We start from the raw sequence: 113,190 nt of genomic DNA, 5'->3' as shown, positions 1-113,190 counted from the left end.
CGGTCGCGGTGACGAAGGTCGTCGACGGTGACGGCGCCGCAGCGTGGGGGGACGGCGAGTTCGAGGTCCGGCTGCTCTGCACCTACGAGGGGGCCGACCCGACCACCGTGTACGACGCGACGCACACGCTCAGCGCCGCAGACCCGAGCTGGACGGTGGACACGCTGCCCGTCGGAGCCGACTGCGACGTCACGGAGACGGCGACCGGCGGAGCGACCACGTCGACGGTCGCCCCCGCTGACGGTGTGGTCGTGGGCGACGATCCGGAGAGCCCGGCCGAAGTCACGGTGACGAACACGTTCGACGTCGGTGCGATCGACGTCGAGAAGGTGATCTCCGGACCGGGCGCGGACGACCGTGGTGGAGAGCGGTTCACCGTCGAGCTCACCTGTACGCGTGACGTCGACGGAGAGGCCGAAGACATCGAGATCCCCGGCGGAGCGGAGCGTACGCTCCAGCGTCCGAGCGACCTCATGGCGTCGTACGAGGGACTCCCGGTGGGTGCCGAGTGCACGATGACCGAGACCGAGGACGGCGGTGCGGAGAAGGCGACCGTCGAACCCGGCACGGTCACCGTCGAGGGCGGCGGCGAGGACGTGAAGATCGTGGTGACGAACCGCTTCGACGCGGCGCCTGCGTCCGGCGAGGGCGAGTCCGACCTGCCGGGGGCTGGCTCGGTGATCCCGCCGCTCCTGGTCCTCCTGGCGATGAGCCTCCTCGCCGCCGGTCTGACGATCGTGCGAGGACGACGCCGTCGGGAGGCGTGACGGCTAGTCCGTGTCGACGCTAGTCCGTATCAACGCTAGTCCGCATCAACGAAGAGACGCAGCGCCATGTTGACGAGCGAGATGACGATCGATCCCCAGACGGCGACCCAGAACCCGTCGACGTGGAACTCGATCGGCAGCGCGCCGGTCACCCAGGCCGTCAGGCGCAGGAGCAGCGCGTTGAGGACGATCAGCAGGATGCCGAGCGTGAGCACGATGAACGGGATGGAGATGAGCTTGAGCACGCGCCCGACGGTCAGGTTGATCGCCGTGAAGACGGCGGCGATCACCAGCAGCGTCCCGGCCTTCTCCCAGCCGTCCTGACTCGCCTCGCCGACGCTGATGCCGGCGAAGATCCACGCGGCGACGGCGATGGCAGCCGCATTGCACAACCAGGTCAGCACGATCTTCATGCGGACCATCCAAGCAGACCCGCGGCTGCGCTCAGCCTGCCACCTCGGGCACGACGCTCGGTGACGCGCTGCGTGAGAGCTGGGCGAGCGCGATGCCGCTGACCACCAGCAGACCGCCGAGCATCTGCACGGCGTCGAGCGACTCGCCGAACCACGCCCACCCGAGCGCCGCGGCTCCGACCGGCTCGAGCGTCGCGACCATCGTGACGACGGTGGCGGGCAGGTGCTGCAGTGCGCTGAGCTCCATGAAGAACGGGGTGAGCGTGCCCAGCACGACGACCCAGGCGAGCGCGAGCCACAGCGGCACCTCGTACGCGCCGAGCGCGCCGAGCAGGTTGGCCGGCGCACTGAGGTCGGGGGTCGTCCACACGGGTGCCACCACGTTCATCGCGAGCGCGGCGAACGTGAACGCCCACACCATCACCCGCACCGGGTCTGCCTCGCGCACGCCCTGCTCGCCGACCAGGAAGTAGACCGCGAAGCACACGGCGGCGCCGAGACCGGCCAGCATGCCGACCCCGTCGAACGCGAGTCCCTGGGCGATCTGGGCGACGAGGGCGAGACCGACCAGCGTCAGAGCGATCGCGAGCCACATCGTGCGGCGCACGTCCTGCTTCTGGACGAAGCGCGCCCAGAGGACGACGAGCACGGGAGCGAGGTACTCGAGGAGGAGCGCCATGCCGACCGGGATCCGGTCGATCGCGATGTTGTAGGTCCACTGCACGCCCGCGACTCCGACGATGCCGAGCAGCAGGAGCATCGCGAGCTCACGACCGCGGGGGACCCGCAAGGCGCTGCGGTCGGCGACGAGCGCGAACGCCACGAACAGCACAGCAGCGCCGGTCGTACGGAGGGTGGTCAGGAGCGCAGGGTCGATCCCCGCACGCATCACGACGCGGGAGACTCCCGCATTGACGATGAAGAAGCACGCGCCGCCGACGACGAGGGCGTACCCGAGACCCACCTTCGACTGTGCACGCGCCACCCCGGGATGCTCTCACGAGGGCCGCGCCGTCGCGGCTCCCGGTCAGGCGGGTTGCGCGGGCGACGTCCAGATCGGCCGACCGTCGGGCCCCACCGACTGCGTGAACGTGCCCGTGTCGACCTGACGTGCGGTGATCTCGGCCTTGCGGGCCGCCTTCGCGACCCGGTCGCGGAAGTCGAGCCACGCGGCACCGTCGGGGCCGCCGCGCTGGTCGGGTGCCGTCACGGCGGCCAGCGCCACCTCGCCGTTCGGCGTACGGACGAAGGCTGCAGAGGCGTTGTGCTCCTCGAAGCCCGTCATCAGGGCCCACCGGGTCGGGCCGACCTGCTTGCTCATCGTCTTGGTGGCGATCGTGTTCACCAACGCCGTCGCGGTCTGGGGATCGGTCTCGAGGACGAGTCCGGTGCCGAGCCAGTCGAGCGCACGTCCCGCACCGCGCTCGGCGCTCAGCCGGTCGTTGCGGTCAGCCACCTTGCGCTTCATCGCGACCCGGAACCAGCCGAGCCCCACGATCACGACGAGGACGAGGACTCCGACGACGAGGGTCGAGGCGGGCATGCAGACTCCTTGGGCAGGGGGTTGCCGACAGGCAGCGATGCTACAGCGGCTGTGTCAGCTCATGTCGAGCGGTTGAGCCGTGGACTCCAGGACCGACAGCCAGAGGTCGCCGTCCGGGGCGACGGAGTGGCGGCGGGAGATCACCAGCGGGATCGGGACGTGGACGAACCGGTGGCGGCGACGTCCCACGACCATGTCGGTGCGGCCGGACATCGCGGCGTGCACGGCGATTTGTGCCAGGCGTGCGCAGTAGACCGAGTCGGACGCGTCCGCTGCGACGGCGCGGATGCCGTACCCGGGGTCGAGGAACTTCAGCGTGAGCGGGACGCCACGGTCCCGGAAGTCCTTCTCGATGGCGTCGCGCAGGATCGTCGCGATGTCACCGAGCCGGCTGTTGCCGGAGGCGTCCGACTTGCCGGTCTCGACGGTGTGCTCCTGGCCAGCACCCTCTGCCAGCACGATGACGGCGCTGCCGTGGTTGGTGACGCGGCGGGCGAGAGAACGGAGGAGGCCGTTCTCGCCGTCGAGGGCGAAGGGGACCTCGGGGATGAGGACGAAGTCGGCGTCGTGGTTCGCGAGCGCGGCGTAGCAGGCGATGAAGCCCGCGTGGCGGCCCATCAGCTTGACGAGCCCGACTCCGTTCTCCGCGGACTCGGCCTCGATGTGTGCGGCGGCGATGGCCTTGGCCGCCTCCCCGAACGCGGTCGCGAAGCCGAAGCTCTGCCCGATGTGGGGGATGTCGTTGTCGATGGTCTTGGGGATGCCCACGACGCCGATCGGGAGTCCGCGGCGGCTGATCTCCTGCACGATCTTGTGCGCGCCGTGCATCGAGCCGTCTCCGCCGATCACGATGAGCGCGTCGATCTCGAGCTCGACCAGCCGGTCGACGATCACCACAGGGTCCTGAGCACCGCGCGACGATCCGAGGATCGTGCCGCCGCGCTCGTTGATCGCGCCGACCAGCTGCGGGGTGAGCGTCACGGGCTCGAACCCGAGGTCGGGGACCAGGCCGGCGTAGCCGTTGCGGAACCCGGTCACCTGGGTGACTCCGTAGTGCGTGTAGAGCTCGAGCGTCACGGCGCGGATGACGTCGTTGAGGCCGGGGCACAGGCCGCCGCAGGTCACGACGCCCACGTGCATCGTGGCCGGGTCGTGGAAGATCCGGGCGCGCGGCCCGCCGGTCTCGAAGGACGGCCACTGGTCAATGGGGTCCGTACGGCCCGAGAGGAGGTCGACGGTGTCGTCGTAGAGCACGCGGTCGGTCTCCGACACGTAGTACTCGTTGGTCTGCCGCCCGGCGACGTACGAGCTCAGCGGGGAGTCGTACTGGCAGGGGCCGAGCGTGGCGACCTGGAGGTCGGCGAGGGTGGTCACCGGACGAGCGTAGGCAAACGAGTGCCGTCTGCGCTCCTCCCTGTCGGCGTCCTGGTCTGGTCAGTCTGTGGGGATAGCGCGCCGCCGGGCAGCACTCTGACACCTGCTGAGTCGCTGCATTGTGCAGAGTGCTAGCCTTATCCCCGTACGACTTTCCACTCTGCTAATTATGTTGTTTCTCAGGAAAAAATGGATCTCTCGCTCCTCCTCGGCTTCGCCGGCCTCTGCGTCCTCCTCGCGCTGACCCCCGGACCCGACACGTTCCTCGTGCTGCGGTTCAGCCTCGGCGGCACGCGCGCCGGGCTCGCTGCGGCCGTCGGCTCGGCGACCGGGTCGCTGCTGTGGGCGCTCGCGGTCGCCGCGGGTCTCGCGACGCTGCTCGAGCAGTCCGCCGAGGCGTACCGGGTCGTGAAGATCGCCGGCGGCCTCTACCTGCTGTGGCTCGGCGTCCGCGCCCTGATCCGACGTGGCCGGGGCGTCGGTGACGTCGACGGAGCGTACGGCGTCCGTCCGGCCGCGGCGATGCGTGCCGGGCTGTTCTCCAACGTGCTCAACCCGAAGGTCGGCCTCTTCTTCGTCGCGATCGTGCCGCAGTTCCTTCCCGGTCACGACGTGACGCTCGGCGCGACGCTCCTCCTCGGGGCGATCTTCGCGGCGATCGGCTTCGTCTACTTCGCGCTCATCGCCGTCGCTGCCGGGAAGGCGATGGGGTGGTTGCGCCGGCCGCGCGTGGAGAAGACGATCGACCGTGGAAGCGCCGGCATCATCGCCACGCTCGGCGTCTCGACACTGGTCTCCGCCGCCCGCTGAGCCGAACGGGCACGCGTCGCCCCACGATTTGACGCCTTCTCCACCTGATTGCGCCCCAGTTGGGTGGGCAACGCGTCAAATCGTGGGGCCCGCCTGCTCGCGTACGACCTCGCGGGCGTCCTTGTCCTCGCGGAGGCCCTGGTAGCGCGGGTGACGCAGGCGCCCCGCCGACGTCCACTCGCTGAACCCGATCTGCACCACGAGCCGCGGCTCGACCCAGTGCGTCTGCGCGGCGCTGGTCCGGCTCGAGCGCCGGATCTCGGCCGCGTCCTCGGCGAACGGGTTGCCCTGGTGCCCCAGCGGCGCCAGCAGTCCGCCGAGCTGCGCGAGGGTGCGTTCGTCGAAGCCGGTGCCGACCTTGCCCGCGTAGCGCAGCGCGTCGCCGTCGTAGTAGCCGAGCAGCAGCGCCCCGAGCCCGGAGCGCGCCCCTTGCGGGTCCGTCCAGCCTCCGACGACGAGCTCCTGCGCGCGGACGACCTTGAGCTTCAGCCAGTCGGCGGACCGTCGCCCGGCCTGGTACGTCGACGAGGCGCGCTTGGCCATCACGCCCTCCCAGCCCTCGGCCTCGCCCTGGGCGTACATCGCGGTGCCCGATCCCACCTGGTGCTCGCTGTAGCGCACGGTCGAGGTGAAGGTGAAGGCCGACTGCAACGCCTCCTTGCGCACGGTCAAGGGCAGCTTCTGCAGGTCGTGGCCGTCGTAGCGCGGGAGGTCGAACGCGATGAACGCCAGCGTCACCCCGACGCCGGAGATCGTGCGCTGGTCCGTCACGTGGATGCGCTTCTGCAGGTCCTCGAAGCTCGTCCGGTCGCCGCGCATCGCGCAGAGCTCACCGTCGATCACGAAGTCCTTCGCCGAGTCGTACGGCGTGAGCGCGGCGACGATCTCCGGATAGCTCGCGCTCACGTCGAGGCGGTTGCGGGACCAGAGCCGTACGGCGCCGTCCTCGCGGATCGCCATCAGCCGTACGCCGTCGAGCTTGCGCTCGAAGACCCACGCAGGATCGTCGAACCGACGGTCCGACAACGTCGCAAGCATCGGCGGGATCCACAGCGCAGGCATGAAACGACCGTACGACGAGAAACCTGCCCCGCGCTCTTGACCGCGGGCTCTCGGAGGCGACAACCTCTAGCACATAACTTGGAACGCCGTTCCGAAATGACAAAAGCAGAGGATCCCATGCGTCTGAGACGTACTGCCCACCTCGCCCTCACCGCCGCCCTGAGCGTCGCTGCCAGCGGCGCCGTCCTCGCCGGCTCCCACGCCACCGCCAACGCGGCGACCGGTGTCGCCCACTACTCCACCCAGGTGGAGAACGACGGCGCCGACGTCTACTACCCCGCAGGAGCCACCGGCGAGCTGCCGGTCGCGCTCCTCATGCAGGGCGCCAAGGTCCACCGGATGCACTACGCCGAGTACGCCAAGGCCGTCGCTGCGTACGGCTTCGTCGTCGTGGTGCCCAACCACAAGCGCCTGGTCTTCTTCGACCAGAACTACTACCCGTCGCAGAAGATGCCGGCCGAGGCGATCGACTGGATGGACGACGAGAACGCCAAGGCCTCCTCGCCGCTCGCCGGGAAGATCGACACCGACACGCTCGTCCTGCTCGGTCACTCCTTCGGGGGCGCCGCAGCGCTCGGTGTCGCCGAGGAGTCGTGCGGGATCCCGTTCTGCACGACGCTCGGCTACTCCCTCCCCGGCGAGGTGAAGGCGGCCTCGCTCTTCGGGACCAACAACAAGTCCCCGCTCTTCGGCAACACGGCGAGCATGGACAACCAGATCCCGGTCCAGCTCGTCCAGGGCGCGACCGACGGCATGGCGCTGCCGGCCGACGCCGAGGCGTCGTACGGGGCGCTCGAGAACGGGCCCAAGCAGATCGTCCGTGTGGCCGGCGTCAACCACTACGGCATCACGAACGTCCAGAGCCCGTCCGGTGCCGAGGCGGAGACCAGCGGGCAGGCTGTCTCGCAGGCCGCCAGCATCGCCACGACGGCCCGTTGGGCGGCGCAGTTCCTCAAGGCCCAGCTCGGCGACGCCGCGGCTGCCGACTACGTCTACTCGAGCGGTGACGCGGCCGATGCCGGCGTCACGGTGAGCACCTCGATCTCCTGAGGCGTACGGGGTCCCGGGCGGCGCGGCCTGCCGTCGGGGACCCTGGGACAGCGGTGCTAACCTGGCTGCACGATGTGAGCCCGCTCACATCTCGTGGTGCGTACGTCCAAACACAGTCCGGACGGCGCGCCACGTCTCACATCCGCCGGCCGCGGAGACCCCGGGCCGCCGAACGCGAGGAGCGCTCCATGGCCGACCTTGTCGACCCCCCGCTCGTACAGCTGCTCACCCCCGAGGGCGAGCGGGTCGAGCACCCCGACTACCGCTTCGACGGTGACGACGAGATGATCGCCGGTCTCTACCGCGACCTCGTCCTCACCCGCCGGATCGACACCGAGGCCACCGCGCTCCAGCGCCACGGCGAGCTCGGCATCTGGGCCTCCCTCCTCGGACAGGAAGCCGCGCAGATCGGCTCCGGCCGCGCGCTCGCCCCGCAGGACTTCGCCTTCCCGACGTACCGCGAGCACGGCGTCGCCTGGTGCCGCGACGTGGACCCGATGGCGTTGCTGCGGCTCTTCCGGGGGACGGACCAGGGGACGTGGGACCCCGACGAGCACAACTTCGGTCTCTACACGATCGTGATCGGCGCGCAGACGCTGCACGCCACCGGCTACGCGATGGGCATCCAGCGCGACGGCGCGGTCGGCACCGGCGAGGCAGGCCGTGACGCGGCCGTCGTCGCGTACTTCGGCGACGGCGCCACGAGCCAGGGCGACGTCAACGAGGCGTTCGTGTACGCGGCGGTGATGAACGCACCCGTCGTCTTCTTCTGCCAGAACAACCAGTGGGCCATCTCGGAGCCGACCACGCGACAGACCCGCGTGCCGCTCTACCAGCGGGCCGCAGGCTTCGGCTTCCCCGGCGTGCGCGTCGACGGCAACGACGTGCTGGCCGTCCACGCCGTGACGACCGAGGCGCTCCAGCGGGCGCGCGAGGGCAGCGGTCCGAGCCTGATCGAGGCGTTCACCTACCGGATGGGCGCACACACGACGACCGACGACCCCACCCGCTACCGCGTCTCCGACGAGGTCGAACGCTGGAAGCTGCGTGACCCGCTCGAGCGGGTGCGTGCCTACCTCCGCCGCGTCCACGCCGTCGACGAGGCGTTCTTCACCGACATCGAGACCGAGGCCGAGGCGATCGGTGAGAGGCTGCGCGCCGACGTCCGCGCGCTCCCAGACCCCGATCCGACCATGCTGTTCGGCAACGTCTTCACCGAGCAGACGTCGGAGCTCGCCGCCGAGCAGGCGGAGTACGCAGCCTGGTCGGCGAGCCTCGAGTCGGAGGTGGTCCGATGAGCGCGACGACGATGACGATGGCCAAGGCGCTCAACGCGGGCCTGCGCCGCGCGATGGACGACGACGCCAAGGTCGTGCTGATGGGCGAGGACATCGGCCGGCTCGGCGGTGTCTTCCGGATCACCGACGGCCTCCAGAAGGACTTCGGCGACGAGCGTGTGATCGACACGCCTCTCGCCGAGTCGGGCATCCTCGGTACGGCGGTGGGCCTCGCCCTGCGCGGCTACCGGCCGGTCGTCGAGATCCAGTTCGACGGGTTCGTCTATCCCGCCTACGACCAGATCGTCAGCCAGGTCGCGAAGTTCCGCTACCGGTCAGGCGGCCGGGTGACGATGCCGATCGTGATCCGGATCCCCTTCGGCGGCGGGATCGGGGCCGTCGAGCACCATTCCGAGAGTCCAGAGGCGCAGTTCGCGCACACGCCGGGTCTGAAGGTCGTCGCGTGCTCGAACCCCCGCGACGCCTACTGGATGATCCAGCAGGCCGTCGCCTCTCCTGATCCGGTCGTGTTCCTCGAGCCCAAGCGTCTCTACCACTCCACGAAGGCCGAGATCGACGTCGAGGCGACCCCCGCCCCGCTGTTCTCGAGCCAGGTCGTCCGCCCCGGTACGAGCGCGACCGTGCTCGCGTACGGGCCGTCCGTCTCGGTCGCGATGGGAGCGGCGGACGCCGGCGTCGCGGACGGGCTCGACCTCGAGGTGATCGATCTGCGTACCCTCTCGCCGCTGGACCTCGGTCCCGTGCACGAGTCCGTCCGCAAGACCGGTCGCGCCGTGGTCGTCCACGAGGCCCACCGAAACCTCGGCATGGGCGCCGAGATCGCCGCCCGGATCACCGAGGAGTGCTTCTACTCGCTCGAGGCTCCCGTGCTGCGCGTCGGCGGGTACGACACTCCCTACCCGCCGAGCCGGGTCGAGGAGACCTGGCTGCCCGACCTCGACCGGGTCCTCGACGCGGTCGACCGAAGCCTGGCGTGGTGAGGCGGATGGCGACGAACGAGTACAGGCTGCCCGATCCCGGCGAGGGCCTGACCGAGGCGGAGATCGTCTCCTGGCACGTCGCGGTGGGTGACACGATCGCGGTGAACGACATCGTGTGCGAGGTGGAGACCGCGAAGTCGATCGTCGAGCTCCCGACGCCGTACGCCGGAACCGTCACGGCGCTCCTCGTGGCGGAGGGCGAGACCGTGGCGGTCGGCACCCCGATCATCGCCGTGTCCGACGGCGTCCCGCAGGAGGCCACTTCGCCGGTCGAGCCCACGGAGTCGACGGAGGCCCCGCCGGTCGCCACGCTCGTCGGGTACGGCCCCCGCGAGCGCCAGTCCGTACGCCGACGCCGGCGTACCCCCGCTGCCGAGCCGACCCCCCAGCCTGTGGCCGAGCCGACTCCGCAGCCCGTGGTGGAGTCGACCGCCCAGCCCGCCGCCGAGCCGACCCCCCAGCCCGTGGCGGATTCGACCCCCCAGCCCGCTGGTCGAGGCGACGGAGTCGATCGAGACCCCTCGGTCCGCACGCTCGCCAAGCCGCCCGTACGCAAGCTCGCCAAGGACCTCGGCATCGATCTCCGAGAGGTGCCGCCCGGCGACGGTGGCGTCGTGCGCCGCCCGGACGTGGAGGCGTACGCGAAGCAGATCGGGACGTCCCCACCCCCGCTGGTCGAGGCGACGTCCCCACCCCCGCTGGTCGAGGCGACGGAGTCGATCGAGACCCCTCCGGCACAGTCCGGTGACCGCGAGACCCGCATCCCGATCAAGGGCGTCCGCAAGGCGACCGCGGAGGCGATGGTCGCGTCCGCGTTCACAGCACCGCACGTGACCGAGTGGCTGACCGTCGACGTTTCCGCGTCGATGGAGCTGCTGGACCGGATGCGTGCGGAGCGGAGGCTGGCCGACGTGAAGCTGTCGCCGCTCCTGCTGGTCGTCCGCGCCGTCTGCCTGGCCTTGCGTCGCACCCCGGAGATGAACGCGTCGTTCGACGACGAGCGGCAGGAGGTCGTCCTCAAGCACGACATGCACATCGGGATCGCTGCCGCCACGCCGCGCGGGCTTCTCGTGCCGGTGGTGCGAGACGCCGACCGCCTGTCGATGCGTGACCTCGCGGAGACGGTCGGTGACGTGGTCGCGACGGCGCGCGCCGGCAAGACGCAGCCGGCCGAGCTCGCGGGAGGCACCTTCAGCATCACCAACGTCGGTGTCTTCGGCGTCGATGCGGGGACGCCGATCCTGGTGCCCGGGCAGACGGGCATCCTGGCCGTCGGCGCGATCAACCGGCGGCCGTGGGTTGTGGACGAGGAGATCGTGCCCCGCTGGGTCGCCACGCTCGCCGTGTCCTTCGACCACCGGGTGGTGGACGGAGAGCAGGGGTCTCGTTTCCTGGCCGACGTCGGTCGGCTCCTGGAGGATCCTGCGAGCGCGCTGACCCTCTGATGGCGTCCCCCGGGGTGGCACATCGACGCAGGTAGGCAGAGCGCGAGCGATGGCGGGATTACGCCATTTCCTGGGTTTTCCTGCCGCGGTCGATGCGGAGTCGTTACGTTTCGCCTGATGACCGGTGCCGGGGGGCGAAGGGGTGATCCGGTGGTTGCCGAATCCAGAGAGGTCAGCGCGTACGAACGCGTCGGGTGGTTGTTGCGCCAGTGGCGGTTGATGTCTGCCGATGCTGATCTGCGCAAGCTTCAGCCGTTCGCGGAGGTTCTCGCGCAGCACGGCCACAGGGCAGACGCGTCGCGCGTCAGTCGCTGGGAGTCGGGCCGACTGCGGGTGCCCGAGTCCGTCCTCACGTCGTACGAGCAGATCCTCGGCCTGCCGCGTGCCGGCCTGACTGCACTGTGTGAGGGCATCGCCCGATCATGGGGTGCCCGGCCACCGGCGCGCAGCGTCGCCGTCACCGACGAGATGCTGGCCGCGAGCTTCAGCGCGGTCCGAGGCGACGTCGTCGAGGGGGTGGACTGGTTCGAGTGGGCCGGTTGCCTGGCCTCCGCCGGCCACGTCTCCGACGAGCACCTCGATGCTCTCGACCCGCTCGTCGCACGGCTCGTCAGCGAGGCGTCCCGTGCCAACGGGCTCGCGCTCGTCACGCGGTTCGAGGCGCTGCGGCGCCTGATCGAGGTCCCGCGGTTCCAGGCGCGCACCATGCGTGCCGTCGGCGCGCAGGTGATCGACCCGAACGCCCAGGCCACGCTCGTGCCGGTGGTGCTGATCGCCGACGTGCGTGCGGAGAAAGCGGTCAACACGCTCATCTCGCTGCTCACCCAGCCGTCGGCCCAGCTCCAGCTCGGGGCGACGTGGGGTTTGTACCGCAAGCTCAGCCGCCACGAGGTCACGCCCGCGTCGATGGCGGCGCTCGAGGCGCAGCTCGCCCAGATCATCTTCGACGGCAGCAACGAGGGCGCGCTCCTGCGGATCAGCCCGCTGCTCGAGGTCCTTCCGCAGCCGACGGCCGACCGGCTCCGAGGTCTGCGGCCCCAGCTGTTCCCCTCGCGTCCCCGCGGCGTGGCCGGCTCGGCCACCAACCGGGCGACGCTGCTCGCGACCGCCGTCCGCGGGGCGACCGCTCGCATCGAGGGGTTCACCGGCCGCGAGGTCGATCCCGTCGGCCGCGCCATCATCGAGGACGCGTACAACGCGACCAGCCACGACGTCCGCCACCAGTCGGCACTCGTCCTCGCGCGCAGCCCGTACGCCGCCGCGCTCGGCGAGGTGCTCATCGAGCAGACCCAGCCCAACCGGTGCTTCGACGGGGCGCCCGGTGTCCTCCCGTACCTCGTGAGCAAGGCCGAGCGCGACTGCCTGATCACCCGCCTCGGACTGGCGGGCGTCGACCTCCGGCAGACGTTGATCGCCCTGGCGCACGTGCCGGGCGGTCCCGCTCCGGGCGTGGCCGAGCTCGTCGACCATGCCGACCTGGGCGTCGCGTCGGCGGCTCTGTTCGCCGCCGGCATGCAGCAGGACCCGGTCCTCGCGCAGCTCGCGAAGGACCGGAGTCGGACCCCGGGGATGCGGGCGGGTGCGCGCTGGTGGCTGGCTCAGGGCGGTCGTGTGGACGACGTGCGCGTCGTCTGACGCTCCCCGGTCGGTCGTACCCCGTGGGACGTCGGGCTCGACGCGGCATGGCATCATGTATGCAACATGTGTGCATCACCTCTGCGCGATACTGCGCCCCCGGCCACCGCCCCCCGTACGTCCGCCACCGAGCGCACCTACGCGGCGCTCAAGCGCGCCATCCTGGTGGGCGACCTCCCCGGCGGCGAGGAGCTCGGTGAGGTCGCGCTCGCCGAGCGGTTCGGTTGCTCGCGTACGCCGGTCCGCGAGGCGCTGCTGCGGCTGCAGACCGAAGGGCTCGTCCGCATCTACCCGAAGAAGGGCGCGATCGTCCTCCCGGTGACCAGCGCCGAGGCGGAGTCGGTGTGGGAGGCTCGCGCACTCGTGGAGCAGTGGGCGGCGCCGCGAGCGTTCCCTGCCGGCGCCCGGATCCGGCCTGACCTCGACGCACTCGTCGACGCGGCGGAGCAGCACCGGACCGACGGCGACCTCGCGGCCTTCACCGCCGCCGACCGGGCGTTCCACGAGGTCGTGGTCGACTCCGCCGGCAACGCGCACGTCTCCCGCTTCTACGCGAGCCTCCGTGAGCGCCAGATGATGGTCAACGCAGCGGCGATGGGCATCTCGCCCGAGCGGATGGAGAGCGCGGTCCGCGACCACCGCGAGCTGGCACGCCTGATCGCCGGCGACGACCTCGACGCCTTCGTCGCGGCCGTCGACGAACACCTCGCCACCAGTCGGCACGCCGTCCTGTTCGGGGGAGCGGCGTGATCGCCCGCGTCTCGCGTCGCCTGGGCCTGCGGCGCGGGCCGTACGTCGTGTGGCTGGTCGCGCTGGCCGTCTACGGGCTCGCTGTGTTCCACCGCTCGTCGCTGGCGGTGGCCGGGCTCGACGCGACCGACCGTTTCGGGATCGGTGCCGCCCAGCTCTCGACGTTCGCGGTCCTCCAGCTCGTCGTCTACGCCGGGATGCAGGTGCCCGTCGGTCTCGCGCTCGACCGGTTCGGGCCGCGTGCCGTGATCCTCACCGGTGTGGTCACCCTGAGCGCCGCCCAGGTGGTCTTCGCGTTCGCCGAGTCGTACCCGGTCGCGCTCCTCGCACGAATCGCTGTCGGTGCCGGCGACGCGATGGTGTTCGTATGCGTCCTGCGCCTGGTCTCCAACTGGTTCGCGCCGCGCAAGGTCCCGATGATGACGCAGCTGACCGGCATCACCGGCCAGCTGGGCACGATCGTCGCAGCAGTCCCGATGACGTGGGCCCTGCACCAGCTCGGGTGGACGCGGGCCTACCTCCTCACCGCCGTGGTGGGCATCGTCCTTGCGGCCGTGCTGCTCGTCGTCGTCCACGACGTCCCGGGGTCGCGCCGAAGCCTCGGCCCGCCGCTGGAGCTGCGCGGCCTCGGTGGCCGGATCCGTGAGGCATGGAGCGACGACGGCACGCGCCTGGGCTTCTGGACGCACTTCTCGACCCAGTTCAGCGGGACCGTCCTGGCGCTGCTGTGGGGCTACCCGTTCTTCGTCCGCGGCGAGCACACGAGCCCGGCGTTCGCGGCGACGCTGCTGACGGTGCTGACGCTCGCGACCATGGCCGTCGGGCCGCTGCTCGGGTGGGTCACCGCGCACCGTCCCTACCACCGGTCCTCGACGACGCTGACGATCATCGCCGCCATCGCTGCGACCTGGGGAGTGGTGCTGGTGTGGCCCGGCGATGCTCCCGCCTGGCTCCTGGTCCTCCTCGTCGTCGTGACGGCGGTCGGCGGCCCGGCCTCGATCGTCGGGTTCGACTTCGTCCGGACCCTCGGCAGCGCCGAACGGGCAGGGCTCGCGACCTCCCTGGTCAACACGGGCGGGTTCATCGCCTCGCTGCTCACGATGCTCGCGATCGGCATCGTGCTCGACGTCCTCACCCCGGCCGGCGCCGACTCGTACTCGTCGAGCGCGTTCCGTTGGGCGATGGGGGTCCAGGTCGTCCCGTGGCTGGTCGGATCCGTCATGATCCTGCGGCACCGGCGCGCGATCCGCCGGAAGCTTGCAGTGACCGCCCCTGAGCGCCTGGAGGCGATCCGCCGCGGGGAGGCCGTGAGCGTCTGACCCTCGGCGTCAGCCGGTCGTACGCCCTCAGAACTGCTTGGTCATCAGCGCGACCTTCTTGCCGTCGGGCTGGTCGAGGCGCCCGATCTCGGCATACCCTCGCGACCCGTGGAAGGCCAGCGACGCGTCGTTGCGCGGCTCGACGTAGACCTCGAGCGCCATCACCTCGTGGACCCGCGCGCGCTCCTCGAGCACGTTGTAGAGCATCGTCGCGACACCCCGGCGCCGGAATCCGGGCGCGACGACCACGCGGTCGAGGTACGCGAAGTCGGCGAGCTGCTCGCCGTACCAGCGGTAGTTCACGCTGTCGTACGCCGTGCCGGGCGGCAGCATCAGCGCGAACCCGGTGATCGCGCCCTCGGCGTCCTCGGCGACGACGGCCTGCTCCGCGTACGCGAGGATCTCCTCGAGTCGCGGCACGGTCAGGGACCCCACGCCTTCTGGCGCGCCCTGGTTGAGCGCGAGGACGTCGTCGAGGTCAGCAGCGGCGATGCGGCGTACGAGCATGGGCGGAGCCTAACCGCTGTGGGGGGCCCACGGGAGAGAATGCGGGCGGCGGCGGCCTCAGGTCGCCGCGAAGGTGAGGCCGGCCGCCTGCTCCGACGCCGCCCACAGACGCGCTGCGAGATCGAGGTCGCGGGCCGTCGACGTCATCCCGACGGGCTTCGGGTGTCCGCGCAGCTGACGGAGGTTCGCGGGGCCGACGTAGGTGCCGCTGGTCAGACCCGGGTCCGTCGCGGCGCGCTCGAGGGGCCACGCGCCTGCGGCTGCCGACTGTCCGACGGCTCGGCTGAACTGGTGGACCACCGCACCCTGGAAGCTGCGACCCCCGAGCTGGAGACCCGACTGAGAGAGGTTGGTCAGCGCATATCCCGGGTGCGCGGCGACGCTGGTGACGTCGAGTCCAGCCGCGCTGGTGCGCCGTGCCAGCTCGCGCATGAAGAGAAGGTTGGCGAGCTTGGACTGGGCGTACGCCGTCCAGCGGTCGTACTTCGGCAGCGGCGCGCCGGGCTCGAGCGAGCGGAGATCGATGCCGCGCGCGAACGTGTGCATCAGCGACGAGACCGACACGACGCGGCCGCTGCTCGCCACCAGCAAGGGCCACAGGTGCGCAGCGAGCGCGAAGTGGCCGAGATGGTTCGTGGCCATCTGGAGCTCGTAGCCCTGGGCGGACGTCCGGAACGGGGCCGCCATGATCCCCGCGTTGTTGACCATGACGTCGAGGCGACCGAACCGCTCGGCGATCTCGGTCGCTGCCGCCGAGACGGAATCGAGGTCGGCGAGGTCGAGGCGCACGCCGAAGGCCTGCGCGTCGTGGACCCCATGCCGCAGCGCGGTCAGCGCCTCCTCGAGGCGCACCGGGTCGCGTCCCGTCGCCACCACACGGGCTCCGTGGTGGGCGAGCTGGTAGGCGACCTCGGCGCCCAGACCGCCCGTGACCCCCGTGACGAGGAACGTCCGGCCGTGGAGGTCGCCGATGTCCTCGGTGCTCCAGCGGCCGGCGCGATCCGGATCGGTCACGGAGTGATCGCGATCTCGGCGAGGACGTCGCCGATCAGCGAGGAGTCGCCGGTCCAGCTGATCGACACCGGCTGGATCACCTCACGCCCGGCGACGAGGTCGACGAAGGTCTCCGTCGCCATGCTCAGACGTGCGGTCGGATCGTCGGTCGCCCCGTCGTGCAGGCGCCCGCGGCCGTCGTCGCCGACCTCGACCGTGACCGTACGGTTGATCGGGCCTGTCAGCTCGAGGACGAGCTCGGTGCCCGCCTCGGCCTTGAGCTTCTTGGCGAGCACGTAGGGGAGTGCGAGCAGGAACCCACTGACGACGATCACCGCGGCCCGCCCGTCGTAGCCTCCGGGAACCCCCACGGCCGTACGGATGTCCTGCTCGTGGACGAACATGTCGATGAGCCGGTTGCGGAGCAGGACCTCGTTGCTCCAGCCGATGCCGCCGGGTGCAGCCTCCGCGGTTGCCTTCGGGTCCTCGGGAAGCGCCCCGAGGGCGGCGCGGCGGGCGGCGACGGCCGTGCGGAGCTCCTCGACGAGCTCGACCGGAGACATGTCCGCCCGCTGGCTGACGCCCGCCTCGGTGTAGGCCGCCGAGAGCTCACCGCCGTTGCTCTGCACCGCACCAGGTCCGCCCCGACCGGTCCCGGCGAGCTCGGCCTCGAGAGCGGCCAGGTGGGCGACGACATCACGCACGGTCCAGCCCGGGCACCCGGTCGGCGCCTCCCAGGCGTCGGCCGGGAGATCGTCCAGGAGTGCGAGGGTGCGGTCGGCCGACTCCGCCCAGCCGGCGACGTACAACGAGAGATCCATGCGCGGCAGCCTAGGGGACGGCGCGGTTCGCGCGCTCCTCCCCTCTGCCGATGCTCCTCTCATCGGTCGACGCAATCGGCACGGTGCTGGCCCGGAGGGGTTGCTAGGTTCGCAGCATCCCCCCGCTGGTCCTTGAGGAGGCGGGCGACATGCTGCGGACACGGTGGGCCGGCGCGTTGCTGGCGGCACTGCTCGTCGCCGGGTGCAACGGCGCCGGTGACGACGGCGGCGGCGGCGGTGGAGATGACGGCGGCGGCGGCGGTGGGAACGGCGGGAACGGCGGGAACGGCGGGAACGGTGCGCCGGCCTCACCGGTCGACGTGCCGAGCGTCCCCGACCCCGGCCAGCCGCTCGAAGACATCCGCGATGCGATCACCGCGGTGTGGGTCGACGCCTGCGGCGGTGAGGAGGTCTGCGTGGATCTCGTCTACGAGGACGGCACCTGCTACCAGGGCTTCGACCCGCAAGGCACCGTCGAGCGTGGATCGACCGTGACCGTCAAGACCGACGACTCGTGCGGCGGCGACGACAACGGTGACGGCGGCGACAGCGGCGACGGTGACAGCGACAGCGGCGACAGCGGCGACAGCGGCGACGGCGGCGACAGCGGCGGTGACGGTGACGACGGCAGCGGGTGAGGACGAGCAGCCCGAGACGCTCGACGTCTCGCGGCTGACGCGCATCCTGGCCCAGGTCGTCGCGCCGGTGACCGTGCTGACCGGGCTGTTGTTCTTCTTCGGTTGGTCGCGCGCGACCGCGATGTTCGGCTACTTCGGCCTCAACCCGACAGTGCTGGGCCTCAGCACGACCGACTACCTCCTGGGCGCGCAGGACGGGCTGTTCGTCCCGGTCGCCTTCGTCGCCCTCGTCGCGCTGGTCGGCAGCTGGTGCGCGCTCGTCGTACCAGGGCCGTTCCGCTGGCTGCTCACCCGACGGTGGTTGCCGACGGCTGCGATCGTGACCGGAGTTCTGCTCCTGACCAACGGGCTGCTCGGCCTGTTCGGGAGCCCGGCGCTCGACGGCGTCGCCGTAGCGCCGCTGTGCCTGATCGGCGGGGTGCTCGTGCTCGTGTTCGTGGTCCGCGGCCGCGCACCCCGTCGTACCCGGGCGCAGCGCCGTGCCCGTGCCGTCGAGCTGGTCGCCGTGTTCGTCGTCGTCGCGCTCGGCCTGTTCTGGGCGACGGCCGACTACTCCGCCGCCGTCGGCAGAGAACGCGCCCGCCAGATCGTCGACGGCCTGGGCACCTCGCCGTCCGCCGTGCTGTTCAGCGCGCAGAGCCTCGGCATCCCGCCGGAGTCCGTCCCCGTCACCACGTGCACGGCCACCGACAGCGCTTACCGGTACCGCTACGACGGGCTCTTCCTCCTGCTCGAGGCAGGAGACCAGTACGTCTTCCTTCCCGTGACCTGGACCCGCGACTCGGGCAGCGCCTTCTTGGTGCCGCGCACGGACGCCGTACGCCTGGACGTCCGTCCCGACGGGTCGACGGCAGCACGCGGCTCGTGCTGACAGATCACTCGCTCGCGGCGGGCGCCCGTCCGATGAGGCGTTCGAGCAGGCGGGGGTCGCTGGGCCACGCCGCGAGCAGCGTCGCCCGCGGGATGCTTCGAGCGGCGTAGCGCATCAGCAGGACCACGGCGACCACGTCGTCGAGCGGGCCGATCACCGGGAGGAACTCGGGCAGCAGGTCGATCGGCGAGACCACCCACAGCACCGCGACGAGCAGGGCGACCTTCGCGCGGCGCGGGACGTCGGGATGCCGGCGCAACGTCCGTGCCGCGGTGACGCACGACGGCAGGAACTCGGCGATCTGCCGCAGGAGCCCGTCGGGGAGCCGGGACGCGAACAGCACCATGAGAAGGCAGCTGAGCGCCCAGAGCGCCAGCGCGACCCCAGCGACGAGGATGAGCTTCTCCACGTCCAGACCGTAGTCCAGGAGGGCCGTTCGTGGTGGTCGACCTCGAGCGGGTGCGCCGGTCTGCCTAGGCTCTGAGCGTGAGCGAGAAGCGTCGCGTCCGCGTTAGGGCGCCGGAGCTGGTGGGTCGAGGCTGGCTGAACACGGGCGGGGCCGACCTCGACCTCGGACTCCTCCGCGGCAGGTTCGTCGTCCTCGACTTCTGGACGTCGGGGTGCGTCAACTGTCTTCACGTGCTGGACGAGATGCGGCCGCTGGAGGAGAAGTACGCCGACGCGCTCGTCGTGGTGAGCGTGCACTCGCCCAAGTTCACGCACGAGACCGACGCCGACGCCCTCGCGGCCGCGGTCGCGCGCAACGGCATCTCGCACCCGGTCCTGGACGATCCGGAGCTGACGACCTGGCAGGCGTACACCGCCCGTGCGTGGCCGACGCTGGTCCTGATCGACCCCGAGGGCTACGTGCTCGCGCAGTACGCCGGCGAAGGACACGTGCACGCGATCGACGCGATCCTCGACGAGCTGGTGGGGGAGTACGAGGCTCGCGGCACCCTCACGCGCGGACGCTCGCCGTACGTGGCGCCGGAGCCCGAGCCTGGGGACCTGCGCTTCCCGGCGACCGCGATCCGGCTGCCGTCGGGGTCGTTGCTGGTCGCGGACGCGGGGAGCGGGAGTCTGGTCGAGCTGTCGCTCGCATCGGGGACCGAGACCGTCGTCCGCAGGTACGAAGGGTTCCGCGAGCCGAACGGGCTGGTCCTGCTGCCGGAGCACGTGCGTGCGGCGGTCTCGTACGACGTGGTCGTCGCCGACACGCTCGCGCACCAGCTGATCGGGGTACGGCTCGCCGACGGTGCTCGGCAGGTCCTTGCCGGGGACGGGCGTCAGTGGATGCAGGGCGACGGGACGGCATCGCTGTCGTCGCCGTGGGACGTCGACTGGTGGCGCGACCGGGTCTGGATCGCGATGGCCGGCATCCATCAGCTGTGGACGTACGACCCGGCGACCGGCGACGTCGAGGTTGTCGCCGGCACGACGAACGAGGGGCTGATCGACGGCCCGCTCGCCGATGCGTGGTTCTCCCAGCCGTCCCGTCTGGCTCCCGACGGGGACACGCTCTGGCTGGCGGACCCGGAGGCGAGCGCGCTGCGGCGGGTGGTCGAGCGCGACGGCGACCTCGTGGTGGAGACGGTCGTCGGCAAGGGACTGTTCGACTTCGGCTTCGTCGACGGCCCGGCTGCCGATGCGCTGCTCCAGCACCCGCTCGGGCTTGCGGTGCTGCCCGACGGGTCGGTGGCGATCGCCGACACCTACAACGGTGCCGTCCGACGCTACGACCCGGCGAGCGACGCCGTGAGCACGCTCGTCGCCGGCCTGTCCGAACCGTCCGGCCTCCTGTGTGACGGCACCTCCGACGTCCTGGTCATCGAGTCGTCGGCGCACCGCCTCACCCGTGTGCCGCTCGGCGCGACGGCGGTGGCGAGCGGGGCGAGCCACACGACGGGGCGCCCCACCACCGAGGTGCGCGCCGGCGAGATCGAGCTCGCGGTCGCGTTCACGCCGCCGCCGGGCCAGCACCTCGACGAGAGGTACGGTCCGGCGACCAGGCTTGTCGTCACGTCCACACCCCCGGCTCTCCTGCGCGAGGGTGAGGGCCGCGCAGCCGGCCTCGTACGCCGTCTGGTCCTCGACCCTGCGGTGGGTGACGGGGTGCTCCACGTCGCCGCCATGGCCGCTTCGTGCGACGACGGCGGCGACGTGGGGGCTGCCTGCCACGTCCATCAGCAGGACTGGGGCGTTCCCGTACGGATCACCTCCGACGGGGCAGCCCGGATCGATCTTCCGCTCGGCGGCACCGCGTAGCCGTCCCGACCGTCACCACGGCACGGTCCCGCCGGCGTCGACGAACCTTCCCGACTCCGCATCGTCGGGGAGCGTGGCGGCCGCGGCGATCACCTCGGCCGCAGCCTCGGGGGTCGTCGGAGCCGCGTCCCGGTTGCCGGGCGCGAGATCGGTCGCGACCCAGCCGGGGCACACGGACGTGACCTTGATCTGAGTCTGGGTCAGTGCCTTGGCCAACGAGATCGTGACGTTGTTCAGGGCAGCCTTCGACGCCTGGTACGCCGGCACGAGCGTCGGGTAGTACGGCGACTCCGGGTCGGTCTGGTCGGTCAGCGATCCCATCGTCGAGGAGACGTTCACGATCCGGCCGGCCGCGCTCTCGCGCAGCAGCGGCAGGAACGCGGAGGTGACGGCGACGGGACCGAACACGTTCGTGGCGAACGTCTTCTCGTACATGGCGACGTCCACGACGCTCCCCGGTTCCGTCTCGGTGGCCTCGGGGAGGATGCCCGCGTTGTTCACCAGCACGTCGAGGCGCCCGAACTCCTCCTGGACCTGAGCTGCTGCCGAGCGGATCCGAGCTGGATCGGTGACGTCCAGGGCGAGGCTGCTTGCGGAGTGTCCTTCCCCCACCAGGCGCTGCGCTGCCTCATGGCCGGCCACGGCATCGCGCGAGCCCACGATCACGTGGTGGTCGTCCTTCGCGAGGCGGCGTGCGGTGGCGAGTCCGATCCCCCGGTTGGCACCGGTGATGAGCGCGATCTTCACGGTTGACGTCCTTGTCTGAGAAGCGGGTGCCGCGGCCCTTGTCAGCCGCGGCATGCCTTCATCTCAGCACCAGGGGGACGTACGCACTGGCGGGAAACGGACACCGCAGCCGGGGCTCACGCGGCCGTCGGACCGCTCTCGGGCGTGCTGCGCATCCGTCGACGTCGCAGGAGCCAGACCACGAGGACGGCGAGCGCACCCACGAGGACGCCGCCCACGCCGAACGCCATCGCACCGAGCGAGAGGGCGAGCACTCCGATGACCTGCGGCTGCCGTCCCGTGCCCCAGGTCGCGTCGGCGAGGCGACCGTCGGTGGACTCGCAGGACAGGGTCGCCGGGATGCCGGACCATTCGGAGGTGGAGTCGCGGGCCGACAGCGCGACGAGGTGCCACCCGTTGATCTCGGCCGACTGGTTGACGAGCGCGGGCACCTCGATGAGCGGACCGCCCTGGGGCACGACGTCGCACATGACACCCAGGTCGTCGCCGGTGGTGCCCGCAGGGACGTCGGCGTGCACCCAGACGGCGAGCCGGTGCGCATCGATCGTCACGGTGCCGTCGTCGGGGAGGGCATGGACCTCTGCGTCTCGGGCGAGGGCTGCAGCGGCGAGCCCGAGCAGCACCGCGCCGACGATCCCGATCACCGCGAGCGCGAGCCCGACTGCGTACCACGCTCGCGACGGCATGCTCAGAGCCTAGGTGACACGGGTCCCGACAGAAGGACCCGACGTCTGCACCCCTGTGCGGGGAGAGACGTCGGGTCGTTCCGTCGGGACGTGCGTCAGTGCGTCAGAACGCAGCCTCGTCGAGATCCATCACGTCGAGATCGGTGGCCTCGGCGATGGCCTTCTCGGCGCTGAGCTTCGGGAGCACCTGGCGGGCGAAGAACTGCGCGGCCGCGACCTTGCCCTCGTAGAAACGCTTGTCCGACTCCGAGACGTCGCCGGAGAGTGCGGCGAGTGCGACCTCGGCGCCACGCAGCAGCAGCCACGCGCAGACGACGTCGCCGAGCGCCATGAGCAGGCGGCTGGTGTTGAGTCCGACCTTGTAGACGTTCTTCGGGTCGCCGCCGTCGGCGGGGTTGGCCGACATTATCTGGCCGAAGACCGTGCCGAGGATGCCCTGGGCGTCCTCGAGGCCCTTCGCGAGCAGCTCGCGCTCGAGCTTGAGGCGACCGTTGCCGGCTTCCGAGGCGATGAAGCCCTGGATCTCCTGGGCGACGTGCGCGATGGCCTGGCCCTGGTCCCTCACGATCTTGCGGAAGAACAGGTCCTGACCCTGGATCGCGGTCGTGCCCTCGTACAGGGTGTCGATCTTGGCGTCGCGGACGTACTGCTCGATCGGGTAGTCCTGGAGGAAGCCCGACCCGCCGAAGGTCTGCAGCGACTCGGTGCCGAGCAGGACCCAGGAACGCTCCGAGCCGTAGCCCTTGACGATCGGGAGCAGGAGGTCGTTGACGCGCTCGGCGAGCTTGTCCTTCTCGCCGGCCGCCTCGGCCTGCATGACGCGGTCCTGCCAGCTGGCGGTGTAGATCACGAGCGAGCGCAGCGCCTCGACGAACGACTTCTGAGTCATCAGCGAGCGGCGGACGTCCGGGTGGTGCGTGATCGTGACGCGCGGGGCGTCCTTGGCCGGGTCCAGCATGTCGGCGCCCTGGACGCGCTCCTTGGCGTAGTCGAGCGCGTTGAGGTATCCGGTCGACAGCGTCGCGATCGCCTTGGTGCCGACGAGCATGCGGGCGTTCTCGATGACCTGGAACATCTGCGCGATGCCGTCGTGGACCTCGCCGAGCAGCCAGCCCTTGGCCGGCTGGCCGTTGCCGACCGACGAGTCTCCGAAGGTGAGCTCGCAGGTCGTGGAGACCTTGATGCCCATCTTCTTCTCGACGTTCGTGACGTACGCGCCGTTGCGGGTGCCGTCGAGCTCGCCGGTCTCGAGGTCGAAGCCGTACTTCGGGACGACGAACAGCGAGAGGCCCTTGGTGCCCGGGCCGCCGGCGCCCTCGATGCCGACCGGGCGCGCGAGCACCAGGTGGATGATGTTCTCGCTCATGTCGTGCTCGGCCGAGGTGATGAAGCGCTTGACGCCCTCGATGTGCCAGGTGCCGTCCTCCTGCAGGTACGCCTTGGTGCGGCCGGCGCCGACGTCGGACCCGGCGTCGGGCTCGGTCAGCACCATGGTCGCGCCCCAGTGGCGCTCGACCATGTGCTTGGCGATCTGCTTGTCACGGTCGGTGCCGTTGCGGTGGACGATGTAGCCGAAGTTCGGACCGGCGGAGTACATCCAGACCGGCGGGTTGGCGCCCAGGACGAGCTCGGCGGTGGACCACACCAGCGATGCCGGAGCCGGCTGGCCGCCGAGCTCGACGGGAAGCTGCAGGCGGAACCACTCGGAGTCCATCCAGGTCTTGTACGCCTTGGCGAAGCCTTCCGGCATCGTCACGGTGCAGGCCTCGGGGTCGTACACCGGCGGGAAGCGGTCGGCGTCAGCGAACGACTCTGCGAGGTCCTCGCGGGCCATCCGGTCGATCTCGCTCAGGATGCTCTTGGCGGTGTCGACGTCGAGGTCCTCGAAGAGGCCCTTCCCGAGGACTTCGTCGCGGCCGAAGACCTCGAAGAGGTTGAACTCGATGTCGCGAAGGTTGCTCTTGTAGTGGCTCACGGCGACAGGTCCCTGTTCGTTCGTGCTGCCTCGCGTGCAGCAGGATTACTAGCGAGTAATAACAGTGTCCTACTCGCAAGTAACCGACGCAAGCCCGGGGCGGCTCAACCCGAGTTCGTGTACGGATCTGGGAGACTTATCTCATGCGGGTCTCCACGAAGTCCGACTACGCCCTCCGCGGTCTCATCGAGATCGCCGGCCGAGACGATTCCTCCCCTGTCTCCGCGGAGGAGATCGGGCGCAAGCAGGAGATCCCGCACGGGTTCCTGCAGGCGATCCTGGCCGACCTCCGACGAGCGGGCATCGTGGTCAGCCAGCGTGGGCAGTCGGGCGGCTGGAGGCTTGCGCGCGAGGCGAGCGACATCTCGGTGGCCGACGTGATCCGCGCGGTCGACGGTCCGCTCGTCAGCGTGTACGGGCTGCGGCCGGAGGCCGTCTCGTACAGCGGCTCTGCCGAGGTGCTCCAGTACGTGTGGATCGCCGCGCGCGCCAGCCTGCGGGAGGTCTTCGAGTCGGTGACGATCCAGCACCTCGCCGACGGTCGGCTCCCCGACGGCGTCGAGTCCCTCACGAAGGACGACGACGCCTGGCAGCCGCACTGACCCTCGGCACGCCGAGGATGCGCCCGGGTGGTCAGGCCTCGGCCGCAGCCAGGGACTCCGGCGGCGGTGTCGCCTGTCCGCGCTGCCGTTCACGGTCCAGGATCGCCTTCGAGACGAGGATGGACGACGTCACGACGCCGAGCGCGAGCAGCGCGAGCTGCATCGGGATCGCCCGGAATCCGAGCAGGAAGAGCGTGCCGAGCCAGGCCGCGACGAGAGCGCAGTTGGCGGCGATGAGGCGCAGGACGAGCAAGGTGACTCCTCGGGGGAAGAAGTCCGACCTAGCCTAGTGGTGCGGCTGTGCGGCGTAGGTCACAGGGCGGCTACGGTGCAGGTATGGCCCCCGTGAACCCCTGGCGCGAGTCCCTCGGCGCCCTCGGCAGCATCTTCATGACGTCGGACCTGATCCGGTCGACGTCGAAGGAGATCGGCATGCCGGCCTCAGCCCTCTACTTCCGCGGTCGCGTCGGCGTTCTCGGTGACGTCACCACCGACGCTGCGTACGACGTCCTCGGGATCTTCCCCCGTCGCGTCATCGACCTGATCTGGGAGCGCAGCGCGAGCGTCTCCGCAGCCGACGCGGCTGCGGCCTACCTCGACACCTGCCACCGGTGGGGTCGCGAGCACCTGCTGGACGACGGCGCCGCGCGTTCGGCGGCGGACCGGCTCGAGAAGGTCCTCGACGAGGCACAGCTTGCGCCGATGCTGCTCGCGCAGGGCTGGCAGCGCGCAGAGCGTCCCGATGACGTGCCCGCACGGCTCGCGCAGGCGGCGATGACGGTGCGCGAGCTCCGGGGCGGCCTGTACTTCGCGGCGCTCGGGCTGGTGGGTCTCTCCGTCCACGCCGCGATGGTGGTCGACTCCGAGGCCGGACCCGACCGCATGCGCTCGCTGGGATGGAACGACGACGAGATCGCCGAGGCGCGCGACGCCCACCGCCCCAGCGACGCGGGTCGCTGGCGCGACGCCGAGAACGCACTCGAAGGGGCGTTCATCGGGCTCCTGGGTGACGTCCTGGGTGCCGACGGGGTGACTGTGCTCGCCGAGGCTCTGCTCGCGGTCAAGCGCACCACGACGCGTTGACGACGACGCCCCTCCGCCCGGAGGCGGAGGGGCGTCGAGCGTTCGGCCGTCGTTCCGGTCGGATCAGCGCGCCGCGTGACCTGCGTGCGCGCCGGCCGTCGGCGCCGAGAGCGCCTGGGCCTTGGCGGCGGCGGCAGCCTTCGCCTTGCGGCTGCCGTCGGGGTACAGCCCGGACTTCGACTTCGTCAACGTCAGCGTCGCGTGCGCGGCAGCATCGCCGAGCTCGTTGAGCGACTTGACGCTGAGGTTGGTGATGTCGTCGCACGCCTGGTGGTAGCACGGGTCGTACCACTCACCGGCCGTGCCGCCGTACACCGCGGCCTGCTCCGGCGTCTTGACGCCTTCAGCCCCCGAGAAGAGACCACCTGCGGGGATGCCCGCCTCGATGAACGGGCCGTAGTCGGACCGCCCGTCGAAGTCGGTCGGCTCGCTGGCCAGGCCCTGGCTCTCGAAGTAGTCGGTGAAGATCGTCTCGATCACGTCGGACCCGGGCGGGCCGACGGGACCGCCGTCGGAGCCGTCGCCGTCGTAGACGAACCTGACGTAGTTCGGCGAGCCGATCATGTCGAAGTTGAGGTTCGCGTAGATCTTCGAGCGCTGGTTGTCGGTCAGCGAGGCGACGTAGTGCTCGGCGCCGAGCAGGCCCGACTCCTCTGCGCCCCAGAAGGCGAAGCGGACGGGACGCGCGAGCTTCTTGGTCAGCTTGAGGTCGGCCATCTCCTGCGCGATCGCCAGGATCCCGGCCGTGCCGCTGCCGTTGTCGTTGATGCCAGGACCGGCCGCGACGGAGTCGAGGTGCGCCCCGACGACGACGACCTGGTCCTTGTTCTTCACCTTCTTGAGGTCCTTGGCTGAGAGGTTCGCGATCACGTTCCAGGTGGTGCGGTCAGGATCGTTCTCGACGTCCGTCGACACGCTGAGGGTGACCGGGCCCGCCTCGAGCTGATCGAGGATGGCGACCGCGTCGGCGTACGAAAGGCCGACCACGGGGATCGGCTTCTCTCCGCCGAGGGTGCCGACGGACAGCTCCGTACGGCCCGGGTTGCCCTCGTTGAAGATGATGAGTGCGTCGTAGCCTGCCGCAGCGGCGTTGTCGGCCTTGACCGCGAAGTCGCAGCCGCCGCGCTGGACGAGCGCGATCGCCGGCTCGGCAGGGGCCGCGGCGAAGTCGCCGGGCTCGCATCCTGCGGTGCTGCTGGGCTCTGGCGTCGCCGGGATGACGTTGTTGGTGGCCGGGACGACGACACCGGTGACGTCGCCGTCACCCGAGTAGTCGTAGACGTCCGTCTCGTAGTCCGTCGGCGTCGGTGAGACCTGCGACAGCGTCGGGTCGGAGAGGGACTGGAAGAACGGGAAGCTGAACGCCTGCTTCGTGACCCGGTAGCCGGATCGGCGCAGCTGCTTGGTGACGTAGTCGACGGACGCCTCGTAGCCGGGGAGCCCGGACGCGCGAGTGCCGTCGTTCTGGTTGGCGATGACCTGGAGCGCGCGGGCGTGCTTCAGGATCCCGTTGACCGTGACTTCCTTGCGGAGCTGGGTCGTGTTGACCTCGTCGATTGCCGCTGCGGGTGTCGCGGTGGTCACCATGGTGGCGGCGACCACTGCTCCCAGGGCTCCGGTGAGTGCTTTTCGCACGTCGGACCTCCTCGTTGAGTCTGTTGGACCCGACTCAACCTAGGTGAGACGTTCGTCACATGCCAGGGGCAGGTCATGAAATGTGGCGGTACGCCGAACATTGTCGTGCTGGGCCTCGAACTCGCGTGGGGACCGCTGGCGACTCTGTGCCTCGTACGCATGAGACGCCGCCGAGTGGAGAGAGACGCTGCGTACGACGAAGGGCCCTCGGACGGTGTCCGGGGCCCTTCGTCACTCGAGAGCGGGCGACGGGAATCGAACCCGCACTATCAGCTTGGGAAGCTGATGTTCTGCCATTGAACTACGCCCGCGAGGCGTGCCGCCGAAGCGACGCGGACCACTCTATACGAGCGCGTCAGCCCACTGTCACGTGGACGTGGTCGAAATGGTTCGCGGTGGAAGAGCCGCGATCCTCCATCGATCTCCAGCCCTCCGAGCCGCGCTGAGTGGTCCAGATCTTCTGGGCCCAGAGGACCTCGGTGACGCCCAGCTTGGAGGCGTTGGCTCGGACGAAGTCGGCGATCGCGTCACCGGTCTCCCCGCTCACCATGATGTCGAGCGCCCGGCCGGAGCCGTGCTCGCCGCCGTCACCCGAGCGGACCCCTCCGTACGAGGTGACGGCCGGGAACTCCGCGCACACCGCGCGGTGGACGGAGATGGCGTTGGCCGTCAGCCCGCTCTCCACGTCGGAGCCGCTCGTGCAGGGCTTGCCGGAGATCCTGCCGGTCGGGCTCACGACGGTGGCGCTCGGATCGGCGGTGGCCTCGGCCGCGCCCGCGACGACCTGCTTGGCCGGGTCGGTGAGGGCGGCGCGTGACGACGAGCGAGTGACGGCGACCTCGCGACGCTCCTCGATGTGCTGCTCGAGCGACGGCGCGGAGGCGATCGACGTGATCGCGACCGGAGAGCTGCCGGGATCCTGGGCGACGGTGGCCGCGAGGGGTGTCGACGCGGCGACGCCGACGACGCCGGCGACCACCAGGCCTGCGAAGGCTGCGGGACGGCGGCGGAGCGTACGGTTGCGCAGCGTCGTCAACGGGGTGCGGCGCGCGCGTGGGGCCTTCCTGCGGCCGGGGGTAGCCACAAGCTCACCTTCCGTAGACTCCGGGGACCCAGGCAGTCAAACACATCCCGGAGGGTGAGCCAAGGGCAGGTCAGACGGGTGTGCTCGCGAGCATCCTGTGGATCAAGGTCCTGACACCGTGGTTGCGCCGTCGCCTGGTGGTCGCCGCGGGTGCTGCGGCCTCGGCCCTCGTCGGCCGCGTCACCGTGCTCGGCGAGGGGTCGTCTCGCCTGCCGTTCCAGCGCAGGCCGGCGAATGCCTCGTACGTGGCCCAGGCTCGGCTGGGCTGCTGCTGGGTCCCCATCGGACGGCCCCCTTGTGCGGCGCCCGACGCCTGGCCGGGCGGTGACTGTGTGACATGGATGACAGATATGTCCGAGATGTCTCGAACGTAGGTCGCGCCGGGGGTCACGCCCTCCGCGCTTGCGCGCGGTCCTCCAGAGGCACCTGCGCTACCGTCGGTCTGTGCTGCTCTCCGACCGCGACATCCGTGCCGAGCTCGACAACGAGCGGATCGTCGTCGACCCCTACGACGAGGCGATGATGCAGCCGTCGAGCATCGACGTACGCCTCGACAAGTTCTTCCGGGTGTTCGAGAACCACCGCTACCCGCACATCGACCCGGCCGAGGACCAGTCAGACCTCACCAAGGAGGTCACGGCGGCCGACGGCGCGCCGTTCATCCTGCACCCCGGCGAGTTCGTCCTCGGGTCGACCTACGAACGGGTCGCACTGCCGGTCGACGTCGCCGCTCGGGTCGAGGGCAAGTCGTCGCTCGGCCGGCTCGGGCTCCTGACCCACGCGACCGCAGGCTTCGTCGACCCGGGGTTCGACGGCCACGTCACGCTCGAGCTGGCGAACGTCGCGACGCTCCCGATCAAGCTCTACCCCGGCATGAAGATCGGCCAGCTGTGCTTCTTCCGGCTGTCGTCGCCGGCGGAGCACCCGTACGGCTCGGAGAAGTACGGGTCGCGCTACCAGGGTCAGCGCGGGCCGACGCCGTCGCGTTCGTACGCCAATTTCCACCGTACGAAGATCTGACGCGACACTGGTCGGATGAACATCCACCCCGAGGTCTCTGCCGCCCTCGAGGCCGGCCGTCCGGTCGTCGCGCTCGAGTCCACGATCATCTCCCACGGTCTGCCGCGGCCCCGCAACCTGCAGGCGGCCCGCGACTTCGAGGCGATCCTGCGCGAGCGCGACGTCGTCCCGGCCACCATCGCCGTCGTCGACGGAGAGCCGCACGTCGGTCTGGACGAGGCTGCCCTCGAGCGGATCGCGCTGGACGACTCGGTGGTGAAGGTCTCGGTCCGTGACCTGCCGGTCGCGATGGCGACGCGCGCGTCCGGTGCCACGACGGTCGCCGCAACCGCGTTCCTCGCCGCCAAGGCGGGCATCCGGGTCTTCTCGACCGGTGGCCTCGGCGGTGTGCACCGCGGAGCGAGCGACACCTTCGACGAGTCCGCCGACCTCACGATGCTGGCCCAGACGCCGATCACCGTGGTGTCGGCCGGCGTGAAGTCGATCCTCGACATCCCGGCGACGCTCGAGCGACTCGAGACCCTCAGCGTCACGGTGGTCGGCTACGGGACCGACCGGTTCCCGAGCTTCTGGCTGACGGAGTCTGGTGAGACGGTCGACTGGGCGGTGCCTGACGCGGAGACGGTCGCGGCGGTGATGGCCTCGAACGACCTGCTCGCGCGAGCGAGTGCCGTGCTCGTCGCCAACCCGCTGCCGTACGAGAAGCAGCTCGACCCGCAGGTCCACCAGGACGCCCTGCGGCAGGCGCTGGCAGAGGCCGAGCGGGACGGCATCACCGGCAAGGACGTCAGCCCGTACCTGCTGGCACGGATCGTCGAGCTCACCAGCGGCTCCAGCCTCGAGGTGAACCTCGACATCGCGGCCAACAACATCAGGGTCGGTGCGGCGATCGCGATCGCCTGGAGCGCACGAGACCGGTGACACCGGAAGTCGGTGCCACCGGTCTCGGTGGTGTGGCGGCTCGTCGGCACGCGGCCTGAGCCACGGTCAGCGGGTCGTGCGTGCCGGCTGCGGCCGCACCGGGCGGCTGTCGAGACGGTCCGCCAGCCGGTGCAGCGTCCTCGCGGTCAGCGTCCGCATCGGCGTGCGCTGCCGAGTGGTGTGCTGCGTGCCGAGGTGGCGCCGCTGCTCGTTGCGTCGGTTGAGCTCTTTCTCGCGCATCTGCATGAGAAGGAGATGGGTGTGCTCGTTCATGGTGGTGCCCCTGTTCGCCTGTGCAGGCGTCGTCGACGTGCCCCGTGCGGGAGACGTCGGAGTCGTGAAGTCGTGCAGACCGGTGAGCAGTCACAGGTCGTGGCGGCGACCGCGGTCAGCGGTGCTCAGCAGTGCGTCGGCCCGGGGCGACCTGGGGTCACATCGGACGAGTGGGATCGGTCGACCCTGCGGGGAGGGCGTCCACGGCGTCGGCGAACCGACGAAGCGTGTCCGCGGCTCGTACCCGCCAGGAGGCCTGATGGATCGTCCCGGCACGTGCGCGCCCCATCGTGCGGCGCAGCTGTGCCTCCCGCTGACGCGTGAGGAGATCGTGGGTGTAGTCGTCCATCTCTAGCCTCCTTCCGGCACTCGTTCGTGTGCGACTTCCCCGAGACTAGAGGGAGGGGCAGGTACGACGCATCCGATTATTCGACGGGTAGCGTTCGGCCCATGGCGCGCATCCTCGTGGTCGGCGACGTGGTCGACGATCTCATCGTCCGACCCCTGACCGCGGTGACCCCGGCGAGCGACACCCCGGCAGTCATCCGGAGGCGTGACGGCGGATCCGCCGCGAACGTCGCCGCCTGGCTCGGCTGGCTCGGCGCAGACGTGATGTTCGTCGGGCGTGCGGGCAAGAACGGAGCACGTCGGCACACCGAGGCGCTCGAGCGCTTCGGCGTCCAGACGCGGATCGCCGCCGACGGCGAACGAGACACCGCGACGATCGTCATCACGCTCGACGGTGGCGGCGAGAGGACGATGTACGTCGACCGCGGTGCCAACAGCGGGCTGTCGACGAAGGATGTCCCCCTCTCGGCGTGGAAGGACGTCCGGTGGGTCCACCTCACCGGCTACTCGTTCTTCGACCCGGCCACGCGGCCGGTGGCGCAGGAGATTGTCGCTCGGGCCCGCGACCGCGGTGCTGCCGTGTCCGTGGATCCTGCGTCGATCGCCTTCCTGCGCGACGTCGGTGTCGACGCGTTCGTCTCCTGGACCCGCGAGGTGGACGTGATCCTCCCGAACCTCGACGAGCTGTGCTGCATGACCGGCGAGGACGACCCCGACCGTGCCGTGCTCGAGCTGAGCCGGTGGTACCCGACCGTCGTCGCGACGCTCGGCGCCTCGGGAGCCCTCCAGATGACGCCCGACGGGTTCGTGGTGCGCCAGCGTGCGGAGAAGGCCGAGGTCGAGGACCTGACCGGTGCGGGCGACGCCTTCACGGCCGGGTTCCTGGCGGCCAGCGCCGACGGCGTCGACCCGCAGCAGGCGCTGAGGCGCGGCGCGGAGACGGCTGCGCTCGCGGTCGGCCGCACGGGGGCGCGACCGCCGCTCGGTGAGGCGCGCCCGCTGCTGGGCTGACCGCCGACCCGTACCGAACCCAGGGTCGGCTCAGGGGGCGGCCGGGGTTGTTCCCCGATGGGCGAGGCGCGCGATCCGGGCACCGTAGTAGCCATGGACACGTCAGTCACCCGGGCGGCGATCGTATGATCCGCGCTCAAGCACTCAGCAAGAAGTTCGGAGACAAGACCGCCGTCGACGCGATCGACTTCACGGTCAAGCCGGGACGCGTCACCGGGTTCCTCGGCCCCAACGGCGCCGGCAAGTCGACGACCATGCGGATGATCCTGGGGCTCGACGCCCCGACGTCCGGCACGGTCACCGTGAACGGGCACCGTCACCTGACCTCGCCCGCGCCGCTGCGCTCCATCGGCGCTCTCATCGACGCCCACGCATTCCACCCGGGTCGCTCCGCGCGGGACCACCTCCGCTGGCTCGCCGCCAGCAACGGCATCCCGAGCACCCGCGTCGGTGAGGTGCTCGAGCTCGTCGGCATCGAGTCCGTCGCTCGCCAGCGCGCCGGCCGCTACTCGCTCGGCATGGGGCAGCGGCTCGGCATCGCCGCCGCACTGATCGGGGATCCGCCGGTCGTCGTTCTCGACGAGCCGGTCAACGGGCTCGACCCCGAGGGCATCCGGTGGGTCCGCGCGTTGGCTCGCCAGCTCGCCGACGAGGGGAGGACGGTGTTCGTCTCCAGCCACCTCATGTCCGAGATGGCGCTGACCGCCGACCACCTGATCGTGATCGGTCGCGGCCAGATCCTCGCCGACACCTCGACGGAGGACTTCATCTCCACGCACGCCGCGTCGTACGTCCGGGTGAAGTCGCCCGTGCGGGCGCAGATCGGCTCGCTCCTCGAGCGGGCCGGACTGGACGTCGTCGCCGTCGACGACGCCCTCCACGTCCAGGGGATCGACGCCGCGGCGATCGGCGACCTGGTCCACGGGCAGGGGCTGGCGCTCCACGAGCTCACGCTCGTCCGATCGTCGCTGGAGGACGCCTTCATGACGCTGACAGCCGACAGCGTCGAGTACGCGTCGAAGACCCGTGAAGAGGTGGCGGCATGACCGCGACAGTGCTCAGCGTCACCGATGCTGTCGAGGACGTGGTGACCCGACAGGGCTTCGGCGACGTCCTCCGCGCCGAGTGGATCAAGCTGCGGACGGTCCGTTCGACCTGGTGGACCCTGGCCGCGCTGGTCGGGCTCGGCGCCGGTCTCACGATCGTGATGTGCTGGGGCAACGCCGACTGGCTCGCCTCCGAGGGCGCCGACGAGTCACCCGGCTCGTTCATCACCTGGGGCATGATGATCGCCCAGATCACGGCTGTGGTGCTCGGCGTCCTCGCGGTCACCAACGAGTACGGCACCGGGATGATCCGGACCACGTTCGCGGCCGTGCCGCGGCGTGGACGCGTCCTCGCCGCCAAGTCGCTCCTCGTGGCCGGCGTGCTGTTCGTGGTCGGTACGGCCACGGCGCTGATCGGCTACTTCGGCGGCAACTTCTTCTTCGAGCGCGAAGGCATCGGCATGGCGCTGGAGGGCGACGTGCTGCGGTCGATGTACGGCAGCGGCCTCTACATGGCCGGGCTCGGTCTGCTCTCGGTCGCCGTCGGTACGCTCCTGCGGCACACCGCCGGAGCCATCACGATCACCATCGCCGTCGTCTTCGTCGTCAGCAACATGATCGCGCTGGTCCCCGGTGACATCGGGCTCTTCCTGGAGCGCGTCATGCCCGGCAACGCAGGGTCCGCGGTCGCCGTCCCGGTGGCGTTCAACCCGAACCTCCTCGACGCCTGGCCCAGCTTCGCGATCTTCACCGCGGAGATCACCGTGCTGATGGTGGCCGCAGCGGTCGCGGTCCGGCGCCGCGACGCCTGACGCGTCACTCCATCGCCGCGAGGTAGGCGACCCAGCCCCCGGCATCGGTGATGTCGGGGGCTTTCGCCGCGCTCGCGACGTCGCAGCCGTCAGTGGGCGGCGCCGAGCTCCACGAGCAGGACGCCGGCCGCGATGAGCGCGATGCCGCCGGCCATCACGACGGTGAGCGGTTCACCGAACAGCAGCCACGACGCGACTGCGGTGAGGGCCACGCCGCTGGCCGCCCAGATCCCGTACGCGACTCCGAGCGCCATGCCTGCGTCGAGGCTCAGTGCCAGGCAGGAGAAGGCGACGAGGTAGCCCGTGACGACGGCGGCGTACCAGGCGCGCCGCCCGGTGGCCGCCATCCGCAGCGACAGCGTCGCGGCGACCTCGACGAGGATTGCGCCAGCGAGGAAGAGCCACGCCATCAGGTCGCTCCGGTCTCGTCGGCGCGCGCCCGGGCGTGCGCTGCCTGGGATCCCAGCTCCACGGCCAGGACGCCGCCGACGATCAGGACCAGGCCGAGCGCCATGAGCGACGTGAACGACTCGTCGTACAGGACCGCGGAGAGGATGGCGGTCGCGGCGACACCGAGGGCGCCCCAGATGCCGTAGGCGACGCCGAGCGGCATGCCCAGCCGGAGGACGGCCGTCAGCAGCGCGAAGGACGCGGCGTAGCCCACGACCACGACGGCGTACAGCGATGGGCGGTCCAGGGCTCCCTTGAGCGAGAGGGAGGCGGTCACCTCGCAGGCGATGGCGCCGCCGAGCAGGAGCCATCTGGTCATGGTCGAGTATCCCCTGACAAGAGATGAGGCGTTCCGACCACCCAGTGGTCGAAACGCCTCATCCTTCGTGAGAGCGACGCGCGGTCAGGCCTTCGGGTGGCCGTGACCCTCGTCGTCGACGTGGACCTCGGACTCCTCGGCGATCTCCGCGTTCTCGGCAGGGGTGCCGGCCTCGGGATCGTCGAGCTCGGCACCCGGACCCTCGGGCCGCTCGAGGACAGCGGTGGCCGTGGCTGCCATGCCGGCGTCCGCGGCCGTCATGTCGGGACCCGGCTCTGTCGCGCCTGCGGTGTCGGCCTTCCGCTTCACGCCGGCGAGCAAGAGCTGTGCGACGTCGAGGACCTCGACCTCCTCGCGTGCGGCACCGTCGGCCTGCTTGGCGGTGAGGCCGTCGGCGAGCATGACGCGGCAGAACGGGCAGCCGACGGCGATCTGGTCGGCACCGGTGTCGATGGCCTCCTGGGTGCGGTTGAGGTTGATGCGCTCGCCGAGCGTCTCCTCCATCCACATCCGGGCGCCGCCCGCACCGCAGCAGAACGACCGCTCGGAGTTGCGGGGCATCTCCTTGAGCTCGGCGTTGGGGATGACGTCGAGGAGCTCGCGCGGCGCCTCGTACACCTGGTTGTGACGGCCGAGGAAGCACGGGTCGTGGTAGGTGATGGTCTTGCCGGCCACGCTCGAGTCCGAGGGAGCGACGGGGGTCAGCCTGCCCTCGCGCACGAGCCGGTTGAGCAGCTGCGTGTGGTGGACGACCTCGAGCTCGACACCGAAGTCGGCGTACTCGTTCTTGAGCGTGTTGAAGCAGTGCGCACAGGTCGAGACGACCTTCTTGACCTTGGTCTCCTTGAAGACCTCGGCGTTCTGCATCGCCAGCTGGGCGAAGACGATCTCGTTGCCGGCGCGGCGAGCCGGGTCTCCGGTGCAGGTCTCGCCGTCACCGAGCACGGCGAACGAGACGCCCGCGGTGTCCAGGAGCTCGGCGACCGCTTGGGTCGTCTTCTTGGCGCGGTCCTCGTACGCTCCCGCGCAGCCGACCCAGAACAGCCAGTCGACCTCGTCGAGGTCCTCGATGTCGACGCCGACCTGCTTGACCTCGAAGTCGAGGTCCCTCGCCCAGTCCATCCGGTTCTTGGGCGACATGCCCCAGGGGTTCCCCTTGCGCTCGAGGCCCTTGAAGATGTTGTTGAGCTCGGTGGGGAAGTTCGACTCGACGAGCACCTGGTAGCGCCGCATGTCGACGATGTGGTCGACGTGCTCGATGTCGACGGGGCACTGCTGCACGCACGCGCCACAGTTGGTGCACGACCACAGCACGTCGGGATCGATGACGCCGTAAACCGACTCGTCGCCGATCAGCGGGCGCTCGCTCTCCTTGACGACGTCCTCCGACAGGCCTTCACGGCCGTCCTCGCCGGCCAGGACGTACGGGGACTTCGCGTACGCGTGCTCGCGCAGGCCCATCACGAGGAGCTTGGGGGAGAGGGGCTTGTCGGTGTTCCAGGCGGGGCACTGTGACTGGCAGCGGCCGCACTCGGTGCAGGTCGTGAAGTCGAGGATGCCCTTCCAGGAGAAGTCCTCGACGGCACCGACGCCGAGCTTGGAGAAGTCCTCCTCCTCGAGGTCCTCCATCTTCTCGAGGTCCAGCGGCTCGCCCTTGATGTAGATCGGCTGGAGTGCGCCGAGCGCCGTGCGGCCTGACGAGTCGCGCTTGAACCAGATGTTGAACCAGGCGGTGAAGCGGTGCCAGGCGACGCCCATCGTGATGTTGAGCGAGATGGTGATCAACCAGGTCATCGAGATGACGATCTTGACCATCGCGACGGCGTAGATGGTCGTCTCGAGCGCGCTGGCCGACATGCCCGAGAAGATCTCGCCGAGCCAGAACGTGCCGGGGAAGTGGACGAAGGTGGCCTCGGCCGGGTCGTCGAGGGAGAAGAGGGCGTACTCGAGACCGCGGAGCAGGAACCCGCAGACGACGACGGCGAGGATGACGGCCTCGACGAAGTAGGCCTGCCAGAACGTCGACCCGAAGAACCGGGACTTGCGCCCGAGCTGGTTCGGCTTGTTCCGCTGGCGGACGACGATGAGGTAGAGGATGCCGATCAGGGTCAGCCAGGAGAGGAGGTCGGCCACCCACTGGTAGACGACCCAGTGCCCGATGATCGGGAGGACGGCGTGGGCGTCGAAGATCTGGAAGTAGGCCGCGGCCACCATCGTGGACAGCAGGATGAACCCGGCGAACACGAACCAGTGCATGATGCCGATCCAGTGCCACTGCAGCATCCGGGTGTGGCCGATGGTCTCGACCAGCATGTTCTTCCAGCGCGCACCTTGGTTGTCCGTGCGCGTGCCCCGTGTCGGCCCGCCCATCCGCACGACGTGCACCATCTGCGTGATCGCCTTGGCGGCGAGCGCGACGGCGACTGCGGTGATGGCCAGGGAGACGACGATCGCGACGACCTGCATGCTCAGCTCCTGCCGGTAGTACGGTCAAGCGAACCTTAGCCCCACAGCGGCGGCGCCTAGGGGTTAGGTACGCCAAACACTACCGGTCGGTAACCTCGTCCGCCGTCAGCGCATCCCTATCGTCGTGGCTCCCCAGTCGGGTCAACGCCCACGGACGCCGCCGGTCGAGCGACGCCGCCCACACCGCACCTCCCGCTGCGCAGGCCAGCGTGGTCGCCATCGTGGTGTGGCCCTCGCCTCCCCAGGGCTGGACCGTCATCGCAAGGAGAACCGCCAGCATCGCAGTGGCGCCCGCCGCATGCAGGACCGCGGTGCGGCGTCGAAGCGCGCCGCGCCGCTGCAGGAACGGGGTGGCCGCGAGGCACGTGAGGGTGAACGCGATCAGCAGCGCGGCCGTCGAGCTCTCGCCCAGCACGGTCACGACCGTGCGCTCGTCAGGCGCGACCAGGAACGCGACGGCGGAGGGTCCGAGCACCATGGCGGTGGCGGCGCCGACCGCAGCCGTCGGCGTCCCGCGACGGGCGTGGGTCGCACCCAGCCGTGCCGGCAGTGCGCCATCCCGCGCCAGCGAGAGCGTCAGCCGAGCGAGCGCCGCCCACACGGCCAGCACGCACCCGACGTAGGAGAGCAGCCGGACTGCCCGCACGATCGCGACCGACGCGTCGTGGTTCGCGCCGGGCGGGAACCACTGGAGCATGCTGCCGACACCGTCGACCGGCGCTGGCCCGAACAGGGCACTGACGAAGAGAGTCGCGACGACGACGGCCAGTGCGACGGACGTGGCGCGGGGGACGGACGCGTGCGGGCGCGCCGCCTCGGCGGACAGGGACGTGGCGGCCGAGAACCCGACCAGGCACGCGACAGCGAGCACGACGCCCCGCGCGATCCCTGCCGGCTCCGCTCCCTCGAGGGTGAGAGTCATCGCGGCCGGCACCCCGGCCCGCGCGACCGACGTCACGACGAGGGCCAGGACGGCGAGGAGCGCTGTGCTCGCGGCCGCCAACGTGACCAACAGCGACACCCGCGTGGAGAGTGCCAGGGCCGCGCCGCACGCCGCCGTGAAGACTAGTGCGACGAGCAGCTCCCGCACCCCGACCGAGCCCGGCGCTCGGGACGGGTCGAGCAGCTCGGTCGCCGTGATCGCTGAACGCACGATGCACCAGCTCGCGAGCATGCCGTACCCGATCACGAGCGACACCGCCGCGATCAGCCCGCCGACCGGGCCGAGGCCCAGGGCGACGTACGAGGAGAGAGAGCCCGCGGACGCCACTCGTGACGAGAACTGGAACAGCGCCCGGTTGACGAGCCACACGAGGGCGCCCGCGATCACCACGCAGAGCCAAGCGCCGCGACCGGCGACAGCGGTGAGCGTGAACGGGATCGTCAGTGCCATCGACGCCGGCATCGCGGCCCCGAGGGACTGCCCGAGGACCGGCGCGAACGGGAGCGTCCCCTGAGCAGGGTCCGTCACATCGGGCCGGGTCGTCGACGGCGCGGGGCCGCTCATCGCTCGCTCGCGGAGATCACGTGGGAACCGCCGGTCTCGGCCCTGCTCGGGCGTGGTCGTGGGGGAGGAGGCTATCGCAGCGGCGCCTCCGCGTCGACGGGTACGAGCGGTGCAGCAACGACGGGGCACAGGGCCACCAGGGCGAACGCCAGGGGGAAGCCCAGCAGCGTGACCGCGCCGCCGATCAGCGGGGGCACGGCAGAGGCGGCGAGGTACTGGCCGGTGTTCTGGATGCCGAGCGCACGGCCGGACCAGAACGGGCCCGCATGCTCGGCGATCGCGGTGAACGCGAGCCCGTTGTCGGCCACGGTGACGACGGTGGCGACGACGAGCAGCACGACCGCGACCATGTCCCAGCCGACCCGGTCCGTGACCGCGAGGCCGACCATCGTCGACGCTGCGGCGATCGCGACCCAGCGCATCGGGCGGAGCCTGCTGCCGACGAGATCGGAGAGCTGCCCCGCGCCGATCCGGCCGACAGCGCCGAGCAGCTGGGTAGCCGCGACCAGGCCTCCGGCGATCCCGGCCGACCACCCCAGATCGCCGACCAGCCACACGAGCGCGAACGTCCAGACGGTGAACTGCGGGACGACGAGCAGCATCGACGCGAGATGGATGCGGACGAGGTAGCCGTTGCCGTACGGGTGGGCGAGCTGCCCGGCGGCCTGCGCGTCGGCGCGGCTCGGGCGAGGCGGGTCGGCGACGACGAGGGCGCACGCGGCGGCGGCCAGGGCAGCGGCGGCGGCCGGCACCCAGAGCGCGGCCGAGATCCCGTGGGCGGCGGCCAGCGGAGCCATCGTGGCCGCGGCGAGCCCGACTCCGAGCGGCTGGGCCATCTGGCGGATCCCCATCGCGAGCCCTCGCCTGTGCGGGGGGAACCATCCGGCGACCACGCGGCCGGACGCGGAGTTCGTGCTCGCGGCGAACGCCCCCGCGATCAGGAGGGCGCCGCAGAGCACCGCGAGGTTGCCGGCGACAGCGACTGCAAGGACGGCGCTGAGCGCCGTGCCGGCGGTCCCGCTGATGAGGACGAGGCGCTCGCCGTACCGGTCGGCGACCGCTCCCCACACGACGAGGGTGAGCATGGTGCCGATCAACGGCATGGAGGCGACGAGGCCGGCGGTGGACAGCGAGCGTCCCTGTGACTGGAGCGTGGGAATGAGGAAGGCCGCTCCGTGCGCGAGGCAGGCGCCGGAGACCTGTGCGCCCGTGGCGACGGCGAGCATGCTCCAGTGGCGCGCCGTGACGGGAGGTGCGGCGATCGACGAATCCATATGTTGAGACTCCAATCTCGGAATATGGATACCTTACGCCTGGTATTCTGGCCTCAGCCACCCGGCTCCGGACGAGCACGACGTACCCGGTGAAGAAAAGACGTCGCCCTGTAGGCAATCTCTAGGAGCTCGTCATGGCATGGCTGATCCTCGTCGTCTCCGGCGTCCTCGAAGCAGTCTGGGCAACCGCGCTCGGCCGCTCGGAGGGATTCACCCGACTCGTCCCGACGGCCGTCTTCGGGGTGACGGTCGTCCTCAGCATGGTCGGTCTCGCCATCGCGATGCGGACCCTCCCGACCGGCACGGCCTACGCGGTGTGGGTCGGCATCGGTGCCTCGTTGACCGTCGCGTTCGCGATGGTGACCGGCTCCGAGCCCGTCTCCGCCCTCCGCCTGGTCTTCCTCGCGATGATCATCGGCGGAGTCGTCGGGCTGAAGGCCGTGCACTGAGAAACCCTCGCCGGTCAAGTCTGCGCCGGCAAGCTCCCGCTGGTCGAGGCCGGAGCGCCAGCAAGCTTTCCCGCTGGTCGAGGCCGGAGCGCCAGCGGAGGATCGAGACCCGGTCGCGGGGTCTCGAACGCTTCGCGCCTCGACCAGCCGAGGCCAGGGGGCTGCCTCGACCAGCGAAAGCCTGGGGGCTCCCTCGACCGGCGCAGTCGAGGCCGGAGCGCCAGCAAGCTTTCCCGCTGGTCGAGGCCGGAGCGCCAGCGGAGGATCGAGACCTGGTCGCGGGGTCTCGATCGCTTCGCGCCTCGACCAGCGAAAGTGGGGGCTGCCTCGACCAGCGGAAGCCTGGGGGGCTGCCTCGACCGGCGCAGTCGAGGTCGGAGCGCAAGCAAGCTTTCCCGCTGGTCGAGGCCGGAGCGCCAGCGGAGGATCGAGACCTGGTCGCGGGGTCTCGATCGCTTGGCGCCTCGACCAGCGAAAGCCAGGGGGCTGCCTCGACCAGCGAAAGCCTGGGGGCTCCCTCGACCGGCGGAAGTCGAGGCCGGAGCGCCAGCAAGCTTTCCCGCTGGTCGAGGCCGGAGCGCCAGCGGAGGATCGAGACCTGGTCGCGGGGTCTCGATCGCTTCGCGCCTCGACCAGCGAAAGTGGGGGCTGCCTCGACCAGCGGAAGCCTGGGGGGCTGCCTCGACCGGCGCAGTCGAGGTCGGAGCGCAAGCAAGCTTTCCCGCTGGTCGAGGCCGGAGCGCCAGCGGAGGATCGAGACCTGGTCGCGGGGTCTCGATCGCTTCGCGCCTCGACCAGCGAAAGTGGGGGCTGCCTCGACCAGCGGAAGCCTGGGGGGCTGCCTCGACCAGCGGAAGCCTGGGGGCCGCCTCGACCCGCGGGCCGGCTGCGTCAGCCGCCGAGGACGCCGAGGTGCGCGAGGGCCTGGCGCAGGAGCGCGCCGCGCCCGCCCTCCATCTCGGCGGCCACCGCGTCGGTCGCGGCCTCGCCCGGCGTGAGCCAGGTGAGCTCGAGGGCGTCCTGGCGAGGCTGGCACTCACCCGAGACCGGCACGACGTAGGCGAGCGCGACCGCGTGCTGGCGGGCGTCGAAGAACTGGGACGCCCCGGGGTACGGGAAGTACTCGGTCACCGCGAACGGCACGGTGCTCACGGGTAGGACCGGGAATGCCGTGGGCCCGAGGTCCTTCTCGAGGTGGCGCATCAACGCGTCGCGGATGCGCTCGCCGTGCATCACGCGCCCCGAGACGAAGGAACGCGTCATGACCCCGGTGTGGGAGCCGCGCAGCAGCAGTCCGATCTCGGCGACCAGGCCGTCGGGGTCCATGCGCACCGGGACTGCCTCGACGTAGAGCATCGGGACGCGGTTGCGGGTCTCGTCGAGATCGTGGTCGGAGAGCCAGCCGGGATTCGGGTCGGGAGTGCGTACCGTCATGGCGCCAGTCTTCCCCATGACTCCACAGGCTTGCGTACCGTGGCCAGGGTGGACGCCGCCCTTCGCCTTCGCAGCGCACCGGGTCGCTGGCTGCTGCTCGCCACCGTGCTCGGGTCCAGCATGGCGATGCTCGACTCGACGGTGGTCAACGTCGCCCTCCCGACGATCGGTGACGACCTCGACGCCGACGTGGGCGGGCTCCAGTGGGTCGTCAACGGCTACACGCTCGCTCTCGCGTCGCTGATCCTGCTCGGCGGCGCGCTCGGCGACCGCTGGGGTCGGCGCCGTGTGTTCGTCATCGGCGTCCTGTGGTTCGCCGCCGCGTCGCTGCTGTGCGGTGTGGCCCCCAACATCGAGACGCTGATCGCCGCGCGGGTCCTCCAGGGAGTGGGCGGCGCGCTGCTCACGCCCGGCAGCCTGGCACTCATCTCGGCGTCGTTCGACTCCGAGGACCGCGGTGCGGCGATCGGCGCCTGGTCAGGACTCGGCGGCGTCGCGACCGCAATCGGCCCGCTGCTCGGCGGATGGCTGATCGAGGCTGTGAGCTGGCGGGCGATCTTCCTCCTCAACATCCCGCTCGCCGCGGTCGTGGTGTGGGTGTGCGGCCGCCACGTCCCCGAGAGCCGCGACCCCGACGCGCCCGAGCACTTCGACATCCTCGGCGTCGCCCTGACCGCCGGGGGGCTCGCCGTGCTGACATACGGGTTGATCGAGTCGACCACGTGGCTGGCCGTCGTCGGTCTCGTGGTGCTCCTGCTGTTCGTCGCACAGGAACGGCGCAGCCCCAATCCGCTCGTGCCGCTCGGACTCTTCAGCGACCGCGTCTTCACGGGAGCGAACCTCGTGACGTTCGTCGTGTACGGCGCTCTCGGCGCGGTCTTCTTCTTCCTGGTGGTGCAGCTCCAGGTCGTCGCCGGCTACACGCCGCTCGCGGCCGGTGCAGCGACACTCCCGGTGACGATCCTGATGCTGCTGTTCTCGCCGGCCGCCGGCCGGCTCGGCACCCGGATCGGCCCGCGCCTGCCGATGACGGTGGGCCCGTTCGTCGCCGCTGCCGGACTGCTGCTGATGCTGAGGATCGGCCCCGACGCGTCGTACCTCGTCGACGTCGCACCGGGCGTCGTCGTCTTCGGCATCGGGCTCACGATCCTCGTCTCGCCGCTGACGACAGCTGTCCTCGCCGCGGCGCCCGACCACCTCGCAGGGACCGCGTCCGGGGTCAACAACGCCGTGGCGCGGACGGCGCAGCTGCTGGCGGTCGCTGCCCTCCCGCCGATCGTGGGCATCGTCGGCGGTGCGCTGTCGGACCCGGAGCTGTTCGACGCGGGCTTCGACCAGGCGATGATCATCTGCACGGTGATGCTGGCGCTCGGCGGCGTGGTCGCGTGGGCGATGATCCGCACGGTGCCCAGCCAGCACGCGATCCAGGTGGAGCACCAGCCCGGGTGCGACGTGTGCGGCCCGCGGGCGTACCCGAGGTCGGCTGCCTCGCGGGACTGACCCGGAGGGGTCAGACCGACGTGGCGCGGGACGGCGTGGACGATGCGGCGGGGCCGTGCGCTCCACCCTCGAGCGAGCGGAGCGCCGAGTGCACCGCGCAGCGGATCTCGTCGCCCGCTCCTGGGCGCGGGGTCGCACACCACGACCGCACCTGCTCGCGGTCGGGTCGGGTCGGGCTCACCAGCTCGAGGAGGTCGGCACCGTCGAGCACCGTGAGGAGCCCGGCCGGCCTCGGCTCGAGGTCGGCGTCGGCCTCTGGAGGCGCGGCGCCGGCGATCGAGAAGATCTGCTGCAGGTCTGCGCGGACGGACTCGCTCGTGTCGGGCGAGGCGGCGTACCACCGGACGAGGATCTTCAGGACCAGGGTCCGGTGGACCTCGCGGCGCAGCATGCCGCGCTCGGCCATGCTCTCGAGCACCGTCTCGCGCAGCGTCGACGCGAGGTGCCCGATCGCGTCCCGCACGGTCACGGGGAACTGGCCGGTGAGCAGGGACAGGCCGCTGCCGAGCAAGGGCTGGCGCGGTGACGTGTCGGCGAGCACCAGGACGTCGCCCGGCTCGAGCGCGACGTGACCGGCGTGGGCGAGGTCGAGAAGCAGTGAGCCGGCGAGCGCACGGGTGACCCGGTCGTCGGGCCCGCGCAGCCTCCCGGTCTCGGGATCGAGCGCGAGCAGCGAGAATTCCTCTGCGAGCAGCATGGCGCGAGGTTACTCGTGATAGGGATCACACACCAGGGGTTCGGTCGATCCGGGTCACCAGCGTCCTCGGTGGACGACCTCCTCGCGGGGGCGCCGGCCTCGCGAGCGCGAGCTCGGCTCGTGGTCCTCGGCGCCGTATCCGACCGTGATCGCGCCCAACGGCTCGTACGCGTCGGGGACGCCGAACGCGCTGCGGAAGTCGGTCGTACGGGTCGGAGGGATCCCGAAGAAGCAGGCACCGAGACCCTCGTCGACGGCGGTGAGCAGGACCAGGAGCGAAGCCATGCCGGTGTCGACGTACCAGTACGGCACGGGCCAGCGCGCCTCGTCGCGGTCGGTCCACCCCTTGTCCGGCTCCGCGTAGCGGTCGAGGTAGGCGTCCTTGTGCGTGAGCGGCACGAGTACGACCGGCGCGGTCCGCATCCCGCGCAGCCAGCGCGACGGAGCAGCCGCGCGCTCCGGAGGCGTGGTCGCCTCCCAGAACCGGTCGACGTCGTCCGGTGCGTCGAGGACCAGGAAGGCCCAGCCCTGGGTGAACCCGGCGCTCGGCGCGCGGGTCGCGTGCTCGAGCATGCGGTCGACGACCTCGGGCGGTACCGGGTTCCCGTCGTACGCACGAACCATGCGCCGCCGGCGCACCACCTCGGCGAGCTCCACGTCAGTCCTGTGCGTCGCTGTCGAGCGAGCGGTGCTCATCTGCGCCCTGCAGGTCGGAGACGTGCAGGTCGGCGGCGTCCGCCTCCTCGTCGTACCCGTCCTTCGGGCGTCCGAGGCGCGTCCGCAGATCCCGGCGCGCGAGCAGCAGGAGGTCCCACGTGCCGGTGTCGACCATGTCGGGGTCGAGGTGCTCGAGCGCTCGGATGCCGATGTTGAGCCAACGCTCGGCCGCGAGCGGCTCACCGGCCGCGTCGTACAGGTCGGCCATGTAGTGCGACGACGCCGGGGTGATGCGGCCGGACTTGCGGTAGCGGTCGGCGTACGGCGTCGGGTCGAGGCCCCGTGCGAGCGCCGTCCCGACCCGCACGACGTCGGGGTGGATCGCCGAGACCCCGGCGGCGGTGTCGGCCATCTCCAGCACCTCTGCCTGCCGGTCCCAGGCACCGTCGAACCCGAGGAACTCCGACGCCGCCACCAGCAGCGACCGCGGTGCGACGTCGTCGGCGAGGTCGTACTCCGACGAGGTCGCGTACTCGATCAGCTTCTCGGCCTTGGCCAACGAGGAGAGGTCGGACTCCTCGACCGCGTCGGTCTCTTCACGGGTGATGCGCATGGCGTTCAGTATCGCCTGCGCGCCCCGCGCGGCGTGCGCCCGGCGACGATGCCCCGGCAGGATGGGGGCATGGAGCACGCCGTGGTCGTCGAGAGCGGGCCGGGCTCCTTGCTGTGGCGTTCCGCGTCCGGGGTGCTCGTCGAGATCGCCGACGACCTCGCCGGAGTGCTGCCGTCCTCCGCCGCGGTCGGGGTCGTCTCGGTGGCCTGGCCCCGAGGACGGTGGGCCTTCACCTTCCGTGGCGACCCGCTCCCGTACGAGGCTCCGATGTCCGTGCGTGCGGATCCGGCGCTGACGTGCGCGATGACGGTGCTCGCCGCGGCGAAGCAGGCGAACCTTCGCGCCGGCGACGGCGTGCGTGCGACCCTCGGCGAGGTCGCGAGCCTCGAACCGGGGTACGGGCTCACGACGGAGGTGGCCACCGGGGTGCTCGACGTGCGGGCGCCGAGCGAGTCCGCGCGCGACGCGGTCGTCGACGCGGTCTTGGCGCAGGCGCGTGCGCGGGCCGATCGGGACCGGACGCGGGTCGAGGTCGACGTCGAGGAGGTGCACGGAGCGCTGACCTTCGACGAGGTCGCGGTACGGACGATGGTCGACGTGCTCGGTGCCGTCGAGGTCGGCTCGCCAGGGGCGGACCGCGCCGCACGCGCCGCTCGCCGCGGAGAGCCGGCGCTCGCGCTGGTCCTGCGCCGGCGCGACGAGCGGATCGTCCGCGCAGCCCTCGCGGCGGTGGGCTGAGCCGCGGCGAGGGACCTCAGGCCTTGCGCGGTGGGAGCGGGAAGAAGCCGGACGTCCGTCGCATGTACTCGCGGTACGCCGGCCGCTTCGCCATCCGCCGCTCGAGGACCTTCTTGCCCGAGCCGAAGGCCAGCAGGTACACCATGATCACCGGCCCGAACACGGTGAGCGCCCCCGGCCACGCGTCGGCGGCGACGAGGAAGATCCCCACCCAGACGCACGCGTCGCCGAAGTAGTTGGGGTGACGTGTGAACTGCCACAGCCCCTCGTCCATCACGGGCGGGCGCTCGTCCTTCGGGCGAGCCTTGTACTGCTCGAGCTGCCAGTCGCCGACCCCCTCGAAGAGCAGTCCGACGAGCCACAGCACTGCACCGACGTAGGCGAGTGCACCGACGGGCGCGTCGAGGAACATCCCGACCTGGACGGGTGCCGAGATCACCCACGCGAGCACACCCTGCAGCCCGTAGACGACCGCGAGGACGCCCAGCTCGCCGCGGTCGCGGAGGAATTCCTCGTAGCGCGGGTCCTCGCCGGCGCCGATGCTGCGCCGGCCGATGTGCACCGCGAGCCGGACGCCCCAGACGAGGACGAGCACCAGCAGCAGCCACCGGCGTACGTCGTCGCCGTGACCCCCCGACGCGACGAAGCCCACCACCGCGACGGCGCAGAACAGCAGGCCCCACGCCACGTCGATCACGGCATGCTTGCCGGCGACCTTCGAGGCGGCGTACGTCACGGCGAGCACCGCGACGACTCCCAGGGCCGTCCACGGGAGCGAGCCCCAGAAGGCGTCGTCGAGGGTCGACGTCATGCTCTCCCCGCCCGGGTCGCCACGACCTGGTCGACGCCCATCCGGCCCTGCTCGAACGCGAGCCCACCTCCGACGAGATAGAGCCGCCACATCCGGGCCTGCTCCTCGCCCACCAGGGCGACGGCCTCGTCGAAACGCTTCTCGTACGCCGCCGACCAGTCGGCGACGGTGCGGACGTAGTCCTCACGCATCCCCTCGACGTCGACGACCTCGAACCCGCCGCGCTCGAAGAACCCGAGAGTCTCCGAGAGCGGCCGCATGTGCATGTCGGGAGCGATGTAGGTCTCGATGAACGTGCCGCCGCCCGGCGCAGCCCCCGCGCGCCGCGACATCTGCTGCACGAGCACCCGTCCACCCGGGCGGACGTGGCGTCGCAGGACCCCGAGGTACGTCGCGTAGTTCTCCTCGCCGACGTGCTCCCCCATCTCGATCGACGCGACGGCGTCGAAGCCGGCCCCCCGCTCGGTCAGACCGACGGCGTCGAGGGAGCGGTAGTCCTGGAGGCGCACCCCGACCAGGTCGCTCAGCCCCCGGCGTTCGACCTGCTCGAGGACGTACGCGTGCTGTTGCGCTGAGAGCGTGATCCCCAGCACCCGGGCGCCACGGTGCTCGGCGGCGTGCAGCGCGAGCGAGCCCCAGCCGCACCCGACGTCGAGGAGGTTCGACCCTGCGGTCACGCCGAGCTTGTCGCAGACGAGGTCCAGCTTGGCTCGTTGTGCCTGCTCGAGCGTGACGCCGGCACCGCCGTAGTACGCGCTGGAGTACGCCATGCTCCGGTCCATGAACAGGGCGTAGAACGCGTTGGAGAGGTCGTAGTGGGCCGCGATCACCGCGGCGTCGCGGCGCGTCGTGTGCCGCGTGCCGTCGACCTGGATCTCCCCGGCTGGTGGACGCGGGCGGGGCCCGACGACGCCCAGTCGCAGCGCCGTCGGGACCGACCGCACCCACGTCCACCAGCCCGGCCGGGACGGCTGCTCGACCCCCGCGAGCACCTGCCATGCCGTCCGCAGGCCGTCTGCAAGGTCCTCGGCGCCCCCCGGCACGTCGAGGTCCCCGCAGATGTACGCCCGCGCCAGGCCGAGCTCGCCCGGCGACCACGCGAGGTGGCGCAGGGCGCGGCGTGAGCGGACGTCGATCAAGGGCGCGTCGGCCGGTCCGGACGTGCTCCCGTCCCAGGCACGGATCCGGACCGGCGGCTCGGCGCCGACGAAGGGGGTGACGAGGTCTCGCAGGCGCTCGGCGTTCGAGGTCATCGGGACACCTCCGAGTGACCGTGGACAGGCTTCTCGAGCCCGTACTGGACGACGTCGAGGTAGCCCGAGCGGAACCCCGCCTCGGAGTAGGCCAGGTAGAACGACCACATCCGCCGGAAGACGGCGTCGAACCCGAGCTCGGCCACGACGTCGGCCCGGGCCTCGAAGCGCTCACGCCAGCGCCGCAGCGTCTCCGCGTAGTGCGCGCCCATCGACAGCTCCGAGGCGACCCGCATCCCGGCCGCCGTCGTGCGCTCGGCGATCGTCTCCTTCGACGGGATCGCTCCGCCCGGGAAGATGTAGTTCAGGACCCAGGTGTCCGTGTCGAGGCTCGCGAGCATCCGGTCGTGGGGCATCGTGATCGCCTGGAGCCCGACCCGGCCACCCGGTGCGAGCAGGCGGGAGAGCGTCGCGAAGTACTCGTCCCAGTGCTCCGCCCCGACCGCCTCGATCATCTCCACGCTGGCGATCGCGTCGTACGAACCCTCGGTGTCGCGGTAGTCCTGGAGCAGCACCTGAACCCGCTCACCGTGCCCCGCGGCGCGCAGCCTCGCCCGCGCGAGAGCGGCCTGCTCGTGCGACAGCGTGATGGTCGTGACGTCGGCCCCGCGGTCGGCGGCCTGCAGGGCGAGCTCGCCCCAGCCGGTGCCGATCTCGAGGAGCCGTGTCCCCGGTCCGGTACCGGCGAGGTCGAGCACCCGGGCGACCTTGCGACGCTGTGCCTCGGCGAAGGGCTCGTCGGAGACCCCCGACGTCCCGGCAGCGGCGCCCTCCGGCTCGGCCGCGAACAGCGCCGCCGAGTAGCTCATCGTCGGGTCGAGGAACACCGCGAAGAGCTCGTTCGACAGGTCGTAGTGGTGCGAGATGTTCGAGCGCGATCCGTCGCGGGTGTTGGCGTCGCCCCTGGCCCGTCGCGGGACCGCGACGCGGCGCAGCCGCTGGAGCCGCGGGGAGACGAGCGTCGACGCGTGCGCCGCCAGCACCGTCAGCACGGCGGTGAGGTCGTCGGCCTCCCAGTCGCCGGCCATGTACGACTCGCCAAAGCCGATCAGCCCACGCGCTCCGAGCCGGGCGTGGAAGTCGTCCGCCCGGACGAGACGCAGCACGGGATCTGCGGCGCCGCCGGCGCCGGTGAACGAGCCGTCCGGCCACTGCACGCGCAGGGGGAGCCGTCGTACGGCGGAAGCCACGACCGCCCGTGCCGCCGCCGCACGGACGCGACCGCGGGGAACGGAGGCCACGTGCGGCCAGCGGTCCGGGTCGACGACCAGGTCCGTGGCCTCGACGGACGGAGCGGGGTGCAGGGCGGTCATGCGTGTCCTCCTCGGGGGTAGGGCCGGAGGCCCATCAGGTAGAGCCGGATGCCGTGCCAGCGGATGGCCGCGCTGACGCCGCGGGTGCGCCACGGGCGCCGCAGGGACCTCCACAGGGACGCGCCGTCGGTGCGGGTGCCGGTCATCGTCGCGGTGAACGGCGGATGGTCGGGTCGGTGCAGCGTGACGACGACCGTGAGGGCGTGACCCGGTTCCGGGACGCGGATCGTGTAGCGGCCCTCGACGGGGTTGAAGGGGGAGACGTAGAACGCCTTGTCGACCTCGGCCGTCCCGTTCTCGTCGGGGCTCAGGAGGTAGCAGTGCCGCCCGCCGTAGGTGTTGCGCACCTCGGCGACGACGCCGGTCCGGCGGCCGTGACGGTCGTACAGCGAGAACACGGTGAGCGGGTCGAACACGTAGCCGAGAACGCGCGGCTGGGCCAGCATCGTCACCCGGGCCGGGCGTTCGACACCTTCCTCGGCCAGCCAGGCGTCGAGGTTCTCGCGCAGCGACTGCGACGGGGCGCCGAGGTGGTCGGCGGCGCGGAACCCGGCGAGCCAGCCGAGCCCACGAGGGAGACGGGGGAGGTTGTCGAGGTCGACCAGCCAGGCCTCGCCCGCCGACACCAGACCGTACGAGAACGGGCCGTGGCGCTGGTGACGGATCGTCACGTCGTAGCAGGCGGTCACCAGCGGACTCCGAGGCTCTCGGCCGCCTCGACGCCGGAGCGGCAGCCGTCCTCGTGGAAGCCCCAGCCGTGGTACGCCCCCGCGAACGCGAGGACGCCGTCGTTGAGGCCCGGCAGGAGGTCCTGCGTCGCGACCGACTCCGGCGTGAAGACGGGGTGGGTGTAGTCCATCCGCGCGAGGACGCGGTTGTCATCGATCGTGTCACCGTCGTCGTTGAGGGTGACGAACCACTGGGGGTCGGTGTCGAGCCGCTGGAGCCGGTTCATCGCATAGCTCACGCGGACCGCCGACGAGCTCGCGTCGCAGCCCGGCATCCGGTAGTTCCAGGACGCCTCGGCACGAGGACGGCTCGGCATGACGCGGCGGTCGGTGTGCAGCGTCGTCGCGTTGCGGGAGTAGCGCCACGGCCCGAGCGCCGCGACCTGCGCGGGCGTGGGGTCGGCGAGGAGGCGGAGCGTGTCGTCGGCGTGGGTGGCGAGCACCGCGACGTCGAACGCCGTACGCCCGCCGTCCGCGTCGTGGACCTCCACGCCGTGGGTGGTCCGCGAGACGGCGGTCACGGGAAGGGCGGTGTGCACGGCGGTCAGGCCCTTGACGACCTGCTCGACGTAGCGGGCCGAGCCTCCGACCACGGTTCTCCAGGTCGGCGAACCCGTGACCGAGAGCATCCCGTGGTGGGAGAGGAACTGGAAGAGATAGCGCGCCGGGTACGCGTAGGCGGTCTCGGCGTCGCACGACCAGACGGCGGAGACGAGCGGGACGACGAAGTGCTGGCGCGTGTACGTCGCGAAGCCGTGCTCGTCGAGGAAGGCGCCGAGGGTGGCGTCGGCGTCGGCGTCGGCGTCGTCTCCGCCCCGCGCGAGGTGCGCGCGTGCGAGCCGGTGGAAGCGGGGGACGTCGGCGAGCATCCGTAGGTACGCCCCGCGGCGGGCGTGCGATGCCGACGGGAACAGCCCGCCGAACCCGCGGGCTCCGGCGTACTCCAGGCCGCAGCCCTCGCAGCGCACCGACATGCTCATCTCCGACGGCTGCGTCGCGACACCGAGCTCGTCGAACAGCCGCGTCAGGTGCGGGTACGTCCGCGCGTTGTGCACGATGAAGCCGCTGTCGACCCCCACCGCGCGTCCGTGCCCGTCGACGAGGTCGTGGGTGTGTGCGTGGCCGCCGAGCCGGTCGTCCGCCTCGTACAGGGTCACGTCGTAGTCGCGCTGCAGCAGGTACGCCGCCGTCAGACCTGAGACCCCGGCTCCGACGACTGCTGCACGTCGCCGCTCCGGCGATCTCTCATACCCGCTCATGCTCTCTGTTCGGAGCGGCCGCGGCGGTGGATGGGTGGGGTCGGCGAACTTTTCTCGCGATCTTCTCGCGACGACGGTCAGGCGCTCATGACGGTGCTGTGCCAGCCCTTGCGCGGATCACCGGTCAGGTCCTGCATGACGTGCTTCACCTGGGTGTACTCCTCGAAGGAGTAGGTGCTCATGTCCTTGCCGTAGCCCGACTGCTTGTATCCGCCGTGCGGCATCTCGGACACGATCGAGATGTGGTCGTTGATCCACACGCAGCCGGCCTGGATCTCGGCCGCGGCGCGCTGGGCTCGGTAGACGTCGCGCGTCCACGCGGACGCCGCGAGGCCGTACGGGGTGTCGTTCGCCAGCCGGAGCGCCTCGTCGTCGGAGTCGAACGGGAGCGCGACGAGGACCGGACCGAAGATCTCGTTCTGGACGGCCTCGGCGTCCTGGGGCAGCCCGGTGAGCAGGGTCGGCTCGTAGTAGAACCCGGGACGCTCGGGGACGGTGCCGCCGCAGACGACGTCGGCGCCGGCGACGCGGGCGCGGTCGACCATCGCGGCGACCTTGTCACGGTGCGCGGCAGAGCTCAGCGCACCCAGGTCGGTCGCGGGGTCGGTCGGGTCACCGACCACGACCTTGCCCATGAGCTCGGCGACGCCGGCGACGAAGTCGTCGAACCGGCTCGCGTGGACGTACGCGCGGGTGGCGGCGGTGCAGTCCTGCCCGCCGTTGATCAGCGAGCCCGCCACCGCGCCGCGGATCGCGGCGTCGAGGTCGGCGTCGTCGAACACCACGAACGGCGCCTTGCCGCCGAGCTCGAGGTGGACGCGCTTGACCGTGGCGGCGGCCGTGGTCGCGATCTGCTTGCCGACCGCGGTGGAGCCGGTGAACGACACCATGCGGACCTGCTCGTGGCCGACGAGCGCCGTACCGGTCGACCGTCCCGGACCGTTGACCACGTTGACGACCCCGTGGGGCAAGCCGGCATCGGTGGCAGCCTGCGCGAGCATCAGCGACGTGAAGGGAGTGATCTCGGCCGGCTTGAGGACGACGGTGTTGCCCGCGGCGATCGCCGGGAGGACCTTCCACGCGGCCATCTGGAGCGGGTAGTTCCACGGGGCGACCGACCCGACGACACCGAGCGCCTCACGGCGGATCGACGACGTGTGGTCGCCCGAGTAGCGCCCGCTCGCCTTGCCCTCCAGGTTGCGTGCGGCACCTGCGAAGAACGCGGTGTTGTCGATGGTGCCCGGCACGTCGAACTCGGTGGACATGCGGATCGACTTGCCGGTCTGCAGGGTCTCGGCGGCCGCCAGGTCGTCGGCGATCTCCTCGAGCCGGGCGGCGAGCGCGTGCATCGCGGCGCTGCGCTCGCCGGGAGTCGCGTGCGACCACTCGGGGTACGCGCGAGCGGCTGCGCCCACGGCGTCGTCGACGTCGGCGTCGTTCGCCGACGCGAACGTGGCGACCACGTCACCGGTCGCGGGGTTGCTCACCACGACGTCGGCGGGGCCGGAGCCCTCGACGTACCGGCCGCCGACGTACTGGCCGGCCGGGATGGTGCGGGGGTCGAAGGCGCGCGGTGTGGTCATGCCGCGATTCCAGCACGCCGCCGGGCGGCCGACAACCGTCGGTGTGTCACCCCGGGCGGGCCGGAGGTGACGTCGTGTCAGGCGATCGTCTGCGGCAGCGCGATCACGAGGAGCGCTGCGAAGAACGCGAGGACGATGCAGGCAGCACCGGTGCCGGCGGCCTTCGCGGCCGACGAGCGGTCGACGACCATCGGCAGCATCCCCAGACCTGCCACCACGGTGAAGACGGCGATCCAACCCCACGTCGACATAACGGCCTCCTCAGACCTCGCGCGCCACGAGTGCGGTCGCCTCCCCAACCTAGCGGGCGCGGCCGATCCTCCGCCCGCCGGTCCAATGCCGCTGACCGTACGGTAAGTAGAGGGGTACGCTCGCGGCATGACGACGCACGACGTGCCCGGTGTCCCGGCCAAGCGGCAGCGCTCGGCGCGCGTCCCGGCGGACCAGCGGCGCGCCGAGATCCTGGTGGCCGCGCTCGACGTGTTCGGCGCTCGCGGCTACCACAAGGCGGCGCTCTCGGAGATCGCCGAGCGGGTCGGCATCACGCACCAGGGGATCCTGCACCACTTCGGTTCGAAGGACCAGCTCCTCGTCGAGGTGCTCGAGTACCGCGACGCCACCGACGTCGCCGACTTCGAGAACCAGGAGCCCCCGCACGGGCCCGAGCTCATGCGGCACCTCGTACGAACGGCGCGCGCCAACACCGAGCGGGCAGGCCTCGTCCAGTCGTACGCCGTGCTGTCGGCCGAGTCGGTGACTGACGGCCACCCCGCGCAGGCGTCGTTCCGCGACCGGTTCACGCACCTGCGTGGTCTCATCCGTGACGCGTTGCGCGACTCGTGCCCGTCGGACGGGCCGAGCGATGCGGAGGTCGACGCGGCCGCCTCGTCCATCATCGCCGTCATGGACGGTCTGCAGATCCAGTGGCTGCTGGATCCCGAGCGGGTCGACATGCCGTACGCCGTGGGTCTCGTGATCGACGCGCTGCTCGCGCGGCTGGGCTCCGACCACCGCGCCGGGGACAGTCGGTAGGTCGCGATCGTGGCGGGGGCTGCGTTATTTGATCGTTATCTGTGCTACTTACTTGCCGGTCAGTAAGTATGGTTCCATGGACGCGCCGGGTGATGTGTCCGACGTCACACCTGGCGCCTGCTGCGCAATCGATCCGAGCGCGCGCCTCGAGCTGCACGTCGGGACCTCGAAAGGACGACACGACATGGCGGTACTCACCACGCGCAGGCGTCGCAGCGCCGGTGCGCTCGCGGCGGCAGCGGCAATGATCCTCGTCGCTGCGTGCGGCGGCGGCGACGGCGACGACGACACTGACTCGGCATCCGACGCCTGCAAGCCCGCGGCGGACGGCGAGAAGGTCGAGCTGACCTTCACCTCCTGGGTCCCCGGGATGCAGAAGACCGTCGACCTCTGGAACAAGAACAACCCCGACATCCAGGTGAAGTACAAGGAGGTCGTCGGCGGCAACGACGGCACCTACCAGGCGTACTCGAACCAGATCAAGGCCGGCACCACCGGCGACATCGGCATGGTCGAGTTCGACAACCTCGCGAGCTTCCGGCTCCAGGACGGCCTCGCCGACATCGGTGCGTGCGAGCCGATGGAGGAGGCGGCCGACAAGTTCGTGCCGTGGACGATCTCGCAGGTGAGCTTCGGCGAGGAGGGCTCGGCGTACGGCGTCCCGATGGACATCGGCCCGATGGCGCTCTACTACCGCAAGGACCTCTTCGAGCAGAACGGGATCCCGGTCCCGACCACCTGGGACGAGTACTACGAGGCAGCCAAGAAGATCAAGGCGCTCGGTGCGACCATCGGCGACTTCCCGCCGGACCAGCCGGCCTGGTTCACCTCGCTCGCCTGGCAGAACGGCGCCACGTGGTTCGAGGACGACGGCGGCACCTGGAAGGTGAGCCTGAACGACGAGAAGACGACCGAGGTCGCCGAGTACTGGCAGAAGATGCTGGACGAGAAGCTCCTCGACACCGTGCCCGGGCTCGGTGACCCGCAGTGGAACGCGCTCGACAACGGCAAGGAGTGGTCGATCATCGGGGCCGCCTGGACCACCAAGCTCCTCGAGAACAGCGCTCCCAAGACCAAGGGCAAGTGGGCTGTCGCACCCATGCCGCAGTGGGAGGCCGGGAGCAACGCCGCCGGCAACTGGGGTGGTTCGAACGCCGTCGTCTGGAAGTCCTCGAAGCACCCGTACGAGGCAGCGAAGTTCGCGACGTGGGCCTTCAGCGATCCTGAGGCGCTCGCGCTCAACAACGCCAACGGCGGTCAGTACCCCGCCACCACCGAGGGCCAGGCATCGTTGCCCGCACTGACCGAGGGTCTGCCGTACTACGGCGGTCAGAAGGTCTGGGAGGTCTTCGCGCAGGCCTCCGAGGGTGTCGACCCTGACTTCCAGTGGGGTCCGACCATGACCCAGACCTACTCCGACCTGGGCAACGGCCTGGGCAAGGCGGTCAACGGTCAGGCCACCATCGCCGACGCGCTGGCCGACGCGCAGCAGAAGACGGTCGACACGATGAAGGCCCAGTCGCTGGACGTCACCGAGTAGTCACGGTCACGCTGACTCCTGGCGGGCGCCGTCGACCCATACCCGCTCGACAGCGCCCGCCAGGGCACGCCCCCCGCACCACGAGAAGGAGCACCGCATGGCGACCAGCGTCGTGCCGCCGCAGCTCGCGCAGGCCCCACCACCCGAACCCACCCGCCGTCGCCGGGTCCGCCACAAGGGCGCGATCGTCGGCTTCCTCGGGCCGTTCGTCGCCCTGTTCATCCTCTTCTACCTGACTCCCATCGCGTACGCGGTGTGGCAGTCGTTCCACAAGGTCGAGCGCGAGGGCACCTTCGGCAAGGCGACCGAGGTGTTCGCCGGCTTCAGCCAGTACACGCGGGTCCTGGAGAACGGCGACTTCTGGGCGAGCATCGGCCGGGTGCTCGTCTTCTTCGTCGCCTCGATCCCGCTCCAGCTCGGGCTCGCGCTGCTCTTCGCCCTCCTGCTCGACTCGCCGCTCGTGAAGGGCAAGAGCTTCTTCCGGCTCGCGTTCTTCGCGCCGTACGCCGTCCCCGGCGTCATCGCCGCGATCATGTGGGGCTTCATCTACTCGCCGCAGATCTCGCCGTTCCCCCAGGTCGCGGACAACGTCGACCTCCTCGGACCCGGCCTCGTGATGTTCGCGATGGTCAACGTCGTCAACTGGGTCTACACCGGCTACAACATGCTGATCATCTACTCGGCGCTGCAGGCGATCCCGAAGGACGTGATCGAGGCGGCGACGATCGACGGCGCAGGCCAGGTCCGGATCGCCTGGTCCGTGAAGATCCCCGCCGTCGCCCCGGCGCTCGTGCTGACCGGTGTCTTCTCGATCATCGGCACGCTCCAGCTGTTCAACGAGCCCCGAGTGTTCCAGTCGATCTCGAGCGCGGTCGGGAGCAACTACACGCCGAACCTCATGGTCGACGCGACCTCGAACATCCCCGACTACTACTTCGCCGCGGCCATGTCGGTGGTCCTGGCGCTCATCACCTGCACCTTGTCCTTCACGTTCCTCAAGCTGACCCAGAAGCGAGCCTTCGGATGACCCGCACGGCAGCCGGCGGAGGCGCGCAGCGGACGAGGCCGCTGCCCGTCGCCACGACCATGCTCTTCATGGTCATCTGCGCCTCGTACTTCCTCGTGCCGCTGTGGTGGCTCCTCGTCGCGTCGAGCAAGGACCGCGCCGCGCTGAACGACGGCGACGGGCTCTGGTTCTCGAACCCGATCCTGCTCTGGGACAACATCAAGGGCGCGCTGTCCTACGACAACAGCATCTTCGTGCGTTGGGCGTTCAACAGCCTGATCTACTCCGGCGTCGGAGCGGTCCTGGGCACCCTGTTCGCGGCGATGGCGGGCTACGCGCTCGCGAAGTACGTCTTCCCGGGACGCAACGCGACCTTCAACGTGATCCTCGGTGGCGTCCTCGTCCCGGCGACCGCGCTGGCTCTGCCGTTGTTCCTGCTGTTCAGCAAGGCCGGCCAGGCCGACACCATGTGGGCGATCCTGCTCCCGAGCCTCGTCTCGCCCTTCGGGGTCTACCTGGCGCGGATCTTCGCGGCGTCGGCCGTTCCCGACGAGCTGCTGGAGGCGGCGCGCATCGACGGCGCGTCGGAGTTCCGGACGTTCTTCACCGTCGCCATCCGGCTGATGGGTCCGGCCCTGGTGACGATCTTCCTGTTCCAGTTCGTCGCCATCTGGAACAACTTCTTCCTCCCGCTCGTGATGCTGCAGGACACGAAGCTGTATCCCCTCACGCTCGGCCTGCACACCTGGAACAGCCAGGTCACGCACTCGCCGCAGCTCCAGCTGTACGTGATCGTCGGCTCGCTGCTGTCGATCGTCCCTCTCGTCATCGCCTTCCTCGCGCTCCAGCGGTTCTGGCGCGGCGGCCTCGCCGAAGGCGGCGTGAAGGCGTAGGGCCACGCCCGAGCCCAGCCGCCGTCCCCACAACACCAGGAGACCCCTGTGTCCGAACACCTCATCACCAGCCGTCCCGTCGGCGACCGAAACCTCCCTGATTCGACCGATCCGTCCTTCGACGACCTCGTCGCTCGATTGAGCCTCGAGCAGAAGGTGCGCCTGCTCACCGGAGCCGACTTCTGGGCCCTGTACGACGAGCCTGCCGTCGGGCTGCGCCGGATGGTCACCTCCGACGGGCCGGCGGGCGTCCGCGGCGAGCTGTGGGACGAGCGCGACACGTCGGCGAACCTGCCTTCCCCGACCGCCCTCGCGGCCACGTGGGACGACGCGCTGATGACGGAGGTCGGTCACCTGCTCGCCGCGGAGGCGCGCCGCAAGGGGGTCGACGTCGTCCTTGCGCCGACGGTCAACCTGCACCGGTCGCCGTACGGCGGGCGCCACTTCGAGTGCTTCAGCGAGGATCCGGTGCTGACCGCCCGCGTCGGTGCGTCGATCGTCCGGGCGATGCAGGCCGACGGGGTGGCGGCGACGGTGAAGCACTTCGTGGCCAACGACTCGGAGTCGGACCGCCTCACCGTCGACATGCGCATCGACGAGCGGACGCTGCGCGAGGTCTACCTGGCGCCGTTCGAGGTGATCGTGCGCGACGCCGGCGCCTGGGCGGTGATGGCCGCGTACAACGGCGTCAACGGCACCACGATGACCGAGTCCCCGCTGCTGCGCGAGGTGCTCCAGGAGGAGTGGGGCTTCGACGGCGTCACGATGAGCGACTGGTACGCCGCCCGCTCGACCGAGGCGGCCGGTGCAGGCGGTCTCGATCTCGCGATGCCGGGGCCGACCGGCCCGTGGAACGCGGCGCTGGTCGATGCCGTCGGTGACGGGCGGGTGCCGGAGACCACGGTCGACGACAAGGTACGGCGGCTGCTGAGGCTCGCGCACCGGGTCGGTGCACTCGAGCCGGGGACGTCCGTGCCGCTCGTCGCGGGTTCGGCGGAGGAGACGCACGCGCTCGTCCGCCGGATCGCCGCGGCAGGCTTCGTGATGCTGCGCAATGCACGGGTCGGCGGCGCGCCTGCTCTCCCGGTCGATGCTGCCGACATCCGGCGGGTCGCGGTACTCGGGCCGAACGCGCACCCGGGTCGCACGCTCGGCGGTGGGAGCGCGTTCGTGTTCCCCGACCGCGAGATCTCCCCGGTCGACGGACTGCGGGAGGCCTTCGGCGCCGGCGACGTCGTGTACGCGGAGGGCGTCCGCTCGCACCACCGGATCGGCATCGCCGACTCCGCCCACCTCACCGTGCCCGACTCGGGCGCCCAAGGCGTACGCATCCGCTTCCTCGGCCACGACGGGCAGGTGCTCGCGACCGACGAGCGGTCGGGGACGGCGTACAACTGGAACAACGCCTTCGCCGCCGGCGTCGTCCCGGCCGAGCTCGGCGCGATCGAGATCACGACGGTCCTGACGGCGCCGGTGTCCGGCGAGCACCACGTCGGTGCGTCCGGTCTCGGACGGTTCCGGATGCTGCTCGACGGCGTGGTGGCCTTCGACGAGCTGCTCGTCCTGCCCGCGGGCGCCGACCCGGTCGAGGGCCTCATGCGGCCGCCCCAGCGCGGCGCCGTCGTGCCGCTCGAGGCCGGTGACACCCTCGAGGTCACCGTGGTCAGGACGATCACCGACCACGTCCCTGGCGCCGACCTGCTGGTCTCGCTCCAGCTCAACCTCGACCTCCCGTACGCCGGCGACGACGCCGCGATCGACGAGGCGGTCGAGCTCGCCCGCTCCGCCGACCTCGCCGTCGTCGTGGTGGGCACGAACGAGGAGGTCGAGAGCGAGGGCTTCGACCGCGAGTCCCTCGACCTGCCCGGCCGGCAGGACGAGCTCGTACGACGCGTCGCCGCAGCGAACCCGCGCACGGTCGTCGTCGTGAACGCCGGCGCGCCGGTCCTGATGCCGTGGCGCGACGAGGTGGCCGCGGTGCTGCTCTCGTGGTTCCCCGGGCAGGAGTTCGGCCACGCACTGGCGGACCTGCTCACCGGCGTGACCGAGCCCGGCGGACGGCTGCCCACCACCTGGCCCGCTGACGAGGCCGCCGCCCTGCCGTCCACACGCCCCGTCGACGGCAGGCTGGCGTACGAGGAGGGGCTGCACGTCGGCTACCGCAGGTTCCTGCGCGACGGTGTCGAGCCGGCGTACTGGTTCGGCCACGGCCTCGGCTTCACCTCCTGGGCGTACGAGGGGGTGGATGTCGTCGCCGGCGCGGATGCCGAGGCGCGGGTCTCGGTGCGCAACACCGGCGACCGTCCGGGCCGCGAGCTGGTGCAGGTCTACGTCGCCCGGGAGGGCAGCGCGGTCGAACGGCCGGTGCGGTGGCTCGCGTCGTACGCGTGGGTGAGCGCCGAGCCGGGGGAGTCGGTGACCGTCGAGGTGCCCGTGCTGGCGCGGGCGTTCGAGCACTGGGACGCCGCGGCCGGCCGGTGGACGGTGGAGCCCGGCGACTTCGAGGTCCAGATCGGCCGCAGCGCCGGCGACGTGGTGCTGACGGCGACCGTCACGCGCTGACGGGGCCTCGACGTCGCTGGTCGTGCACGAGCAGCGCCACGCCCAGCGCGAGCCGCGAGTCGGCGTCGTCGAGGCTCACGCCGAGGATGCGCTCGAGGTGCGCGAGCTTCTTGTAGAGCGCCGGCCGGCTGCGGTGGCTGATCCGGGCGAGCTCGGTCTTGTTGCCGCTCACCGACAGGTACTGACGGAGGAGCCCCAGCATGCCGTCGTCGTGCGTGGCCTCGTGCACGAGGAGGCGGTCGAGCTCCGCCTCCGCGAACGCCTGCACGCGCGGGTCGTCGTGCAGCAGCGCGACCAGGCCGTGGAGCCGGACGTCGCCTGCCCGGAAGAACGCCTTCTGGCGCCCGGGCGGCAGGGCGTGCGCGACCTCGGCGACGTGCTGCGCGTGCCGGAGCGCGGCACCGGCGGCGAGCACGGTGTCGGCGGGCGCACCGACACCGACCGAGACCGCGTCGAGGTCCCCCTGGCGGAGCCGCTGAGCGTGCAGCGCGTCGGCGAGCACGGCGACCGCGGCGTCCCCTCCCCGGTCGCCGGTCGCGACGAGTGCAGCGACCTCCAGCGGGCCGAGCGAGCCGAGCAGCGCCGGGACTCGTACGTCGCGGCTCGCGGCGGCGACGCGTTCGACGAGGCGGCGCGCGCTGCGGTGCGCGGCGACGGGGTCGTTGCTGGTGCTCCCCGCGGGCGGCGCGGCGCGGACGACGAGACCGACGTACGGCGCGGCGGAGGGGAGGCCGAGAGCGCGGGCGCGGGCGTCGGCCTCCGCCACGTCGGTGATCCGGGCGTCGGCGAGCTCGACGAGAAACCCACCCTGGGCCTGGTACGCGATCCCGAACCGGTCGCTCTCCGCCATGCGGGCCAGCTCGAGCGCCTGCGCGGCGCGTTCGAGAACCATCGCGAGACGCTCCTGGTCGGAGGCCGGGTTGACGACCACGAGGCGGGCCCACCGCTGCTGCGGGAGCCCGACCGGCGACGTCATCCACCCCTCGGGCCCGGTCACCCCCGTGAGATCGGTCTGGGCGACGAGGCGCGACCGCTTCTCCCAGCCTTGCAGGAGGCCGGCCGCCGGGCGTCCGAGGGCGGCATAGGCCACGACGTGCCGGGAGAGGTCCTCGAGGACGACCGACGAGCCCGCGAGCTCGGCGGCGGTCTCGACGATCGACTGGGCGCCGGCGCTGTCGAGGCTGAGCGCGGTGAACCGCTCGTGGACGCGCCGCGCGAAGTCGACCCGCTCGTACTGCTCGGCGACGATCGCGCGGTGCACCTGCTCGGTGATCTCCACGAAGCGCGACGGTCGACGCAGAGCGACGACGGGGAACCGCCTCTCGCGAGCGACCGCCAGGGCCGCTTCCGGGACCTCGGGGAACGTCTCGCCGACCTCGACGAGGAGACCGGTCGCCCCGGCGTCGACGAGCTCACCGACGTACGCCGCCGCGTCCTCGTCGCTCCCGCGCATCGCGAGGCCGGTGGACAGGAGCAGCTCCCCGCCGGAGAGGAGGCCCTTGACCTCGCGGACCTCGCTCACGTGCACCCATCGGACCTGGCGGTCGAGGCGGTCGTTGCCCGCGAGCACGTCGGGGGCGGCGGCCCGCAGCGCGTCGGAGGCGAGCACGGCGCGCAACGTGGGGAGCGGCATGCGGACAGCGTACGGTTCGTCGCCCCTGAGCGGGAGGGGGTGACGGATTGTCCGTTGTCGCCCGGTGCCTCGCAGGCGCACCCTCGTACCCATGAGCACTTCGACCGTGATCCCGCACTGGCTCGACGGCGCGTCCTTCCTCGGCAGCGCCGCCGACGGCACCACCGGCCGCACCGGTGACGTCACCAACCCCGCCACCGGCGGCGTGACCGGACAGGTCGCCTTCGCGGACCAGGCCGACGCCGAACGCGTCATCGGCGCCGCAGCGGCTGCTGCCCGCTCGTGGGCGGAGACGTCCATCACCAAGCGGACGCAGGTCGTGTTCGCCTTCCGCGAGATCCTCAACGCCCGCAAGGAGGAGCTCGCCGCGATCATCACCTCCGAGCACGGCAAGGTGCTCGACGACGCGCTGGGCGAGGTGACCCGCGGACTCGAGGTCGTCGAGTTCGCCTGCGGCATCCCGCACCTGCTCAAGGGCGGATACTCCGAGGGCGTCTCGTCCGGCGTCGACGTCCACTCCAAGCGCCAGCCGCTCGGCGTCGTCGGCATCATCAGCCCGTTCAACTTCCCGGCGATGGTCCCGATGTGGTTCTTCCCGGTCGCGATCGCCGCGGGCAACACGGTCGTGCTCAAGCCCAGCGAGAAGGATCCGTCGGCCGCCATCTGGATCGCCGAGCGCTGGAAGGACGCCGGTCTGCCCGACGGTGTCTTCAACGTCCTGCAGGGCGACAAGGTGGCCGTCGACGCGCTTCTCGACAGCCCCGACGTCAAGGCCATCAGCTTCGTCGGCTCGACGCCGATCGCGCGCTACGTCTACGAGCGCGCCAGCCAGTCCGGCAAGCGCGTCCAGGCCCTCGGCGGGGCGAAGAACCACATGGTCGTCCTGCCCGACGCCGACCTCGACCTCGCGGCGGACCAGGCCGTCAGCGCCGGGTACGGCTCGGCGGGCGAGCGCTGCATGGCGATCAGCGTCGTGGTCGCCGTCGGCGGCGTCGGCGACGAGCTGGTCGCGAAGATCGCCGACCGTACGCGCACGCTGCGCATCGGCGACGGCACCAAGGGCACCGACATGGGTCCGCTCGTGACCCAGGTCCACCGCGACAAGGTCGCCTCGTTCGTCGACGCCGGTGAGGAGGCCGGGGCCAAGCTCGTCGTGGACGGGCGCGAGGTCGACGCGGACGGCGGGGCGGACGGCTTCTGGCTCGGCCCGACGCTCCTCGACAACGTCACGCCCGACATGAGCGTCTACACCGAGGAGATCTTCGGCCCGGTGCTGTCGGTCGTCCGTGTCGACACCTACGACGAGGCCGTCGGGCTCATCAACGCCAACCCGTACGGCAACGGTGTCGCGCTGTTCACCAGCAACGGTGGAGCGGCACGCAAGTTCGAGTACGAGGTCGAGGTCGGCATGATCGGCATCAACGTGCCGATCCCGGTGCCGATGGCGTACTACTCCTTCGGCGGCTGGAAGAGCTCGCTGTTCGGCGACAGCCACGCTCACGGTACGGAGGGCGTCCACTTCTTCACTCGTGGAAAGGTGGTCACGTCGCGCTGGGGTGACCCGGCCGTCAAGCCCGTCGGCGGGCTCGAGCTCGCCTTCCCGAAGAACAGCTGAGCCGAAGGGACGCCATGACCAACCGCACGTACGAGCTCGACCGCGCCCACGTCTTCCACTCGTGGTCGGCGCAGGCATCGCTGACGCCGATGGTGATCGAGAGCGCCGAGGGGAGCTACGTCACCGACGACCAGGGGCAGCGGTTCCTGGACTTCTCCTCGCAGCTGGTGTTCACCAACATCGGGCACCAGCACCCGCGTGTGGTGAAGGCGATCCAGGACCAGGCCGCGACTCTGTGCACGATCGCGCCGCAGCACGCCAACGCCGCACGCTCGGAGGCCGCACACCTGATCGCCGGTCTCGCCCCCGACGGGATGGAGCACGTCTTCTTCACCAACGGCGGAGCCGACGCGGTCGAGCACGCCGTACGCATGGCTCGGCTGCACACCGGGCGTCGCAAGGTGCTCAGCCGCTACCGCTCGTACCACGGCGGCACCCAGACCGCGGTGAACCTCACGGGCGATCCGCGGCGCTGGCCGAACGACTACGGCGCAGACGGGGTCGTGCACTTCTTCGGGCCGTTACTCTACCGCTCCGAGTTCCACGCGACGACGGAGGCCGAGGAGTGCGAGCGCGCGCTCACGCACCTCGAGAACACGATCCGGATGGAGGGCCCGGACACGATCGCGGCGATCATCCTCGAGACCATCCCGGGCACCGCCGGCATCATGCCGCCGCCGCCCGGCTACCTCGAGGGCGTGCGTGAGCTGTGCGACCGCTACGGCATCGTCTGGATCGCCGACGAGGTGATGGCCGGCTTCGGACGCACCGGCACGTGGTTCGCCGTCGACCTGTACGACGCCAAGCCCGACCTCATCACCTTCGCCAAGGGCGTGACGTCCGGCTACGTGCCGCTGGGCGGCGTGATCATCTCCGAGCCGATCTACGCGACGTTCGCCGACCGCGTCTACCCCGGCGGCCTCACCTACTCCGGTCACCCGCTCGCCTGCGCCGCGGCGGTCGCCACGATCGAGACGATGCAGGACGAGCAGATGGTCGAGCACGCCGCCATGCTCGGCGCCGAGGCGTTCGGGCCCGGTCTCGCCGAGCTCAAGGAACGCCACGCGTGCGTCGGCGAGGTCCGCGGCGTCGGGGCGTTCTGGGCGCTCGAGCTGGTGGCCGACCGCGAGACCCGCGAACCCCTCGCTCCGTACGGCGGATCGAGCCCGGCGATGAACGAGATCGTCGCCGCATGCAAGAAGAACGGGTTGCTCCCGTTCGTCAACTACAACCGCATCCACGTCGTCCCGGCGCTCAACATCGACATCGACGAGGCGCGTTCCGGCCTGGCGATCCTCGACGAGGCGCTGTCGGTCGGCGATGCGCATGTCGCCCGCTGACCGAGGACAGCGCCGCACCGCAGAGCCCACCGTCTTCGAGCGCAACGCGCCGTCGCCGGCACTCGTCGAGGCGTCGCTGGCCGGCGCCCAGGACGGCTGCTTCTGGCTCGACGACGTCGAGGACTCGGTGGCGTACCCGGTCCTCGACCAGGCGCACGACGCCGACCTTCTCGTCGTCGGCGGCGGCTACACCGGCCTCTGGACGGCGGTGAAGGCCAAGCTGCGCAACCCCGCCGCACGCGTCGTCCTGCTCGAGGCGCAGACCGTGGGATGGGCGGCGTCGGGACGCAACGGGGGGTTCTGCGACGCCAGCCTGACCCACGGGGAGGACAACGGCCGTACGCGCTGGCCCGACGAGTACGACACGCTCGAGCGGCTCGGCCAGGAGAACCTCGAGTCGCTCGCGAAGGCCGTCGACGCACTCGGCATCGACTGCGAGCTCGAGCGGACCGGCAGCCTCGACGTGGCCGTCGAGCCGCACCAGGTCGCGTGGCTCGAGGAGGGTGGCGGGGAGGTCCTCGACACTGCCGGCGTGCGCCAGCATGTGAACAGCCCGACCTACCTCGCCGGCGTCTGGCACCGCGACTCGACCGCGATGGTGCATCCCGCCAAGCTCGCCAAAGAGCTGGCCCGGGTGGCAGTGGGGCTCGGTGTCGAGATCTTCGAGAACAGCGCGGCAGAGTCGCTGGAGGCGCCGGGTCGGAGCGGCCCGGTGCTGGTCCGCACGCCCCGCGGTTCGGTGCGCGCCGACCGGGTCGCGCTGGCCACGAACGTCTTCCCGTCCCTGCTCGCCCGGACGCGTCTGATGACCGTGCCGGTGTACGACTACGCGCTGATGACCGAGCCGCTGTCGGCCGCGCAGCTCGACGCGGTCGGCTGGCGCAACCGCCAAGGCGTCGGCGACATGGCGAACCAGTTCCACTACTACCGGCTCTCGGCGGACAACCGGATCCTGTTCGGCGGCTACGACGCCGTCTACCACTACGGGCGCAAGGTCCGCTCGGCGTACGAGGACCGCCCCGAGACCTACCGCACGCTGGCCGCGCACCTGCTCACGACGTTCCCCCAGCTCGAGGGGATCCGTTTCACCCACCGCTGGGCGGGCGCCATCGACACGTCGACGCAGTTCTGTGCCTTCCACGGTCTGGCGAAGTCGGGTCGCGTCGCGTACTCCGCGGGGTTCACGGGCCTGGGCGTCGCGGCCACGCACTTCGCCGCCGACGTCATGCTCGACCGGCTCAGCGGAGAACGCACCCCTCGGACCGAGCTCGCGATGGTGCGCAAGAAGCCGCTGCCGTTCCCACCGGAGCCGGCGGCAGCGGTCGGCATCAACCTCACGCGGTGGGCTCTCGACCGGGCGGACCACCGCGCCGGCGAGCGCAACGCGTGGCTGCGCGCGCTCGACGCCGCGGGGCTCGGATTCGACTCGTGAGGGGTCTCGATCGCTTCGCGCCTCGACCAGCGGAACAGCCCGACCCTCGACCAGCGGAGGCCCCGCTGGTCGAGGCCGGAGCGCCAGCGGAGGATCGAGACCCCGTCGGCGACATGACAGAAGGGAAGACATGAGCACCACCACGGTCTCGCTGCGCGGGGTCTCGAAGTCGTACGGCTCGGTCACCGCCGTCGACGGGCTCGACCTCGACATCGCCGAGGGCGAGTTCCTCTCCCTCCTCGGCCCGTCGGGCTGCGGCAAGACGACGCTCCTGCGGATGATCGGCGGCTTCGAGGAGCCCGACTCCGGTGACGTCCTGCTGTCCGGCGAGTCGGTCGTCGGGGTGCCACCGAACCGGCGCGCCGTCAACACCGTCTTCCAGGCGTACGCACTCTTCCCGCACATGACCGTCGCCGAGAACGTCGCCTACGGGCTGCGGCAGCGGCGGGCCGGCCAGCCGCGGCCCAGCAAGGGGGAGATCGCCGAGCGGGTCCAGGAGTCCCTCGCCCTGGTGCGGATGAGCGAGTACGCCGAGCGCCGGCCCAAGAAGCTCTCCGGCGGACAGCAGCAGCGGGTCGCGCTCGCGCGGGCGATCGTGAACCGGCCCGAGGTGCTGCTGCTCGACGAGCCCCTCTCGGCGCTCGACCGCAACCTGCGCGAGCAGATGCAGGTCGAGCTCAAGCTGATCCAGCGGCAGGTGGGGATCACCTTCGTCTTCGTCACCCACGACCAGTCCGAGGCGCTCTCGATGAGCGACCGGATCGTCGTGATGAACGCCGGCCACATCGAGCAGGTCGGCACGCCGCAGCAGGTGTACGGGAAGCCGGCCACCGCCTTCGTCGCCGGGTTCATCGGCACACAGAACTTCACCGACGGCATCGTCAAGGGCGGCGTCGTCGTCGCGGACGGCGTGACCTACGCGCCGACGCGCTCGGCGCTCGACGGTCTCGACGACGGGCGTACGGTCCGGGTCGCGGTCCGCGCGGAGGCCGTCACCGTCGTCGCCGAGCCGCCGCCCGTGGGCACCGCCAACACTGCCGTCGGGACGCTCGCCGGGACCTCCTTCCTCGGCGACGTCGTGCAGCACGTCGTGCTCTGCGAGGACGGGCGCGAGATCCTCGCGCGCACCGCCGCCGCGGGAGCCCCGCCGCTCGCGACCGGGTCGCCGGTCGGCGTGTCGTGGGCCCCCGACGCCGTCCACGTCTACCCGGCGGACCCCTCGTGAGCCGGCGCCGGGCGTCGGACCCCGTGCGGGTCCTCGCTCCGCGCGCGGAGGCCGGCCGCATCAGCCGACGGGCGCTGCTCGGCGGGTTCGCCGTGATCGGCACCGCGTCGCTGCTCGGGTGCGGGAGCAGGTCGATGGCCAGCACGGCCTCGCCCGACGGCACGCTCGAGGGGCGGCTGAACGTCTACTCGTGGGGCGACTACGAGAGCCCCGACAACATCCGCGCCTTCCGCGAGGCCAACGACGTCACCGTCCAGGTCGACGCCTTCGCCTCGAACGAGGAGATGATCGCGAAGATCGGCGCGAGCCGCGGCACCAGCGGGTACGACGTGCTGGTCCCGTCCGGCCAGTTCGTCCCGATGATGGTCGCGAACGACCTCCTGTCGAAGCTCGACCACAGCCTGCTCCCGAACCTCGCGAACATCGAGCCGGCGTTCACCGACCAGCCGTGGGACCCGGGCAACGCGTACACCGTCCCGAAGGCGTGGGGGACGACCGGCTTCGCGTACGACCGCACGAAGGTCGACGGACGTCCCCGGTCGTGGCAGGACTTCCTCGACGTCGCTGCGGGACAGGCGAGCGGGTCGGTCTCGCTGCTCGACGACCCCTGGGAGGTGACCTCGATCTACTTCGGGGCGAAGGGGATCGACCCCAACACGACCGACCCTGCCGACCTCGACGCGGCGGAGGCGTACCTCACCGAGGAGCTCGCCCCGCACGTGCGGAACTTCAACTCGGCGCCGACGCAGAGCGTCATCCAGAACGAGCTGGCACTGCTCCAGATGTACAACGGCGACGCCCGCCTCGCGTTCGGCGAGAGCGACGACCCCGATCGCTGGCGCTTCGTCTATCCGACGCCCACCGCGAACCTGTGGGTCGATACGTGGGCGCTGGCGCGGGGCGCGCAGCACGTCGACTCGGCGCACGCGTTCATCGACTTCATGCTCGACCCGGAGGTCGCGATCGGTGAGGTCGACTGGAACGGCTACCCGACCGGCGTCGCGGGTCAGCGAGCGCTCGCCGAGGAGTGGGAGCTCGACATGCTCGACCTGATCTTCCCGCCCGACAAGGTGGTCGCCCGGCTGACGCCCGCCGAGCTCACCGACGCCCAGGACCGGCTCACGTCGATCCTCGAGCAGGTCCAGGCGAAGGCGGGGTGAGGGCAGTGGCACGTCGCACGCCGCGCAGCAGCGCCGCGCTCTCGTTCCCCGTGTGGGCCTGGCTCGTGTTCTTCGTCTTCACGCCGCTCGCGCTCGTCGTCTGGTACTCGTTCGGCTACAAGCCGGACCTCTTCACCGCGGTCTCGACCGACCACCTGTCGTTCGACCGGTACGGCCAGGTGCTCGACGGCGCCTTCATGACGATGTTCTGGGCGACCCTGCGGATCGCCGTCGCCGGCACGCTGCTGTGCCTGCTCGTCGCCGTCCCGTTCGCCTACTGGATGGCGGTCAAGGTCGACCCGCGGTGGCGTCCGCTGCTGCTGGCGCTCGTCCTCGTCCCGTTCTGGACCAACTTCCTCGTCCGAACCATCGGCTGGCAGATCATCCTCGCGCCGAACGGGATGGCGAGCGACGTGCTGAACGCGATCGGCATCCTCGACGGACCGCTCGACATCCTCTACACCCGCAGCGCCGTCCAGCTCGGCGTCGTCTACAACTACCTGCCGCTGATGATCCTGCCGCTCTACGTCGTCTTCGAGCGGCTCGACCCGAGCCAGCGCGAGGCGAGCCGTGACCTCGGCGCGGGCCGGCTGCGCACCTTCTTCGCCGTGACGGTGCCGGACGCGCTCCCGGGCATCGCCTCGGGCTGCCTGCTCGTGTTCATCCCGCTGATGGGCGACTACCTGACCGCGTCCGTCCTCGGCGGAGCGCGAGGAACGATGGTCGGACAGGTCGTCGCACGTCAGTTCACGTCCGCCCAGAACTGGGCGCTCGGTGCGGCGATGGCGGTCACCTTGATGGCGTTCGTGCTGCTCACGGTGCTGATCGCGGCCGCGGTCTTCCTGCTCCTGCGTGCCGCTGTCCGAAGAGCCCGCCACCTGGACCTGGGAGTGACCTCATGAGGCGCAGCCGCCGTGACGGGATCGACCTCGGGCTGGCCGTGTTCGGGGTGCTCGTCTTCGTGTTCCTCTTCCTGCCGATCCTCGTGATCGTCGTCTACTCGTTCAACACCGGACGCCTGCTCGGGGCGTGGGACAGCTTCGGCTTCGCGGCGTACAGCCGTGCGTGGAACAACCCGGTGATCGGCGACGCGGTCCGTACGTCGCTGGTGACGGGTGTGCTCGCGTCGCTGGTGTCGACGGTGCTCGGGACCATCGGCGGCGTGGCCCTCGCCCGTGCCCGGACGGGTGCGCGGTGGGCCGGGGTCCTGACGGCGCTCCTCGCGGTCACGCTGATCACGCCGGAGGTCATCGACGGCATCTCGATCCTGCCGTGGCTGGTCACCCTCGGCACCGACGGTGGGCTGTCGATCGTCAACAACGGCATGGTGCGCCTGATCATCGTGCACACGTCGCTGGCGCTGGCCGTCGTCACGTTCATCGTGCGCGCGCGCCTGCGGGGCATGGACGAGCAGATCGAGGAGGCGGCCGCCGACCTGTACGCGACTCCGTGGAACCGGTTCCGCCAGATCACGCTCCCGCTGGCGTGGCCCGGCATCTTCGCCGGTGCGCTGATGGCGTTCACCCTGAGCCTCGACAACACCATCGTGGCGTCGTTCGTGCAGGTCCCGGGCTACACGCCGTGGCCCGTCTACGTGTTCGGGACGCTCAAGGTCGGACTGCGTCCGGAGATCGCAGCCGTGTCGTCTGTCCTGCTCCTGCTCACGCTCGCGGCGCTCGCTGTCGTGTGGGCCGTCCTGAGACGGTCCGGCGACGACAACACGTCGGTCGCCGCGACGCTGACCGGAGGGTGACCGCGATGACGAGCGCCACCGAGCGGCTGCTCTCCGCGTCACCGCTGAGCCACCCCCTCGAGGTCGACGGCCCCGACCTCGACGACGTCGTCGCGGGCTCGCCGACGACCGCAGTCGCCGAGCTCGCCGCGCTCGGCGACACCCGGGTGGGGATCTGGGAGCTCACCGCAGGCGTCGTCCGCGACGTCGAGGCCGACGAGGTGTTCGTCGTCCTGGCCGGCGATGCGACGGTGCGCTTCGAGGACGGCAGCACCATCGCGCTGCGACCCGGGGTGATGGTGCGGCTCCACGCGGGCGACCGGACCGTCTGGGAGGTCCGGGCGACCCTGCGTAAGGTCTACGTGGTCTGAGGGGCGCCTCGCGACCTGCGTCACGTCGATCGTCACGAGTCGGCATCAGAGTGGGCGATCTGCCCTATTTCGTTCGTACGGGGCGCGTCGGAGAGCGACCATGTGTGGGTGACCCCGTCCTGGACCGCCCGGCCGCGCCTGCTCGGCGCGCGCCGTCGTACGCGGTTCGTGGCGGCGCTCGTCCTCGCGCTGGTGTCGGTCCTGCTCGTGCTGGACGTCGGCGCGGACGCGAGCGGCAGCGAGGCGGCGCGGTGCGCGCGGTTCGCCGCCGACGCGCTCGACCGCCGCTCGGAGCCGGTGCTCGGGTCGGGTGACCGTGTCGTCGTCATCGGCGACTCCTGGTCCGCGGGACTCGGGCTGGACGACCCCACCGAGGCCTGGACGTCCCGCGTCCCCGGACGCGTGTCGGTCGATGCCTTCTCCGGCTCCGGCTACAGCCGGCTCGCGAGCCCGTGCGCCGGTGCGTGGTTCGCCCGACGCGCGTCCCGCGCCGTCGCCGGAGGCGCCGACCTCGTCGTCGTGGCCGGCGGGCTCAACGACGCCGACCAGCCGGTCGCCGCGCTCCGCTCCGGGTTCGCCCGGGTGATGCGTGCGGTCGAGGGCCCGCGCGTCGTGGTCGTCGGTCCCGCGTCAGCACCCGCCCGCACCGACGGTGCCCGTCGGGTCGACGAGGTCCTCGCGGCGCTCGCCAGCCGCTACGACGCCGCGTACGTGTCGACGATCGGTCTCGACCTCGACTACCTCGACGACGGGCTGCACCTCACGGCCCGAGGTCACCGCGAGCTGGGCGACTTCGTCGCGGGGCAGCTGGCGGCGCTCGCGGCCGGCGCTCAGGAACGGACACCGTTGTAGCCGAGCTGGTGCCCGCGCTGTCTCGAACCTGTCCCGACGGGGTACGCGCAGGTAAGGTCACCCTCATGACCGGTGGATCCAGCAACGAGGCAGACGAGGTCGCGGCCCAGCTGTTCGACATGGTGCGCGCCGGCCAGGCCGACAGCCTGCTCTCCCACGTCGAGGCAGGCGTGCCGGTCAACCTCACCGACGCCACCGGCAACTCCTTGCTGACCCTCGCCGCGTACCACGGCCACGCCGACATCGTGCAGCGCCTCGTCGACGCCGGAGCCGACGTCAACCGGCTCAACGACCGCGGTCAGAGCCCTCTCGCCGGGGCGATCTTCAAGGGCGAGGAGCTCGTCGTCTCGGTGCTGATCGGGGCGGGCGCCGACCCCGATCTCGGTGAGCCGTCGGCTCGTGCGATCGCGGCGATGTTCGGCCGCGAGAGCCTCCTCACGTAGGCGCGATAGAGTCGGCCGTACGACAGGGGAGCGCACGGTGCCGCACGGCACGGAGCGCTGAGAGTGCGGAAGAGCCGCAGACCCTCCGAACCTGATCCGGTTAGCACCGGCGAAGGGAGTCATCATGGCTGATGCCGTACGCCCGAGGACCCGTCCCCGCCCGCTCCGCAGCGCGTGGACCGAGTCCGTCCACTACCGCACGATCGACCTGGTCACGGTCGCGATGCTCGGCGTCGCGATCGGGGTCGTGTTCTGGGGCTGGAACCAGCTGTACGCGGTGGTCAGCACCGCGTCCGTCTTCGCGTTCCCGCCCAGCATCGGGCTGATCTCCGGCCCCTGGCTCCTCGGCGGCGTGGTCGGCGGGCTCGTCGTCCGCAAGGCGGGCGCCGCCTTCGGCACCGAGGTGATCGCCGCGATGGTCGCGCTCCTGCTCGGCAACCAGTGGGGGATGTCGTCGATCCTGTCCGGGGTGGTGCAGGGCATCGGCGCCGAGATCGTGTTCGCGATCCTGCTGTGGCGCCGGTGGGGCGTCGTCGCCGCCGCGCTCGCCGGCACCGTGTCGGCGCTGTGCGCGGTCGCGTACGAGTGGAACGTCTACTGGGCCGACTGGGGCACCGACTGGAAGCTGGTCTACGCCGCCTTCTTCGCGCTTTCCGGTGCGGTCGTCGCCGGGGTCGGCGGGTGGTTCCTCGTCCGTGCGCTCGCGCCGACGGGTGCGCTCGACGCGTTCGGCGCCGGTCGCGAGTACCACGACCGCGACGCCCGCTCGTCGGCATGACCGCGGACGCCACCGCCGTACGACGGGGGTCGGCGCACCTCGAGGGGTTCGGGTGGCGGCCCCTCGGCCGCCGCGAGCCCGTCGTGCACGACCTCGACCTGCAGATCGAGCCGGGCGAGCGGGTGCTCCTCGCGGGACCGTCGGGCGCCGGGAAGTCCACGGTGCTCCGAGCGCTGGCCGGGGTGCTCGGCAGCGCCGGCTCCGGTGACGAGCTCGGCCAGGTGCACGTCGAGGGCAGGATCGGCCTCCTGATGCAGAACCCGGCCGACGCGGTGGTGGCCGAGCGGATCGGTCGCGACGTCGCGTTCGGGCTCGAGAACGCAGGCGTCGCGCGCGACGAGATCTGGCGGCGGGTCCGGCGGGCGCTCGAGGCGGTACGGCTGCCCTACGACGTCGACCATCCGACTGCTGCCCTCTCCGGCGGTGAGCAGCAGCGCCTGGCGCTCGCGGGAGTCCTCGCGAGCGACGCCGACGTGCTGCTCCTGGACGAACCGACGTCGATGCTGGACCCGCCCAACGCCGACGCCGTACGCCGCTGCGTGCTCGACGCCGTCGAGCGGACCGGTGCCACTCTGGTCGTCGTCGAGCACCGGATCGGCCCGTGGCTCGCGCACGTCGACCGCGTGGTCGTCCTGAACTCCGAGGGCGCCGTGGTCCGCGACACCGACCCCGCGACCTTCGCTGCCGAGCCCGCGGAGCTCGCCGCGCGCGGGGTGTGGATGCCGGGGGTCGGCGCGCCGACCCCCGAGGAACCGCAGCCGGCGCTCGTCGTCCCGCCCCGGGAGGTGCCGCACCTCGTCACCGATGCGATCAGCGTCGACCTGCGCCGTACGTCGATGCGGGGCAGCACGGTCACGCCGGCCCTCCGGGGAGTGACCACCGAGCTGTGGCCGGGGGCGGTCACGGCGTTCACGGGCCCGAGCGGTGCCGGGAAGTCGACGCTCGTGGCGACCCTGGCCGGCCTCGTGGCCCCGACGACGGGCGCGGTCTCCGGGATCGGCGGCAGCCGCCCGCTCCACCGGCTGCGCTCGCGCGACCTCGCCCGCCTGATCGGCTGGGTCCCGCAGAACCCCGAGCACGGGTTCCTCACGTCCCGGGTCCTCGACGAGGCGGCGGCGACGGGCGCGCGTACGGGTGTGACGGTCGACGCGGCCGCCGTCCTCGCGCACCTCGGGCTCGGCGCACTCTCGGACGCCAACCCGTACCGCCTGTCGGGCGGCGAGCAGCGGCGTCTCGCGACCGCGGCGGCACTCGCGCACCGTCCGCCCGTGGTGCTGCTGGACGAGCCGACGGTCGGACAGGACCGGCTGACCTGGGCGGCGGTCGTGGGATGGATCCGCGCCGCCGCGTCAGCCGGGGCCGCCGTCGGCATCGCGACCCACGATCCCGACCTCATCGCTCTCGCGGACCACGTGGTGTCCCTCGAGGCGGGGGAGGTCGTCCGATGAGGCGGGTGGTCGTCGACGCCAATCCGCTCGTCCTCCTCCTCGTCGGCTTCGCGGCGGTCGTCGCCTCGCTCGCCGTCCGTGACCTGAGGACAGGCGTGATCGCCCTCGGGGCGTACGCCGTGGCGGGGGCGGTGCTCCTGCCGTCGCTGCGCTTCGCGCTCCTGCGGTTCCTGGCCGTCGGCATCGCCTCCGTCTCCGTGGTGTGGTCGACCTGGCTGCTCGGCGGCCACGACGTCGAGCTGGCCCTGACGGCCGGCCTCCGCATCGTCGTGCTCGCACTGCCCGGCGCCGTGCTCGCCGCGTTCCTGGACCCCTCCCGCCTCGCCGACCAGATGGGGCAGCGGCTGCGCATGCCGGCGCGGTTCGTCGTCGCGTTCTCGGCGGCGCTGCAGCGGTTCACCAGCCTCCGGGAGGTGTGGGTGCAGCTCGACCGGGCGCGGCGGGCGCGAGGCTTCGGGCCGACACGGAACCCCATTTCGCTGGCGCGGCACGGTGGTGTCCTCGCGTTCGCGATGCTGGTCGCCGCGCTGCGCGACGCGGGACGGATGGCGGCCGCGATGGACGCCCGCGGGTTCGCAGCTACGCGGACGCGGACGTGGGCGGAACCGGCGCTGTGGACGCGTGCGGACACCGGCCTGCTGGCACTCGGGATGCTCCTCGCCGCGGTGCCCTGGCTGCTGCGGTAGCAGCCGGTGTGAACGAGGCCACAGTGGTTGTCCTAGGATCGGGCACGGTAAGCGATCGCTTAGTCGGAGGAATCGGATGCGCGTCTTCAAGAACCTGGCCGAGCTCACGTCGTGCGTGGGGGAGGAGCTGGGCGTCAGCGAGTGGCACGAGGTGACCCAGGAGCAGGTCAACCTGTTCGCCGAGGCGACCGGTGACCACCAGTGGATCCACGTCGACCCCGAGAAGGCCGCGCAGGGCCCGTTCGGTCGGACCATCGCGCACGGCTACCTCACCGTCTCGCTCATCCCGATGCTGTCGGCCGAGACCTACAAGGTCGAGAGCGTCAAGATGGGCGTCAACTACGGGTCCGAGAAGGTCCGCTTCCCGGCGCCGCTGCCCGTGGGCTCGCGGGTCCGTGGTCGCGCCACGCTCGTCGAGGTCGTCCCGGTCGCTCTCGGTCAGCGCGTCGCGGTCGACTTCACCGTCGAGGTCGAGGGCGGCGACAAGCCGGTGTGCGTCGCCCGCACCCTCGCGATCTTCGCGGAGTAGCCCCGCCTCACGGCTTGCGCACACCCTGGGGGTCCGTACGGATTCCTCGCACGCGACGTGTCGACCATCGTGGACGGATGACACGTCGTGCGCTGCGCCACGTCCCGATGCTCGTCGCCGGAGTCGGCGTCGCTCTCGCGTTCGCCGTGAGCGGCTGCGGCGGAGACGCGCCGTCTGACGACACCGGCGCGGCGGCCACCGCTTCGGCGGGTGCGAGCACTGGGACACCGAGCGCCTCCGAGGCGCCCGCCTCGGAGGCGCCCACGGCGGAGGCCGCCGACGACAGTCCCTGCCAGGCGGCCGCGTTCGCGACGCTCCCGGACGCGGTCGGTGAGTCGCTGGGCGAAGGACGGCTCGTCACGGCCACCGTCCAGAGCAACGACGTCCGGTGGACTCCCGTCAAGTGCACGTGGAGCACGGCCGACGACGCGACGCGGGTCGACGTCGAGGTCGCGAAGGCTGCGGACTTCGACCAGGGAACGCTGGTGTGCGGCGAGCCGTTGGGCATCGGCAAGGACGTCGAGCCCGTCGACGACGCCCCGTTCGACGCGTGGTGGACGTACGAGACCTCGTCGGTGTCCCTGCGTGCCTGCCCGGGCGACCGCCTCGTGGACGTGACGGTCGAGACCGACGGCGGTGACCGGACCGCCATGAAGATCCAGGCGATGCTCGTCGCCAGAATGGTGGTCGACGCCGCCGCGTGACGTCAGCGATCGAGCGGCATCGGAGATGCCCATCTGAGCCAGACCTCTGCTGCCGCGACGTGCATGGAGAACGCGAGCCAGAACGCCGGGGCGAAGCCCTGCTGCAGAGGGATGTCGCCGAAGCCGACCAGGACTCCCACCCAGAGCCGGATCGTCCCGACGGCGAGTCCGACTGCGAAGGCGCGGATCATCCACCGCCGGTGGTTCCGCACGTCCCGCCGAACGATCGCGCGAAAAGCCAGACCGAGCGCGACGAGGAAGTAGGACGAGAAGACGACGGTCGCGACCGACTGCCAGAAACCACCGTACGAGTGGGGCACCCCGAAGACGAGCGCGAACGAACCACTGACGATGCCGGCAACCAGGACGGTCCGGCCGAGGCGCCGGTGGGTCGGCCAGTGGCGCTCGCGGAAACGCCGTGAGAGCTGGAAGCACGCGCCGACGAGGTAGATCACACCGGGCACGATGTGCAGGTAGGCGGGAACGGCGTTGCGCACGTAGCGCTCCTCGAACGAGCCGTTCTCTGCCGCACGCCCCGCGAACACCAGCGGGAGGTCTGTCATCACCCTGATCACCGCGAACGCGACGACCGCAGAGATGAGGAGCAGGACGGCCGCCCACGCCGCCCATGCCACGGTCGTCGCGCCGACGCGATCCGGCATCCTAACCGACCTTCCGGTAGTCGAGGTCGAAGTCCGGCGTCCAGCTGGAGCCGTCGTGCGAGGTCTCCCACCCGCCCACGATCGTCGTCCCGTCGTCGCTGAATCGGCCGGTGTAGCGCTGGTGCAGCGAGGGTGTCTCCCGCCAGACCGTCCAGACGCCGTCGGCGATGGTCATCCGGTAGACCCTGCGGACGCCGCGTGCATCGGCGTAGAGCATCGAGAACTCCCCGCTGACCTCGTCAACGCCGATGACGGCACAGGTAGGGAACGGGGAGCTCGCGGTCCACTCGGCGGAGATCTCGATGTCCGACGGTTCCGACTCCGCCCTCTGAACCAGGAACGAGCCCTCCGTCGACCAGGCGAACGTCGTCCTCCCGAGGCCGGCCGGTTCACCGCCGAGACTGGGGTGCATCGTCCACTCGCCCACGAGAGCGTCGAGCCGGCGCGCCGCTGGCGTGACTCCTCCTGCGAACGTGTAGGTGCCGCCGGGCTCCACGAGCTGCAGCCCGTCGAGCCCGAGCACCGCGAAAGCGTTCGCGAGGTCCTGCTGGGACTGGATGAGATGCGTCCAGCCGTCGTGATGCACGGGAAGGATGACCGCCTCGGGAAAGGCCGCCCTCACCTCGGCCGCGTCGTTGGCGTCCATGGTGAGCCGGAAGGCGCTACGGTCCGTCCTCGCCGCTCCGCCGTGGAGGATCACCACCCGGGGCTGGAACGACTTCGCCACACCGCCGACGCCGTCGAACCACACGGTGTCGCCCGTCACGTAGACGAGCGCCTCCCCGGTCTCCACCACATCGATCACGAACCCGATGACATCGCCGGCGAAGGCTTCAGCACCCCGTGGACCATGGCGGGCAGGCGTGGCGGTGACCCGCAAGGTGATGCCCTGAGCTGTCGGGATCTCCTGGACGGCGCCCGGAGAGAGGGCGACGGCAGCGGGGAGCTTCTCCGCGCTCGCCGGGGCCGTGAGTACCAGTCCGATCCGCCCCAGCAGCTCCCGGCCGGAATCGTCCAGGTTGTCGGGGTGCTGCTGATGGCTCACGAGCGCGACGTCGATGTCGCCCAGGTCCGTCACCTCGATCGCCGGGCCTCTGGTCTTGGAGAGCGTGACGACCGGCCCGAGCGGGTAGTCGCGGCCAGGGCTGTCGAACGTGGGATCGGTGATGAACCTGACGGAGGCGACGTCGATCACGGTGGTCGGGCCACCGAGGTACGTGATGGTCACGTCGGGCGATGTGGACGAGACGGCCATCGTCGAGCTCCTGTCGCGGGTTCGTCCCATCCTGTGCCGCGGCGACAGCCGGCGTCGCGATCCTGTTGCCAGGAATCGTCGAGAAGCTGCCAATCATTCGACCAGGCGTTCTCCGAACGTCCTGCGGTACGCCATCGGCGAGGTCCGCAGGACCTTCACGAAGTGGTGCCGCATGACCGCTGCGTTGCCGAATCCTGTCTCTGCCGCGATCGCTTCGAGACTCCGCGACGACTGCTCGAGCAGCTGCTGGGCGTGGATGATGCGCTGCCGATTGAGCCAGGCGGTCGGGGTCGTGCCCATGTCCGCCCTGAACCGACGGGCGAAGGTCCGTGGGGACATCAGAGCCTTGCGGGCGAGCTGTTCGACGGAGAGGTCTTCCGAGAGGTTCTGAAGCATCCACTGGGCGACGACCGCGAACGAGTCCGCCTTCTCGCCGCCCACGGGAGTCTGGATGAACTGGGCCTGGCCGCCGTCCCGTTGGGGTGGGACGACCATGCGTCGAGCGATGACGTTGGCGTGTCCCGCGCCGAGCTCCTGGCGCACGATGTGCAGCGCCGCATCGATTCCCGCTGCGGTGCCGGCGCTCGTGACGACCTTGCCGTCCTGGACGTAGAGGACGTCGGCATCCACCCTCGTGCGGGGATACTGAGCCGCCAGCTTCGCTGTGAACATCCAGTGGGTGGTCGCCCGACGCCCGTCGAGGACGCCCGACTCCGCCAGCGCGAAGGCGCCGGTGCAGATACTCAGGACCCATGCGCCACGTGCCTCGGCGTCGCGGATCACGCGAAGGTAGCGCTCGTCGACGGGCGCGAGATCGAAGGCAGGCACCGCGATCAGGTCGGCGTCGTCGGCGACGGAGAGATCGTTCTCGATGGTCACAAGGACGCCCTGGCTGGTGGGGACGGGGCCGGGCTCGGCTGTGGCGAGCGCAAGCTCGAACCGCGGTCCGCCCGTGTCGGAACGATCGATCCCGAACACTTCACAGACCACTCCGAACTCGAACGGCGTGACGCCGGGGACGGTGAGGAGCGCGACCTTCGTCAGCATCCGGTGGACCTCCACCTCGGCGGTGACAGTTACTTGATGATAGACAAGATCCTGCCATTCAGGGGCGGTGTGCGAAAGAGGATGCCTGTCCCCGGCGTGAGGCTGCAAAACGCTCGCGCTACGGTGGGAATGAAGCCGCGCTCACCTAAGTTGATACGATCAGACTCAACTTACGAGTGCTGGTAGACGGCGGGCCACGAACCCGCCCCGCGATCCATCAGGAGGAACTCATGGCCCGTGCAGTCGGGATCGATCTCGGTACGACCAACTCCGTCGTCGCCGTGCTGGAAGGTGGCGAGCCCACCGTCATCGCGAACGCCGAGGGTGCGCGTACGACCCCGTCCGTGGTCGCCTTCGCCAAGAACGGCGAGGTGCTGACCGGCGAGGTCGCGAAGCGCCAGGGCGTCACCAACGTCGACCGGACGATCCGTTCGGTCAAGCGCCACATGGGCACGGACTGGTCCCAGAAGATCGACGACAAGACCTTCACCCCCCAGCAGATCTCGGCGTTCGTCCTCCAGAAGCTGAAGCGCGACGCCGAGGCGTACCTGGGCGAGCCGGTCACCGACGCGGTGATCACCGTCCCCGCGTACTTCAACGACGCCCAGCGTCAGGCCACCAAGGAGGCGGGCGAGATCGCCGGCCTCAACGTGAGCCGCATCATCAACGAGCCCACCGCGGCCGCTCTGGCGTACGGCCTCGACAAGGGCGACGACCAGACGATCCTCGTCTTCGACCTCGGCGGCGGCACGTTCGACGTGTCCCTCCTGGAGATCGGCGACGGCGTCATCGAGGTGAAGGCCACCAGCGGTGACAACCACCTCGGTGGTGACGACTGGGACCAGAAGGTCGTCGACTGGATCGTCGACCGCTTCAAGTCGTCGACCGGCCTCGACCTCACCAAGGACAAGATGGCCATGCCGCGTGTCCGTGAGGCCGCCGAGCGCGCCAAGATCGAGCTCTCGAGCTCGCAGTCGACGTCGATCAACCTCCCGTACATCACCGTCGACGCCGAGAAGAACCCCGTGTTCCTCGACGAGACGCTGACCCGTGCGGAGTTCCAGAAGATCACCGCCGACCTGCTCCAGCGCACCCGCGCTCCGTTCGAGCACGTGATCAAGGACGCGAGCATCAAGGTCGCCGACATCGACCACGTCGTCCTCGTCGGTGGCTCCACCCGCATGCCGGCCGTCTCCGACCTGGTCCGTGAGCTGCTCGGCGGCAAGGAGCCCAACAAGGGCGTCAACCCGGACGAGGTCGTCGCCGTGGGCGCGAGCCTGCAGGCCGGCGTCCTCAAGGGCGAGGTCAAGGACGTGCTGCTCCTCGACGTCACTCCGCTGTCCCTCGGCATCGAGACCAAGGGTGGCGTGATGACCAAGCTCATCGAGCGCAACACCACGATCCCGACCCGTCGCTCCGAGGTCTTCACGACCGCGGACGACAACCAGCCGTCGGTCGCGATCCAGGTCTACCAGGGCGAGCGCGAGATCGCGGCGCACAACCAGATGCTCGGCACGTTCGAGCTCACGGGCATCGCGCCGGCTCCGCGCGGCGTGCCGCAGATCGAGGTCACGTTCGACATCGACGCCAACGGCATCGTCAACGTCTCCGCCAAGGACCGGGGCACCGGCAAGGAGCAGTCGATGACCATCACGGGCGGGTCGGCCCTCTCGAAGGACGACATCGACCGCATGGTGCGCGACGCCGAGCAGTACGCCGAGGAGGACCGTAAGGCCAAGGAGGCCGTGGAGGTCCGCAACCAGGGCGAGACGCTCGTCCACTCGACGGAGAAGTTCCTCGCCGAGAACGCCGACAAGATCGGTGACGACGTCAAGGCCGAGGTCCAGGGCGACGTCGACGCGCTCAAGGAGACGCTGAACGGCGACGACATCGACGCCATCAAGGCCGCCATCGCCAAGCTCGGCGAGTCGAGCCAGAAGATGGGCACCGCGATGTACGAGGCAGCCGCCGCGCAGGGTGCGCCCGCCGGTGACGGTGCCGGCGCCGAGCAGGCCGAGGACGACGACGTGGTCGAGGCCGAGATCGTCGACGACGAGGGTGACAACAAGTGACGAACGAGTTCGGTGAGTCGGAGGTGCCGGAGCAGGAGACTGCTCCGGCCCCCGGGCCTGACGCGCAGCCGACCGACGTCGAAGGCGCCGCTGACATGGGTGATCTCGGTCAGCAGCTCGCCGAGCGGACGGCCGACCTGCAGCGTCTGCAGGCCGAGTACGTCAACTACAAGCGCCGGGTCGACCGTGACCGCGAGGTCCAGCGGGTGAACGCCGCGGCGAGCGTCCTCGCGTCGCTTCTCCCGGTCCTCGACACCATCGACCGCGCCCGTGACCACGGCGAGCTCGAGGGCGGCTTCAAGGCCGTCGCCGACTCGCTGGTCCAGGCGACCGGCGCTCACGGGCTCGAGGCGTTCGGGCAGCACGGCGACGTGTTCGACCCGATGCTCCACGAGGCTCTGATGCACCGCCTCGACGCGGACGCCCCGCAAGGCGAGCCGACCGTGGACGCCATCATGCAGGTCGGCTACCGCGTGGGTGACAAGGTCCTTCGTCCGGCACGGGTCGCCGTCGTCGAGCACGACGGCAGCGAGCCGCAGGCCGAGGCCGAGCCCGAGGTCGCCGACGCCGCCGAGGTGTCCGATGCCGAGAAGGCCGAATAATCCGTACGAAGCACCGATGTGAGGAGGTGGTCTCGTGAACAACGAGTGGTTCGAGAAGGACTTCTACAAGATCCTCGGAGTCTCGAAGGACGCGAGTGCGTCCGACATCAAGAAGGCGTACCGCAAGCTCGCACGGGACCACCACCCCGACGCGAAGCCCGGTGACACCGCTGCCGAGGAGAAGTTCAAGGGGATCTCCGAGGCGTACTCCGTGCTGTCCAACCCGGACAAGCGCAAGGAGTACGACGAGCAGCGGGCGATGTTCTCCTCCGGCGGAGGGTTCCCCCGTGCCGGCACGAGCGGCGGCTTCGGCTTCCCCAGCGGCGGCACGACGACCGGTGGGTTCGACTTCTCGGACCTGCTCGGCGGGATGTTCGGCGGTGGCGGCACCACCCGCACCCGCAGTGCCCCCGCCCGCCGCGGCGCCGACGTCGAGACCGAGGCGACGCTCTCCTTCGACGACGCCATCTCGGGAGTCACCGTCCCGCTTCGGACGACGAGCGACGAGCCCTGCTCGACCTGCCACGGCACCGGTGCCAAGGCCGGCACCGTTCCGCGGGTCTGTCCGCACTGCGAGGGCAGCGGCATGCAGACCAGTGCCTCGGGCGGTCTGTTCGCGATGACCGAGCCGTGCGACATGTGTCGCGGCCGCGGCCTCGTGGTCGACGACCCGTGCACCACCTGCCACGGGTCCGGCCGCGCGGCGTCGTCCCGCACGATGCAGGTCCGGATCCCGGCCGGCGTCAAGGACGGGCAGCGCATCCGCCTCAAGGGCAAGGGCACGAAGGGTGAGAACGGCGGCCCGAACGGCGACCTCTACGTCTCGGTCCACGTCGAGACGCACCGGCTGTTCGGCCGCAAGGGCGACAACCTCACGATCACCGTGCCGGTCACGTTCGACGAGGCCGCGCTCGGTGCCGAGATCTCCGTCCCCACGCTCAACGGGGCGCCGGTCCGGCTGAAGGTCCCCGCAGGCACGCCCAACGGCCGGACGTTCCGCGCTCGTGGCAAGGGCGCCCCGCGCGCGGACGGCACGAAGGCAGACCTGCTCGTCACGATCGAGGTGCAGGTGCCGTCGCCGCTGTCGGACGACGAGCGTGCCGCGGTCGAGGCCTTCCGTGCCGCTCGTGACGGCGACGACCCGCGGGCGGCGATGCTCGGCGGAGGCGCGTGATGGTCGGCAGCGGCGACTTCGTCCCGCCGGGTCCGGAGGCCAAGGTCTTCGTGATCAGCGTGGCGGCCGAGCTGTCGGGCCTGCATCCGCAGACCCTGCGCACGTACGACCGTCTGGGGCTCGTGAGTCCGGCACGGACCGGCGGCGGGGGACGCCGCTACTCGCTGCACGACGTCGAGCTGTTGCGCGCGGTCGCCCAGTTGACCGGTGAGGGTCTCGGGCTCGAGGGCGTCAAGCGCGTCCTCGCGCTCGAGAACCAGGTCCACGCACTGCGGATGCGCGTCGCCGAGCTCGAGGCCGAGCTGGAGTCTCGCGCTGCGTCGACCCCGGTGCGCAACCTCCCGGTGCGCTTCACCGAGGCGCAGACCTTCGTCGTACGCCGCTCCCGCCGGAGCTGACCCGGCCGGCCAACGGAGAATTGCGCCATCCAGGCGTGTGGCCGGATCCGGACACGAAGGTTGTGCGATGCAACCCTGCACTGATTGAGTGAACCACGTCACATTGAAACGATTCATGTGGGGGAGCTCGTGCAGAGTCCGAGAAGAGCCAAGACATCCGTCCTGATCGCGACGACGGCACTCGTCGCCGCGATCGGTGTGCCGGTGGCCGCCGACGGCGTCACCGGTCGAGAGCCGGACAAGAGGTCGGGGCTGCTCGGCCTGCCGTCGCTGTCCAAGGCCGACCACTACATCCTCGCGCCGAGCTCGCGAACGGTGCGACCCGTGCGCGTCGCCCAGAGCAGCGACGTGAACCACGACTACGTGACCGCGGCGTCGTCGACCTCGGAGACGTCCGCGCACGCGTTGGACGTCGGCACGAGCGACACCGCGCTCGTGGGGGGCGTGCGAGTCCGACGAGCCGGTACGGGGGTGGCCGGCGGCCACTTCTCCTACACGATGCGCGTCCCGGCCCGACGGTCGTTCGACCTCCGCGTCGAGGAGGCCGGAAGCGCAGCCGCCCGCTACGAGGTCCTCGTGAACGGGACGGTCGTCCGCACGCGCGAGCTCGACCTCTACGCCGCGCAGGGTCGGCCGATCGGCGCCACGCACTACGACGTGCGCGTCCCCGCGCGGCTGGCGGACTCCGACACCGTCGAGGTCACGTTCCGCAACCTCGAGAACCCCGGGGACGGTGCACGCATCGCGGGCGTGTGGACGAACGGGACACGCGCGGCAGCCTCCGAGCCCGGCTACGGCGGGGCCGCGAAGAACCCCGACGGGGCAGCGGGCCGCGGCAAGACCCGCCTCGAGTCGGGCTTCTTCTCCAAGCCGTACGTGATCTACGACTTCGGCCAGGAGGTCGGCGGCACGATCTCGCTGCGGGCGTCCGACGTCGAGGGCGCGCCGCGTCTGGGGCTGGCGTTCAGCGAGTCCGACACCTACATGACGTCGTCCTCCGACTTCAGCCAGGACCCGTCCGGCATCGCGACCGAGACGCACTACTTCGACCTCGACGACGATGGACAAGTCTCGGACGAGGTCATCCGCGGCGGCTTCCGCTACCTGATGGTGTTCCTCGACAGCCCGGGGGAGGCCACGCTCTCGGACCTCGAGCTCGAGTTCACCGCCGACCCGACGAACCCCGATCCCTCGGACTACGCGGGCTCGTTCCTCTCCAGCGACGACCAGCTCAACGAGCTCTGGTACGCAGGCGCCTACACGACGCAGATGTCGACGATCGCCTCCGACACCGGACGCCCCTACCCGGCGACGCCCGGCCCGGTCCGCAACGACCAGGTCGTCGCGCAGGGAGACGTCTTCCTCAGCGACGGCGCCAAGCGCGACCGCTACGACTGGGGCGGCGACAACGTCGTGTCCAACACCGTGTCGTACCTGACCACGGGCCAGACCGAGCCGGCCAAGAACGCGGTCGAGTGGTTCGCCGACCACCCGGCCGAAAACGGGCAGATCCCCGGCGTCTACCTCCCCGAGCCCGCAGGGTTCACGTTCAGCTGGGGCGAGTACGCCGCCTGGTGGATGCAGAACTACTGGACCCACTACCTCCACACCGGCGACAAGGCGTTCCTGACGAAGTGGTTCGACGCTCTCGAGGGCAACGTCGCGTGGTTCGAGGGCAACGTGGGCGACGACGGTCTGTGGAACGTCCCGGCCGCGGCAGCCGGACACTGGGGCTACTCGCAGTCGGGCAAGGAGGCCTACAACAACCTCGTGTACGTCCTGGGGCTGCGCTCTGCGGCCAAGGCTGCCGAGGAGCTCGGCAAGACCGACTTCGCGACCACCTGGACCGAGGCGGCCGACCGTACGGCCGAGGCCGTCGGCAGCACCCTGTGGGACGACGAGGTGGGGGCCTTCCGGGCCATCGCCGGCTCCGACGCCCACCCGCTGGACGCCAACGCGCTCGCGATCGTCACCGGTGTCGCCGGTGCGGAGCGGAGCGAGCGGATCCTCGACTACGTCGAGAGCAACCTCGCCACGCCCAACGGCGACCGAGGTGTCGAGACGACCGAGGGAACCGCGGTGCCCGACTACATCAGCCCGTTCGTCTCCGGTCACGAGCTGCAGGCGTACGCGGCGGCGGGCGACGTCGACGGTGCGGTGAGCGTGCTCGAACGCACGTGGGGCCACATGCTCGACGGACCCGACAGCACCAAGACGTTCTGGGAGACGGTCTCGCCCGAGGGTGGACTCGGCCTCGGTGCCTACACGAGCCAGAGCCACGGCTGGGCGGCCGAGCCGACGAACTTCCTCACCGAGGAGGTCCTCGGCGTGACCCCGACCGAGGCGGCGTATCGCGAGTTCGAGGTCGCCCCGACCGTCCCCGACGACCTCGACTGGGCCCAGGGGGAGGTCCCGACGCCCGAAGGCACGATCCGTGCGGCCTGGAAGCAGAGCCGGCGGTCGCTGAAGGTCGCGGTCGAAGCACCGGTGGGCAGCACCTACTCGATTCGCGTGCCGGGTGACCGCACCGCCCAGGTCAGCGTCGACGGCCGCAAGGTCGACGCTGCGTACGAAGACGGCATCTTCACCGTCACCGGCCTCACCGGTGACACCACACTGACGATCACGAGGAGCTGACGATGTCTCCATCCCGTACGACGAGCATGCTGAGTGCGTTCGGCCTCGTCGCGGTTCTCGCCGTGGCCGGCGTCGGGTCGTCGGTCGCCGCAGCGCCGTCCCCTGGCCCCTCGCACGGAGCCGGCACCCCGGGCAAGGCCTGGGAGAGCGACAGCTACAGGCCGACCAAGGGGCGGTGGAAGGACTACGTCCTCGCGCCGACCGACCGGTCCGTCGACGCAGCCGGTGTGCACGAGGTCATCGAGCGAGGAGGAGAGGTCACGGGGAAGCCCGCCAACCTCCTCAGGCGTGACGGCAAGAGCGTCCGGATCTCCGGCGACGGAGACCGTACGACCTCGCCGATGGTCATCGTGGACTTCGGCAAGGAGGTCTCCGGCCCGGTGCGTGTCCGTGTGGCCGGTGCGTCGAAGGACCGGCCGGGGCTCCGGGTCTGCTACAGCGAGTCCATCGAGTACCTCGCGCGGTGGACCGGCCAGAACAACGGCCAGACCGAGCACGCCCCCGGGTGCGACACCGCCAACATCTGGAACGGGTTCCCCGGCAACGCCTACACCGAGGACACCGACAGCCACGCTCTGCCGATCGCGGACGCGAAGCTGCCCGCCGACGTCGAGGATCCCGAGCTGCGCGGCGGCTACCGCTACGCGACGCTCTTCCTCGACAGCCCGGGCTGGGTCGACGTCGACGCGGTGTCGATGAGCTTCACCGCTGCGCAGGGCCAGGGCGACGACCTGGCGGACTATGCCGGCCACTTCCTGTCCAGCGACGACGAGCTGAACAGGATCTGGTACGCCGGGGCGTACACCGTCCAGCTCAACACCGACCGTCCCGACACCGCGAAGTCGTGGCCGTACGAGAAGGGGGAGGGCGACCACGCCGACGACGTCGTGCCGGGCGCCGATCCCGACAAGGACGTCATCTTCGACGCGGGCAAGCGCGACCGGATCGTCTGGCAGGGCGACCTGGCAGTGCAGGACCCCGTCTCCTACGTCAGCACGTACGACCTGGACGCCGTCGAGAACTCGCTGGACAGCCTCGCCGGCCAGCAGCTCGAGGACGGCTACATGCCGGCCGCGAGCCTCGTCGGTGAGCACAACCGGAACGAGCTGCGCCACTACGGCGAGTACGTCCTGTGGTTCGTGAGCAACATGGCCGAGCACTACCGCTGGACCGGCGACACCGCCTACCTGAAGAAGTGGTGGCCGGCGATGGAGCGCGCGGTGGCTTGGGTGGAGAAGCAACGTGACGAGTCGGGCCTGGTCGGATTCGCGGCGGCGGGCTCGTGCGGTCACTACGGCTACAGCGACTGCGGCCACGAGACCTATCTCAACGCGCTCTACGTGAAGAACCTCACCCAGATGGCCGAGCTCGCCCCTGTCGCCGCGGCGGCCGACGACGCTGCGACCTACGAGAAGCGCGCGAGCGAGGTTCGTACGACGGTGGACGAGGCGCTGTGGGACGAGGAGGTCGGCGCGTACCGGCTCTCCACCGAGTCGCCGGGCGCGTACCCGCAGGACGGCAACGCGATGGCCGTGCTGGCCGGGGTCGCGTCGGAGGAGAAGGCGTCGCGGGCGATGCGCTACCTGCGCACCAGCTCGTGGAACGACCGTGGTGCGCTGACGATCTCGCCGAGCACGCCGAACGCCTCGCTGCCGGCATTCCACGCGCCGCTGCCGAGCTGGTTCGAGGTCGATGCGCGCCTCACCGCACCCGGTGCGACGGCGATGGACCAGGAGTCGGGCTTCACCCTCATGAAGCGGTTCTGGGGCTGGATGCTCGACCAGGACACCGGCTCCACCTTCTGGGAGCACGTCCAGGCCAACGGCCGACCCAACCTCGGGCAGTTCTCCAGCCTCGCGCACGGCTGGGCGGCCGGACCGACGGTCAGCATGACGACGCAGGTGCTGGGCGTGGAGCCGACCGGGGCCGGGTTCTCGTCGTTCGAGGTGCGTCCGCAGCCGGGCTCGCTCTCGTGGGCCGAGGGCACCGTCCCGACACCACACGGCGCGATCGAGACGTCGTGGGAGCGGAGCAAGGACGCGTTCAGCACCGAGGTGAGCGTCCCCGGCGGCACCACCGCCGAGGTCGCGCTTCCGACCGATGGTCGGAAGGCGACGGTGACGGTCGACGGCAAGCGCGTCGACGCGGAGATCGACGACGACGGCTATGCGGTCGTCCGTGGACTCGGCGCCGGCGACCACGTCGTGCGGGCGAGCCTGCGCGACAGCGCCGCGACCGAGGCGTCCCTCGTGATGTCCCCGACTTCGGCGGTCGTCGAGCCCGGCGCGATGCAGGCGTTCGACGCCGTCGTCACCGCCAAGGCAGCGAGGACGTTCAAGGGCACCCTCGAGGTCTCCGCTCCGGAGGGCTGGAAGGTCTCGGCGACCGAGCGGCCCGTGTCGCTCGACTCCGACGGGGCGCCGATCGAGAAGTCGTACCGCTTCTTCGTCCTGGTTCCCGACGGCGTCTCGAGCGGCGAGTTCGAGATCGGGGCCAAGCTCACCTACCGCGGCGAGGACGGCGAGGAGAGCGTGCAGGACAGCTCAGTGGTCAAGCTGCGCAAGACGGTCGTCCTGTCCGACTTCGAGGACGGGACCGACGGGTGGAGCGCCGGACAGAACGTCTCGGCCGTCAACCAGGTCAGCAGCTTCGCCAACGCGCCCGGCCGCCCGTACGCGGGGAGCGGAGCACTGGAGGCTGTCGTCCCGGCTCGCCCGGGCAACCAGCCGAGGTCGGTCCGCTACGTCCCGGAGGCGCCGCTCGACCTGTCGGAGGCGTCGTCGTTCGTGGCGCACCTGGACGCGTACGGCGGCCTTCCGGGCGCCACCGGCTACCAGGCCACCGTGCGGCTGGTGCCGGAGGCGGGTGAACCGTTGGAGAAGGTGCTCTCGGTCAACCCCGACTCCTGGAACACGCTCGACGTCGATCTGGCCGGCTGGGCAGGACGCAGTGCCGTCAAGGAGATCGAGATCGTCTTCCAGGGCATCGGGTCGACCACGGCGTGGGGTCACCGGTTCCAGATCGACGACATCTCGTGGATCTCCTGAGAACGGCCCTCGTGGCTGCCGGCGTCGCTGCGGCGACGCTGGCAGCCACGGCGCTCCCGCCGGCGGAGGCCGCGTGGGCGGCCCCCACCACGGCCGCACAGGCCCCGACGATCACGGGTGTCACGTACGGGAGCAACGACGTCGCGGTCACGGGTCAGGCGGCGGCAGGTGCGACCGTGGAGGTGTCGGCCTCCAGCGCGGCGCTGGCCGAGGACGGTGATCGGACCTCGGTGAGCGTGACCGCCGGCGACGACGGCAGCTTCCGTGCGTCGCTGCCGTCGGAGTCGGAGAGCGGCGAGGACCTCCGGTACGCCGAGTACACAGCCACCGCCGCCGGGACCGACAGCGGTTCGCACTTCGTCGACGACGTCACAGCGCCTTCGCGTGCCGATCTCCCGCCGACCCCGGTCACCAGCAAGAAGGGACTGCAGGTCCAGCTGAGCGACGACGCCGAGGACCTCGGCGTGCAGCACGCGGCGATCAACGTCTCGCTCGGGCAGATCATGTGGGTACGACCTGGGTCGGCCGACGCGACGCTGGAGTTCCGCAGCGGCGGGCGTACGTTCTGGTTCTCGCGCTCCGCGCTGGAGAGCCTCGACCGGCAGGTCCGCGGGTCGAGCGAAGCAGGTGCCTCGGTCTCGCTGATCGTGCTGGTCTACCGCAGCGGCGACCCGAGGTCGGCGGCCTCGGTGCTGACCGATCCCGGTGCGAGCGCCGGCGCGGGCACCGTGATGGGGTTCAACACGACCACGGCCGAGGGCGTCGCGCACCTGCGGGCTGCGATGGAGCTGCTGGCGAGCCGCTACACGCAGCCCGACCGTGCCCACGGACGCGTCGACGGCTTCATCATGGGCAACGAGGTGGACGCCCAGTGGGAGTGGTCGCAGTCGGGCGAGAAAACGTTGGACGAGTTCCTCGACGGCTACAGCCGCGCACTGCGGATCGGCTGGCTGGCCACGACGAAGTACTCCTCGTCGGCCCGGACGTACGTCTCGCTGACGCACAGCTGGACCCGACCCAGCGGGCCGAACCCGGACGAGGGCGAGCCGACCCGCTACTACGCCGGTCGTGACGTCCTCGACGGTCTCGTGGCACAGGGTCACCGCGAAGGCGGCTTCCCGTGGCAGGTCGCCTACCACCCCTATCCGCAGGACCTGTTCGACCCGACGGTGTGGGACGACCCCGACGCGACCGAGGACGTCGACGCCCCCGTGGTCACGTTCCGCAACCTCGACGTCCTGACCCGCTACCTCGAACGGCCCGAGCTCCGCTTCCACGGGGACGTGCGCCGCGTGATCCTCTCGGAGCAGGGCTGCAACACGCCGTCGGGTGATCGTGACGAGGCGGAGCGGCTCCAAGCCGCGTGCTACGCATATGCCTACTACCGGACACGCTTCCTCGACGGGATCGACGCGTTCATCCTCCACCGGCACGTCGACCACGGTGCCGAGGGCGGACTGAACCTGGGCCTGTGGGCGCGAGACACCGCCCTGTCGGACCTCGCGGCGCCGAGTCGCCGCAAGCTGGCGTACGAGGTGTTCCGCGACATCGACACCCGTCGGTCTTTGCAGGCGACGGAGTTCGCGAAGGACGTCATCGGCATCGAGGACTGGAGCGAGGTGATCCCAGGATTCGACGCGTCCGTCCTCGGCGACCGCCGCGCTGCGGTCCGGACCGGCAGCGTCGTCGACGCCCCCAGCCGTCCCGGGCGCGACCTCGCCGGGCCCGCCTTCGCCGGGTGGGAGGCTGACCACAACGTCACCTCCGTCTCGGTCACCGATGGCGCACTGTCGGCGGCTGCGACCTCGTACGACCTGCAGTGGCGCGGCGTCCGGCGTCGGTGGGACGGCGGGCTCCGGCTGGGCGGCAGCCGGGGTCTGGCTGTCCGCGTCTCCGGTGTCGCCGACGACGAGGCGGTCGCGCGCGTGCGCGTGACGACCAGCGACGGCCGTGTGGTCGACGCCGACGGTCGTCTGCCGGCGGACGGCTCCGCGCGGACGGTGACCGCCGACCTGAGGAGCCTTCCTCGCAGCGCGCAGGTCGCCGAGGTCCAGGTGTGGGTGCGCGGGAACGGCTCGACGCGGCGATCGACGCGGATGCAGGTCGAGGACGTCCGGCTGACGACGCGGCTGTCGCGGTCGACGGCGGCGAACCTCCTCGTCGAGGGCACGCTCGAGGCGACGTCGGCGACTCAGGCTCGCCTCCGGCTGGACCTCGTCGGGCTCGACGCCTACGGCGCCGGGCCGGCAGTCGTGCTGCCGTGCGGCGGCTGGCAGGTGGACAGGACCCCGCTCGACCTGTCGTCCCTGCGGATCGGGCGGGAGCGGTCGGTGGAGGTTCCCGTCCACCTCGGGTCGCATGGGAACGGCACGGTCTGCCTCGACGTCGGCGGGGAGCGGATCCAGGTCGCCGTGGACGCGCCCCGCATCTCGCTCGACGACCTCGATGGCGACGGGGCGGGATGGCGGCCCGGCTCGGCCGTCAGCGCGGTCGCCGTGGTCTCCGCCATCGCGAACGCTCCGGGCAGGCCGGCCCAGGGGACCGGCGCCCTGGAGGCGACCGGGTCGGCAGCGGCGCCCGACGTCGTCCACAGCGTCGTCCGGACCTTCGACACCCCGGTGGACCTCTCGGCCGTCTCCATGCTGGAGCTCTCGGTGAACTCCTACGGTGGGGCGGTCGGCGCAACCTCGTACGAGGCGGTCGTCACGGTCACCTCCGCCGACGGGACGACGCGGCGGACCACGACGAGCTACACGCCGGACCGCTGGAACCGCGTCACCGTCGACCTGCGGGAGTGGGACGGTGCGAGCGCGGTGTCGTCGGTCGAGGTCGGCACCCGGGCCGTCGGGAGCACGCTGCCCGCGTGGGCGCCGAGGTTCCAGGTCGACGACCTCGGTGTCGTGCTGGGCGGCCTCACAGCTGCCGGAGGATGATCTCGGGCGTCGGAGGGACGACCGCGGCGACCACCGCGGCGTACTCGTCGGTGCCGATCAGTCCCAGGTCCCGAAGGATCCATGCGGCGCGGTCCCAGCACGCGTGGGCGTGGGTGTCGCCGAGGGCGTGCAACGTCGAACCCAGCCCCCACAGGTGCTCGGCCTCGTAGTAGGTGCCGTCGTTGCCGACCTCGCGGTCCACGATCAGTGCGTCCTCGAAGTGCGTCCGGGCTCGCTGCTGCTGCCCGTCGCGGCGGTAGAGCTCGGCAAGGTTTCCGATCACGGCGCCGCGGTGCCAGTCGTCGCCGACCTCCGTCGAGATCGCCAGCGCCTTCTCGTGGGTCTCGATCGCCGGACCGAGCTGCTGCTCGTGCGCGTGGAGGAGGCCGATCGCGATCAGGCAGTCGATCTCGCCGGTGGGGGACCCCATCTCCCGGAAGAGTGCGAGGGCGGCGTCCGCCTGCTCGAGGGCGCCGCCGATGTCGCCGGTGAGCGTGAACGCCTTGACGAGGGCACGTCGGGTGTGGGCCTCACCGCGACGGAGGTGGTGGCTGGTCCAGAACGAGAGTGCGTCCACGAGGTAGGCGACCGCGTCGTCGCCACGCCCGAGGACGGCGTGCGTCCAGCCGAGGTCGTTCTGCGCCAGCGCCCGTGCGTCGCCGGGAACGGGGGTGTCGGACTTGTCGACCTCAAGGACGTAGCCGTTGAGAGCACGGATCTCGTCCCACTGTCCGCGGGTGTTGAGCGAGGCGAACAACAGGTTGGCGAAGGTAGCGCACAGCGCCGGGCCGTCGTCGCCGAGCGACGCGATCTCGTGCGCCACGTCGAGCAGGTTGTGCCGCTCGGCGAGGAGCCACGCATTGACGTCGGCGTCGCTGCGCATCGGTGTGCCGCCGCACCGGATCCCGTCGGGAGCCAAGCCGTTGCGCCAGCTGTCAGGGCTCTGGAACTCGGCGACGGTGAACGCCGTGGCGAGGTAGTGGTGTGCGGCACGGCGTACAGCCGCGGCGCGCTCGTCCTCCGACAGCTCGTCGGCGGCGCACTCGCGGGCGAACAAGCGGATCAGGTCGTGCATACCGAACCGGCCGGCGCCGACCGCCTCGACGAGCTGGGCGTCGACGAGCTCCTCCAGCAGTGTCTCGACGTCCTCCTCGGGAAGCGCGGCGGCAGCGGCGGCGGCCGCGATCCCGACGTCGGTCACGTCGAGCAGCGAGAAGGTGGCGAAGACGCCAGCCGCTGCGGCGCTGAGGTCCTCGTGGCTCACAGCGAAGCTGGTGCGTACGGCACGGTCGCCGGACTGCAGCTCGTCGAGGCGTGTGGCGCGGTCGCTCAATCGCGTCACGAGCGCCGACACCGGCCACTGCGGGCGTCGTGTCAGCCGCGCGGCGGCGAGGCACAGAGCGAGGGGGAGTCCCGCGCACAAGGCGATGAGCTCGCCGGTCGCGACGGGCTCGTCGTGGAAGCGATCCTCGCCGCACGCGAGGACGAGGATGTCGCGGGCTCCCTCGGCATCCAGGGCGCCCAGCCCGAGGTTGACGGCACCGTCGACCTCGGTGAGGAGCTGCCGACTGGTCACCAGGACAGCGCTCCTGCTGCCACCGGGGAGCAACGCGCGGACCTGCGCCGCGTCGGCGGCATCGTCGAGCACGATGAGCAGAGAGCGGTCCGCGGTGACCGACCGCAGCCTCGCGGCAGCCTCCTCCCTCTGGGAGGGGATGTTCGAGTCCGCGACCCCGAGCGACCGCAGGAATCGCCGGGCGACCTCGAGCGGATCGAGTGGTGCGAGTCCCGGGGTCGCTCCCTGCAGGTTGACGTAGAGCTGCCCGTCCGGGAACTGGTCGGCCACCTGGTGCGCGGCCTGCACCGCGAGGGCCGACTTGCCGACGCCGCCGATGCCGGTGACCACGACGATGGGAGTCGAGGACGGGGCTGTCAGCAGCGCCGCGACCTGGTCGATGTCCGCGCGACGACCCGCGAACGTCGTCGATGGACCCGGCACCTCGGCGGGAACCGGCGCGGGCTGGGTCGGGCTGTCGCCGACCAGGTCCGGGTCGTCGCCGAGGATCTGCTCCTGCAGGCGTCGCAGCTCTGCCCCTGGCTCGAGGCCGAGCTCGTCGACGAGCACCTTGCGGCCGTCGTGGAAGACCCCGAGCGCATCCGCCTGTCGGCCGGCGCGGTGCAGCGCGAGCATGAGCTGAGCGCGGAAGCGTTCGTGGAGGGGGTGCGCCGCCACCAGGGCGGTGAGCTCCGGGACGAGGGCGGAGTCCGCACCGCCCGCAAGGTCGGCGTCGATGCGCTCCGCGACGACGTGGCACCGCAGCTCGTCGAGCCGGACCGCCTCCTCGCGGGCGACGTCGAGGTCGTCGATCCCCTCGAACGCCTCACCGCGCCACAGCGCCAGTGCCTCGTGGTGCGCGCCCTCGGCGGCCAGCTCGGTGAACCGCGTCGCGTCGAGCTCGTCCGGGCGGACCACGAGCGCATATCCGTCGTGGCGGTGCACGATGCGGTCGGTGCCGAGACTTCGGCGGAGGCGGTGGACGTACAGCTGGAGGTTGGCGCGAGCGTTGTCGGGTGGCGCGCCGCGCCAGACGTGGTCGGCGAGCCGGTCGACGAGCACCGTCTGGCCGGGCGTGCAGAGGAGCGCAGCGAGCAAGAGCCGCTGCTTGGTCGGCGGGACGGCGAGCGGTTTCCCCCCGTCGTCGTGGACCTCGAGCGGGCCCAGAACGGCGAACCACATGATCTCGAACATAGCGACGGAGGAGGTCACGCGGGTTCGGCCTCGGTTCTGCAGCGCCGTGGACGTGCCTCCACGGAACCGGCGTCCGGGCGTGGTGTCATGGCGGTATGCGCCGCTCGTCCTCCCTCGCACTCGCCGCCGGGGCCCTGGTCGTCGCGAGCCTCTCGGGCTGCTCGGTCGTCAGTCAGCCGCCGGCGTCGGCAGACCCCAGCGCGTCGGCCGGGGCGAGCGCGTCGCCCACGGTCGTACCCCCCGCGGTCCCTGACCTCCTGTCGTTCCAGTGCCTGCCCACGGCAGATCCGAAGGTCTGGACGGCGACCGGCGTGATCGTCAACCGGGCCGCCACCGCCGACTACCGGGTGACGGTCTTCGTGGCGCCGCCCGGGACGACCACGGCCAAGGCGAGACGCCTCGTGATCCCCAAGGTCCCGACCGCGGTCGAGACCGCGTTCACGGTCGAGGGCCTCTCGGTGAACCCGGGCAGCGCGCCCGCCTGCCGCGTACAGCTGGTGAGAATGGACTGACGCTCCGTGCAGCCGGTCGGGGGTTGGGGCGCGGTCGGTACTCTCGATCGGGGTCGAGAGGCGTCACCTCGGGTGCCCGACCCTGCTCGTGAGTCTCGGAGGAAGTCCCGCATGTCACTGCGCCGTCCCACGGCGCCCGGTCTCGACGGCGTGCGTGCCGTCGCCGTGCTGCTCGTGGTGCTGTTCCACGTCGCGCCGGCCTGGCTGCCCGGCGGTTACGTCGGGGTCGACGTCTTCTTCGTCCTCAGTGGCTTCCTGATCACCACGGTGCTGATGGAGGACGCGGCGCGCGCCCAGCACTTCGACCTGCCGTCGTTCTGGGTACGCCGCGCGCGACGGCTGGTGCCCGCCGCGACGCTGATGATCGTGGTCGTCGCCGCGCTCACGCTGGTCGTCGGACGCGACACCGGCGCCGGCCTGCGCTGGCAGGTCCTCGGCGGTCTGACCTGGACGTCGAACTGGTTCCAGGTCGCGCAGGGGTGGGCGTACGCCGAGCAGGGCGAGCCGCCCGTCCTCAACCACCTGTGGTCGCTCGGCATCGAGGAGCAGTTCTACGTCGTCTGGCCCGCGCTCCTCGCGCTCGGCCTGCTGGTGATGTCACGGCGCCGGCTCGCCGGAGCGATGCTCGCGCTCGCCCTCGTGTCTGCTGCGCTGATGGGCGCCACGTACGACGCGGGTGACCCGACGCGCGCCTACGTCGGGACCGACACGCACGTCTTCGGGCTGCTGATCGGCGGGGCGCTCGCGCTGGCCAAGGTGCCGCACCTGCTGCGGTCGGACCGATCGCCGCCGGCGCGTCGCACCCGGCTCGTCATGACCGGGCTCGGCGTGACCGGCCTCGGGGTGGTCGTCGCGTACGCCGTCCTGGTCTCGTGGTCGGGTCCCGTGACGTACCGCGGCGGGCTCCTCGTCGCCAGCCTCGCGTCGGGTGCCGTGGTCGTCGCCGCAGCCAACCGGACCGCGTTCGCCGCCGCGCTCTCCCTGGCGCCGCTTCGCTGGGTCGGAGCGCGCTCGTACGGGATCTACCTGTGGCACTGGCCGCTCATCGTCCTCGCGACGCGCATCGCCCCGCCGGACCGGGCCGTGGAGGCGGGCGTGCTGGCCGTCGGCGCGTCCGTCGCCGTCGCCGCTGCGTCGTACCGGTTCGTCGAGATGCCGATGCGGATGGACGGGATCGGTCTGACGCTGCGCCGGTGGGTGTCGCCGATCGAGCGGCTGGTCGCGCACCGGCGGCGTCCGGCGTACCGCTGGGTGCTCGCCGTGGCGGTGTCCGCCGCGGTCCTCGTGGGTGCGGTCACCGCGGTCGGCACCGCGCCCGACGAGAGCCGGCTGCAGGCGAGCCTGCTGCACGGTCAGCGGCTCCTCGCCGGCGGAGCGGGGGAGCCTGTGGCGCCTGATCCCGAGGCGGCGGCAGGCGGGGCGCAGGTGCCGGCCACCTGCCGTACGGTCGGCACGTCGGTCCGGGTCAGCGCGTTCGGCGACTCGGTCCTCGTCGCTGCGGCGCCGGAGCTCCTGGGCACGATGGCGAGGCTGCGGGCGACAGCCAGGGTCGGCTGGCAGTACGAGGACGTGGCCGCGGCGGTCCGCAAGGCGGCCGCGCGAGGTGTCCTCGGTCCTGTGGTGCTGATCGGCACCGGGACCAACGGGCTCGTCGACCGCGACGACCTCGACCGGCTCGTACGACGACAGCTCGCGGGTCACGAGGTCGTGCTCGTGTCGCCGTACGTGCCGGGCAGGTCGTGGCAGAAGGGGGCGCTCAGCTCCGTACGCCGGGTGGCGCGCGACCACGACGCCGTGCGGCTCGCGGACTGGCACGGCGCGGTGGCCGGACGCGACGCGCTCCTCGCCGCCGACCGGGTGCACCCGAACGAGCGCGGTGCCCGCCTCTACACGCGCCTCGTGCGCGAGTCCCTCGGCAGCTGCTGACCGTCCCGTCCCCGATTTGTGCAGCTGATCAAGGAATCGCCGGTCGAACTCCTTGATCAACTGCACAAATCGGGGACGGAGTGGGACCGCAGCAGAGTTGAGCGGAATGGACTCAACTTTGGGTGCGTTGAACTGGGTACTAGTTGACTGACCGAGAACCAGGGGAGATCGATGGACGCTTCCAAGCTCACCACCCGTAGCCAGCAGGCGATCAGCGCCGCCATCCAGAGCGCCGCTGCCGCAGGCAACCCCGCCGTGGACCCGGTGCACGTGCTCCACGCGCTGCTGGACGCCGACGGCGGCACCGCCGTCCCCCTCCTGCAGGCCGCAGGCGCCGACCCGGCGACCGCGCGCGCCCGCACCGCCGAGGCGCTCTCCGCGCTCCCGTCGGCCGCGGGTCAGAGCGTCGCGACGCCGTCGTACGCCCGCGCGACCCTCGAGGTGTTCCAGCGGGCGCAGGACCTGGCCGGTGAGCTCGGCGACGAGTACGTCTCCACCGAGCACCTCATGGTCGGGCTGGCCACCGTGCAGTCGAAGGCCCGTGAGGTCCTCGACGGTCTCGGCGCCACCGCCGAGGCGCTGACCGGAGCGTTCCAGACCGTACGAGGCTCCGCCCGCGTGACGAGCCAGGACGCCGAGGACACGTACCAGGCGTTGGAGAAGTACGGCGTCGACCTCACGGCCACCGCCCGTGAGGGCAAGCTCGACCCCGTGATCGGCCGCGATGCGGAGATCCGCCGCACGATCCAGGTGCTGACCCGCCGTACGAAGAACAACCCGGTCCTCATCGGTGAGCCCGGCGTCGGCAAGACCGCCGTCGTCGAAGGCCTCGCGCAGCGCATCGTCGCGGGCGACGTGCCGAGCTCCCTGCAGGGCCGCCGACTGATCTCGCTCGACCTGGGCGCGATGGTGGCGGGCGCGAAGTACCGCGGCGAGTTCGAGGAGCGGCTCAAGGCCGTGCTCCAGGAGATCAAGGACTCCGACGGTCAGATCATCACGTTCATCGACGAGCTCCACACCGTCGTGGGCGCCGGTGCGACCGGTGACTCCGCGATGGACGCCGGCAACATGCTCAAGCCGATGCTGGCGCGCGGAGAGCTGCGGATGGTGGGCGCGACGACGCTCGACGAGTACCGCGAGAACATCGAGAAGGACCCCGCGCTCGAGCGCCGCTTCCAGCAGGTGCTGGTCGACGAGCCGAGCGTCGAGGACACCATCGCGATCCTGCGCGGTCTCAAGGAGACGTACGAGGCGCACCACAAGGTCGAGATCTCCGACGCTGCGCTGGTGGCGGCCGCGACGCTGTCCGACCGCTACATCAGCGGCCGCCAGCTCCCCGACAAGGCGATCGACCTCGTCGACGAGGCGAGCAGCCGGCTGCGCATGGAGATCGACTCCAACCCGGTCGAGATCGACACGCTCCGGCGCTCGGTCGACCGCATGAAGATGGAGGAGCTCCACCTTGCCAAGGAGACCGACGAGGCGAGCGTGGAGCGGCTCGACAAGCTGCGCGCCGAGCTCGCGGACGCCGAGGAGCAGCTGCGCGGTCTCGAGGCGCGCTGGGAGCGTGAGCGCTCGGGGCTGAACCAGGTCGGCGAGATCAAGCAGAAGATCGACGAGCTGCGGCGTGAGGCGGAGCGCGCCCAGAACGCCGGTGACCTCGAGACTGCCGCGCGTCTGAACTACGGCGAGATCCCGAGCCTGGAGAAGCAGCTCGAGAAGGCGGAGGCCGACGAGGCCGCCGAGCCGGTCGAGCGCATGGTCAACGAGGAGGTCGGCCCGGACGAGATCGCCGAGGTGATCGCGGCCTGGACCGGCATCCCGACCGGCCGTCTGCTCGAGGGCGAGACCGGCAAGCTGCTGCGGATGGAGTCCGAACTCGGGCAGCGCCTGATCGGTCAGACCACCGCTGTGGAGGCGGTCTCGGACGCCGTACGCCGGTCCCGTGCCGGCATCGCCGACCCCAACCGTCCCACCGGCTCGTTCCTCTTCCTCGGGCCGACCGGCGTCGGCAAGACCGAGCTCGCGAAGGCGCTGGCCGAGTTCCTGTTCGACGACGAGCGGGCCATGGTCCGCATCGACATGAGCGAGTACTCCGAGAAGCACTCGGTCTCGCGCCTGGTCGGAGCTCCTCCGGGCTACGTCGGCTACGACGAGGGCGGCCAGCTCACCGAGGCGGTGCGCCGTCGCCCGTACTCGGTCGTGCTGCTCGACGAGGTCGAGAAGGCGCACCCCGAGGTGTTCGACATCCTGCTCCAGGTGCTGGACGACGGGCGCCTCACGGACGGGCAGGGTCGTACGGTCGACTTCCGCAACGTCATCCTGATCCTCACCTCGAACCTGGGCTCCGTCTACCTGGCCGACCCGGCGCTCGAGGACGCGGTGAAGCGGGAGAAGGTGATGGAGGTCGTACGCACGGCGTTCCGGCCCGAGTTCCTCAACCGGCTCGACGAGGTCGTGATGTTCGACGCGCTGTCGATCGACGACCTCACCCGGATCGTCGACCTGCAGATCGAGGCGTTGTCGCGGCGGTTGGAGTCGCGCCGGATCCGCCTGAGCGTGACCGACGACGCCAAGACGTGGCTGGCCGCCACCGGGTTCGACCCGACGTACGGCGCTCGTCCCCTGCGGCGGCTGATCCAGCAGGCGATCGGCGACCCGCTCGCCCGTGCGCTGCTCGCCGGCGAGGTGCGCGACGGGGACGAGGTCGTCGTCGATCGCGACCCCTCGTCGGACGGGCTCGCACTGCGCTGAACCGTCCACATGCCGCCGGCCTGCCACAGCGGGCCGGCGGCGTGATGGGATGGGGCCATGGCGAACGCGACCGGTGCACGTCCGCAGAAGGTGACGATGGCCTGCCTGGCTGCGGGGCTGGCCTCGGCGATCGTGCTGGTCAGCGTCGTCGCCACGCTGTCGGACTGGGGTTCGACCGAGGTGCGCAAGCAGATCGAGGAGGCCCTCGCGTCCGGCCCCGTCGACGGCGCACTGAGCATCGACCAGGCCCTCACCTGGCTCCGGATCGCGCTGATGGTCGCGGGTGCGCTGTCGGCTGCGGCGATCGTCCTCGCGATCTGGACGGCGAAGCGGCACCGCGGCGCACGGATCGGACTCACGGTCCTCGCCGCGCTGTCGAGCCTCGCCTTCGTCGTGGCCGGGACGGCCGGCATCGTCCCCGGGCTCCTCGGCGTGATCGTCGTGGTGTTCCTCTGGGGAGCCGAGGCCCGCGCCTGGTTCGCGGGGGAGACCGCGACGCCGTCGCGGCGACAGCCGGCGCCCTCCGGTCCACCGCCGGCGGCACCGCCGCCGGAGCCGCCGGTCGAGGCTTCGCCGACCGCGCCCCCGATCCTCCCGCCCGACGCCCAGGGGTCGGCAGACGTCCCCGCGCCGGCGTCACGCCCGTACGCGTCAGCCCCGGGGCCCGTCACGGCTCCCGCGCCGTCGCAACCCGGCCCGCCGCCGTACCAGCAGCAGCCGTCGTACGGACACCAGCCGCCGCCGTACGGACAACCCGGCCCCTACGGCCAGCAGCCGCCCGCGTACTGGCAGCCGGTCGCCCTCGTACGCCCGCGTCGCCTGACGACGGCCGTCGTGATCGCGACGGTCCTGTCCGGGCTCGTGGCGCTGGTGTTCGGGGCCAACGCGCTGCTGTACCTGGTGTCGCCGTCGGAGTACGCGTCGCTGATCGCGGAGCAGCCGATGATCCGCGACAGCGACGTGCTCTCGCAGGCCGGCATGTCGTCGGGCGAGTTCGCGCGGATGATGTTCTGGCTCTCCCTCGCCCTCGGCCTGCTCGCCGTCGTCGGAGCGGTGTCGGCGCTCGCGATGCTGTCGCGACAGCCGGCCACCCGCATCGTGTTCACGGTCGTCACCGGCATCGCGATGGTGATGTCGGTGCTCACCGCGCCGCTCGGACTCGTGTGGCTGGCCGCCGAGATCGGCTGCGTCGTGCTGGTCTGGCGCCGCGACGTGTCGGCCTGGTTCGCCGCGCGACGCTAACCGGCCGTGGACGCCTTACGTCAGGGCCGTCCGCTCAGGAGACCTGGTCGAGCAGCGTCTGCATGCGCGCGATCTCGGCGCCCTGACCGGACGCCACATCGGCCGCGATCTCGCTGACGAGGAGGTCGGCCCCTTCGGTCTGAGCCACCTCCGCCATCGCGAGCGCGCCTTCGTGGTGCTCGATCATCCCGCGCAGGAACAGCTGGTCGAACGCGGAGCCGTCCGCGTCGGCCAGCGCGTCCATGTCCTCCTGGGTGAGCATGCCGTGGACCGGTGCGGCAGTGGGCGCCGCGCCGTGTCCACCGTGTCCGCCGTGCCCGTCGGCGCCTTCGGGGACGGGCAGCTCGCGCGCCTCGAGCCACGCCACCATGCCGTGGATCTCGGGACCCTGGGAGGCCGAGATGCGCTCGGCGAGGCTGCGGACGTTCGGGTCGGCAGCCCGGGACTCGGCCAGCTCGGTCATCTCCAGCGCCTGCATGTGGTGGGAGATCATCATCGTCATGAACTCGACGTCGGCCGCGTTCTGCTCGGCGTCCTGCGGGTAGTCCTCGGGGTCCAGCGTCGTGTTCGACTCGCCTGGGCGCCCGGGCTGGAGCACGGTGCTCTGCGCCGGCGGCGGGGTCGTGGCCGCCGCGTCGTCAGGGTCGTCGCTGCCGGAGCACGACACCAGCGCGCCGCCGGTCAGGAGCAGTCCGACCAGGGTCAGCGCGACCGGACGGCGGGTGTGTGGCGTCAAGAAGATCTTCCCTCCAGGGAACGGAACCGACTCATGAAGCGTTGCGGAATTCTGCATTTGGCGCAATGCTTCGGGGAAACCTCACGAGGAAGGCCCTCAGCATGAGACCGAAGCACAGCCCACGTCTCGCTCGAGTAGTCACCATCTCTGCGGGCGCCGGCGCGCTCGTTCTCACGTCCCTCGCCGGTGCGGGCCCCTCCGTGGGTGTCCCCGACGACGGCTCCTCCCCGGCCCCTGTGACGGCGCAGCGCCTTGCCGCCGTCGACGACAGCGACACCCAGCTCGGTGTCGGCGAGACGGCCTCCAGCCCCAACATGAAGCTGCTCGCCAACATCCCGAAGAACGGGGCGTTCGCCGAGGAGACCGCGTACAGCAGCGACCTCGCCTTCAACGGCGACTACGCCTACGCGGGCAACTACAACGGCTTCACCGTGTACGACATCAAGAAGGGCTCGCGGCCGAAGCAGGTCGCACAGGTGGTCTGCCCGGGCTCGCAGAACGACGTCTCGGTCTACGGTGACCTCCTCGTTCTCAGCACCGACTCCGGTCGCAGCAACGACTCGTGCGAGAACGTCGCGCTGCCGGCGACGGAGAAGGCGTCCTGGGAGGGCCTGAAGGTCTTCGACATCAGCCGGCCCACGGCACCGAAGTACGTCGCGTCCGTCGAGACCAAGTGCGGCTCGCACACCCACACGCTGGCGCCGTCGAAGAACAAGCGGGACCTCTTCGTGTACGTCTCGTCCTACTCGCCGAACGCGGCGTTCCCCGACTGCCAGCCCCCGCACGACCTGATCTCGGTCGTCAAGATCCCGGTGAAGAACCCGGCCGCTGCCGCAGTCGTGTCCGAGCCGGTCGTGTTCCCCGACGGTGGCAACCCTCCGGGAGGCTACTCGTCGACGACCTCGGGCTGCCACGACATCACGGCCTACCCGGCGAAGGACATCGCTGCCGGTGCCTGCATGGGTGACGGCGTCATCTTCGACATCAAGGACCGCGCCAACCCGAAGGTCGTCGAGCAGGTCCGTGACACCACGAACTTCGCGTTCTGGCACTCGGCGACGTTCAACAACGCGGGCACCAAGGTCGTCTTCACCGACGAGCTCGGCGGCGGCGGTGGCCCGACCTGCAACCCGACGGTCGGTCCGGTCAAGGGCGCGGACGCGATCTACGACCTGAAGCGTGGCAACCAGCTCGTCTTCAAGAGCTACTTCAAGATCCCGCGGACCCAGGCCAACACCGAGAACTGCGTGGCCCACAACGGATCGCTCATCCCGATCAAGGGCAAGGACATCATGGTCCAGGCCTGGTACCAGGGCGGGATCTCGGTGTGGGACTTCACCGACTCGGCCAACCCGAAGGAGCTGGCGTGGTTCGACCGCGGCCCGCTCAGCGCGGACCGGCTGATCCTCGGAGGGTCGTGGTCGGCGTACTACTACAACGGCTACATCTACTCGAACGACATCCAGAAGGGCTTCGACGTGTTCGAGGTCAAGGACCGCAGGTTGGCGGGTGCGAAGGGCTACAGGTACGACGAGCTCAACCCGCAGTCGCAGCCTGAGTTCTCGCGCGGCCACGGTCGGCACTGACGCAAGACCTGACAAGAAGACCCGGCGTTCCTCCCCTGAATCGGGGAGGGACGCCGGGTCTTTCGTCGTACGAAGGGCCTCGGTCAGAGGTTGATCATGTGTCCGGCGGCCCCGTGGATGACTTCCTGCACGGCCTCCGACAGCGTGGGGTGCGCGTGCACGTTGCGGGCCACCTCGTCGGCGGTGAGGTCCCAGCGCTGCGCCAGCGTCAGCTCGCCCAGCATCTCGGTGACCTCGGGGCCGACGAGGTGCGCGCCGAGAAGCTCCTTGTAGGTCTTGTCGGTCACCAGCTTGACGAACCCGGCCGTGTCGGCGAGACCGGGTGCCTTGCCGTTCGCGCTGAACGGGAACTTGTCGACCTGGACGTCGAAGCCGAGCTCACGCGCCTGCGCCTCGGTGTAGCCGAACGACGCGATCTGAGGGTGGCAGAAGGTCGCGCGCGGCATCATCACGTAGTCGAGCGGGAACGTCTCGACGCCGCCGATGGTCTCGGCGGCGACGACGCCCTGCGCCTCCGCGACGTGGGCGAGCATCAGCTTGGCGGTGACGTCGCCGATCGCGTAGATGCCGTCGACGTTGGTCCGCATGTAGTCGTCGATCTCGATCGCGCCGCGCGGCGAGACGTTGACGCCCGCCTTCTCGAGGCCGATGCCCTCGCTGCGCGGTGCGAAGCCGATCGCCTGCAGGACCTTGTCGGCCTCGAGGACCTCCTGCTTCGCGTCGCCCTCCGGGTTGCGGGTGACGGTGACCTTGACCTTGTCGCCGGAGTCGTCGATCGCGTCGACACGGGTCGAGGTCAGGATGTCGATGCCGAGCTTCTTGTAGGCGCGGGTGAGCTCCTTGGACACGTCGGCGTCCTCGTTGGGGACGGCGCGGTCGAGGAACTCGACGATGGTGACCTTGACGCCGTACGAGCTCAGGACGTACGCGAACTCGACGCCGATCGCGCCCGCTCCGGCGACGACGATCGACTCGGGGACGGAGTCTGCGAGGATCTGCTCCTTGTAGGTGACGACACGATCCGACAGCTCCGTGCCCGGGAGGAGCCGGGTGGACGAGCCGGTCGCGATGATGCAGGCGTCGAACGTGACCTGCTGACTGCCGCCGTCGTTGAGGGTGACGTCGATCGTCTTCGGGTCGGTGAAGACGCCCGTGCCGTGGATCTCGGTGATCTTGTTCTTCTTCATCAGGTAGTGGACGCCCTTGACGCGGCCGTCCGCGACCTCACGGCTGCGCGAGTACGCCTTGCCGTAGTCGAGGGTGACGTCACCGACGCCGATGCCGAAGACGGACTCGGCCTCGTGCGTGATGATGTGCGCCAGCTCCGCGTTGCGCAGCAGCGACTTGCTCGGGATGCACCCGACGTTGAGGCAGACACCTCCCCAGTACTCGGGTTCGATGACAGCCACGGTCTTGCCGAGCTGCGCGGCACGGATCGCGGCGACGTAGCCGCCCGGTCCGGCGCCAAGGACGACGACGTCGAAGTGATCGCTCATACCCCAATCCTAGGGACGTGAGGCACATCACCCGTCGGCGGACGTGTGATCGACCAGATACGCGGTGCCCGAATCCCCGGCGTACGCTCGAAGTATGGACGAATCGCAGGTGATGCCGCGCACGCGACCCCACGTCGTGGTCGTCGGCGGCGGGTTCGGCGGAGTATCCGCAGTACGGGCGCTGAAGCGGGCTGACGTCGACGTGACGCTGGTGGACCGGCACACGTACAACACGTTCCAGCCGCTCCTCTACCAGGTCGCGACGTCGACCCTGAACCCCGGCGACATCACGTGGTTCCTCCGCTCGCTGCGCGGGAAGCAGGAGAACGTCAGGTTCCTCAAGGGCACCGTCACCTCGATGGAGCACTCGACGCGGACGATCAACCTCGACGGCGGGCTGACCCTCTCGTACGACTACCTGGTCATCGCGGCGGGTGCGACGGCCAACTTCTTCGGCATCCCCGGTGCCGAGGAGTTCTCGCTGCCGCTCTACCGGCGCTCGCAGGCGCTCGCCGTCCGTGACCGGCTGTTCGCGATCCTCGAGGACGCGGCCGTCAACGGCCAGGACCGCGAGCTGCGCGTCGTCGTGGTCGGCGGTGGCGCGACCGGCGTCGAGACGGCGGGCGCGCTGGCCGAGATGCGCAACGTCGACCTCCCGGTCACGTACCCCGAGATCGACAACCAGCTCGTGCACATCACGCTCGTCGAGATGGCGCCGCACGTGCTCGCCCCGTTCTCCCCGAAGCTGCGCGACTACACCCGCAGGTCGCTGGAGAAGCGTGGCGTCGACCTCCGTCTGGAGACCTCGGTCAAGGAGGTGCGCCCCGACGGCGTCGTCGTCAACGACGACGAGTTCGTCGGCGCCGACATGGTCGTGTGGGCCTCCGGGATCACCACCCACCCGGTCATCGCGGACTGGGGTGTCCCGCTCGGCCGAGGCCGCCGCATCATGGTCGACGACCACCTCCGCGTGCAGGGCCTCGAGAACGTGTACGCCGTCGGCGACGTCGCCGTCGAGGACGGCGACCGCGCGCTGCCACAGCTGGCTCAGCCGGCGCTGCAGGGCGGCGAGTTCGCGGCGGAGGACATCAAGAAGCGTCTCGCCGGCAAGGACCACAAGCCCTTCAAGTACTTCGACAAGGGCACGATGGCCACGATCGGCCGCAGCTCGGCCGTCGCGGAGTCGAAGTTCACCGGCAAGCTGACCGGCTTCCCCGCGTGGGTCGTGTGGATCATCGTCCACCTGTACTTCCTCCTCGGGAACCGCAACCGGCTCGCGACGATGATCAACCTCGGTTCGCGCTACATCTTCTGGCGCGGCGGGCACAACGCGATCGTCGGCGAGACACCACCGGTGATCGCCCGGGTCGCGCCGGCACGTGCTGTCCTGAGTGCGCCGTCGAGCGAGCTGATGCCTCCGCGGCAGAGCAGCGACGGCCAGGCGGACACGGTCGCCGGCACCGAGACCGAGAAGGTGCGGGTCGAGAGCGCCGAGGCCGACGCGGTGGTGGACGAGCTCGACGACGCGGCCGCTCGGCGCGCCGACGCCGCCGCCAGCGACGCGGACACCGACCAGGCGAAGGCAGTCGCGCGCTCCAAGCCCCGCGGATGACCTCGGGATCGACGGCGCTCGAGGTCGACCTCGGAGACGGGCACCTCCTGCGTCATGCCCGGGTCGGTGACGCGGCGGCGCTTGCAGCGGCGTGCGTACGGAACCGCGAGCACCTCGCGCGGTGGGAGCCGGTCCGCGACGACGACTACTACACCGTGGACGAGCAGGTGCGTCGCCTCGGACAGCGCGAAGCCTCCGACATCGTCGGGACGAGCATCACCTCGCTGATCTTCCACGGCGAGGACGTGGTCGGCTCGGTGAACGTCAACGACATCGTGCTCGGCGTCTTCCGCAACGGCCACCTCGGCTACTGGCTGGACGGCGCCCACACCGGGCGCGGCCTGATGACGGGCGCAGTGGAAGCGATCAGTGGGTACGCCGCCGGCCTCGGCCTTCACCGTCTCCAGGCGGCGACGCTGCTGCACAACGCGGCCTCCCAGGCGGTGCTGAGGCGTACGGGGTTCACACCGATCGGCGTCGCCGAGGAGTACCTGAAGATCGACGGGCGCTGGCAGGACCACGTCCTCTTCCAGCGCATCCTCGAGCCGGTCGAAGGCTGACCTCTCTCGCGTAGTCTTCGGGCCATGCCGAAGATCACCGTGGCCGGACGCGCCACCCAGCACATCCCCGCCGAGCGGGGGACGCTCCGGTTGTCGGTCTCGTTCTCCGCAGCGCGCCGCGAGGACGTCGTCACAGCCGCGGAGCGCGCCCACGGCACGCTCGTGGCCGGGGCCAAGGACCAGGTCGCCGGAGGTGCGGCGACCTGGTGGGGGTCAGACCAGGTCTCGGCGTGGACGTTCGACGAGTGGATCAAGCCGAGCGCGCAGGAGGAGCAGGTCAAGGTCCGGCGCTTCCGAGCGAGCGCTGGCGTCCGGGTGAAGTTCCGTGACTTCGGGGCGCTGTCGCGATGGGCGAGCAAGGTGGCGCTGATCGACGGGGTGTCCGTCGGAGGCGTCGACTGGGCGCTGACCGACGTGCGCCGCGATGCCGCCGTCGCCCAGGTGCGCGCATCGGCCGCGCGGGACGCCGTGGCACGGGCACAGGCCTACGCGGACGCGCTCGGACTCGGCGCGGTGCGGCTCGCCGCGCTGTACGAGGAAGGGCTGCGGCCGCACATCGCCGCTGGTGGTGGCGGCGTCGGTGTCGCGATGCGCGCTGCGGCGGCGCCGTCCGGCGGCGGAGGCATGGAACTCCGACCGGACGACATCGAGGTGTCCTGCGAGGTGACGGCGGACTTCGAGACCGCGGCGGGGTAGGTCTCGATCGCTCGTCTCGAGACCGGGCGCTAGTGCATCATCTCGACGTCGAGCAGGTGCTCGGGGATCCCGAACGCGTCGACGAGGTCGGCCGCGTGCGGGCGGAGCTTCTCGCAGAGCTCGTTGACCGTCACGGTCACGTTCTTGGCCCGCCCCACCGAGAGCCGCCGGTGCTCGAGGAACCACGCCTTGTCGTCCTCGACGGCGCTGACCGCGAAGAGGTCGCAGACCGCGTCGAGCACCGCGCGCACGTCGTTGTCCTCGACCTCGGCGACGGTCGCCACGAACGCGTCGAGGACGACGCGCTCGACGTGGGCGCGGCCGAGGTGCACGAGGTGGTCCTGGGCGCTGTTCACCGCCGCGAACGCCGCCGCGCCGGAGTCCTTGCGTGCTGACTGCATCCGCCGCGCCAGGGTCTCGAGCAGGTGCTCCTCCCGGTCGGTGAGCAGGGCGAGCTGTGTGCCGCGGTCGAGCAGGTCGGGCTCGTCGCCCTCGCGCCGTGCGGCGTCGCGCAGCCGGGCGACCAGCGGCGCCACGGGCGTACGCTCGAGCACCACCTCGGCGGCGTTCGCGACCGCGAACGATGCCATCCCGACCGGGTCGAGCCCTCGGACCTCGTCGGCGTACCCCGTCAGCAGCTCCTTGCCGACCAGCTGCATGAGGACGGTGTTGTCGCCCTCGAACGTCGTGAAGACGTCGGTGTCGGCCTTGAGGGTCGTCAGCCGGTTCGCGGCGAGGTAGCCGGCGCCGCCGCACGCCTCGCGGCAGTCCTGGATCGTCGCGCTCGCGTGCCACGACGCGTAGGCCTTGACCCCCGCGGCGAGCGCCTCGAGCTCGCGCTGCTCGCGCGGGTCGGCCTCCGCGTCGGAACCCTGGATGCGGGCCAGTGTCGTGACGAGCTCGTTCTGCGCGATCTGGAGCGCGTACGACCGGGCGAGCGCGGGCAGGAGCCGCCGCTGGTGGGTGCGGTAGTCCATGAGCAGAACCTCGTGGTCCTCGTCGGGACCCGCACCGGGGGCGCCGAACTGGCGGCGCTGGAGCGCGTACCGGACGGCGATCGCGAGGGCCTGCCGCGAGGCCGCACCGCTGGCACCCGCGATGCTGACCCGGCCGCGGATGAGCGTGCCGAGCATCGTGAAGAAGCGGCGGTTCGGGTTATCGATGGGGGACGAGTAGGTGCCGTCATCGGCCACCGAGGCGTACTGGTCGAGCAGGTTGGCCCGGGGGACCCGCACCTGGTCGAAGACGATGCGTCCGTTGTCGACGCCGTTGAGGCCGCCCTTGACCCCGCAGTCCGACGTGGTGATGCCAGGCAGGTCGCGCCCGTCCGCGTCGCGGATCGGGACGAGCACGCAGTGGACGCCACGCGAGGTCGGCTCCTCACCGGGGCCGGCGGTCACGAGCTGGGCGAAGACCGCAGCCATCGTCGCGTCGTGCGCGGCGCCTCCGATGTAGTCCTTGCGGGCGCTCGGCGTCGGCGAGTCGACGACGATCTCTCCCGTGGCCGGGTCGTAGGTCGCCGTGGTCTCGAGGCTCTGCACGTCGCTGCCGTGGCCGGTCTCGGTCATCGCGAAGCAGCCGAGCAGGTCGCCGGAGATCACGTCGGGGAGGTACTGCTCGTGGTGCCGGGCGGTGCCGAGGTTCTCGATCGCGCCACCGAACAGGCCCCACTGCACGCCGGACTTCACCATGAGGGAGACGTCGGCGTACACGAGCGTCTCGAACCCGACGAGCGAGGCGCCGATGTCGCCGGTGCCGCCGTGTGCCTTGGCGAACCCGGCCGCCGGGACGTCGGACGCGGCGAGAGCGAGCACGGCGTCGCGGGTGCGGGTGCGCTGGTCCTCGAGCGAGAGCGTCGGGTCGGTGAGCACGCCGGTGTCCGTGAGCAGCTGTCGCGCCGCAGCGCGGGCGTCGGCGTACGGACCGTCGAGGGCGGTGCGGAGGGACGTCGCGAGATCGGCCATGGCCCAGACGCTACCCGGACGGGCACTGTGAGCGAGGCCACGCCTCGGTGAGCTTCGCTTTGGCGCACCACGACCTAAGATCGATACGAAACCGTTTCGTTTCGATATGCCCAGCCGTTTCGTTCCTCCTTGATCACCGAGGTCTTCCGTGAGCCGCTTGACTCCTGAGCGCACCGACCAGCTGTACGCCGCTGTGCTGCGCCTGCTCGCCGACGTTGGCTACGACAAGCTGACGATGGACAAGGTCGCCGAGGCGACCCGCTCCAGCAAGGCCACCCTCTACCGCCAGTGGGGGAGCAAGGAGGCGCTCGTCGTCGCAGCGATCGGCGCCCTCGCCCCCGAGCCCTCGCAGCTCCCCGACACGGGCAGCCTGCGTGGAGACCTCATCGGGCTCGCCTGCGAGCACGAGGACGTCGACGACCCTGAGATGGACCTCGTCGTCGCGGTCATCCACGCCTGCAAGACCCACCCCGAGCTCGCCGAGTCGGTGCGCGAGCGCATCGTCACCAGTCGGTCGGCCGAGGTCGGGATCCTTCTCGATCGCGCGGTGCGGCGTGGCGAGGTCGCGCCCGACAACCCTGCACTGCCCTTCGTGATCGTCACGATGATCGGCCCCGCGCTGCTGCGCGAGGTCATCGACGGCGAGGTGGCCGACGTCGCCTACGTCTCCCGCTTCATCGACGCCGTGCTGCTGCCCGCACTCGGCGTCACCCCTTCCGCTCCCTGATCCCTCCCTCGCGCCCGCGGGCGCACGAACCACAGGAGACATCGTGTCCTGGTACCTCTACCGCCTCGGACGGTGGTCGTTCCGCCACCGCAAGGGCGTCCTCGTCGCGTGGCTCCTCGCGCTCGTCATCGCCGGCACCGGTGCGGCGACGCTGTCGGGGAAGACCTCCGACAACTTCTCGATGCCGGGCCTCGAGTCCGTCCAGGCGTTCGACCTGATGAAGGAGCGCAACCCCGACGCCGCCGCTGACGGTGCCACCGCACGCGTCGTCTTCCAGGCGCCGGAGGGCTCGAAGGTCACCGACCCCGAGTACGCCGCCGTCGTCACGCAGACCGTGGACGAGCTCGGCAACGAGGACGGTGTGATCAGCGCCGTCGATCCGTTCCAGGCCAAGCAGGTGTCTCCGGACGAGACGGTCGCCTACACGACGATCAGCTACGACACGCAGTCGATCGACCTGTCCGAGGCCCAGATCGACGCGCTCGAAGCGGCGCCGGACGCCGGACGTGAGGCGGGGATGACCGTCGAGGTCGGTGGCGACGCGCTCACCGCGATGCCGGAGACCGGTTCGTCGGAGCTGATCGGCATCGTCGTCGCCCTGGTCGTCCTCCTGATCACCTTCGGGTCCCTGATCGCCGCCGGTATGCCGCTCCTCACGGCGCTGATCGGCGTCGGCATCGGCATCTCGGGCATCACCGCGCTGACCGGGTTCATGTCCCTCGGGTCCACGACGCCGATCCTGGCGACGATGCTCGGCCTCGCCGTCGGCATCGACTACGCCCTCTTCATCGTCTCCCGCTACCGCCACGAGGTGATGAGCGGCCGCGAGCCGGAGGAGGCGGCCGGTCGCGCCGTCGGCACCGCCGGCAGCGCCGTCGTGTTCGCGGGCCTGACCGTCGTCATCGCGCTCGCGGGCCTGTCCGTCGTCAACATCTCGATCCTCACGGAGATGGGCCTCGCCGCTGCCGCGACGGTCGCGATCTCGGTGCTGATCGCGCTCACGCTCCTCCCGGCTCTCTTCGGGTTCGCCAAGCGGCGCATCACGAAGGGCAAGATCCCCGGGCTGCGTCAGCACGACCCCGAGGCCGACGACCACTCGGGCAAGCCGGCGCTGGGACAGCGCTGGGCGGGTCTGGTCTCGCGCCGCAAGGGCGTCGTGGCCGTCGTTGGAGTGCTCGTTGCCGCTGTCGCGTCGATCCCGGTGATGTCGCTGCAGGAGTCGCTGCCCGACGACGGGACCGCAGCGGTCGACACGACGCAGCGCAAGGCGTACGACCTCATCTCCGACAGCTTCGGCGCGGGCGCCAACGGTCCGCTCCTGGTCGTCGTGGACACGAAGGACGCCGCCGACCCGGACGCTGCGGTCGCTGCGGCGACGTCGGCGATCGAGGGGATCGACACGTTGGTCGGTGCCGTGGTCCCCGCTCAGGTGATCCCGAACGCCGACCTGGCGACGATCACCGTCGTCCCGACGAGCGGGCCCGCGGAGGCCGCCACGCAGGACCTCGTCCACGAGATCCGCGACGCGGTGAGCGGCGTCCAGGCCGACACCGGCGCCGACGTGCTGGTCAGCGGTCAGACCGCCGTCTCGGTCGACGTGTCGGAGAAGCTCGCCGACGCTCTGCCGGTCTACCTGGCGCTCGTCGTCGGACTGGCGTTCATCCTTCTGATCCTGGTGTTCCGCTCGCTGCTGGTCCCGCTGTCGGCCGTGATCGGCTTCCTTCTGTCCGTCGGCATGGCGCTCGGTGCGACCGTGGCCGTCTTCCAGTGGGGCTGGCTGTCCGGTCTGTTCGGTGTCGACACGCCGGGACCGATCATCAGCATCCTGCCGCTGCTCATGGTGGGCATCCTGTTCGGTCTCGCGATGGACTACCAGGTGTTCCTGGTCTCGCGGATGCGTGAGGACTTCGTCCACACCGGCGACGCCAACGCCTCGGTGGTCACCGGCTTCAGCCACAGCGCCCGCGTGGTCACCGCGGCCGCGATCATCATGATCTCGGTGTTCGGCAGCTTCATCATCAGCCCGATGGCGATGATCAAGCCGATCGGGTTCGGTCTCGCGTTCGGCATCCTCGCCGATGCGTTCCTGGTCCGGATGACGCTGATCCCCGCGTTCATGGCCATCGCAGGCAAGGCGGCCTGGTGGCTGCCGAAGTGGCTCGACCGGCTGATCCCTAACCTCGACATCGAGGGCGACCAGCTGGCCAAGCGTCTCGGCGAGCGTGCCGAGCCGACGCCGGAGCCCGCCAGGGCCTGATGCCGTGACGACCCGTACGCCGAGTGCTCAGCCCGAGCGCTCGGCGTACGTGTTGGCGGTGGCCAGTACCGACGCGACGTACTCGTCGGAGTGATTGTAGGCGAAGACCGCCGCCGACCATCCGGTGCCCGTCGCGAGGTCGTACCCGTCGGCACACAGGTAGCGGCCGGCCGCGTAAGCGGCGTCGTCGAGGTCGGCACGGTCGGACACGCCGTCACCGTCACCGTCGGCTCCCCAGCGGGCCCAGGTGCTGCCGATGAACTGCATCGGTCCGACGGCGTGGTCCCAGTCGGTATTGCCGTGCGCCGTCGTGTCGTCGGCGCCGGGCCGGATCGCGCCGACGCCCTCGGAGCCGTCCAATGCGGGGCCGAGGATCGGCTTCCGCGTCGTGCCGTCGTGCAGGAGCTCGTTGCCGCCGAGCGTGCCGTGCTGCGACTCGACCCAGCCGATGCCGGCGAGGGTGGTCCACTCGAGGTTGCACGCCGGCTGCTCGACACCGATCCTGAGCGCCGCGTTCGCGTAGGCGGCGACGGCCGCCTGGCCGACGCCCAGCCGTGCCGACATGCTGTTGACCCAGACCGCGTCGGCGCGGGGCCGGTCTAGCGACGACGTCACCCCGCCGGGGACGTCACCGGCTGCGACGGCGGTCGGTGCCGCGGTCGCCGTCGTCACCGGGTCGGCCATCGTGAGCGCGACGACCTGGGCCTCGCCGCTGCTGGACGACTGCAGG

Annotated in this window: 102 protein-coding genes, 1 tRNA gene and 2 riboswitches (2 of these 105 running past the window's edge); of the genes, 59 read left to right on the top strand and 44 right to left on the bottom strand. The window is 70.9% G+C overall.

What is annotated here, in order from left to right; genetic code table 11:
- Window positions 1–767, top strand: partial view of a DUF5979 domain-containing protein gene (locus tag AB3M34_RS20605; RefSeq protein ID WP_370616727.1) — the 3' end only. Its footprint begins 7,630 nt before the window's first position; only the last 767 of its 8,397 coding nucleotides appear in the window; the start codon falls outside the window, past its left edge; the stop codon is at window positions 765–767.
- A gap of 35 nt (window positions 768–802) precedes the next feature.
- Here the strand turns inward: AB3M34_RS20605 and AB3M34_RS20600 are convergent, their stop codons facing one another.
- Genes AB3M34_RS20600 through AB3M34_RS20585 form a run of 4 tightly spaced genes read right to left on the bottom strand, consistent with a single transcriptional unit; the run spans window position 803 to window position 4,097 of the window.
- The gene (locus tag AB3M34_RS20600; RefSeq protein ID WP_370616726.1) at window positions 803–1,180 is read right to left on the bottom strand and encodes a phage holin family protein; all 378 of its coding nucleotides are present in this window, start codon (window positions 1,178–1,180) and stop codon (window positions 803–805) included.
- Between the two features lie 31 nt (window positions 1,181–1,211).
- On the bottom strand, window positions 1,212–2,165 hold the full coding sequence (locus AB3M34_RS20595) for an EamA family transporter (protein WP_370616725.1): 954 nt from the start codon (window positions 2,163–2,165) through the stop codon (window positions 1,212–1,214).
- Window positions 2,166–2,207: 42 nt separating this feature from the next.
- Window positions 2,208–2,723, bottom strand: a complete 516-nt coding sequence (locus AB3M34_RS20590) for a hypothetical protein (protein ID WP_370616724.1) — start codon at window positions 2,721–2,723, stop codon at window positions 2,208–2,210.
- Window positions 2,724–2,777: 54 nt separating this feature from the next.
- A complete protein-coding gene (locus AB3M34_RS20585; protein ID WP_370616723.1) occupies window positions 2,778–4,097 on the bottom strand; it encodes an ATP-dependent 6-phosphofructokinase in 1,320 nt (439 codons plus the stop codon).
- Between the two features lie 189 nt (window positions 4,098–4,286).
- Here AB3M34_RS20585 and AB3M34_RS20580 point away from each other — a divergent pair, with 189 nt between their 5' ends.
- The gene (locus AB3M34_RS20580; protein WP_370616722.1) at window positions 4,287–4,907 is read left to right on the top strand and encodes a LysE family translocator; all 621 of its coding nucleotides are present in this window, start codon (window positions 4,287–4,289) and stop codon (window positions 4,905–4,907) included.
- Window positions 4,908–4,982: 75 nt separating this feature from the next.
- On the opposite strand, the gene ligD is transcribed toward AB3M34_RS20580, so the two are convergent.
- On the bottom strand, window positions 4,983–5,969 hold the full coding sequence (gene ligD, locus AB3M34_RS20575; protein WP_370616721.1) for a non-homologous end-joining DNA ligase: 987 nt from the start codon (window positions 5,967–5,969) through the stop codon (window positions 4,983–4,985).
- A gap of 117 nt (window positions 5,970–6,086) precedes the next feature.
- Between ligD and AB3M34_RS20570 the strand changes: the two genes are divergently transcribed.
- From AB3M34_RS20570 to AB3M34_RS20540, 7 genes are all read left to right on the top strand, one after another.
- Entirely contained in the window at window positions 6,087–7,019 is a 933-nt protein-coding gene (locus tag AB3M34_RS20570; RefSeq protein WP_370616720.1) for an alpha/beta hydrolase family protein, read from the top strand.
- Between the two features lie 188 nt (window positions 7,020–7,207).
- Window positions 7,208–8,317: a pyruvate dehydrogenase (acetyl-transferring) E1 component subunit alpha gene (gene pdhA, locus AB3M34_RS20565; protein WP_370616719.1), complete on the top strand. Its 1,110-nt coding sequence runs from the start codon at window positions 7,208–7,210 to the stop codon at window positions 8,315–8,317.
- The gene (locus tag AB3M34_RS20560) at window positions 8,314–9,297 is read left to right on the top strand and encodes an alpha-ketoacid dehydrogenase subunit beta (protein ID WP_370616718.1); all 984 of its coding nucleotides are present in this window, start codon (window positions 8,314–8,316) and stop codon (window positions 9,295–9,297) included. The genes pdhA and AB3M34_RS20560 overlap by 4 nt, the downstream gene beginning before the upstream one ends.
- 5 nt (window positions 9,298–9,302) lie before the next feature.
- Complete coding sequence (locus AB3M34_RS20555) at window positions 9,303–10,742, top strand: dihydrolipoamide acetyltransferase family protein (RefSeq protein ID WP_370616717.1); 1,440 nt, start codon at window positions 9,303–9,305, stop codon at window positions 10,740–10,742.
- A gap of 150 nt (window positions 10,743–10,892) precedes the next feature.
- Window positions 10,893–12,377 (top strand): hypothetical protein, encoded by a 1,485-nt coding sequence (locus AB3M34_RS20550; protein ID WP_370616716.1) that lies wholly within the window; start codon window positions 10,893–10,895, stop codon window positions 12,375–12,377.
- A 66-nt stretch (window positions 12,378–12,443) separates the two neighbouring features.
- Window positions 12,444–13,127, top strand: a complete 684-nt coding sequence (locus tag AB3M34_RS20545; RefSeq protein WP_370616715.1) for a GntR family transcriptional regulator — start codon at window positions 12,444–12,446, stop codon at window positions 13,125–13,127.
- The gene (locus AB3M34_RS20540) at window positions 13,124–14,446 is read left to right on the top strand and encodes an MFS transporter (RefSeq protein ID WP_370616714.1); all 1,323 of its coding nucleotides are present in this window, start codon (window positions 13,124–13,126) and stop codon (window positions 14,444–14,446) included. The genes AB3M34_RS20545 and AB3M34_RS20540 overlap by 4 nt, the downstream gene beginning before the upstream one ends.
- A 27-nt stretch (window positions 14,447–14,473) precedes the next feature.
- On the opposite strand, the gene AB3M34_RS20535 is transcribed toward AB3M34_RS20540, so the two are convergent.
- The 3 genes from AB3M34_RS20535 to AB3M34_RS20525 are packed head-to-tail and all read right to left on the bottom strand — an operon-like array spanning window position 14,474 to window position 16,767.
- Window positions 14,474–14,953, bottom strand: a complete 480-nt coding sequence (locus AB3M34_RS20535; protein ID WP_370616713.1) for a GNAT family N-acetyltransferase — start codon at window positions 14,951–14,953, stop codon at window positions 14,474–14,476.
- A gap of 57 nt (window positions 14,954–15,010) precedes the next feature.
- Entirely contained in the window at window positions 15,011–15,967 is a 957-nt protein-coding gene (locus tag AB3M34_RS20530) for an SDR family NAD(P)-dependent oxidoreductase (RefSeq protein ID WP_370616712.1), read from the bottom strand.
- Window positions 15,964–16,767, bottom strand: coding sequence for a maleylpyruvate isomerase family mycothiol-dependent enzyme (locus tag AB3M34_RS20525; RefSeq protein WP_370616711.1), 804 nt, complete (start codon window positions 16,765–16,767; stop codon window positions 15,964–15,966). Before AB3M34_RS20525 ends, AB3M34_RS20530 begins: the two co-directional genes overlap by 4 nt.
- Before the next feature lie 149 nt (window positions 16,768–16,916).
- Here AB3M34_RS20525 and AB3M34_RS20520 point away from each other — a divergent pair, with 149 nt between their 5' ends.
- Together AB3M34_RS20520 and AB3M34_RS20515 are read left to right on the top strand one after the other, a co-directional pair.
- Window positions 16,917–17,405 (top strand): hypothetical protein, encoded by a 489-nt coding sequence (locus AB3M34_RS20520; RefSeq protein WP_370616710.1) that lies wholly within the window; start codon window positions 16,917–16,919, stop codon window positions 17,403–17,405.
- On the top strand, window positions 17,386–18,276 hold the full coding sequence (locus AB3M34_RS20515; RefSeq protein WP_370616709.1) for a hypothetical protein: 891 nt from the start codon (window positions 17,386–17,388) through the stop codon (window positions 18,274–18,276). The genes AB3M34_RS20520 and AB3M34_RS20515 overlap by 20 nt, the downstream gene beginning before the upstream one ends.
- A 4-nt stretch (window positions 18,277–18,280) precedes the next feature.
- Here the strand turns inward: AB3M34_RS20515 and AB3M34_RS20510 are convergent, their stop codons facing one another.
- Window positions 18,281–18,685 (bottom strand): YkvA family protein, encoded by a 405-nt coding sequence (locus AB3M34_RS20510; RefSeq protein ID WP_370616708.1) that lies wholly within the window; start codon window positions 18,683–18,685, stop codon window positions 18,281–18,283.
- 77 nt (window positions 18,686–18,762) lie between these two features.
- On the opposite strand from AB3M34_RS20510, the gene AB3M34_RS20505 reads away from it, so the two are divergent.
- Window positions 18,763–20,541 carry a thioredoxin-like domain-containing protein gene (locus tag AB3M34_RS20505; protein WP_370616707.1) on the top strand — a complete coding sequence of 593 codons (1,779 nt, stop codon included), beginning with the start codon at window positions 18,763–18,765 and terminating at the stop codon, window positions 20,539–20,541.
- 12 nt (window positions 20,542–20,553) lie between these two features.
- Here the strand turns inward: AB3M34_RS20505 and AB3M34_RS20500 are convergent, their stop codons facing one another.
- The 3 genes from AB3M34_RS20500 to AB3M34_RS20490 all read right to left on the bottom strand — a co-directional run bounded on the left by AB3M34_RS20500 (window position 20,554) and on the right by AB3M34_RS20490 (window position 23,949).
- Window positions 20,554–21,288 (bottom strand): SDR family NAD(P)-dependent oxidoreductase, encoded by a 735-nt coding sequence (locus AB3M34_RS20500; protein WP_370616706.1) that lies wholly within the window; start codon window positions 21,286–21,288, stop codon window positions 20,554–20,556.
- A gap of 116 nt (window positions 21,289–21,404) precedes the next feature.
- Window positions 21,405–21,974 carry a hypothetical protein gene (locus AB3M34_RS20495; protein WP_370616705.1) on the bottom strand — a complete coding sequence of 190 codons (570 nt, stop codon included), beginning with the start codon at window positions 21,972–21,974 and terminating at the stop codon, window positions 21,405–21,407.
- A 103-nt stretch (window positions 21,975–22,077) separates the two neighbouring features.
- Window positions 22,078–23,949 carry an acyl-CoA dehydrogenase gene (locus AB3M34_RS20490; RefSeq protein ID WP_370616704.1) on the bottom strand — a complete coding sequence of 624 codons (1,872 nt, stop codon included), beginning with the start codon at window positions 23,947–23,949 and terminating at the stop codon, window positions 22,078–22,080.
- Window positions 23,950–24,092: 143 nt separating this feature from the next.
- Between AB3M34_RS20490 and AB3M34_RS20485 the strand changes: the two genes are divergently transcribed.
- Window positions 24,093–24,551, top strand: a complete 459-nt coding sequence (locus tag AB3M34_RS20485; RefSeq protein ID WP_370616703.1) for an RrF2 family transcriptional regulator — start codon at window positions 24,093–24,095, stop codon at window positions 24,549–24,551.
- Window positions 24,552–24,582: 31 nt separating this feature from the next.
- On the opposite strand, the gene AB3M34_RS20480 is transcribed toward AB3M34_RS20485, so the two are convergent.
- Window positions 24,583–24,804, bottom strand: coding sequence for a hypothetical protein (locus AB3M34_RS20480; RefSeq protein WP_370616702.1), 222 nt, complete (start codon window positions 24,802–24,804; stop codon window positions 24,583–24,585).
- A gap of 83 nt (window positions 24,805–24,887) precedes the next feature.
- Here AB3M34_RS20480 and AB3M34_RS20475 point away from each other — a divergent pair, with 83 nt between their 5' ends.
- The gene (locus AB3M34_RS20475; RefSeq protein WP_370616701.1) at window positions 24,888–25,634 is read left to right on the top strand and encodes a helix-turn-helix domain-containing protein; all 747 of its coding nucleotides are present in this window, start codon (window positions 24,888–24,890) and stop codon (window positions 25,632–25,634) included.
- Between the two features lie 63 nt (window positions 25,635–25,697).
- Here AB3M34_RS20475 and AB3M34_RS20470 read toward each other — a convergent pair whose 3' ends face one another.
- From AB3M34_RS20470 to AB3M34_RS20455, 4 genes are all read right to left on the bottom strand, one after another.
- Entirely contained in the window at window positions 25,698–27,269 is a 1,572-nt protein-coding gene (locus tag AB3M34_RS20470) for a M20/M25/M40 family metallo-hydrolase (RefSeq protein WP_370616700.1), read from the bottom strand.
- Window positions 27,270–27,509: 240 nt separating this feature from the next.
- Window positions 27,510–27,580, bottom strand: a tRNA-Gly gene (locus AB3M34_RS20465).
- Window positions 27,581–27,624: 44 nt separating this feature from the next.
- Complete coding sequence (locus AB3M34_RS20460; protein WP_370616699.1) at window positions 27,625–28,353, bottom strand: hypothetical protein; 729 nt, start codon at window positions 28,351–28,353, stop codon at window positions 27,625–27,627.
- A 70-nt stretch (window positions 28,354–28,423) separates the two neighbouring features.
- Window positions 28,424–28,636, bottom strand: coding sequence for a hypothetical protein (locus AB3M34_RS20455; protein ID WP_370616698.1), 213 nt, complete (start codon window positions 28,634–28,636; stop codon window positions 28,424–28,426).
- 161 nt (window positions 28,637–28,797) lie between these two features.
- Here AB3M34_RS20455 and dcd point away from each other — a divergent pair, with 161 nt between their 5' ends.
- A complete protein-coding gene (gene dcd / locus AB3M34_RS20450) occupies window positions 28,798–29,373 on the top strand; it encodes a dCTP deaminase (RefSeq protein WP_370616697.1) in 576 nt (191 codons plus the stop codon).
- 15 nt (window positions 29,374–29,388) lie between these two features.
- Window positions 29,389–30,294 carry a pseudouridine-5'-phosphate glycosidase gene (locus tag AB3M34_RS20445; RefSeq protein ID WP_370616696.1) on the top strand — a complete coding sequence of 302 codons (906 nt, stop codon included), beginning with the start codon at window positions 29,389–29,391 and terminating at the stop codon, window positions 30,292–30,294.
- A 66-nt stretch (window positions 30,295–30,360) separates the two neighbouring features.
- Here AB3M34_RS20445 and AB3M34_RS20440 read toward each other — a convergent pair whose 3' ends face one another.
- A complete protein-coding gene (locus tag AB3M34_RS20440) occupies window positions 30,361–30,567 on the bottom strand; it encodes a hypothetical protein (RefSeq protein ID WP_370616695.1) in 207 nt (68 codons plus the stop codon).
- Between the two features lie 157 nt (window positions 30,568–30,724).
- Window positions 30,725–30,916, bottom strand: coding sequence for a hypothetical protein (locus tag AB3M34_RS20435; protein WP_370616694.1), 192 nt, complete (start codon window positions 30,914–30,916; stop codon window positions 30,725–30,727).
- Between the two features lie 101 nt (window positions 30,917–31,017).
- Between AB3M34_RS20435 and AB3M34_RS20430 the strand changes: the two genes are divergently transcribed.
- The 3 genes from AB3M34_RS20430 to AB3M34_RS20420 all read left to right on the top strand — a co-directional run bounded on the left by AB3M34_RS20430 (window position 31,018) and on the right by AB3M34_RS20420 (window position 33,784).
- A complete protein-coding gene (locus AB3M34_RS20430; RefSeq protein ID WP_370616693.1) occupies window positions 31,018–31,926 on the top strand; it encodes a carbohydrate kinase family protein in 909 nt (302 codons plus the stop codon).
- A gap of 125 nt (window positions 31,927–32,051) precedes the next feature.
- Window positions 32,052–32,972 carry an ABC transporter ATP-binding protein gene (locus AB3M34_RS20425; protein ID WP_370616692.1) on the top strand — a complete coding sequence of 307 codons (921 nt, stop codon included), beginning with the start codon at window positions 32,052–32,054 and terminating at the stop codon, window positions 32,970–32,972.
- The gene (locus AB3M34_RS20420; RefSeq protein ID WP_370616691.1) at window positions 32,969–33,784 is read left to right on the top strand and encodes an ABC transporter permease; all 816 of its coding nucleotides are present in this window, start codon (window positions 32,969–32,971) and stop codon (window positions 33,782–33,784) included. The genes AB3M34_RS20425 and AB3M34_RS20420 overlap by 4 nt, the downstream gene beginning before the upstream one ends.
- An 89-nt stretch (window positions 33,785–33,873) precedes the next feature.
- Here the strand turns inward: AB3M34_RS20420 and AB3M34_RS20415 are convergent, their stop codons facing one another.
- The 5 genes from AB3M34_RS20415 to AB3M34_RS20395 form a co-directional block, all read right to left on the bottom strand.
- Window positions 33,874–34,194: a DMT family transporter gene (locus AB3M34_RS20415; RefSeq protein ID WP_370616690.1), complete on the bottom strand. Its 321-nt coding sequence runs from the start codon at window positions 34,192–34,194 to the stop codon at window positions 33,874–33,876.
- Window positions 34,194–34,553 carry a DMT family transporter gene (locus AB3M34_RS20410; RefSeq protein WP_370616689.1) on the bottom strand — a complete coding sequence of 120 codons (360 nt, stop codon included), beginning with the start codon at window positions 34,551–34,553 and terminating at the stop codon, window positions 34,194–34,196. Before AB3M34_RS20410 ends, AB3M34_RS20415 begins: the two co-directional genes overlap by 1 nt.
- Window positions 34,554–34,637: 84 nt before the next feature.
- A complete protein-coding gene (locus tag AB3M34_RS20405; RefSeq protein ID WP_370616687.1) occupies window positions 34,638–37,019 on the bottom strand; it encodes a (Fe-S)-binding protein in 2,382 nt (793 codons plus the stop codon).
- Window positions 37,020–37,098: 79 nt separating this feature from the next.
- Entirely contained in the window at window positions 37,099–38,526 is a 1,428-nt protein-coding gene (locus tag AB3M34_RS20400; protein WP_370616686.1) for an APC family permease, read from the bottom strand.
- A gap of 71 nt (window positions 38,527–38,597) precedes the next feature.
- The gene (locus tag AB3M34_RS20395) at window positions 38,598–39,800 is read right to left on the bottom strand and encodes an MFS transporter (protein ID WP_370616684.1); all 1,203 of its coding nucleotides are present in this window, start codon (window positions 39,798–39,800) and stop codon (window positions 38,598–38,600) included.
- A 50-nt stretch (window positions 39,801–39,850) separates the two neighbouring features.
- A riboswitch (guanidine-III (ykkC-III) riboswitch) is annotated at window positions 39,851–39,910 on the top strand.
- Window positions 39,911–39,934: 24 nt separating this feature from the next.
- Here AB3M34_RS20395 and AB3M34_RS20390 point away from each other — a divergent pair.
- Complete coding sequence (locus AB3M34_RS20390; protein WP_370616682.1) at window positions 39,935–40,249, top strand: DMT family transporter; 315 nt, start codon at window positions 39,935–39,937, stop codon at window positions 40,247–40,249.
- An 891-nt stretch (window positions 40,250–41,140) separates the two neighbouring features.
- Here the strand turns inward: AB3M34_RS20390 and AB3M34_RS20385 are convergent.
- The gene (locus tag AB3M34_RS20385; RefSeq protein WP_370616680.1) at window positions 41,141–41,683 is read right to left on the bottom strand and encodes an NUDIX hydrolase family protein; all 543 of its coding nucleotides are present in this window, start codon (window positions 41,681–41,683) and stop codon (window positions 41,141–41,143) included.
- Window positions 41,684–41,731: 48 nt separating this feature from the next.
- On the opposite strand from AB3M34_RS20385, the gene AB3M34_RS20380 reads away from it, so the two are divergent.
- Window positions 41,732–43,183, top strand: coding sequence for an MFS transporter (locus AB3M34_RS20380; protein ID WP_370616678.1), 1,452 nt, complete (start codon window positions 41,732–41,734; stop codon window positions 43,181–43,183).
- A 10-nt stretch (window positions 43,184–43,193) separates the two neighbouring features.
- On the opposite strand, the gene AB3M34_RS20375 is transcribed toward AB3M34_RS20380, so the two are convergent.
- Genes AB3M34_RS20375 through AB3M34_RS20365 form a run of 3 tightly spaced genes read right to left on the bottom strand, consistent with a single transcriptional unit; the run spans window position 43,194 to window position 45,150 of the window.
- Complete coding sequence (locus AB3M34_RS20375; protein ID WP_370616677.1) at window positions 43,194–43,880, bottom strand: GOLPH3/VPS74 family protein; 687 nt, start codon at window positions 43,878–43,880, stop codon at window positions 43,194–43,196.
- A gap of 54 nt (window positions 43,881–43,934) precedes the next feature.
- Window positions 43,935–44,537 carry a nitroreductase family protein gene (locus AB3M34_RS20370; RefSeq protein WP_370616675.1) on the bottom strand — a complete coding sequence of 201 codons (603 nt, stop codon included), beginning with the start codon at window positions 44,535–44,537 and terminating at the stop codon, window positions 43,935–43,937.
- Window position 44,538: 1 nt separating this feature from the next.
- A complete protein-coding gene (locus AB3M34_RS20365) occupies window positions 44,539–45,150 on the bottom strand; it encodes a hypothetical protein (RefSeq protein ID WP_370616673.1) in 612 nt (203 codons plus the stop codon).
- Between the two features lie 69 nt (window positions 45,151–45,219).
- Between AB3M34_RS20365 and AB3M34_RS20360 the strand changes: the two genes are divergently transcribed.
- Entirely contained in the window at window positions 45,220–45,888 is a 669-nt protein-coding gene (locus AB3M34_RS20360; RefSeq protein ID WP_370616671.1) for a hypothetical protein, read from the top strand.
- A gap of 16 nt (window positions 45,889–45,904) precedes the next feature.
- Here AB3M34_RS20360 and AB3M34_RS20355 read toward each other — a convergent pair whose 3' ends face one another.
- The 7 genes from AB3M34_RS20355 to AB3M34_RS20325 form a co-directional block, all read right to left on the bottom strand.
- Window positions 45,905–46,699 carry a DUF1295 domain-containing protein gene (locus AB3M34_RS20355; protein WP_370616669.1) on the bottom strand — a complete coding sequence of 265 codons (795 nt, stop codon included), beginning with the start codon at window positions 46,697–46,699 and terminating at the stop codon, window positions 45,905–45,907.
- The gene (locus AB3M34_RS20350) at window positions 46,696–47,952 is read right to left on the bottom strand and encodes a class I SAM-dependent methyltransferase (protein ID WP_370616667.1); all 1,257 of its coding nucleotides are present in this window, start codon (window positions 47,950–47,952) and stop codon (window positions 46,696–46,698) included. The genes AB3M34_RS20355 and AB3M34_RS20350 overlap by 4 nt, the downstream gene beginning before the upstream one ends.
- A complete protein-coding gene (locus AB3M34_RS20345; protein ID WP_370616666.1) occupies window positions 47,949–49,265 on the bottom strand; it encodes a class I SAM-dependent methyltransferase in 1,317 nt (438 codons plus the stop codon). The genes AB3M34_RS20350 and AB3M34_RS20345 overlap by 4 nt, the downstream gene beginning before the upstream one ends.
- Window positions 49,262–49,954, bottom strand: coding sequence for a DUF1365 domain-containing protein (locus AB3M34_RS20340; protein WP_370616664.1), 693 nt, complete (start codon window positions 49,952–49,954; stop codon window positions 49,262–49,264). The genes AB3M34_RS20345 and AB3M34_RS20340 overlap by 4 nt, the downstream gene beginning before the upstream one ends.
- The gene (locus tag AB3M34_RS20335) at window positions 49,951–51,252 is read right to left on the bottom strand and encodes an NAD(P)/FAD-dependent oxidoreductase (RefSeq protein ID WP_370616663.1); all 1,302 of its coding nucleotides are present in this window, start codon (window positions 51,250–51,252) and stop codon (window positions 49,951–49,953) included. The genes AB3M34_RS20340 and AB3M34_RS20335 overlap by 4 nt, the downstream gene beginning before the upstream one ends.
- Before the next feature lie 77 nt (window positions 51,253–51,329).
- On the bottom strand, window positions 51,330–52,835 hold the full coding sequence (locus AB3M34_RS20330) for a gamma-aminobutyraldehyde dehydrogenase (RefSeq protein WP_370616662.1): 1,506 nt from the start codon (window positions 52,833–52,835) through the stop codon (window positions 51,330–51,332).
- A 77-nt stretch (window positions 52,836–52,912) separates the two neighbouring features.
- Complete coding sequence (locus AB3M34_RS20325) at window positions 52,913–53,086, bottom strand: hypothetical protein (protein WP_370616660.1); 174 nt, start codon at window positions 53,084–53,086, stop codon at window positions 52,913–52,915.
- A gap of 127 nt (window positions 53,087–53,213) precedes the next feature.
- Here AB3M34_RS20325 and AB3M34_RS20320 point away from each other — a divergent pair, with 127 nt between their 5' ends.
- From AB3M34_RS20320 to AB3M34_RS20300, 5 genes are all read left to right on the top strand, one after another.
- Entirely contained in the window at window positions 53,214–53,867 is a 654-nt protein-coding gene (locus tag AB3M34_RS20320) for a TetR/AcrR family transcriptional regulator (protein WP_370616658.1), read from the top strand.
- Window positions 53,868–54,051: 184 nt separating this feature from the next.
- Window positions 54,052–55,407 carry an ABC transporter substrate-binding protein gene (locus tag AB3M34_RS20315; protein ID WP_370616657.1) on the top strand — a complete coding sequence of 452 codons (1,356 nt, stop codon included), beginning with the start codon at window positions 54,052–54,054 and terminating at the stop codon, window positions 55,405–55,407.
- A 97-nt stretch (window positions 55,408–55,504) separates the two neighbouring features.
- The gene (locus AB3M34_RS20310; protein WP_370616655.1) at window positions 55,505–56,434 is read left to right on the top strand and encodes a carbohydrate ABC transporter permease; all 930 of its coding nucleotides are present in this window, start codon (window positions 55,505–55,507) and stop codon (window positions 56,432–56,434) included.
- Window positions 56,431–57,306, top strand: a complete 876-nt coding sequence (locus AB3M34_RS20305) for a carbohydrate ABC transporter permease (RefSeq protein ID WP_370616653.1) — start codon at window positions 56,431–56,433, stop codon at window positions 57,304–57,306. Before AB3M34_RS20310 ends, AB3M34_RS20305 begins: the two co-directional genes overlap by 4 nt.
- A 48-nt stretch (window positions 57,307–57,354) precedes the next feature.
- Entirely contained in the window at window positions 57,355–59,868 is a 2,514-nt protein-coding gene (locus AB3M34_RS20300) for a beta-glucosidase family protein (RefSeq protein WP_370616651.1), read from the top strand.
- Here AB3M34_RS20300 and AB3M34_RS20295 read toward each other — a convergent pair.
- Window positions 59,858–61,501, bottom strand: a complete 1,644-nt coding sequence (locus AB3M34_RS20295; protein ID WP_370616649.1) for a PucR family transcriptional regulator — start codon at window positions 61,499–61,501, stop codon at window positions 59,858–59,860. The genes AB3M34_RS20300 and AB3M34_RS20295 overlap by 11 nt on opposite strands.
- Window positions 61,502–61,592: 91 nt before the next feature.
- On the opposite strand from AB3M34_RS20295, the gene AB3M34_RS20290 reads away from it, so the two are divergent.
- From AB3M34_RS20290 to AB3M34_RS20220, 15 genes are all read left to right on the top strand, one after another.
- The gene (locus tag AB3M34_RS20290) at window positions 61,593–63,116 is read left to right on the top strand and encodes a CoA-acylating methylmalonate-semialdehyde dehydrogenase (RefSeq protein ID WP_370616647.1); all 1,524 of its coding nucleotides are present in this window, start codon (window positions 61,593–61,595) and stop codon (window positions 63,114–63,116) included.
- A 14-nt stretch (window positions 63,117–63,130) separates the two neighbouring features.
- Window positions 63,131–64,456 carry an aspartate aminotransferase family protein gene (locus AB3M34_RS20285; RefSeq protein ID WP_370616645.1) on the top strand — a complete coding sequence of 442 codons (1,326 nt, stop codon included), beginning with the start codon at window positions 63,131–63,133 and terminating at the stop codon, window positions 64,454–64,456.
- On the top strand, window positions 64,443–65,888 hold the full coding sequence (locus tag AB3M34_RS20280; RefSeq protein ID WP_370616644.1) for an NAD(P)/FAD-dependent oxidoreductase: 1,446 nt from the start codon (window positions 64,443–64,445) through the stop codon (window positions 65,886–65,888). Before AB3M34_RS20285 ends, AB3M34_RS20280 begins: the two co-directional genes overlap by 14 nt.
- Before the next feature lie 130 nt (window positions 65,889–66,018).
- Window positions 66,019–67,113, top strand: coding sequence for an ABC transporter ATP-binding protein (locus AB3M34_RS20275; protein WP_370616643.1), 1,095 nt, complete (start codon window positions 66,019–66,021; stop codon window positions 67,111–67,113).
- A complete protein-coding gene (locus AB3M34_RS20270; protein ID WP_370616642.1) occupies window positions 67,110–68,273 on the top strand; it encodes a polyamine ABC transporter substrate-binding protein in 1,164 nt (387 codons plus the stop codon). The genes AB3M34_RS20275 and AB3M34_RS20270 overlap by 4 nt, the downstream gene beginning before the upstream one ends.
- 5 nt (window positions 68,274–68,278) lie before the next feature.
- The gene (locus AB3M34_RS20265; RefSeq protein ID WP_370616641.1) at window positions 68,279–69,175 is read left to right on the top strand and encodes an ABC transporter permease; all 897 of its coding nucleotides are present in this window, start codon (window positions 68,279–68,281) and stop codon (window positions 69,173–69,175) included.
- Window positions 69,172–70,026, top strand: coding sequence for an ABC transporter permease (locus AB3M34_RS20260; RefSeq protein ID WP_370616640.1), 855 nt, complete (start codon window positions 69,172–69,174; stop codon window positions 70,024–70,026). Before AB3M34_RS20265 ends, AB3M34_RS20260 begins: the two co-directional genes overlap by 4 nt.
- A gap of 5 nt (window positions 70,027–70,031) precedes the next feature.
- The gene (locus AB3M34_RS20255; RefSeq protein WP_370616639.1) at window positions 70,032–70,376 is read left to right on the top strand and encodes a cupin domain-containing protein; all 345 of its coding nucleotides are present in this window, start codon (window positions 70,032–70,034) and stop codon (window positions 70,374–70,376) included.
- A 108-nt stretch (window positions 70,377–70,484) separates the two neighbouring features.
- Window positions 70,485–71,228 (top strand): SGNH/GDSL hydrolase family protein, encoded by a 744-nt coding sequence (locus AB3M34_RS20250; protein ID WP_370616638.1) that lies wholly within the window; start codon window positions 70,485–70,487, stop codon window positions 71,226–71,228.
- 65 nt (window positions 71,229–71,293) lie between these two features.
- A complete protein-coding gene (locus AB3M34_RS20245) occupies window positions 71,294–71,671 on the top strand; it encodes an ankyrin repeat domain-containing protein (RefSeq protein ID WP_370616637.1) in 378 nt (125 codons plus the stop codon).
- A gap of 14 nt (window positions 71,672–71,685) precedes the next feature.
- Window positions 71,686–71,806, top strand: a riboswitch (TPP riboswitch).
- Entirely contained in the window at window positions 71,796–72,449 is a 654-nt protein-coding gene (locus AB3M34_RS20240; RefSeq protein ID WP_370616636.1) for an ECF transporter S component, read from the top strand. (Overlaps the previous riboswitch by 11 nt.)
- Window positions 72,446–73,897: an ABC transporter ATP-binding protein gene (locus AB3M34_RS20235; RefSeq protein ID WP_370616635.1), complete on the top strand. Its 1,452-nt coding sequence runs from the start codon at window positions 72,446–72,448 to the stop codon at window positions 73,895–73,897. Before AB3M34_RS20240 ends, AB3M34_RS20235 begins: the two co-directional genes overlap by 4 nt.
- Complete coding sequence (locus tag AB3M34_RS20230; RefSeq protein WP_370616634.1) at window positions 73,894–74,583, top strand: energy-coupling factor transporter transmembrane component T; 690 nt, start codon at window positions 73,894–73,896, stop codon at window positions 74,581–74,583. The genes AB3M34_RS20235 and AB3M34_RS20230 overlap by 4 nt, the downstream gene beginning before the upstream one ends.
- Before the next feature lie 76 nt (window positions 74,584–74,659).
- Complete coding sequence (locus AB3M34_RS20225) at window positions 74,660–75,112, top strand: MaoC family dehydratase (RefSeq protein WP_370616633.1); 453 nt, start codon at window positions 74,660–74,662, stop codon at window positions 75,110–75,112.
- 77 nt (window positions 75,113–75,189) lie between these two features.
- Window positions 75,190–75,816: a hypothetical protein gene (locus AB3M34_RS20220; protein ID WP_370616632.1), complete on the top strand. Its 627-nt coding sequence runs from the start codon at window positions 75,190–75,192 to the stop codon at window positions 75,814–75,816.
- Window positions 75,817–75,818: 2 nt separating this feature from the next.
- On the opposite strand, the gene AB3M34_RS20215 is transcribed toward AB3M34_RS20220, so the two are convergent.
- The 3 genes from AB3M34_RS20215 to AB3M34_RS20205 form a co-directional block, all read right to left on the bottom strand.
- Window positions 75,819–76,478, bottom strand: coding sequence for a DUF2306 domain-containing protein (locus AB3M34_RS20215; protein ID WP_370616631.1), 660 nt, complete (start codon window positions 76,476–76,478; stop codon window positions 75,819–75,821).
- Between the two features lies 1 nt (window position 76,479).
- Window positions 76,480–77,733 carry an MBL fold metallo-hydrolase gene (locus AB3M34_RS20210; protein ID WP_370616630.1) on the bottom strand — a complete coding sequence of 418 codons (1,254 nt, stop codon included), beginning with the start codon at window positions 77,731–77,733 and terminating at the stop codon, window positions 76,480–76,482.
- Between the two features lie 93 nt (window positions 77,734–77,826).
- Window positions 77,827–78,780, bottom strand: a complete 954-nt coding sequence (locus AB3M34_RS20205) for a GlxA family transcriptional regulator (protein ID WP_370616629.1) — start codon at window positions 78,778–78,780, stop codon at window positions 77,827–77,829.
- Between the two features lie 230 nt (window positions 78,781–79,010).
- Between AB3M34_RS20205 and dnaK the strand changes: the two genes are divergently transcribed.
- The 7 genes from dnaK to AB3M34_RS20170 all read left to right on the top strand — a co-directional run bounded on the left by dnaK (window position 79,011) and on the right by AB3M34_RS20170 (window position 91,643).
- Window positions 79,011–80,852 carry a molecular chaperone DnaK gene (dnaK, locus tag AB3M34_RS20200; protein WP_370616628.1) on the top strand — a complete coding sequence of 614 codons (1,842 nt, stop codon included), beginning with the start codon at window positions 79,011–79,013 and terminating at the stop codon, window positions 80,850–80,852.
- Window positions 80,849–81,454 (top strand): nucleotide exchange factor GrpE, encoded by a 606-nt coding sequence (gene grpE, locus AB3M34_RS20195; RefSeq protein WP_370616627.1) that lies wholly within the window; start codon window positions 80,849–80,851, stop codon window positions 81,452–81,454. Before dnaK ends, grpE begins: the two co-directional genes overlap by 4 nt.
- Window positions 81,455–81,488: 34 nt before the next feature.
- Entirely contained in the window at window positions 81,489–82,628 is a 1,140-nt protein-coding gene (gene dnaJ, locus AB3M34_RS20190; protein WP_370616626.1) for a molecular chaperone DnaJ, read from the top strand.
- A complete protein-coding gene (locus AB3M34_RS20185; RefSeq protein WP_370620083.1) occupies window positions 82,628–83,026 on the top strand; it encodes a heat shock protein transcriptional repressor HspR in 399 nt (132 codons plus the stop codon). The genes dnaJ and AB3M34_RS20185 overlap by 1 nt, the downstream gene beginning before the upstream one ends.
- Window positions 83,027–83,155: 129 nt before the next feature.
- The gene (locus tag AB3M34_RS20180; protein ID WP_370616625.1) at window positions 83,156–85,663 is read left to right on the top strand and encodes an alpha-L-rhamnosidase C-terminal domain-containing protein; all 2,508 of its coding nucleotides are present in this window, start codon (window positions 83,156–83,158) and stop codon (window positions 85,661–85,663) included.
- Between the two features lie 2 nt (window positions 85,664–85,665).
- On the top strand, window positions 85,666–88,710 hold the full coding sequence (locus AB3M34_RS20175) for an alpha-L-rhamnosidase C-terminal domain-containing protein (RefSeq protein WP_370616624.1): 3,045 nt from the start codon (window positions 85,666–85,668) through the stop codon (window positions 88,708–88,710).
- Window positions 88,698–91,643: a DUF5722 domain-containing protein gene (locus tag AB3M34_RS20170; RefSeq protein ID WP_370616623.1), complete on the top strand. Its 2,946-nt coding sequence runs from the start codon at window positions 88,698–88,700 to the stop codon at window positions 91,641–91,643. Before AB3M34_RS20175 ends, AB3M34_RS20170 begins: the two co-directional genes overlap by 13 nt.
- On the opposite strand, the gene AB3M34_RS20165 is transcribed toward AB3M34_RS20170, so the two are convergent.
- Entirely contained in the window at window positions 91,624–94,410 is a 2,787-nt protein-coding gene (locus tag AB3M34_RS20165) for an AfsR/SARP family transcriptional regulator (RefSeq protein WP_370616622.1), read from the bottom strand. The genes AB3M34_RS20170 and AB3M34_RS20165 overlap by 20 nt on opposite strands.
- A gap of 77 nt (window positions 94,411–94,487) precedes the next feature.
- Between AB3M34_RS20165 and AB3M34_RS20160 the strand changes: the two genes are divergently transcribed.
- The 4 genes from AB3M34_RS20160 (at window position 94,488) to AB3M34_RS20145 (ending at window position 100,826) form a co-directional block, all read left to right on the top strand.
- Window positions 94,488–94,904: a hypothetical protein gene (locus tag AB3M34_RS20160; RefSeq protein ID WP_370616621.1), complete on the top strand. Its 417-nt coding sequence runs from the start codon at window positions 94,488–94,490 to the stop codon at window positions 94,902–94,904.
- Window positions 94,905–95,015: 111 nt separating this feature from the next.
- Window positions 95,016–96,830 (top strand): acyltransferase family protein, encoded by a 1,815-nt coding sequence (locus tag AB3M34_RS20155; protein WP_370616620.1) that lies wholly within the window; start codon window positions 95,016–95,018, stop codon window positions 96,828–96,830.
- A gap of 171 nt (window positions 96,831–97,001) precedes the next feature.
- Complete coding sequence (gene clpB, locus AB3M34_RS20150; RefSeq protein WP_370616619.1) at window positions 97,002–99,584, top strand: ATP-dependent chaperone ClpB; 2,583 nt, start codon at window positions 97,002–97,004, stop codon at window positions 99,582–99,584.
- Between the two features lie 57 nt (window positions 99,585–99,641).
- Window positions 99,642–100,826, top strand: coding sequence for a hypothetical protein (locus tag AB3M34_RS20145; protein ID WP_370616618.1), 1,185 nt, complete (start codon window positions 99,642–99,644; stop codon window positions 100,824–100,826).
- A gap of 34 nt (window positions 100,827–100,860) precedes the next feature.
- Here AB3M34_RS20145 and AB3M34_RS20140 read toward each other — a convergent pair whose 3' ends face one another.
- A complete protein-coding gene (locus AB3M34_RS20140; protein WP_370616617.1) occupies window positions 100,861–101,562 on the bottom strand; it encodes a DUF305 domain-containing protein in 702 nt (233 codons plus the stop codon).
- 101 nt (window positions 101,563–101,663) lie between these two features.
- Here AB3M34_RS20140 and AB3M34_RS20135 point away from each other — a divergent pair, with 101 nt between their 5' ends.
- Window positions 101,664–103,148, top strand: a complete 1,485-nt coding sequence (locus AB3M34_RS20135; protein WP_370616616.1) for an LVIVD repeat-containing protein — start codon at window positions 101,664–101,666, stop codon at window positions 103,146–103,148.
- 83 nt (window positions 103,149–103,231) lie between these two features.
- Here the strand turns inward: AB3M34_RS20135 and lpdA are convergent, their stop codons facing one another.
- The gene (lpdA, locus tag AB3M34_RS20130) at window positions 103,232–104,644 is read right to left on the bottom strand and encodes a dihydrolipoyl dehydrogenase (protein ID WP_370616615.1); all 1,413 of its coding nucleotides are present in this window, start codon (window positions 104,642–104,644) and stop codon (window positions 103,232–103,234) included.
- A 94-nt stretch (window positions 104,645–104,738) separates the two neighbouring features.
- Here lpdA and AB3M34_RS20125 point away from each other — a divergent pair, with 94 nt between their 5' ends.
- The 3 genes from AB3M34_RS20125 to AB3M34_RS20115 are packed head-to-tail and all read left to right on the top strand — an operon-like array spanning window position 104,739 to window position 107,512.
- Window positions 104,739–106,256, top strand: coding sequence for an NAD(P)/FAD-dependent oxidoreductase (locus AB3M34_RS20125; RefSeq protein WP_370616614.1), 1,518 nt, complete (start codon window positions 104,739–104,741; stop codon window positions 106,254–106,256).
- Window positions 106,253–106,816, top strand: a complete 564-nt coding sequence (locus AB3M34_RS20120) for a GNAT family N-acetyltransferase (protein ID WP_370616613.1) — start codon at window positions 106,253–106,255, stop codon at window positions 106,814–106,816. The genes AB3M34_RS20125 and AB3M34_RS20120 overlap by 4 nt, the downstream gene beginning before the upstream one ends.
- Before the next feature lie 24 nt (window positions 106,817–106,840).
- Window positions 106,841–107,512: an SIMPL domain-containing protein gene (locus tag AB3M34_RS20115; protein ID WP_370616612.1), complete on the top strand. Its 672-nt coding sequence runs from the start codon at window positions 106,841–106,843 to the stop codon at window positions 107,510–107,512.
- Between the two features lie 29 nt (window positions 107,513–107,541).
- Here AB3M34_RS20115 and AB3M34_RS20110 read toward each other — a convergent pair whose 3' ends face one another.
- Window positions 107,542–109,476 carry an acyl-CoA dehydrogenase gene (locus tag AB3M34_RS20110; RefSeq protein WP_370616611.1) on the bottom strand — a complete coding sequence of 645 codons (1,935 nt, stop codon included), beginning with the start codon at window positions 109,474–109,476 and terminating at the stop codon, window positions 107,542–107,544.
- A 148-nt stretch (window positions 109,477–109,624) separates the two neighbouring features.
- On the opposite strand from AB3M34_RS20110, the gene AB3M34_RS20105 reads away from it, so the two are divergent.
- Complete coding sequence (locus tag AB3M34_RS20105; protein ID WP_370616610.1) at window positions 109,625–110,203, top strand: TetR/AcrR family transcriptional regulator; 579 nt, start codon at window positions 109,625–109,627, stop codon at window positions 110,201–110,203.
- A 43-nt stretch (window positions 110,204–110,246) separates the two neighbouring features.
- A complete protein-coding gene (locus AB3M34_RS20100; RefSeq protein WP_370616609.1) occupies window positions 110,247–112,460 on the top strand; it encodes an MMPL family transporter in 2,214 nt (737 codons plus the stop codon).
- 27 nt (window positions 112,461–112,487) lie between these two features.
- Here AB3M34_RS20100 and AB3M34_RS20095 read toward each other — a convergent pair whose 3' ends face one another.
- Window positions 112,488–113,190, bottom strand: partial view of a lytic murein transglycosylase gene (locus tag AB3M34_RS20095; RefSeq protein ID WP_370616608.1) — the 3' portion only. It continues 83 nt past the right edge of the window; 703 of the gene's 786 nt are visible here — the last part of the coding sequence; its start codon lies beyond the right edge, outside the window; its stop codon occupies window positions 112,488–112,490.

This window comes from Mumia sp. Pv4-285 (assembly GCF_041320275.1).
In the GTDB taxonomy this organism is placed as follows: domain Bacteria; phylum Actinomycetota; class Actinomycetes; order Propionibacteriales; family Nocardioidaceae; genus Mumia; species Mumia qirimensis.
Note: the sequence above shows the minus strand (reverse complement) of the source record. Positions and strands in the feature narration are given on the sequence as shown.

What these genes read in the sequence shown, in the direction of transcription:
- clpB (WP_370616619.1), top strand. Translation starts at nt 97,002, where the DNA reads ATGGACGCTTCCAAGCTCACCACCCGTAGCCAGCAGGCGATCAGCGCC.
- AB3M34_RS20560 (WP_370616718.1), top strand. Translation starts at nt 8,314, where the DNA reads ATGAGCGCGACGACGATGACGATGGCCAAGGCGCTCAACGCGGGCCTG.
- AB3M34_RS20475 (WP_370616701.1), top strand. Translation starts at nt 24,888, where the DNA reads ATGGCCCCCGTGAACCCCTGGCGCGAGTCCCTCGGCGCCCTCGGCAGC.
- AB3M34_RS20520 (WP_370616710.1), top strand. Translation starts at nt 16,917, where the DNA reads ATGCTGCGGACACGGTGGGCCGGCGCGTTGCTGGCGGCACTGCTCGTC.
- AB3M34_RS20355 (WP_370616669.1), bottom strand. Translation starts at nt 46,699, where the DNA reads ATGACGTCGACCCTCGACGACGCCTTCTGGGGCTCGCTCCCGTGGACG.
- AB3M34_RS20395 (WP_370616684.1), bottom strand. Translation starts at nt 39,800, where the DNA reads ATGGATTCGTCGATCGCCGCACCTCCCGTCACGGCGCGCCACTGGAGC.
- ligD (WP_370616721.1), bottom strand. Translation starts at nt 5,969, where the DNA reads ATGCCTGCGCTGTGGATCCCGCCGATGCTTGCGACGTTGTCGGACCGT.
- AB3M34_RS20245 (WP_370616637.1), top strand. Translation starts at nt 71,294, where the DNA reads ATGACCGGTGGATCCAGCAACGAGGCAGACGAGGTCGCGGCCCAGCTG.
- AB3M34_RS20335 (WP_370616663.1), bottom strand. Translation starts at nt 51,252, where the DNA reads ATGAGCGGGTATGAGAGATCGCCGGAGCGGCGACGTGCAGCAGTCGTC.
- AB3M34_RS20445 (WP_370616696.1), top strand. Translation starts at nt 29,389, where the DNA reads ATGAACATCCACCCCGAGGTCTCTGCCGCCCTCGAGGCCGGCCGTCCG.
- AB3M34_RS20295 (WP_370616649.1), bottom strand. Translation starts at nt 61,501, where the DNA reads ATGCCGCTCCCCACGTTGCGCGCCGTGCTCGCCTCCGACGCGCTGCGG.
- AB3M34_RS20525 (WP_370616711.1), bottom strand. Translation starts at nt 16,767, where the DNA reads ATGGATCTCTCGTTGTACGTCGCCGGCTGGGCGGAGTCGGCCGACCGC.
- AB3M34_RS20590 (WP_370616724.1), bottom strand. Translation starts at nt 2,723, where the DNA reads ATGCCCGCCTCGACCCTCGTCGTCGGAGTCCTCGTCCTCGTCGTGATC.
- AB3M34_RS20260 (WP_370616640.1), top strand. Translation starts at nt 69,172, where the DNA reads ATGAGGCGCAGCCGCCGTGACGGGATCGACCTCGGGCTGGCCGTGTTC.
- AB3M34_RS20115 (WP_370616612.1), top strand. Translation starts at nt 106,841, where the DNA reads ATGCCGAAGATCACCGTGGCCGGACGCGCCACCCAGCACATCCCCGCC.
- AB3M34_RS20570 (WP_370616720.1), top strand. Translation starts at nt 6,087, where the DNA reads ATGCGTCTGAGACGTACTGCCCACCTCGCCCTCACCGCCGCCCTGAGC.
- AB3M34_RS20290 (WP_370616647.1), top strand. Translation starts at nt 61,593, where the DNA reads ATGAGCACTTCGACCGTGATCCCGCACTGGCTCGACGGCGCGTCCTTC.
- AB3M34_RS20275 (WP_370616643.1), top strand. Translation starts at nt 66,019, where the DNA reads ATGAGCACCACCACGGTCTCGCTGCGCGGGGTCTCGAAGTCGTACGGC.
- AB3M34_RS20430 (WP_370616693.1), top strand. Translation starts at nt 31,018, where the DNA reads ATGGCGCGCATCCTCGTGGTCGGCGACGTGGTCGACGATCTCATCGTC.
- AB3M34_RS20185 (WP_370620083.1), top strand. Translation starts at nt 82,628, where the DNA reads ATGGTCGGCAGCGGCGACTTCGTCCCGCCGGGTCCGGAGGCCAAGGTC.
- AB3M34_RS20225 (WP_370616633.1), top strand. Translation starts at nt 74,660, where the DNA reads ATGCGCGTCTTCAAGAACCTGGCCGAGCTCACGTCGTGCGTGGGGGAG.
- AB3M34_RS20350 (WP_370616667.1), bottom strand. Translation starts at nt 47,952, where the DNA reads ATGACCTCGAACGCCGAGCGCCTGCGAGACCTCGTCACCCCCTTCGTC.
- AB3M34_RS20125 (WP_370616614.1), top strand. Translation starts at nt 104,739, where the DNA reads ATGGACGAATCGCAGGTGATGCCGCGCACGCGACCCCACGTCGTGGTC.
- AB3M34_RS20385 (WP_370616680.1), bottom strand. Translation starts at nt 41,683, where the DNA reads ATGACGGTACGCACTCCCGACCCGAATCCCGGCTGGCTCTCCGACCAC.
- pdhA (WP_370616719.1), top strand. Translation starts at nt 7,208, where the DNA reads ATGGCCGACCTTGTCGACCCCCCGCTCGTACAGCTGCTCACCCCCGAG.
- AB3M34_RS20555 (WP_370616717.1), top strand. Translation starts at nt 9,303, where the DNA reads ATGGCGACGAACGAGTACAGGCTGCCCGATCCCGGCGAGGGCCTGACC.
- AB3M34_RS20415 (WP_370616690.1), bottom strand. Translation starts at nt 34,194, where the DNA reads ATGGCGTGGCTCTTCCTCGCTGGCGCAATCCTCGTCGAGGTCGCCGCG.
- AB3M34_RS20485 (WP_370616703.1), top strand. Translation starts at nt 24,093, where the DNA reads ATGCGGGTCTCCACGAAGTCCGACTACGCCCTCCGCGGTCTCATCGAG.
- AB3M34_RS20375 (WP_370616677.1), bottom strand. Translation starts at nt 43,880, where the DNA reads ATGCTGCTCGCAGAGGAATTCTCGCTGCTCGCGCTCGATCCCGAGACC.
- AB3M34_RS20400 (WP_370616686.1), bottom strand. Translation starts at nt 38,526, where the DNA reads ATGAGCGGCCCCGCGCCGTCGACGACCCGGCCCGATGTGACGGACCCT.
- AB3M34_RS20215 (WP_370616631.1), bottom strand. Translation starts at nt 76,478, where the DNA reads ATGCCGGATCGCGTCGGCGCGACGACCGTGGCATGGGCGGCGTGGGCG.
- AB3M34_RS20580 (WP_370616722.1), top strand. Translation starts at nt 4,287, where the DNA reads ATGGATCTCTCGCTCCTCCTCGGCTTCGCCGGCCTCTGCGTCCTCCTC.
- AB3M34_RS20145 (WP_370616618.1), top strand. Translation starts at nt 99,642, where the DNA reads ATGGCGAACGCGACCGGTGCACGTCCGCAGAAGGTGACGATGGCCTGC.
- AB3M34_RS20495 (WP_370616705.1), bottom strand. Translation starts at nt 21,974, where the DNA reads ATGCCGTCGCGAGCGTGGTACGCAGTCGGGCTCGCGCTCGCGGTGATC.
- AB3M34_RS20405 (WP_370616687.1), bottom strand. Translation starts at nt 37,019, where the DNA reads ATGCAGGTCGTCGCGATCGTCGTCTCCCTGGCCATCACCGCAGTCGCC.
- AB3M34_RS20235 (WP_370616635.1), top strand. Translation starts at nt 72,446, where the DNA reads ATGACCGCGGACGCCACCGCCGTACGACGGGGGTCGGCGCACCTCGAG.
- AB3M34_RS20280 (WP_370616644.1), top strand. Translation starts at nt 64,443, where the DNA reads ATGTCGCCCGCTGACCGAGGACAGCGCCGCACCGCAGAGCCCACCGTC.
- AB3M34_RS20330 (WP_370616662.1), bottom strand. Translation starts at nt 52,835, where the DNA reads ATGACCACACCGCGCGCCTTCGACCCCCGCACCATCCCGGCCGGCCAG.
- AB3M34_RS20315 (WP_370616657.1), top strand. Translation starts at nt 54,052, where the DNA reads ATGGCGGTACTCACCACGCGCAGGCGTCGCAGCGCCGGTGCGCTCGCG.
- AB3M34_RS20325 (WP_370616660.1), bottom strand. Translation starts at nt 53,086, where the DNA reads ATGTCGACGTGGGGTTGGATCGCCGTCTTCACCGTGGTGGCAGGTCTG.
- AB3M34_RS20155 (WP_370616620.1), top strand. Translation starts at nt 95,016, where the DNA reads ATGTCACTGCGCCGTCCCACGGCGCCCGGTCTCGACGGCGTGCGTGCC.
- AB3M34_RS20600 (WP_370616726.1), bottom strand. Translation starts at nt 1,180, where the DNA reads ATGAAGATCGTGCTGACCTGGTTGTGCAATGCGGCTGCCATCGCCGTC.
- AB3M34_RS20345 (WP_370616666.1), bottom strand. Translation starts at nt 49,265, where the DNA reads ATGACCGCCCTGCACCCCGCTCCGTCCGTCGAGGCCACGGACCTGGTC.
- AB3M34_RS20435 (WP_370616694.1), bottom strand. Translation starts at nt 30,916, where the DNA reads ATGGACGACTACACCCACGATCTCCTCACGCGTCAGCGGGAGGCACAG.
- AB3M34_RS20210 (WP_370616630.1), bottom strand. Translation starts at nt 77,733, where the DNA reads ATGGCCGTCTCGTCCACATCGCCCGACGTGACCATCACGTACCTCGGT.
- lpdA (WP_370616615.1), bottom strand. Translation starts at nt 104,644, where the DNA reads ATGAGCGATCACTTCGACGTCGTCGTCCTTGGCGCCGGACCGGGCGGC.
- AB3M34_RS20205 (WP_370616629.1), bottom strand. Translation starts at nt 78,780, where the DNA reads ATGCTGACGAAGGTCGCGCTCCTCACCGTCCCCGGCGTCACGCCGTTC.
- AB3M34_RS20255 (WP_370616639.1), top strand. Translation starts at nt 70,032, where the DNA reads ATGACGAGCGCCACCGAGCGGCTGCTCTCCGCGTCACCGCTGAGCCAC.
- AB3M34_RS20230 (WP_370616634.1), top strand. Translation starts at nt 73,894, where the DNA reads ATGAGGCGGGTGGTCGTCGACGCCAATCCGCTCGTCCTCCTCCTCGTC.
- AB3M34_RS20175 (WP_370616624.1), top strand. Translation starts at nt 85,666, where the DNA reads ATGTCTCCATCCCGTACGACGAGCATGCTGAGTGCGTTCGGCCTCGTC.
- AB3M34_RS20545 (WP_370616715.1), top strand. Translation starts at nt 12,444, where the DNA reads ATGTGTGCATCACCTCTGCGCGATACTGCGCCCCCGGCCACCGCCCCC.
- AB3M34_RS20310 (WP_370616655.1), top strand. Translation starts at nt 55,505, where the DNA reads ATGGCGACCAGCGTCGTGCCGCCGCAGCTCGCGCAGGCCCCACCACCC.
- AB3M34_RS20365 (WP_370616673.1), bottom strand. Translation starts at nt 45,150, where the DNA reads ATGCGCATCACCCGTGAAGAGACCGACGCGGTCGAGGAGTCCGACCTC.
- AB3M34_RS20455 (WP_370616698.1), bottom strand. Translation starts at nt 28,636, where the DNA reads ATGGGGACCCAGCAGCAGCCCAGCCGAGCCTGGGCCACGTACGAGGCA.
- AB3M34_RS20240 (WP_370616636.1), top strand. Translation starts at nt 71,796, where the DNA reads ATGGCTGATGCCGTACGCCCGAGGACCCGTCCCCGCCCGCTCCGCAGC.
- AB3M34_RS20390 (WP_370616682.1), top strand. Translation starts at nt 39,935, where the DNA reads ATGGCATGGCTGATCCTCGTCGTCTCCGGCGTCCTCGAAGCAGTCTGG.
- AB3M34_RS20410 (WP_370616689.1), bottom strand. Translation starts at nt 34,553, where the DNA reads ATGACCAGATGGCTCCTGCTCGGCGGCGCCATCGCCTGCGAGGTGACC.
- AB3M34_RS20535 (WP_370616713.1), bottom strand. Translation starts at nt 14,953, where the DNA reads ATGCTCGTACGCCGCATCGCCGCTGCTGACCTCGACGACGTCCTCGCG.
- AB3M34_RS20135 (WP_370616616.1), top strand. Translation starts at nt 101,664, where the DNA reads ATGAGACCGAAGCACAGCCCACGTCTCGCTCGAGTAGTCACCATCTCT.
- AB3M34_RS20110 (WP_370616611.1), bottom strand. Translation starts at nt 109,476, where the DNA reads ATGGCCGATCTCGCGACGTCCCTCCGCACCGCCCTCGACGGTCCGTAC.
- AB3M34_RS20305 (WP_370616653.1), top strand. Translation starts at nt 56,431, where the DNA reads ATGACCCGCACGGCAGCCGGCGGAGGCGCGCAGCGGACGAGGCCGCTG.
- AB3M34_RS20425 (WP_370616692.1), top strand. Translation starts at nt 32,052, where the DNA reads ATGATCCGCGCTCAAGCACTCAGCAAGAAGTTCGGAGACAAGACCGCC.
- AB3M34_RS20120 (WP_370616613.1), top strand. Translation starts at nt 106,253, where the DNA reads ATGACCTCGGGATCGACGGCGCTCGAGGTCGACCTCGGAGACGGGCAC.
- AB3M34_RS20360 (WP_370616671.1), top strand. Translation starts at nt 45,220, where the DNA reads ATGGAGCACGCCGTGGTCGTCGAGAGCGGGCCGGGCTCCTTGCTGTGG.
- AB3M34_RS20160 (WP_370616621.1), top strand. Translation starts at nt 94,488, where the DNA reads ATGCGCCGCTCGTCCTCCCTCGCACTCGCCGCCGGGGCCCTGGTCGTC.
- AB3M34_RS20320 (WP_370616658.1), top strand. Translation starts at nt 53,214, where the DNA reads ATGACGACGCACGACGTGCCCGGTGTCCCGGCCAAGCGGCAGCGCTCG.
- dnaK (WP_370616628.1), top strand. Translation starts at nt 79,011, where the DNA reads ATGGCCCGTGCAGTCGGGATCGATCTCGGTACGACCAACTCCGTCGTC.
- AB3M34_RS20285 (WP_370616645.1), top strand. Translation starts at nt 63,131, where the DNA reads ATGACCAACCGCACGTACGAGCTCGACCGCGCCCACGTCTTCCACTCG.
- AB3M34_RS20440 (WP_370616695.1), bottom strand. Translation starts at nt 30,567, where the DNA reads ATGAACGAGCACACCCATCTCCTTCTCATGCAGATGCGCGAGAAAGAG.
- AB3M34_RS20420 (WP_370616691.1), top strand. Translation starts at nt 32,969, where the DNA reads ATGACCGCGACAGTGCTCAGCGTCACCGATGCTGTCGAGGACGTGGTG.
- AB3M34_RS20220 (WP_370616632.1), top strand. Translation starts at nt 75,190, where the DNA reads ATGACACGTCGTGCGCTGCGCCACGTCCCGATGCTCGTCGCCGGAGTC.